This window comes from Thauera sp. 28 (assembly GCF_000310145.2).
GTDB classification, from domain to species: domain Bacteria; phylum Pseudomonadota; class Gammaproteobacteria; order Burkholderiales; family Rhodocyclaceae; genus Thauera; species Thauera mechernichensis.
This window is the reverse complement of sequence record NZ_AMXA01000006.1, coordinates 1-112,950: the sequence shown is the minus strand read 5'-3', so window position 1 is coordinate 112,950 and position 112,950 is coordinate 1. Positions and strand designations below refer to the sequence as shown.

Genomic DNA, 112,950 nt, shown 5'->3' with positions numbered 1-112,950 from the left:
CCACCGCGCCGGGGTTTGGGCCGTGGTGCTCGGCGTACAGCACTGCCACCGCAAGGTCGTTGGCCGCGGGCTGGCTGGCCTCAGCCGAGAATTCGATGATCTGCGCGCGCCCTGCGCCGTCCGCTTCACTTGCGAGGGCTGCTGTGCCTGCCAGCGTCAGGGTGGCTGCGAGCAGGCCGCCGAGAGCGAGGCGTGCGAGTTCGGGCAGGCTGGCAGGCCGAACGGCTACGGGGCGGGCAGGGGCGGCAATGTGCCCGCTGGGGGAGAGGGGGCTGGGGCGCATGAGGCAATCTCCTTCTGATGCATTGTCAGTCCGGCGTGCACGATGCCGGCCGGTTGCACGCATTCTGTCAGGCTGCGCTGCAGCCTGCAGCCCCCAGGACGTTTCAGGGCGTTGCCGGGGCAATCACGCTGGCCGGGTCGATCGCGCACAGCGCTTGTCCGTACAGACGCGCGTTATCGACATAGTGCTGGGCGTTCCAGGCGAGATGCTCGACTTCGGCGTCGGTCAGGGTACGGATCACGCGTCCGGGTGAGCCGACGACGAGCGAGCGGTCGGGAATGACCTTGCCTTCGGGGATGAGTGCATTGGCACCGATGATGCAATTGCGCCCGATCACCGCCTTGTTGAGGATGACGGCGTTGATGCCGATCAGGCTGCCGTCGCCGATGGTGCAGCCGTGCAGCATCGCCATGTGGCCAACGGTGACGCCGCTGCCGATGGTGAGCGGTACGCCCTCGTCGTTGTGCAGTACCGAGCCGTCCTGGATGTTGGTGTCGTCGCCGATGGTGATCGGGTCGTTGTCACCGCGCAGTACGACGTTGTACCAGATGTTGACGTTGCGGCCCGCGGTCACGGCGCCGATCACCGTGGCATTGTGGGCGATCCAGCTGCCGGCTCCGAAACGCGGCTTGCGATCGCCCAGGGCATAGATGCTCATGCTTGTTCTCGCTATGTATGTCTCCAGCCGGGTGATCACGGCTGTCGGGGGGCGCATCATAGCAAGGGCACTGCAGCATGCAAACCTCCTTATCTGCTCGATGTTGCTGATCCAGCGAGGATTTTGTCCGTTCTGCGGGGGGTGCTAGGATGCGTGCCGCAAACGGAAGACCTTCATGCTCAGTTATCGTCACGCCTTTCATGCGGGCAATCATGCCGATGTGCTCAAGCACACCGTGCTGCTCGAACTGCTCGCCTACTACAACCGCAAGGACAAGCCCTGGATCTACATCGACACCCATGCCGGCGGAGGTTGCTACGCGCTTGAAAGTGAGCAGGCGGGCAAGACTGCAGAATTCGGCGAGGGCATCGGCCGACTGTGGGCGCGAGATGACCTGCCCGCGCCGCTTGCCGCCTATGTGGCCGCGGTTGGGCAGTTCAATCCGCATGGACGCCTGCTGTTCTATCCCGGCTCTCCGGCCCTCGCCATGACCCAGGCGCGGGCACAGGATCGACTGCGACTGTTCGAGCTTCATCCCGCCGATTTCGAGTCCTTGCAGCGTACCTTCGATCGTGAGCAGGAGCGTGTGCAGGTGCGTCGCGCAGACGGATTCGGCGCACTCAAGGGGCTGTTGCCGCCGCCATCGCGGCGGGCAGTGGTGCTGATCGATCCCCCCTACGAGGTCAAGGACGACTACCGCCGGGTGGTCGATACCCTGCGCGATGCACTGCGTCGCTTCCCGACCGGCACCTTTGCGGTGTGGTACCCCATGCTCTCGCGGACCGAGGCGCGCATGCTGCCCGAGCGCTTGGCCGAGCTTGGTGCGGAGAGCTGGCTTGACGTACGGTTGGCCGTGCGCAGTCCAGCCCGTGATGGTTTCGGCATGTTCGGCAGTGGTCTCTACGTGGTGAATCCACCGTGGCTGCTGCCCGAACGCCTGGAGAAGACGCTGCCCTGGTTGGTCGAGCATCTTGGGCAGGACGAAGGTGCCGGATTCGACCTCGAGCACCACATCGAGTGAGTTGAAGATGGACGACACAGCTGTCCGGCCCGACTCACTGCTCGAGCTGCGCGAGGCCCTGCGCCGTTTTGCCGCTGACCGTGAATGGGAGCCGTTCCACACCCCAAAAAATCTCGCCATGGCGCTGGCGGGAGAGGCGGGTGAGGTGATCGAGCACTTCCAGTGGCTCACCGCCGAGCAGTCGAGCGCGCTGCCTGCTCCTGTGCGCGCGGAGGTGGCGCATGAACTCGCCGACGTACTGCTCTACCTGGTGAGGTTGGCCGACGTGCTCGATATCGATCTAGCCGATGCTGCGCGGGCCAAGATGGCGATCAATGCCGATCGCTATCCTGTGGCGCGTGCGCGCGGCAGCGCGAAGAAATACGACGAACTCTGAGCGCGGTTTGGCTCGTGGTCGCCGTGGTGGAGCCAGGGCGCTCATCGTCCCAGCAGAAGTTCCGATTGGGGCACTGCAAATTTTCTGAAACAATACGGCCTTTACAGTATTCGGGGTTGTCCGGTTGTGGACCTGAAGCACATCAGCGATATCGAGAAGGCAGCTTACCAAGGGCGGGGTGAGGTGTTCCGCCTTGGCATGGGCGTGCTGTTCATCGTCGGCGTCATGTTGTATTCCGCCATGCGCGGAGGCGGTGAAGGCAGCCTTACGCTGGTGGTGGCGGCGATGATTGGCGGCTACATGGCGATGAACATCGGCGCCAACGACGTTGCCAACAACGTCGGCCCGGCAGTGGGCTCGAAGGCGCTCACGCTCGCCGGCGCCCTTGTCATTGCCGCAATCTTCGAGGCGGCGGGCGCACTCATCGCCGGTGGCGAGGTGGTGAGCACCATCCGCGGCGGTATCATCAACCCCGACCTGATCGCCGATTCGGACACCTTCGTGTGGATCATGCTCGCAGCCCTGCTCGCGGGTGCCATGTGGCTCAATATCGCTACCGCGGTGGGGGCGCCGGTGTCGACCACTCACTCCATCGTCGGCGCGGTGCTGGGCGCAGGCATGGCAGCCGCAGGGCCCGGCATCGTGGCCTGGGGCACGATGGGCAACATCGCCGCAAGCTGGGTAGTGTCGCCGCTGCTGGGCGCGCTCTTTGCCGCCGGTTTCCTCTACTTGATCAAGCGCAGCATCACCTATCAGGCCGACATGGCCGCGGCGGCGCGGCGCATGGTGCCGCTGCTGGTAGGCTTCATGGCCTGGACGTTCTCGACCTATCTCATCCTCAAGGGGTTGAACAAGGTCTGGAAGGTTGGCTTCACCGGGGCCGTGATCTACGGACTGTTGGTGGGTATCGCCGTGTTCCTGCTGGTGCGTTACGTGTTGCGTGGTCGGCAGGGCATCGTCGCCAACACCAAGCAGAGCGTCAACAAGCTGTTTACGGTGCCACTCATTTTTGCAGCCGCGCTGTTGAGCTTTGCCCACGGCTCGAACGACGTCGCCAATGCCGTGGGGCCATTGGCTGCGATCGTCGATGTGGTCAGTTCGGGTGGTGAGTTCCACAAGGCAGCAGCCATTCCGACCTGGGTGATGATGGTCGGTGCGCTGGGGATCGCGCTTGGTCTGGCGCTGTTCGGGCCCAAGGTCATCCGCACCGTCGGCTCCGAGATCACCGAGCTCGACCAGATGCGGGCCTACTGCATTGCAATGGCGGCGACGATCACGGTCATCATCGCCAGCCAGTTCGGCCTGCCGGTGAGTTCGACGCATATCGCAGTGGGTGGCGTGTTCGGCGTTGGCTTCCTGCGCGAGTATCTCAAGAGCAACTACGACCGCATGCTCGCCGAGATCAAGGCTCACCATCCGGAGGGGGACCTGGCAGCGATCGAAGCATTCGTGCAGCGTTTCGAGAAGGCATCGGTCGAGGAGAAGGGCGCAATGCTGGCAGATCTCAAGGAGCGCTCGAAGGCCGCTCAGGATCCGGCCCATTTCTCCAAGGGTGAGCGCAAGGGACTCAAGAAGGTCTATCGCCGGGAGCTGGTCAAGCGTTCGCAGCTGTTGCGCATCGCCGCGGCCTGGGTCATCACGGTGCCAGCTTCGGGTCTGATGGCTGCGATCCTGTTCTTCACCATCCGCGGCATGATGCTGCAATGAGTCGCATGCTCAGCTTTCGTCTGCTGCGCGCTGCGCTCATCCTCTTCGTGCGCCCGTGACCTTCGCCGAGTTGAGTGCAGCCCTGGTGCTGGCCGGACTGGTCTGGTTCTGGTTCGATAGCCTCAAGGCGCGCGAAGCGGGGATCGAGGCGGCGCGGCGCGCATGTTTGCGCGAGGGCGTGCAGTTCCTCGACGAGACTGTGGTCGGCCGGGGGGTGCGCTTTGCGCGTAACGAGCAGGGGCATGCGGTGCTGCGTCGTGCGTTCGAGTTCGAGTACTCGCCGAGCGGCGATGATCGCTATCCGGGTGCGGTGGTGCTCGAAGGGCGAGACGTGGTGCTGGTGGATGTCAGCGCCCACCGCCTCGCGCGCCGCGCCACGGTGATCGATCTGCGCTGAAGGCGCGCTTGGCGCTTCAGGTTCGCCCGCTGTCGATGGCGCGCAGGAATTCGCTGCGCGCCTGTGCCGAGCTCTCGAATGCGCCGGCGAAAGCCTGCGTCACGACCCGCTCGTCGCCGCGGCGGTCTTCGCCCAGAAGCAGGCAGAGCTGCTCCGCCTCGATGACGCAGGCCGCACCGGCCGCCTTCCCATGGGTCATCAAGGCATCGGCAATGTCACGCGTCATCCACTCCTGGTAAGTGAAACGGTGGCCGATCGCGTCGACGAGGCGGGCGATGCGGCCGAAGCCGTGCAGCCGCCCGCCTGGCAGGTAGGCCACATGGGCGAGACCGCGGAAGGGGACGAGGTGGTGGGGGCAAACGCCGTGAACGGCAATGCCGCGTATGACCACCATGTCGCGTCGCGGATCCTCGAAGCCGTCGCCGAGCACCTCAGCCGGGTCCAGGTCATAGCCGCCGAGCAGCCGCTTTTGCCACAGTTCGCGCACGCGTGTTGCAGTACGCCCGGTGTGGGCCGTATCGGGCGCTACGCCGCAGGCCTGCAGCAAGGCCGTGACGGCGCGTTCGAAGGCGTCGGGGTCGAAGGTGCCGCTGCGCGCGATGCCGATGGAGGCCGGGCGCGGGGCGGGAGTGTGGTCGTGATCGTGGTCGTGCATGCGTGAGTCCGCTGCGATGCATCCTTGCATCGGAGACCCGATGATACGCGCAAGCGCGCGCGGCGGAGACCGTTCAGGCGATGAAGACCGGATCGGAGAAGACCAGCGTTCCGTCCTTGCGCATCATCAGGTTGTTGGTGTTGAGGATGTCCGGCAGTACCTGATACGCCTCGACGAAGTCGGACAGGGCTTTGAGCGCCTGCTGCATGCTGTCGCTCATGGCAAGCGGATTGACGGTCAGATGGTACAGGGCGATGCGCCCCATGTCGTTGCCCAGTCTGCTCCATTGTTCGCAAGCCGACCAGTAGAAATCGATCAGGCGCTTGGCGAGCTCCGCAGCGGGCGAGCCGTCGTCGAGCGGGTAGAGCTTCTCCATCTCGATCAGGTGCAGCGGATAACCTGAAGCGGCTCGGCCGATGATGCCGTGGTCGGCGTGGACGATGGGGAAGTGCTGACCGCTCGGGCGATCCTCCGCGGTGTAGAGGAAATAGTCCGCTGGAGAGCTGCAGACCTTGTACACGCGCTCGCCGTCACCCTTGTCCAGGACGATGGAGTACTCGCCACGACCGATCTCGCGCTTGCCGTCGAGCAGCGGATGCGCCGGCACCGGATCGGGCAGCAGGATCTGCTGCCGTCCCAGTCGGATCCTGGCCGCCTCGAGATCGATCATGGCCCCTCCAAGTGCTTACGCCATGATGTTATAGCCGGCGTCGACGAAATGCACGCCACCGGTTACCAGGCGACCGGCATCGGACACCAGGAAGGCCGTGAGCGCGCCGATGTCCTCGGGGGTGACGAGTGCATGCATGGGTGCGCGCTCGACGGCGGCGGCCATCAGCCCGTCGAAGCCGGCGATACCCGATGCGGCACGGGTCATCAGCGGTCCGGGCGACACCGCGTTGACCCGGATCCCCTTGGCGCCGAGTTCCGCAGCCATGTAGCGTGTAGCCGCTTCCAGTGCGGCCTTGCACAGACCCATCACACCGTAGTTGGGGATGACTTTCTCCGAGCCGAGGTAGGTCATCGTCACCAACGAGCCGCCGCCGGCTTTTTCGAGCAAGGGTTCGGCCTTCTTGGCGAGGCGGACGAAGGAGTGCGTGGATACGTCCATCGCCAGCGCAAAGCCGTCGGGCGAGGAGTCAACGACGCGCCCATGCAGATCGTCGCGCTTGGCGAAGGCCATGCTGTGGATGGCAAAGTCGAGCTTGCCGTGAAGGGCGTCGATCTCGGCGAACACGGCGTCCATGGTGTCGGGGCGGGTGACGTCGAGCAGGAACACATCCTCGACACCGAGCCGGTGCACAATGGGCTCGATGAACGCGCGCGTCTTGTCGTTCTGGTAGGTGATGATGAGTTTGGCGCCGGCCTGGGCGCAGGCCTCGGCAACGCCGGTGGAAATCGACTTCTCGTTGGCGATGCCGGTGATCAGGCCGATCTTGCCTTCCAGGTTGATGAGTGGGGTCATGGTGAAGTCCTCGGTTCCGGTTTTGTGTTGTTGCACTGCAACAGTGCGCCACGTTGAGCATACTTTACACTGGAAATATGACTTTCCGTGACATTCGATACAGGCGCTTGCAGCATGCAATGAAGTATATTCCGCATTGCAGCATCCATGGATAGCGGACCCGGGCTCAGTCCCGCGGGGAGTGCAGAATGACACGCAGAGCTTATATTTTCACCGACTTCGACGGGGTTACCCACCCCTGGGGCGAAGTTGAGGATTTCCGCTGCCTGCCGCTGATCGAGGGGGTTGTGCGGGAGTATCCCGAGTCGCGCATCGTCATCGCGTCCGACTGGCGCATGCTGTTCTCGATGCAGAAGCTGCTGGCGCGCTTTTCGTCAGACGTTCATCCGCAGATCGCCGGCGCCACGCCGCACATGCTGCCCAAGAATGGCGCCGAACTGCACGGCTTGCGGGAACGTGAGGCGATGATCTGGTTGAGCCAGCATGAGCCGAACCTGCGTGATGTGGCCTGGTGTGCGATCGATGATGCGCCCGGCAATTGGTCTACGCGGTCGCGGCTGATCCTGACCGACTTCAAGCGCGGCTTTACCGCCGAGGATGCGGATGCTCTGCGCCGGATGCTCGAGGGCTTCCGCAGCGGCAACACGCAGCTGCGAGACACTGACCCCCCTTCGTTCTGGGAGCGCAGCATCGCGTGACTGCGCGTGTGCTGGTTCGGCGGAGGTTTGCCTCGCTTGCCCAGCGCCGTCACAATATAGGCGCCCGCAAAATTCAACCGAGATATCCGATGCCCAGTTCGCAGACCCCGTTGCCGAGTGACCCGCTGGCGGCGCTTGTCGATGGAGAAGCCCAGCGCCGGGCAGCCCACCTGGCACAGGAGGCTTTTGCGCGCGTTTTTCGCCTGAGCGTGGCTGAGCCAGATGACGTGCGCCGCCGCGGTGTGGAACAACTTCGCGGCGAGCTGGCCGAGTGGGCGGGCCAGGCTGCGGACGACGAGGCGCGCGCGCTGCGTCTGGCCTTGCTGCTGGCAGGCATGGATCAGTGGGGGCTGGCGTGGACGCAGGCCTTCGAGTTGGTGGCGATACCCGGTCTGACGGAGCTCATCGGTGCCTTGCGCACCGGGCTCGATGCGCAGGCGGAGGCCCGCTTCCTGCGCCATTTCGAGTCGATAGGCGCCGCTGAGCAGAACGTCATCGACTTCAAGGTGGAATTGCGCCGTGCGCTGCATCTGGCGCTCTGGCACTCGTCGATTGCCACCGAGAGCCGTGAAGAGGCCTTGCGGCTCTCGTCACGCCTTGGCGGCATGCTGCTGGCGCTTGCGCGCGAGATGCCGATTGCTGGCTGGCGACTGGTGGCCGATGCCGTCGCCTTCATCCAGATTCGCTGCCTGGCCGACAGTCTGGCTGTCGAGGGCATTGGGCAGGAGGCCACACAGGCCCTGTTTGCCGCGCTGGCACGCGAACTGCCGAAGGACGTGAGCGATCTCGTCATGGCGCACGCTACGCGTGCGGTGATTGCATGGCAGCATGCGCAGCGCGGACCGGAGCAGGTGCACTGATGGCGCTCAAGGCAACCATCTTCAAGGCCGAGATCCAGATCGCCGACATGGACCGCGGCCATTACGCAGACTATGCGCTGACCCTGGCGCGCCACCCCTCCGAAACGGACGAGCGCATGATGGTGCGCCTGCTCGCTTTTGCGCTGCACGCGGACCCCGCTCTGGTTTTTGGCAAGGGCCTGTGCGTCGATGACGAGCCGGATCTGTGGCAGAAGGATCTGACCGGCGTCATCGAGCGCTGGATCGATGTCGGGCAACCGGATGAGCGTTGGGTGCGCAAGGCTTGCGGTCGCGCACGCGAGGTCGTCGTACTTGCCTATGGCCGGGCGCTGGAGGTGTGGTGGAGCGGCGTGCGCGCCAAGCTCGAGCGCCAGGCGGGACTGCATGTGATCGAACTGGGCCGCGAGCAGACGGCGGAGTTGGCGCTTATGGCCGAGCGCACGATGCGCCTGCAGTTCACGATCCAGGAGGGGCAGGTCCTGATCACCAACGGTCGTGACTCTGTCGTGGTCGAGCCGCGTCGGCTGCTCGGTGTCTGAAACGCCCCGGCAGCGTCTGCCCTAGGCTTCCACCGGCGTCGCGCCGTACCACGACACCCAGCCCATCACGTGCTCCGCAGGCATTGGGCGGGCAATGCCGAAACCCTGCCCGAGCCGACAGCCCAGTGCGGCCAGTGCAGCAGCATGGGCGGGGGTTTCGACGCCTTCCGCAATTGCTTCGCGACCGAACGCGCTGGCAAGCTGGATGACGCCCTCGACGATCGCTCGGTCCTCGGCGTCGTCGAGCATGTCGATCACGAAGCTGTGGTCGATCTTGAGCTGATCGACCGGCAATTGGCGGAAATGCTTGAGTGACGCGTAGCCCGTGCCGAAGTCGTCGAGCGCGAGGCGAACGCCCAGGCCGCGACAGGCGCGCAGGACTTCGAGTGCGGACGTCATGTCGTCGAGTGCGGCTGACTCCAGGATCTCGAGCTTGAGCATGGCCGCGGTCAGGCTGGGCTGGCAGGCAAGCGCTGCGCGTACCGAATCGACGAATCCAGCCTGCTGCAGCTGGTTGGCGCTGACGTTGATGCTGACCGATACGTCGAGCCCGGCCTCGCGCCAGCGCGCGAGCGCGGCCAGTGCCTGGTCCAGCACCCATCTGCCGATGTCGATCTCCAGTTCGCTTCCCTCCGCATCGGCCAGAAACTGAGCGGGCGATAGCATGCCACGCGTCGGATGGCGCCAGCGCAGCAAGGCTTCTGCGCCCACCATGCGTGCGCTTTGCATGTCGACCTGGGGCTGGAACAGGAGCAGGAGTTCGCCGTCGCGCAGCGCTTCGGCCAGGCGCGCATGGCGTGCCCGTCTTTCCGCGAGTCCTTGCTCGATCGAGGTGTCAAAGTGCTGGATACAGTTGCGGCCGCGCTGCTTGGCACGGTACATCGCCTGGTCGGCGTGGCGCAGGAGGGTGTCGGGGTCGGCGTCGTCCTCAGGGAAGAGGGTGACGCCGATACTTGCCGAGACGCAGACCCAGTCCTGTTCGATCTGTATCGGCTGGCGGATCGTATCGAGGATGCGCTTGAGCACGGCATCGCCATCCACATCCTCGAGAAGCAGTACGAACTCGTCGCCACCAAGGCGGGCAACCGTGTCGCTGGCGCGCAGCAGGCCATTGAGGCGGTCGACGATCTCGACCAGCAGGCGATCGCCTGCCTCGTGGCCGTAGCGGTCGTTGACCGGTTTGAAGCCGTCGAGGTCGATCACGCAGACGCCGAGCGTCTTGCCGGTGCGGTGCGCGTGGGCGATTGCCTGGCGGAGGCGGTCGTCCAGCAGGCGGCGGTTGGGCGCGCCGGTGAGCGGGTCGAAGTAGGCGATGCGGTTGAGCTCCTCCTCGTGGAGCTTGAGATGGCTGATGTCCGAGAACAGCCCGAGGTGGTGCATGAGCTGCCCGTTCTCGTCACGTACGCGGCTGATCGACAGCATTTCGGCAAAGTCGCTGCCATCCTTGCGCAGGTTCCAGAGCTCTCCTTGCCAGTGGTCGTTCTCCTCCAGGGAGGCCCACATGTTGCGGTAGAACTCGCGCCCCTGGCGCCCGGAGCCGAGGACGGCGGGGTTGCGCCCCAGGACCTCCTCGCGGCTGTAGCCGGTGATGCGGGTAAAGGCCGGATTGATGTCGATGATGCAGTTGTTGGCGTCGGTGATCAGGATCGCTTCGTAGCAACTGGCGAACACACTGGCGGCGAGGCGCAGTCGCTCCTCGTCCTGCTTGCGTGCGCTGATGTCGAGCTGGGCTCCCGTCAGCAAGAGGGGGGCGCCGTGTACTGAGCGCTGCACGACATGGCCGCGGTCGTGCACCCAGATCCAGTGCCCTGCGCAGTGGCGCAAGCGCAGGTCCTGCTCATAGAAGGGCGACTCGCCACGGATATGCTGGTCGAGCGCTGCCTGGGCGCGAGCGAGGTCGTCCGGGTGCACCAGCTCGCGCCACTGGGCGCGATTCATCGTCGTGCGTCCTTCCTCGGCGAAGCCCATCATGCGGGTCCAGCGTGCGTCCATCACGTAGCGATCATGCCTGAGATCGAGCTCCCAGCTGGCCGCGCCGGTGGCTTCGACCACATTGCACAGGTGATGGTGTTCGAGGTCGATCTGTTCGGCGAGCGCGCTCGCCTTGCGATGGGCCCGTGAAAGCTGGGCATTGCGCTGCGTGAGCCTTGCCAGCAACAGCAGGATGGTGACCACGGCCAGGCTGAACACGAAGATCCAGACCTGAAAGCGCGCCCACACATCGCTCCAGGTGAAGCTTGGTACATGATCGAAGGGTGGCAGGCGAAGCTCGCGCAGCAGGGTCTCCACCCCCGAGTAATCGGCTGGGATCGTGAAGCCGTGTATCCCCGCGGCATGAGCTGCCGGGTGGTCGGGAGGCAGCAGCAGCGCATGTGACGCGATCAACCTGATAGCGGCCTCGTCGGCATGTGGCAGTGCAACCAGCGGCCACTCGGGGTAAAGGCGTGTCGAGGTGGCGAATGGAAAGCCCGGTAGCGATTCTGCCGGGATGCGGTTCAGGATCTTCAGTGTGTCGAGGCCCTTGTGGCCTTCACGTGCCAGCTCCTCGAGCAGTCCTGTGCGGACGAAGCCGGCATCTGCACGGCCCGCGATCACCGCATCGATCACGCTGTCCTGGAACTGGTCGAGCGTACGGATGTGCAGGGCGCTGGTCCGGATGCCCGCTGCCTTGAGTTCGGCGAGCTGGGCGGCATAGGTGCCGAGGAAATTCGCGCTGGTGGTGGCGATCCGGCGTCCTTCGAGGTCCTGGATGCCGGTCAGGTCGTCACGATCGGCGTGTGCGACGATGACGCCGCCGAAGCGATTGACCGCTTGCTCGCCGTGGCGACCAACGAGGGTGGCGATTGCGCCCGACAGCGCGTTGCCGCCGCGCAGTGCGACGAAGTGCGATGGGTTGGTGAGGACGAGGTCGAGTTCCCCACGCGCCAGGGCCTCGTGCATCTCGCCTTCGTCCAGCGCCCGCAGGCGTACGCTGTGGTCCGGCAGTCTCTCGTCGAGATACTGCGCGAAAGGCGTCCATGCGGCCTCGACGACGGGCTTCGGGCGTATCGCAAAGACGCCAATGGTGAGTTCCTGCGCGCCGAGTACGGGCCCGGATGCAGCGCATGCGGCAAGCATCAGGCTCCAGAGGCGGATCGACAGGCAACTCTTCATGGGTGTCCGAGGCGTCGCGCCCGGTCCGGCGCAGGAGGAGGGGGTAAAGGGGACGAGCGGCGACACGGCCGTTCCGCCCGGGGCGTAGAGCTTACTGCGGTATAGCCCATAATGGGGAGTTCTAGCGCAATGGCCCGGGCTGTGCCCTCGGCAGTGGGGCGAGCACGGCTCCGTCTGCCATCAGGAAATTCCTTACCGCATGTGCGCTGCGCTCGGGGTCCTCCTGCATGAAGCAGTGACCACCGGGCAGCTCCGTGCGCTGGACGGCCGCGTTCGAAGATTCCCAGCGCAGGATGGCGCGTCGTGCAAACGGAAAGGTCGCCCGACCATGCACAACCAGCGTGGGTGTGGTGATGCGCGCGAGCGCAGGCCATAGCCGGCGCGGGTAGGAACTGAAGATCTCCGCTTCGCGCGCCGGTGTGCACTTGAGTTCGACTCCGCCGCCTGGCAGGTCGCGCAGCGCATGCTCGACGTAAGCCTGCAGTGCGTCCGCATGCCAGCCGCGAAACATGCCGCGACCATGAAGGTTGGCGCGTGCCGCGTCGCGGTCGGGCCAGTGATGGCGTCTTTTGCGCGCACGCTGGGCGAGTGCGTTGCGGCCATACAGGCCGACGACGTCGGACAGGGCCATCAGGCCGATCATTGCGGGGGGAAACAGGACGGGATCGAGCAGTACAGCGCGCGCGAACGCGTGCGGTGCGCGCGCGAGCATGAGGCAGCTGATGACGCTGCCGAAGCTGTGTCCGACGGCATATACCGGGACATCGCCGAACACGCTGCGTCGTGCGTTCCAGGCCTCCAGGCTGAGCTCTGCCGTCCTATTCCAGCCCAGGAAGCGTCCGCCATGATCGCTGTCGCCATGGCCCTGGACATCTGACAGGAACAGATCGAAATGCGCGGCCAGGCATTGCAGCATGGGCGCATACACCATGCCGCAATAGCCGTTGCCATGCACGAAATGAAGCACCGGCCGCCCGCTGGGCGGGCTGTGCAGTCCGCGCAGCGTGAAGCCCGACGAGGCGTGATGCGACCAGGGTAGGAGTTCCATGCTGCGGTGCGGATGGGCCGGCTCAGTCCGGACGTCGCTTCTTGCCGCCCGCTGCAGGGGTGTGCGGCCGACCGCCGGGGCGGTTGTCGTGCTGGGGGCGATCGCCGCGCGGCTTGCTCCAGGCCGGCTTGCCTTCGCCGTATGCGGGCTTTGCACGCGGGTTGCGCGGCGCGGCATCGTTTGGCCTGCGTTCGCCTTGCCAGCTGGTGTCCTCTCGCATGGGGCGGCGCCGTTCGGGCATGGTGGCGGCTTCGGCTGCACTCAAGGCACGGATGTTCAGTGCCATCTGGCGCACGCGGGTGCGCTTGAGCGTGCCGAGCAGATCATCCGGCAGGTTCGCGGGCAGCTCGACCGTAGAGAAGTCGTCGAAGAGGTGGATCTGGCCGATGTACTTGCCTTCGATGCCGCCTTCGTTGGCGATCGCACCGACGATCTCCTTGGGGCTGGCGCCGTGGGCGCGACCAACCTCGATGCGGTAGCGGACCAGCGCGCCATCTGCAAAGGCGCGGCGGCGGGCGAGGATCTCGTCGCGATTGGGGCGTTGGGTGCGTTCGCGTGGCGCACCGGTTGTGAAGTGCTCGGCTCTCGGGGCGCGGCCTTCGACGCTGGTGGGGGCGGTAGCGATTTCCCAGCCGCGTCCGGACTGCTCGAGCTGCAGCGGGCGGTCGCGCTGCGCGAGCAGCGTCAGTGCTGCGGCAACCTCGTGGATATCGAGCTCGTTCTCTTCGATCAGGTCGTTGACGATGCCCATGAAGAAGCCGAGGTCCTCGCCGCCGATGGCATCCACGACCTGGCGCTTGAACTGCGCCACGCGCAGGTTGGTCACTTCTTCGTTGCTGGGCAGTGCGATCGGTGTGATCGGCTGGCGCGTGGCCCGCTCGATCATCTTCAGCATGCGTGTTTCGCGCGGCGCAACGAACAGGATCGCTACCCCCTCGCGGCCGGCGCGGCCGGTACGGCCGATGCGGTGTACATAGGCCTCGGTGTCGTACGGGATGTCGTAGTTGATGACGTGCGAGACGCGCGGCACATCGATGCCGCGTGCGGCGACGTCGGTGGCAATGACGATGTCCAGCGCGCCATTCTTGAGCTGCTCGATGACCCGTTCGCGCAGGCCCTGGGTCATGTCGCCATTGAGCGCAGCGGCTGCGTAGCCGCGTGCGGCGAGCTTGTCGGCGAGCTCTTCCGTTGCGATCTTGGTGCGCACGAAGACGATCGCGGCGTCGAAGCTTTCCTCGGCATCGAGGATGCGGGTGAGGGCATCGAGCTTGTCGACGCCGCGCACCAGCCAGTAACGCTGGCTGATCTTGGAGACGGTCGCGGTCGCGGCGCGGATCTTGATCTCCTGCGGTTCGCGCAGGTGGCGGCGGGCGACGTCGCGGATGACGTTCGGCATGGTTGCCGAGAACAGCGCTGTCTGGCGCGCCTCCGGTGTGTGTTCGAGGATCCACTCGACGTCGTCGATGAAGCCCATGCGCAGCATCTCGTCGGCCTCGTCGAGGACGATGGCCTTGAGCGCATCGAGCTTGAGGCTCTCGCGCTCGAGATGGTCCATTACCCGCCCCGGCGTGCCGACGATGATGTGGGCGCCGCGCGACAGCTGGCGCAGCTGCACCACCATGCTCTGGCCGCCGTAGATCGGCAGCACGTGGAAGCCCTTGAGGTGATGGGCATACTTGGCGAAGGCTTCCGCCACCTGGATTGCCAGCTCGCGCGTGGGGGTGAGCACCAGTACCTGGGGACGGGCGTCGGCAAGGTCGAGCTTGGCGAGCATGGGCAGCGCGAAGGCGGCTGTCTTGCCAGTGCCGGTCTGGGCCTCGCCGAGGATGTCGCGGCCGGCCAGCAGTTGCGGGATGCAGGCGGCCTGGATGGGCGACGGCGTTTCATAGCCGACCTCGGCCAGCGCCGACAGAAGGGGCGCGGGCAGGTCGAGATCGGCGAAGCGCAGGGTCGCCTCGGGGCTGGCGGATTCGGGGAGGGCAGAGTCGGTCATGGCTGTCGGGCCGCGGAGGCGGCGGTGTGCAGCAGCGCTGCGAAGTCGCGATTATCGGCGATTCTGGCGCTGCGAACGAAAAAGCGGCTCGTGGCCGCAGTGGGGCGAACCGGGGAGGTCACGGTTGGCACCCGGCGCCGGAAAAGCAAAAACGCGGCGCAAGGCCGCGTTTCGGGTGCATCGAGTGACGTCGGCGACGTCGCTTCGATTACAGCGGGCGGATGTTGGCCGCCTGCAGGCCCTTCGGGCCGGTCTTGACTTCGAATTCGACGCGCTGGTTTTCGGCCAGGCTCTTGAAACCCTTGCTCTGGATTTCGGAGAAGTGGGCGAACAGGTCGTCGCCGCCGCCTTCAGGAGTGATGAAGCCGAAGCCCTTGGCGTCGTTGAACCATTTCACGGTACCGGTTTGAGTGCTCATTTTGCGTTCCATATGAAGAATTGCGGGCTTGCGCCCCGGAGATGCAGGAACGATCAAGAAACGTAATCAGGAGGCATCAAACCGACACGCGTTCTCTTGGAACTCGCTGGGCAACCACCAGAACAACCACTGCTTGAATCGACTGCGAACGGCACGATACACGGTTTTTCGCGGATGCGTGAATTTATTTTGAGTTGCGCCGAAAGTGGCCGATGTCTTGTTCGCGCCAGTGGGTGTGCGGTGGGATAATCGGTGCTTCTCCAGATCTACGGAACTCCCATGCCCATCCAGTGGTTCCCGGGGCACATGGCGTCGGCGCGCAAGAAGGCGGCCGAGGCAATGGCTGCCATCGATGTCGTCATCGAGGTGACCGACGCGCGCCTGCCGGAAGCGAGCAGCAACCCGATGATCGCCGAGCTGCGGCGGTTTCGTAATCGTCCCTGCCTGAAGTTGCTCAACAAGTCCGACCTTGCCGATCCGGAGGTGACGCGGGCGTGGATGGCGTTCTACAACCGCCAGCCCGGGGTCAGGGCCGTTGCGATTTCGGCCAAGAGTGCGGCGGATGTCGCACGCATTCCGACGCTCTGCCGTGAGCTTGCGCCCCATCGTGACGACGGCACCAAGCCCCTGCGCATGATGATCATGGGCATACCCAATGTGGGCAAGTCGACGCTGATGAACGCCCTGCTCAAGCGCAAGGTGGCCAAGGTCGGCGATGAGCCGGCCGTGACCAAGCACCAGCAGACGCTCGATCTGGGGCCGGGCATGACGCTGACCGACACACCGGGGATGATGTGGCCGAAGATCGATTACGACGCGGATGGCTACATGCTCGCGGCCAGCCATGCGATTGGCCGCAACGCCGTCATCGACGAGGAGGTGGCTGCCTTTCTCGGCGAGATCCTCTTGGCGCGCTATGCCGACAGGCTGGCCGCGCGCTACCGGCTCGAGCGCGCGGCGGTTGCCACACTCGATGGTCCGGCGCTGGTCGAGGCGGTCGGTCGCCGGCGCGGTTGTCTCGTCAAGGGCGGTGGGCTGGACCTTGAGAAGGCGGCGCAGATCCTGCTGCAGGACTATCGAGACGGGGCGCTGGGCCGCATCAGTCTGGAATCGCCCGACAGCAGGGAGGCCATGATTGCAGCGGCGATCGCCGCACGGGCGCTGGCCGAGGTGGGTGATGCGGCCGGCGGGGAGGCGGGCTAGATCCCGAAGTAACGGTCCGGGCGGTGATTGACTGCGATGACGAGATTGACCGCTGCGGCAGCCAGGATGGAGAGCGCAATCTTGTCGAGGCTCAGCGCGAGCAACCCGAGCGCCATGATCAGTATGTCGGCCACCATCTGCACCGAACCCGCGCGCCAGCCGCGGCGCTTCTGGAGGTAGAGGCCGAGAATGGTGACGCCTCCCAGGCTGGCGCCATGGCGGATGAGGATCAGGATCCCGGTGCCCGCGAGCAGCCCTGCCATGATGCTTGCAAAGACCGGGTTGAGCACGTCGAAACTCACCAGCAATGGGAGCGTCTCGGTATACAGGGCCAGTACGGCGACGGCGCAGAACGTCTTGATCGTGAATGCCAGGCCGAGTGCGCGCAGCCCAAAGGCATAGAAGGGCAGGTTCAGGACCACGAGCGACACGCCCAGCGGCCAGTCGGCAAGGTAGTGCATGAGAAAGGACAGGCCGGTGGTGCCGCCAGTGAGCAGCGAGCTCTCGCGGAACATTACAAGGGCGAGGGCCACGAACAGGCAGCCTGTGAGCACCCCCTGCACGTCCTCGAAAAGCGTGTGGGTGGTGGGCTTTGGGCCAGGGGTGCGCGAGCTGTCAGGCGGGGACGACGGTAGGGGCTGTGGTGGCGTGGGAGGCGGGTTGATCATGGCGGCGGTCCTTCGTGCAGGCGACGATGATACGACCTGGTGCAGGGATCGTGCGCGGTCGAGCCCGAACCCCTGCGCTTTGCGACCTGCTTTGCGACCCTTTGGCGCGTCGTGACGATGGCGCTTTGCTATGATGCAGGGCCGACCGTTTCCTGCTTCCCCTTGATGACCCCTTCGCACCCAGCATCGCCACACGCCATCAACGCCGACCTGCATTGTCACTCGACGGTGTCGGACGGCTGGCTGGACCCGGAGGATGTGGTGCTGCGCGCGCTCGCAAATGGTGTGGACCTGCTTGCGCTGACCGATCACGACGAGCTTGGTGGCATTGACGCTGCGGCGCGGGTCGCTTCGGCGCACGGCTTGCGCTTTGTTGCCGGGGTGGAGATTTCCGTGTCGTTTGCGGGCGAGACCATTCACATCGTCGGCCTTGGCGTGGATCACCGTCATCCCGTGCTGGTCGATGGGCTCGCGCAGCTGCGGGCAGGTCGCGACGCAAGGGCGAAGCGCATTGGCGAGGCGCTCGAGCGCGTGGGTATTCGTGATGCGCTGGCGGGTGCCCACCGCTTTGCCCGCAATCCTGCCCTGGTCAGTCGCGCGCACTTCGCCCGTCATCTGGTGGCCGCCGGCGTCATGCCCGATGTAAAGACCGTGTTTGACCACTACCTGGTGCGGGGCAAGCCCGGCTTTGTCGACCATGCCTGGGCCAGGCTCGAGGATGCGGTGGGCTGGATTCGTGCTGCGGGTGGTATTGCGGTGGTCGCTCACCCGGCGCGCTACCGGCTGTCGGGCGCCGATCTCGAGCGCCTGTTCGATTGCTTCATCGCAGCCGGGGGCGAAGCGGTCGAGGTTGTTTCCGGGGCGCATACCGAGGACGAGATGCGGCGATTTGCCAGTCTTGCCCGTCGCCGTGGCTTGCTTGCATCCCGCGCCTCGGACTTTCATGGCGCAGCCGAGAGCGCTGTTGACCTGGGGTGCTGCAATCCTTTGCCGGCCGATCTGCAGCCGGTGTGGTCGCGGCTTATGTAGGCTCGTCAGTAGCGCGCCTCCAGCGCATTCAACCGGGAGGCGGTCCTGCCGACCCCCTGCCGATCCATATCGAGCACTCTACGACAAGCACATGGCACAGTTCTTCTCCCTTCATCCCGAGCAACCTCAGGCGCGCCTGATCCGCCAGGCGGCCGAGATCATCCGCCGCGGCGGGCTGGTCGTGCTGCCGACCGACTCGGCCTATGCCCTCGTCTGCCAGATGGGCGATGCGGGGCTGCTCGAACGCATCCGTCGTCTGCGTGGCGTCGACGAGCGTCATCACTTCACGCTTATGTGCCGCGACCTGTCGGAGATCGGCACCTATGCGCGCGTTGACAATGGCCAGTACCGCTTGCTCAAGGCCACCACGCCAGGCCCCTATACCTTCATTCTCGAAGGGACCAAGGAGTTGCCGCGGCGCGTTCTGCATCCGAAGCGCAAGACGATCGGTCTGCGCGTGCCCGAGCATGCCGTCGTGTCGGCCTTGCTTGCCGAGATCGACGGACCTCTGCTCACGTCGACCCTCATCCTGCCGGGCGAAACGCTGCCCATGAGCGATGCCGACGAGATTCGCGAGCGCCTCGAGAAGCAGGTGGAGCTCATCATCGAGGCTGGTTATTGTGGCCCTGAGGCGACGACGGTGATCGACCTCACCTCCGGGGCGCCCGAGCTTGTGCGTGCCGGGCGGGGTGCGCTCGAGCCATTCGGACTTTAGGCCGCCGCGAGGACGATCAAGCATTCCATGGATTCACTGATCCCCATCCTGGCCATCTGGGCACTGCCCGTGCTGCTGGCGATCACCTTGCACGAGGCCGCGCATGGCTACGTTGCGCGTCATTTCGGCGATCCGACCGCCGATCTGGCCGGCCGTATCACGCTCAACCCGCTCAAGCACATCGACCCGGTCGGCACCATTCTCGTGCCTGCGGGCATTCTTGCGCTGACGACGCTGTTCGGGGCGGGTGGCATCCTGTTTGGCTGGGCCAAGCCGGTGCCGGTCAATTTTGGTCGCCTGCGCAATCCCAAGGCCGACATGCTCTGGGTTGCCGCAGCGGGACCTTTCGTGAATCTCCTCATGGCTGTGGCCTGGGGGCTGCTGTTTCGCATTGCGGCAACTTCAGAGCCCGGCGCCTATACCCTGCCGATGCTCAAGATGGCCGACGCCGGCATCCAGATCAATGCCGTGCTGATGGTGCTCAATCTGCTGCCGATTCCGCCTCTCGACGGCGGACGCATTGCCGTCAGCCTGTTGCCGAATCGGCTTGCCTGGCGCTTTGCACGGCTGGAGCCCTATGGCTTCCCGATCCTGCTTGTGTTGTTGTTCACCGGCATCCTCGGCACCATCCTGTGGCCGCTGATCGCTGGTTTCCGCTACCTGCTCTCAACCGTCCTCGGTTTCTGACCCCCATGTACGCAGAACGCGTTCTTTCAGGCATGCGCCCCAGCGGCAGGCTTCACCTCGGGCACCATCACGGTGTGCTCAAGAACTGGGTGAAGCTGCAGGAGGAGTTTCCCTGCTTCTTCTTCGTCGCCGACTGGCATGCCCTCACCACCCACTACGACAGCCCCGAAGTCATTGCCGACAACGTGTGGACCATGCTTGTCGATTGGCTCGCCGCTGGCGTCGATCCGGCGCAGGCTACCCTCTTCATCCAGTCCCGGGTGCCCGAGCATGCCGAGCTCCACTTGCTGCTGTCGATGATGACGCCGCTCGGCTGGCTCGAGCGCGTTCCGGGCTGGAAGGAGCAGCAGGAGCGTGGCGAGGGTGCCGAGCTGTCGACCTACGGCTTTCTGGGCTATCCGCTGCTGCAGTCTGCGGACATCCTCATCTATCGCGCCGACAAGGTGCCGGTTGGCGAGGATCAGGTGCCGCATGTCGAGATCACCCGCGAGCTCGCCCGCCGGTTCAATCACCTGTACGGCCGCGAGCCCGGCTTCGAGGACAAGGCCAGAGAGGCCGTTCGCAAGCTCGGTGCCAAGCGCGCGCGGCTCTACCATGATCTGCGCACCCGCTTTCAGCAGGATGGCGACGACGAGGCGCTCGAGCAGGCGAAAGCCTTGCTCGACGAGACCCAGAACCTGAGCCTGGGCGATCGCGAGCGCCTTTACGGTTATCTGGAAGGCGGCGGCAAGATGATTCTGGTCGAGCCCGAGGCCTTGCTTGCGCCGGTCTCGCGCATGCCTGGCCTGGATGGGCAGAAGATGTCCAAGGCCTACGGCAATACCATCAACCTGCGCGAGGATGCCGACAGCGTCACGCGCAAGGTGCGCACGATGCAGACCGATCCGGCGCGCATGCGGCGTACCGATCCGGGCGAGCCCGAGCGCTGCCCGGTGTGGCAACTGCACATGATCTACTCGAACGAGGACACTCTGGCGTGGGCGCAGCGTGGTTGCCGTAGTGCCTCGATCGGCTGCCTCGAGTGCAAGCAACCCGTCCTTGAAGCGATCCTCGAGGAGCAGGAGGGGCTGCACGAGCGAGCTCAGCCCTATCTTGACGATCCTGGCCTCGTTCGCAGCATCGTTGCAGATGGTTGCGAGCGGGCGCGCAAGCTCGCGCAGGAAACCATGCGCGATGTGCGTGAGGCGATGGGCCTGGATTACGGCTGATGGCGGCGCCGGGTTCCCGCGAGCGTGAGTGGTCATGAACCTGGCGCTCGATCTCGCGCCTGTCGAGGCGCAGGACGTTCTCGATTCGGTGGCGCGCATTTATGGCGAGCCCCTGCTCGAACTGCCCAAAGACCTGTATATTCCGCCCGACGCATTGCAGGTGTTCCTGGATGCGTTCGAAGGGCCGCTGGATCTGCTGCTGTACCTGATCCGCAAAGCGAATCTCGATGTCCTCGATATTCCGATGGCGCCGCTCACCGCACAGTACCTCGAGTACGTCGAAGCCATGCGGCAGAGCAATCTCGAGCTCGCAGCCGAGTACCTGTTGATGGCGGCGGTGTTGCTCGAGATCAAGTCGCGCATGCTGCTGCCGAGGCCGACGCGAGAGGGGGCCGAGGAAGAGGATCCGCGCGCGGAACTGGTGCGCCGGCTGGTCGAGTACGAGCAGATGAAGATCGCCGCGCTGCGCCTCGATGCGATGCCTCGCGTGGAGCGCGATTTCGAGTGGGTCGGCGTGTTCGTCGCCGAGAAGCTTGTCGAGCGCCAACCCGAGGTCAGTCTGCATGATCTGCAGCTGGCCTGGCTGCGCATCATGAAGAAGGCGCGCCTGAACCAGCACCACCGAGTTGGGCGGGAGCAGCTTTCCGTGCGCGAGCACATGACGGCAATCCTGCGCAGGCTGGGCGATGGGGGCTTCGTGGTGTTCGATGCGCTGTTCGATACCGCACTCGGGGCGGCGGGGCTGGTGGTCAGCTTTCTCGCCGTGCTCGAGCTGGTCAAGGAGAGGTTGGTCGAAGTGACTCAGAATGAGGCGTTTGCGCCGATCTACGTGAAATTGGCCGATGGAACGCGAAGCGACGCCTGAGGCCTGGTTGCGAGTGGTCGAGGCAGCCTTGCTGGCCGCCACTGCACCGTTGTCCGTGGCCAGCCTGAGGCGCCTGTTCGACGACGATCCCGGCCCGGATCTCGTGCGCAGGCTGCTTGATGCGCTGCGCGAGGAATGGGTGGCGGCTGATCGCGGCGTGGAGTTGGTGCAGCTCGCCAGCGGCTGGCGCTTCCAGACGCGGCCGCAGTACCAGGTCTATCTCGACCGCCTGAAGGATGAAAAGCCGCCGCGCTACTCGCGGGCGGTGATGGAAACGCTGGCGATCATTGCATACCGGCAGCCCGTGACGCGTGGCGACATTGAAGACATACGCGGGGTGGCGGTGTCGCCGAACATACTGAAAACACTCGAGTCGCGCGGTTGGGTCGATATCGTCGGCCAGCGCGATACGCCCGGCCGGCCGGCCTTGTTCGCCACCACCCGGCGCTTCCTCGATGACATGGGGCTGCGCAGCCTGACCGAGCTGCCGGCGCTGGCCGAAATCGAGAAAATTATGGATCTAGTCGATGTCTCGCAAACCGAACAGGCCCCTGCGGCCGCCCACGAAGAAGAAGTCTGACGCCATCGAGATCCTCGATCGCGACCCGCGTGCCGATCGCCGCGCGGCGCGGGACGAGGAGGCGCAGCCGAGCGCGCCGGATGCGCACCTGAATGCGGACCCGCGCGGTGCGCGGCGCGCGCGTCCGGAGAGTGGGCGCGGCTCTCGTCGTCCGGACGATCCTGCGCGCAGGCCGGATGCGCACCAGACTGCCCTTGGTCAGACTCAGCGCGGCGAACGAGCGCCACGTGGTGGTGTGTCGGGGCGGGCGCGCAATGCGCCGACCACGCTGACCGAGCCCGAGCGGTTGCAGAAGGTTCTGGCTCAGGCGGGGGTCGCGTCGCGTCGCGAGATCGAGGACTGGGTGCTGGCCGGCCGGATTTCGGTCAACGGCTTGCCGGCAGCACTTGGGCAGAAGATCGGTCCCGGCGATCGCGTCAAGGTCAATGGCAAGCTGGTGCCGCTGCGCTTTTCCCAGCGTAGTCCGCGCGTGCTCATCTACCACAAGCCCGAGGGTGAAATCGTTTCGCGCGATGATCCAGAAGGCCGGCCGACCGTATTCGAGCGCCTGCCGTTGCTACGCAAGGGGCGCTGGCTGGCGGTGGGGCGGCTGGACTTCAATACTTCCGGCTTGTTGCTATTTACCAACGACGGCGATCTGGCCAACCGCCTGATGCATCCGCGCTACGAACTCGAGCGCGAGTACGCGGTGCGGGTGCTCGGTGAGCTGACAGAGGAGCAGGCGCAGTCGTTGTGCGAGGGCATTCAGCTCGAAGACGGGCTGGCTAAATTCAACCAGCTGCGCGCCGAGGGCGGCGAGGGTGCCAATCATTGGTATCGGGTGACGATCTCGGAGGGCCGCAATCGCGAGGTGCGTCGCATGTTCGAGGCGGTCGGCCTGACCGTGAGTCGCCTGATGCGGGTCCGCTACGGTAGCGTTGAGTTGCCGGCGCGTCTCAAGCGGGGTATGTGGATGGAGATGCCGGAGGCCGATGCCTGCCGTCTTGCCGGCGTCCCCGTGCCGCAGAGTCGCGAGAGTGACGAGCGTGCCAAACGCCCGGTGAAGCTCCATCGCACGCAGCCGCGTGGCGGGGCGAAGGAGCGTTGAGCGAAACGCCGGTCGCGTTACGCGCTTTCGCCCGGTGTTCGGAAGGGCGCTGCCCGGTGCAGACCTCGTTTCACGACGGTTTGCCCGCGCGGCGCTTTGGCGCTATACTCTCGCGGCTTTGATGGATAGGTTTCCGATTGTGCGCCAGTCGTTTGCTTTGGGCGTGTTGGTCGGATGGTGGCCGTCCGTCTTGCGGTTGTGGCCAGCGGTGTATTTCCTGCAGGAGCAATTGTTTGATGGGCGTTTCGCCCATTTTTTATTTGTGGCGCCGGTTATGGCGTCCATGAAGAATGAGTAGAAGGGGCTGGGAGGCGCAATGCGTACCGATGTCGAGCAACTGATCGAGCAGGTGGTGACGGGTCTTGGATACGAGCTCGTGGATGTCGAGTTCTCTCCCAAGGGGCGTCTGCTGCGCATCTTTCTCGATATCGAGCGCGGCATCACGGTCGATGACTGCGCGACCGTCAGCAACCAGCTCCAGCGCGTGTTCGAGGTCGAGAACGTTGACTATGACCGGCTCGAGGTGTCCTCGCCGGGTCTTGACCGCCCGCTCAAGAAGCTGGCCGATTTCGAACGTTTCGCCGGCGAGCAGGCGCAGGTGCGACTGACGCTGCCGATCGGCAATCAACGTAATTTCGTCGGCGTGATCGAGGGTGTGCGTGACGGTGCAGTGGCGCTGCGCACCGAGAAGGGCGAGGTCATGCTGCCCTTCGGCGACATCGAGAAAGCACGTCTGGTACCCCAATTTTGAGACTGTGGATGTGGAGGTTTTACTGAAATGAGCCGCGAGATCCTGCTGCTTGTGGATGCCCTGGCGCGCGAGAAGAATGTCGCCCGGGACATCGTTTTTTCCGCGCTCGAAACCGCCTTGGCCTCTGCGACCAAGAAACGCATCCACGATGATGCCGACGTGGTGGTGTCGATCGACCGCGACTCGGGTGACTACACCTCGACGCGTCGCTGGCTGGTGATGCTTGATGAGGAGGTCACCAACGATGAGGCCGAGATGGGCATCATCGATGCGCGCGAGCTGCGCGCCGATGTGCAGATCGGCGACTACATCGAAGAGGAGCTCGAGCCCATCGACTTCGGTCGTATTGGTGCGCAGGCTGCCAAGCAGGTCATCCTGCAGCGCATCCGCGATGCCGAGCGCGAGCAGGTGCTCAACGACTTCCTCGATCGCAAGGAATTCCTCGTTTCGGGTTCGATCAAGCGCATGGAGCGTGGTAGCGCGATTATCGAGGTCGGTCGCATGGAAGCCGTGCTGCCGCGCGACCAGCAGATTCCGCGCGAGAACCTGCGCGTGGGCGATCGCGTCAAGGCCTTCCTGCTGCGCATCGATCGCGGCGCCCGCGGTCCGCAACTGGTGTTGTCGCGCACCGCGCCCGAGTTCCTGATGAAGCTGTTCGAGCTCGAAGTGCCCGAGATCGAAGATGGTCTGCTCGAGCTCAAGGCCTGCGCCCGCGACCCCGGCCTGCGTGCCAAGATCGCGGTCAAGTCCAACGATCAGCGCATCGATCCGATCGGTACCTGCGTGGGCTTGCGCGGCTCGCGCGTCACCGCGGTGCGCAACGAGGTCGGCGGTGAGCAGGTCGACATCATCGTGTGGTCGTCCGATCCGGCGCAGTTCGTGGTCGCTGCGCTGCAGCCTGCCGAAGTCGTGTCGATCGTCGTAGATGAAGAGGCGCACGCCATGGATGTGGTGGTGGACGAGAACAACCTCGCCATCGCCATTGGCCGCAACGGCCAGAACGTGAAGCTGGCGTCCGAACTCACCGGGTGGACGATCAACCTGATGAGCGAGCAGGAGTCGGCCGAAAAGACGGCGCAGGAGCAGCAGGGGCTGCGCGCGCTGTTCATGGAGAAACTGGATGTGGACGAAGAACTCGCCGACATCCTGATCGAGGAGGGTTTCTCTTCGCTCGAGGAAGTGGCCTACGTGCCGCTGGCCGAGATGCTGGAGATCGAAGCCTTCGACGAGGATACGGTCAACGAGCTGCGCAATCGCGCACGTAACGTGCTGCTGACCGAGGCCATCGTCACCGAGGAGCAGCTCGAGAACGTAGCCGATGATCTGCTCAATCTGGACGGCATGGAGAAGTCCCTTGCCGCCAAACTTGCCCAGCAGGGCATTCGTACCCGCGACGACCTGGCCGACCTTGCGGTCGACGAGCTGGTCGAGATGGCTGGGATCGACGAAGAAAGAGCCAAGGCGCTGATATCCGTTGCGCGCGCCCATTGGTTCGAAGAATGATGGGAGGGCTGTAATGGAACAGATGAGCGTGACCCAGTTTGCCGGCGAACTGAAGATGCCGGCCGCGGTGCTGCTCGAGCAGTTGAAGCGCGCGGGCGTGGATAAGACCGGCCCGAGCGACCTGCTTACCGAACAGGACAAGGCGAAGCTTCTGGAGTACCTGCGCCGTTCGCATGGTGATACCCAGCCCAAGGGCAAGATCACCCTGACGCGCAAGCAGACGACCGAGATCCGCGCGACCGACTCCACCGGTCGTGCACGTACCGTTCAGGTCGAGGTGCGCAAGAAGCGCACCTTCGTCAAGCGTGACGAACTGGCTGGCGATCAGCTTGGAGAGGCGGCCGAACAGGCTGCTGCGGCCGAGGCGCTGCATGTCGAGGCGGTGGTCAGCGACGAACAGCCGGTGGTCGAGCCGATCGAGCCGGTTGCGGAAGCGGTGGTCGCCAGTGTCGAGGTCGAGGTTGAGGCTCCGGCGCCTGTCGCCGAGCCCGAGCCGGTCGTGGAAGCGGTCGCCGAGCAGGTTGAGGTGCAGGCTGTCGAGCAGCCTGCGGCACCGCCGCAGGCGGTTGAATCGCGTCCTGCTGCTGCTCCGGCGCGTGCGACCGCAGCGGCGGAGGTCAAGCCCGAGCCGGTCGCGCCGGCAGCACCGGTCGTGACTACAGTGTTGAGCAAGCCGTTGCCGTTGTCCGAGATTCTGAGCGAGGAAGAAATCGCCGCGCGCAAGCGCGACGAGGAGCGCCAGCGCGCCCTGAAAGAGCGCCAGGCTGCCGACCTGCGCGCCCGTCAGGAGCGCGAGGCCGCTGCGCGAGCGGCCGCCGATGCGCGCAAGGCCGAGGAAGAGGCGCGCTTGCGCGCAGAACAGCAGAAGAAGGAAGAGGCTGCCAAGCCTGCCAAGACGACCACGGGTACGCTGCACCGTCCCGCCAAGACCGAAGACAAGCCCGCTGCACGCGACGCTCGGCGCGGTGCGCCGGCGCCTGCTCGCGAGGCTGAAGGCGCAGGCAAGCGCCGCGGTGGTCTCAAGACGCGCGGCGAGGTGGGGGCGACTGCAGGCAGCAACTGGCGTGGGGCTGGCAAGGGTGGTGGGCGTCATGGCCGCAACCAGCATGACGACCGTACCTCCTTCCAGGCGCCGGTCGAGCCGATCGTGCGCGAAGTCCACGTGCCCGAGACCATCACTGTTGCCGATCTCGCCCACAAGATGGCGATCAAGGCGACCGAGGTGATCAAGGCGCTGATGAAGATGGGTTCGATGGTCACCATCAACCAGGTGCTGGACCAGGAAACGGCGATGATCATCGTCGAGGAAATGGGCCACAAGGCGCTGGCGGCCAAGCTCGACGATCCGGATGCCTTCCTGGAGGACAGCGAGGATCACAAGGACGCTGAGATCCTGCCGCGCGCGCCGGTGGTCACCGTCATGGGTCACGTCGATCACGGCAAGACTTCGCTGCTCGACTACATTCGTACTGCCAAGGTCGCTGCCGGCGAGTTCGGCGGCATCACCCAGCATATCGGCGCGTATCACGTCGAGACGGCGCGTGGCATGGTCACCTTCCTGGATACTCCGGGTCACGAGGCCTTCACGGCGATGCGTGCGCGTGGTGCGAAGGCGACCGACATCGTCATCCTGGTGGTGGCGGCCGATGACGGCGTGATGCCGCAGACGCGCGAGGCGATCCATCACGCAAAGGCGGCGGGCGTGCCGCTGGTGGTGGCGATCAACAAGATCGACAAGCCCGATGCCAATCCCGAGCGCGTCACGCAGGAGTTGATTGCCGAAGAGGTTATCCCCGAGGCTTACGGTGGCGACACGATGTTCGTGCCGGTGTCGGCCAAGAAGGGTACTGGCATTGACGAGTTGCTTGAGGCCGTGCTGTTGCAGGCCGAGGTGCTTGAGCTGACTGCGGCGGTCGATGCGCCGGCCAAGGGCCTGATCATCGAAGCACGTCTGGACAAGGGCCGTGGCCCGGTGGCTTCGCTGCTGGTGCAGTCGGGTACGCTGCGCAAGGGTGACGTGCTGCTGGCCGGGGCGACCTTCGGCCGTATCCGCGCCATGCTCGACGAGAACGGCAAGCAGATCGATCAGGCAGGCCCGTCCATTCCGGTCGAGATCCTCGGTCTGTCCGACGTGCCCGCGGCGGGCGACGAGGCGATTGCGCTTGCCGACGAGAAGAAGGCGCGCGAGATCGCGCTCTTCCGCCAGGGCAAGTTCCGTGACGTCAAGCTTGCCAAGCAGCAGGCTGCCAAGCTCGAGAACATGTTCGAGCAGATGGCCGAAGGCGAGGTCAAGACCCTGCCGCTCATCATCAAGGCCGACGTCCAAGGCTCGCAGGAAGCGCTGGTGCAGTCGCTGCAGAAGCTGTCCACCGACGAGGTCCGCGTCAATGTCATTCATGCTGCCGTGGGTGCGATCAGCGAGTCCGACGTCAACCTGGCGCAGGCTTCCGGCGCCGTCATCATCGGCTTCAATACCCGTGCCGATGCCGGTGCGCGCAAGCTCGCCGAGAGCTTCGACGTCGACATCCGCTACTACAACATCATCTACGACGCAGTCGATGAAGTGAAGGCGGCGCTGTCGGGCATGCTGGCACCCGAGAAGCGCGAGGAGGTCACCGGCCTGGTCGAGATCCGCCAGGTGTTCACGATCTCCAAGGTCGGCTCCATCGCGGGTTGCTACGTGCTGGAAGGCGTGGTCAGGCGCGGCTCGCACGTTCGCCTGCTGCGCAACCACACGGTGCTGTGGACCGGCGAGCTCGAGTCGCTCAAGCGCTTCAAGGACGACGTCAAGGAAGTCAAGTTCGGGTACGAGTGCGGCCTGCAGCTGCGCAACTACAACGACATCAAGGAAGGCGACCAGCTCGAAGTGTTCGAGATCAAGGAAGTGGCGAGGACCCTGTAAGCGATGCCCAAGGAGTATTCCCGCAGCCAGCGCGTGGTGGAGCAGATCCGCCGCGAGCTGGCCGAGCTGATCAGGCTGGAGGTGAAGGATCCGCGCGTCGGCTTCATTACCCTCACCGATGTCGAAATCACCCCCGACTACGCCCACGCCAAGGTGTTCTTCACCAGCATGACCGGTGAAGGAGACGTGCCCGAGATCCAGCAGGGTTTGCGGCGTGCGAGCGGATTCCTGCGTCGCGAGCTGGGTCGCCGTATCCGCATTCACACCATTCCCGAGTTGCACTTCCACTATGACCGCTCGGTCGAGGAGGGCTCGCGCCTGTCCCAGCTGATCGATGCGGTGGTGAAGGAAGACGAATCGCGCCACCAGGACGAGCCCTCTGCCGACGAAACGGGCGGCGAGCGCGCTGCTGGCAAGGACGACGATGACAAATCCCGCGCCTGAGGCGGCGCGGGCGCAGTCGGCGAAGCGCTCGAGACCGCCGCAGCGCAAGATCATCCGCCGCGCGGTCGATGGCGTGCTGCTGCTCGACAAGCCGCAGGGCATGAGTTCGAACGGCGCGTTGCAGGCGGCGCGTCGCCTGCTCAACGCCGCCAAGGCAGGCCACACCGGCACGCTGGATCCGATGGCGAGCGGCTTGCTGCCGCTCACCTTTGGTGAGGCGACGAAGTTCTCGCAGATGCTGCTTGACGCCGACAAGACCTACGAAGCGGTGGTGCAACTCGGCGTCGAGACCGATAGTGGCGATGCCGAGGGCAAGGTGCTGGCCACCCATCCGGTTGCCATAGAGCGCGCCGCCCTTGAGGTGGTGCTCGAGCGCTTTCGCGGAGAGATCGAGCAGGTGCCACCGATGTATTCGGCCCTCAAGCGTGACGGCAAGGCGCTCTACGAGTACGCGCGACAGGGCATCGAGATCGAGCGCGAAGCGCGTCGGGTCACGATCCACGCGTTGGAGTTGCTCGACTTCGCCGGAGAACGGTTTTCGATCCGGGTGCATTGCAGCAAGGGAACCTATATCCGTAGCCTGGCGATGGATATCGGCGCTGCGCTTGGTTGTGGCGCACATCTGGCCGGACTGCGGCGTACCGCAATTGGAGCTTTCCAGTTGGCGGCCGCGGTCTCGCTCGAGTGCCTCGAGGCGGCCGGGGAGGGTGGGCGCGATGCCTTGCTTGCACCGGTCGACGCTCTCGTGGCCGATTTCCCGATGCTGCAACTCGACGCCGAGGCGGCACGCGGGCTGTTGCAGGGGCGCGTGCTGTCGCTGCCGGGCGCCGTGCCCGGGGCGAAGGTACGCGCCTACGGCCCGGGCGGTTTTCTCGGTCTGGCGCAATGGCAGGACGACGGACGCCTCGCGGCGCGCCGCCTGATTGCCACCGGCGGCCTGGCCGACGACGCATGCGCATGAATTTGATTGAGTTTATGGTGCCGCTATGGGTATAATCCGCGGCTTCTGATTGGCAGAAAAACACGAGTAAAGACACACATGGCTCTTGACACCGCATCCAAGTCGCAGATCGTCTCCGACTTTCAGCGCGCCCAAGGCGACACCGGTTCTCCGGAAGTCCAGGTTGCGCTCCTGACCGCCCGCATCAACGGGCTTGCCCCCCACTTCAAGGCTCACGGCAAGGATCATCACTCCCGTCGTGGCCTGCTGAAGATGGTCAGCCAGCGTCGCAAGCTGCTGGACTACCTGAAGGGCCGTAACGCCGATAGCTATCGCAATCTGATCGAGCGTCTGGGCCTGCGCAAGTAATTGCCGTCCGTGACGAGCTACACAGCGCCGATCAGGGCGAAGTAAGCCAGCAAAGCCGGTGCGTGCCCCTGCGGCCGCGCCGGCTTTTTGCCATCTGGCCCCGCTGTGCCGGCTGCACGTCCGTGGCATCGAGTCCTCCTGTCCGGGCGGGCCGCCACAAGCAGTTGTAGTTCGCTGCATCAACCGAATAAAGGAAATCACCTTGCCTACCGCAATCAAGAAAACCTTCGCCTATGGCGCCCACACCGTCACCCTCGAGACCGGCGAAGTCGCACGCCAGGCTGGCGGTGCCGTCATTGTCAACATGGACGAGACCGTGGTTCTCGCCACCGTTGTCGGTGCCAAGGAAGCGCGTCCGGGCCAGGACTTCTTCCCGCTTACCGTCGATTACGTCGAGAAGTTCTACGCTGCCGGCCGAATCCCGGGTGGCTTCTTCAAGCGCGAAGGCCGTCCGAGCGAGAAGGAGATCCTCACCTCGCGCCTGATCGATCGTCCCATTCGTCCGCTCTTCCCCGACGGCTTCATGAATGAAGTCCAGGTCATTGTGACCGTGCTGTCGCTGAATCCCGAGATCGACTCCGACATCCCGGCGATGATCGGCGCCTCGGCCGCGCTCGCGATCTCCGGCCTGCCGTTCAATGGCCCGGTTGGCGCCGCCCGCGTGGGTTATCTGGATGGCCGCTACGTCCTCAACCCCACCGCATCCGAACTGCAGAGCAGCCAGATGAATCTGGTGGTTGCCGGCACGCAGACCGCGGTGCTGATGGTTGAGTCCGAGGCGCAGGAATTGCCCGAGGATGTGATGCTGGGCGCGGTGGTGTTCGGTCACGAGCAGATGCAGACCGCGATCAACGCGATCAACGAGCTCGTCGAAGTTGCCGGCAAGCCCGAGTGGGATTGGCAGGCGCCGCCCGCGAACGAGGCGCTGATCGCCAAGGTCGGCGAACTGGCGAAGGCTGAGATGGAGGAGGCCTTCCGCATCACCAGCAAGCAGGATCGTTCTGCCCGCCTGGCAGAGATCCGCAAGCGTGTGATCGCCCAGCTTACCGAGGGCGTGGAGGGTGCTCCTTCGGTCAACGAAATCAAGGATATCTTCTTCAATCTCGAGTCCGGGATCGTCCGTAGCCGCATCCTCAACGGCGAGCCGCGCATCGACGGTCGCGACACCCGCACGGTCCGCCCGATCGAGATCCGTACCGGCGTGCTGCCGCGTACTCACGGTTCGGCGCTGTTCACGCGTGGCGAGACGCAGGCCCTGGTGGTCGCCACCCTGGGTACCGGTCGTGACGAGCAGATCATCGACGCCATCGCTGGCGAGTACAAGGAGCGCTTCCTGCTCCACTACAACTTCCCGCCGTTCTGCACGGGCGAGACCGGCCGCTTCGGCGTGACCAAGCGCCGCGAAGTGGGGCATGGTCGCCTGGCAAAGCGCTCGCTGGTCGCCATGCTGCCCAAGGCGGAGGAGTTCTCGTACACCGTGCGTGTGGTTTCCGAGATCACCGAATCCAACGGCTCCTCCTCGATGGCTTCGGTGTGCGGCGGTTCGCTTGCCATGATGGACGCCGGTGTGCCGCTCAAGAATCACGTTGCCGGCATCGCAATGGGGCTGATCAAGGATGGCAATCGCTTTGCCGTGCTGACCGACATCCTAGGCGACGAGGATCACCTCGGCGACATGGACTTCAAGGTGGCTGGTACCGAGAACGGTATCACCGGCCTGCAGATGGACATCAAGATCCAGGGCATCACCAAGGAGATCATGCACGCCGCGCTGGAGCAGGCCAAGGAAGGCCGCCTGCACATTCTCGGCCTCATGCAGCAGGCGCTGGGCACCAGCCGTGGCGAGGTGTCCGAGTACGCGCCGCGCATGATCAACATGAAGATCAACCCCGAGAAGATCCGCGACGTGATCGGCAAGGGCGGCGCAGTGATCCGCGCGCTGCAGGAGGAGACCGGTACCGTGATCGAAATCGAGGACGACGGCTCGATCAAGATCTCGTCGGTGAGTGCCGAGGGTGCGCAGGTCGCCAAGGCCAAGATCGAGGCGATCACTGCCGAGGTCGAGGTTGGCAAGATCTACGAGGGGCCGGTCGTGCGCCTGCTCGACTTCGGCGCCATCGTGAACATCATGCCCGGTCGCGACGGCCTGCTGCATGTGTCGCAGATCGCCAATGAGCGCGTCAACAACGTCTCCGACTACGTCAAGGAAGGTCAGGTCGTACGCGTGAAGGTGCTCGAGACCGACGAGCGCGGCAAGATCCGCCTCAGCATGAAGGCGTTGCTGGGCGAGAACGCAGGCTGAGCCCGGGCGGCGACTTGATGTCGCCGTAATGCGGTCGCTTCGGAACGACAAAGGACGCCAAGGCGTCCTTTGTCGTTTGCGGGCCAAGTTCTCGGAACCGCTACTGACGATGCAAAAGGGCGCCATCGGCGCCCTTTTGCATCGTCGTCTGTCGTGAGACTGGCTTACTTGGCGACCTGGCGCTCGCGCATTTCTTCCAGGGTCTTGCAGTCGATGCACATCGTCGCGGTGGGGCGGGCCTCGAGGCGTTTGAGGCCGATCTCGACGCCACAGCTGTCGCAGTAGCCGTACTCGCCGTCCTCGATGCGTCCGAGCGCCTCGTCGATCTTCTTGATGAGCTTGCGTTCGCGATCACGGTTGCGCAGCTCCAGTGCAATGTCGGATTCCTGGCTTGCGCGGTCGTTCGGGTCGGCGAAGACGGTGGCCTCGTCCTGCATCGTGTGCACCGTGCGCTCGATATCCCCCATCAGCTCGCCCTTGAGCGAGCTCAGGATCTCGCGGAAGTGGCCTAGCTGCTTCTCGCTCATGTATTCCTCGCCGGCAGCGGGTACGTAAGGCGGGAATTGCTTGTGCAGTGTTTCTTCGGCCATGACTCAACTTCCGTGGATGATTGAAGGATAGGCCCGACTTAATAGCAGAATCGGCTTTCAGCAGCAAGCGTGCGGGCGTTGCCTGGGTGGCATCCTTTGCTAGGTTGTCGTGCGCGGCGGGGGCTTGATGCCCTGCGGTGCGGGGTGCCAGTGGGCTAGGGCGGCGCTGTCCCTGCCCGATGAGTCACGAGCGTGCGCAAGTCCTTGGCGGTGTGCATTTGCGGCGGACCTCTGGGCCGTCCTATAATCCTACGGTTTAGCTAACTGGATTTCTCTGTCCCATGATCCGACTCGTCGCCGGCAACTGGAAGATGAATGGCAGCCTGGCCGCCAATCGCGAATTGCTGGACGGTATCCGCAGTGTCGAAGGGGTAGAGCTTGCTGTATGCGTGCCCTATCCTTACCTTGCTCAGCTTGCGCAGCGGCCGGCAGGGCTTGAACTGGGGGCGCAGGATGTCAGCGAGCATGCCGAAGGGGCGTTCACCGGTGAGGTCAGTGCGTCGATGCTGGCCGAATTTGGTTGCCGCTATGTGATCGTTGGTCATTCCGAGCGCAGGGCTTTTTTTGGCGAGGATGATCTCGTTGTTGGCCGCAAGGCGCTTGCGGCGCTGGGGGCTGGTCTGGTCCCCATCGTTTGCGTTGGTGAGACGCTCGCCGAGCGCGACGCCGGCGCTGCCCTGGTGGTCGTGGGGCGGCAGCTTGCGGCCGTGCGCGATGTGGTCGGTCCCGAGGCCATGGCCGGGGTCGTCATCGCCTACGAGCCGGTGTGGGCGATTGGTACCGGGCGCTCGGCGACGTCCGCGCAGGTGGGGGAAGTGCATGGGGCGATCCGTCGCTGGCTCGAGGACGGAGGTGTGGCTGCCGCAGGTGTGCGCATACTCTATGGGGGGAGCGTCAAGCCGGCGAATGCGGCTGAGATCTTCGCCGTTCCGGATGTCGATGGTGGTTTGATCGGTGGCGCTTCGCTCGCCGCCGCTGATTTCATGGCGATCTGTCGTGCCGCCGCTGCGGTCTGCTGATCATTTGTTCTTGTTCAAGTTTTTGTCTTTTCAGGGTTCGTGATGGGTAATTATCTATTCTCCGTGGTGCTCACGGTTCATGTGCTGGTCGGGCTTGGCGTGATCGGTCTCGTTCTTGTGCAGCACGGCAAAGGGGCTGACATGGGGGCGGCGTTCGGTAGTGGTTCGTCCGGTAGTCTGTTCGGATCGTCGGGGTCGGCGAACTTCCTCAGTCGTACGACTGCGATGCTCGCCACGGTGTTCTTTCTCACCAGTCTGGGCTTGAGCTACCTCGCCAGCAACAAGCCTGCTGCGCCTTCCAGCGTGATGGAGGGGGTGCAGGTCGCGCCGGCTGTGGATCCGGTTCCGAGCGTGCCGGCCGACACCTCGCCCGCGCAGTCGATCCCGAAATAAAAGTAGGGTGGGCTCTTTGCGCAGTGCGTAAAAACCCTTATAATTTTTTGGCTGTCTGAACAGCGCGCCGACGTGGTGAAATTGGTAGACACGCTATCTTGAGGGGGTAGTGGCGAAAGCCGTATGAGTTCGAGTCTCATCGTCGGCACCATATTCAGGTAACGCCCGCAGTTGCGGGCGTTTCCATGCAGAGCAGCCAAAACAATAACGACGACGCGGTCTTGCAGTCGTCCAACGCAATGGGGGTTTCTGAACATGCTGGAAAGCTATTTTCCCGTATTGATGTTCATGCTCGTTGGGCTTGGTTTCGGGCTTGCTCCTGTCATTCTCGGGCGACTTCTCGCTCCCTATCGTCCTGATAGCGAAAAAAACTCCCCGTACGAATGCGGCTTCGAGGCGTTTGAAGACGCCCGCATGAAGTTCGACGTTCGCTACTACCTGATCGCCATTCTTTTCATCCTGTTCGATCTCGAGATCGCCTTCCTGTTTCCGTGGGCGACTGTTTTCCGGGAGTTCATCGCCGCTGGTGAGATCGCCTGGTTCGTTTTCGGTTCGGTGATGGTCTTTCTCGCGGTTTTGGTCATCGGTTATATCGTCGAGTGGAAGAACGGCGCACTCGACTGGGAGTAATGCATGAGCATTGAGGGCGTCTTTCGCGAAGGGTTTGTAACCACTTCGCTCGATGCGGTCATCAACTGGACGCGTACCGGTTCGCTTTGGCCCATGACTTTCGGTCTGGCCTGTTGCGCGGTGGAGATGATCCACGCCGGCTGTTCCCGTTACGATCTTGACCGCTTCGGGGTGGTGTTCAGGCCCAGTCCGCGCCAGTCCGATCTGATGATCGTGGCGGGTACCTTGTGCAACAAGATGGCGCCGGCGCTGCGCAAGGTCTACGACCAGATGTCCGAGCCGCGCTGGGTCATCTCGATGGGTTCCTGTGCCAATGGTGGTGGCTATTACCACTACTCCTATTCGGTAGTCCGTGGCTGTGATCGCATCGTTCCGGTCGATGTGTATGTGCCGGGCTGTCCGCCCACCGCCGAGGCGCTGATCTACGGCATTCTTCAGCTTCAAAACAAGATCAAGCGCACGAATACGATCGCGCGCTGACGGGTGTCATAGACATGAGTGCCAAGCTTGAACGCCTGAGCCAGACCTTGCGCGATGTATTCGGCGACTCCCTCAAGTCGCTGCTCGTCGATCGCGCAGAGCTCACCATCGAGGTCGCCGCTGGCGACTACCTGCGCATTGCGCGCACCTTGCGTGATCATCCCGATCTGCACTTCGAGCAGTTGATCGATATTTCCGGTGTCGATTACTCGACCTTCGGCAATGGGGCATGGGAGGGCGCGCGTTTTGCCTCAGTGGCGCATCTCACCTCGATCCGCCACAACTGGCGACTGCGTCTGCGTGTCTTTGCGGAAGACGAGAGTTTTCCGGTGGTCGATTCGGTGGCCGATGTCTGGGCGAGTGCTAACTGGTATGAGCGCGAGTCCTTCGATCTCTACGGCATCCTGTATGCCGGTCACCCCGATCTGCGCCGCATCCTCACCGATTACGGTTTTGTCGGACATCCCTTCCGCAAGGATTTCCCGATTTCGGGTTACGTCGAGATGCGCTACGACCCGGAGCAGGGCAGGGTCGTCTATCAGCCGGTGACCATCGAGCCGCGCGAGAACACGCCGCGCATCGTGCGCGAAGAGAACTACGGGGACGTCGGCCATGGCTGAGATCCGCAACTACACAATCAACTTTGGCCCTCAGCATCCGTCCGCGCACGGTGTGCTTCGTCTGGTGCTCGAACTCGACGGTGAAGTCGTAGAGCGTGCCGACCCGCATATCGGGCTGCTGCATCGCGGCACGGAGAAGTTGGCCGAAACCCGGACTTGGGTGCAGTCGGTTCCGTACATGGATCGTCTCGACTATGTGTCGATGATGTGCAACGAGCACGCGTACTGCATGGCCATCGAGAAGCTGCTCGGTGTGCAGGTTCCGGAGCGTGCCCAGTACATCCGTGTGATGTTCGACGAGATTACGCGCATCCTGAATCACCTGCTCAATATCGGCACGCACGCGCTCGATATCGGCGCGATGACGATGGTGCTGTACACCTTCCGCGAGCGCGAAGACCTGATGGACGCCTACGAGGCGGTGTCGGGTGCGCGCATGCATGCAGCGTACTATCGTCCGGGCGGCGTCTATCGTGACCTGCCCGACCGCATGCCGAAGTACGAGGTGAACAAATTCAAGAACGAGAAGACGGTCAAGGAACTCAACGCCGCTCGCGAAGGCTCCTTGCTGGACTTCCTCGAGGACTTCACCAATCGTTTCCCGACCTATTGCGACGAGTACGAGACCCTGCTGACCGACAACCGGATCTGGAAGCAGCGTACCGTGGGCATCGGCGTGGTGTCGCCCGAACAGGCCTTGACCTGGGGTTTCACCGGTCCGATGTTGCGCGGGTCGGGAATCGCCTGGGACTTGCGCAAGAAGCAGCCCTACGAAGTCTACGACCGCATGGATTTCGACATTCCCGTCGGCAAGAACGGCGACTGCTACGACCGTTACCTTTGCCGCATGGAAGAGATGCGCCAGTCGAATCGCATCATCAAGCAGTGCATCGATTGGCTGCGCAAGAACCCCGGCCCGGTCATCACCGACAACCACAAGGTTGCGCCGCCCTCGCGCGAAAGCATGAAGTCGAACATGGAGGAGTTGATCCATCACTTCAAGCTCTTCACTGAAGGCATGCATGTACCCAAGGGCGAGGTCTACGCCGCGGTCGAGCACCCCAAGGGCGAGTTCGGCGTGTATGCGGTGTCCGACGGCGCCAACAAGCCCTACCGCCTGAAGCTGCGTGCGCCGGGTTTTGCGCATCTCGCTGCGATGGATGAGCTTGCGCGGGGCCACATGATTGCCGACGTCGTGGCCATCATCGGCACCATGGATGTGGTGTTCGGCGAGATCGATCGCTGACCGAGTCGGCGCACGCAGGAAATTGACCGATGCCGAAAGGCATCGCAGGACCAAACAAGAATCGGCAGGCTATCCGGAAGATCAAGACGACATGCTGAGCCAGGAATCGCTGCAACAGATCGATCGAGAGATCGCCAAGTATCCGCCCGAACAGAAGCAATCGGCCGTGATGGCCGCGCTGCGGATCGCTCAGGTCGAGAAGGGCTGGCTGCCCAAGGAGCTGATCGAGTTCGTCGCCCGTTATCTCGAGATGCCGCCGATCGCCGCCTACGAGGTGGCGAGCTTCTACAACATGTATGACCTTGAGCCGGTCGGTCGCCACAAGATCACCGTGTGCACGAACCTGCCCTGTGCGCTGTCGGGCGGCGTCCACGCGGCTGACTACATAAAGCACAAGCTGGGCATCGGCTTCAATGAGACCACGCCTGACGGCAAGTTCACGCTCAAGGAAGGCGAGTGCATGGGCGCCTGTGGTGACGCCCCGGTGCTGCTGGTGAATAACCATCACATGTGCAGCTGGATGACCACCGACAAGATCGACCAGATGCTGGCCGAGCTGGACAAGAAATGAGCACGCAAGGAATGATCCTCGCCGGCTGTGACGGCGACCGCACCTGGCGGCTCCAGGACTATGTCGCGCGCGGCGGTTATGCCGCACTCAGGAAGATCATCGCAGAGAAGGTCTCGCAGGACGCCATCATCGGCGAGCTGAAGGCCTCGGTGCTCCGCGGTCGTGGCGGTGCGGGTTTTCCGACCGGTCTGAAGTGGAGCTTCATGCCGCGCTCTTTCCCAGGTGACAAGTACCTCGCCTGCAATTCCGACGAGGGCGAGCCCGGGACCTTCAAGGACCGCGACATCCTGCGCTACAACCCGCATTCGGTCATCGAAGGCATGGCAATCGCCGCCTATGCGATGGGTGCGGCGCGCGGCTACAACTATATCCACGGCGAGATCTTCGAGGTCTATTCGCGCTTCGAGGAGGCGCTCGAGGAAGCGCGTGCGGCCGGCTTCATCGGCCAGAACATCCTCGGCAGCGATTTCTCGTTCGAGCTCTTCGCGCATCACGGCTACGGCGCTTACATCTGTGGTGAGGAAACGGCGCTGCTCGAATCGATCGAGGGCAAGAAGGGGCAGCCGCGCTTCAAGCCGCCGTTCCCGGCGAGCTATGGCCTCTATGGCAAGCCGACCACGATCAACAACACTGAAACCTTCGCCTCCGTGCCGTTCATCATGAACATGGGCGGCGAGGCTTTCCTCGGTTTGGGCAAGCCCAACAACGGCGGCATGAAGCTGTTCTCGGTGTCCGGTCACGTCAATCGTCCCGGTAACTACGAGATTCCTCTCGGTACGCCGTTCTCCGAGCTGCTCGAGATGGCCGGTGGCATGCGCGGCGGGCGCAAGATCAAGGCGGTGATCCCTGGCGGCTCCTCGGCGCCGGTGGTGCCGGGCAGCGTCATGATGGACTGCACGATGGACTATGACTCCATCTCGAAGGCGGGCTCGATGCTGGGTTCCGGTGCCGTGATCGTCATGGACGAGACCACCTGCATGGTGAAGGCGCTCGAGCGTCTGTCCTACTTCTACTTCGAGGAATCCTGCGGGCAATGCACACCCTGTCGTGAAGGCACGGGCTGGCTTTATCGCGTGGTGCATCGCATCGAGAACGGTCTTGGCCGTCCGGATGACCTCGATTTGCTCAATTCCGTCACCGCCAACATCATGGGCCGCACCATCTGCGCCCTTGGCGATGCCGCCTCGATGCCGGTGCAGAGCTTCGTCAAGCACTTCGGCAGCGAGTTCGAGTACCACATCGAAAACAAGAAGTGCCTCGTGGCGCCCGAAGTCCAGCGCGCAGGCAGTCAAATTTACGTGAGCCCGTCATGCTAGAGATCGAAATCGACGGCAAGCAGGTACAGGTCAATGATGGCAGCACGGTGATCGAGGCCGCAGCCGTCGCCGGGGCCTATATCCCGCACTTCTGCTATCACAAGAAGCTGTCCATTGCGGCCAACTGCCGCATGTGTCTGGTCCAGGTCGAGAAGGCACCCAAGCCGCTGCCCGCTTGCGCCACGCCCGTGACCAACGGCATGAAGGTGTGGACCCACTCCGAGCTGGCCGTCAAGGCACAGAAGGGCGTGATGGAGTTCCTCTTGATCAACCACCCGCTCGATTGCCCGATCTGCGATCAGGGCGGCGAGTGCCAGTTGCAGGATCTGGCGGTGGGTTACGGTTCGTCCGCTTCGCGCTACCAGGAAGAAAAGCGCGTGGTGTTCAACAAGAATCTGGGCTCGCTCGTGTCGACGGACATGACGCGCTGCATCAACTGTACGCGCTGCGTTCGATTCACCGCCGAGATCGCAGGTGAGATGGAGCTTGGTCAGGCGTTCCGCGGCGAGCATGCAGAGATCATGCCGTTCATCGAGAAGACGATCGACTCCGAGCTGTCGGGCAACATCATCGATCTTTGCCCGGTCGGCGCGCTGACCTCGAAGCCGTTCCGCTTTGCCGCCCGTACCTGGGAGTTGTCGCGGCGCAAGTCGGTGAGCCCGCACGACGCCCTCGGCGCGAACCTGATCGTCCAGACCAAGCACGACGTGGTCAAGCGCGTGCTTCCGCTCGAGAACGAGGACGTTAATGAATGCTGGCTGTCGGACAAGGATCGCTTCTCGTACGAGGCCTTGTCTGTTCCGGAACGCCTGAGCACACCGCTGATCCGCCAGGGCGGGCAATGGAAGCAGGTCGATTGGCAGGCCGCGCTCGAGTTCGCTGCGAGTGGTCTGCGTGGCATTGCCCAGGATCACGGCGCGTCGGCGATCGGCGCGCTGGCCTCGCCGCACGCGACGCTGGAAGAGCTCTTCCTGCTGCAGAAGCTTGTGCGCGGACTCGGCTCGAACAATGTTGATTTCCGCCTGCGCCAAGCCGATTTCCGTGCCGATGGCAAGCGAGACGGTGCGCCTTGGCTGGGCATGAAGATCGCGGAGGTCAAGGATCTCACCCGCCTGCTCGTGGTGGGCAGCTTCCTGCGCAAGGATGCGCCGCTGCTCGCGCAGCGTGTGCGCCAGGCGGCCAAGAAGGGACTGCAGGTGAGCGCGATCGGACCCAACGCCGAGGATTGGTTGCTGCCTGTGCGCAACCGCGCGCTGGTGGCGCCGTCGGCAATGGTTGCCATGCTCGGGCAAGTGGTCGTCGCGCTGGCGCAGGAGAAGGGCACCGACGTCAGTGTCAGCTTGCTCGGCAAGCTGCCGGCAGAGGTATCGGGCGAGGCGCGCGCCATTGCCCAGAGCCTCGCTTCGGGGCGCAAGGTTGCGGTGTGGCTGGGTAGCCTCGCAGCCCAGCATGCGCGAGCCAGCGAGATCCAGACGCTGGCCCAGGAAATTGCGCGACTCTCGGCGGGCTGCTTCGGCTTCATCGGTGAGGCTGCGAACAGTGTTGGCGGCTACCTCGCCGGGGCGGTCCCGGGGGCCGACGGCCTCAACGCTGCTGCAATGATCGCGCAGCCACGCAAGGCATACATGGTCTTCGGCGCCGAGCCGGAACTTGATTTCGCCAATCCGTCCGCGACGGTCGCGGCGCTGCGTTCTGCCCAACTGGTGATCGGCTTCTCGGCCTTCGACTCAGCCTCGTTGCGCGACCTGTGCGACGTCATCCTTCCGGTTGCGCCTTTTACCGAGACCTCCGGCACCTTCGTCAACTGCGAAGGCCGGGCGCAGAGCTTCGTCGCCGTCAGCAAGCCGCTCGGTGAGACGCGTCCGGGCTGGAAAGTCCTGCGAGTGCTCGGCAACCTGCTGGCGCTCGAAGGTTTCGGCTACAACGATTCCGAAGCCGTGCGCAGCGAGGCTTTGCCTGCTGACATCGGCAATGCGCTTGGTAACGGCGTCGAAGGCGTTGTCGTGTCGTGCGCTGCTGCGAGTGCTGGCGCGCTTGAGCGTGTTGCCGACGTACCCATTCACTTTGCCGATCCGATCGTGCGCCGCGCACCGTCGCTGCAGAAGACGCGTGACGCTGCCGCGCCGGTGGCGCGAATTTCGCCGGCCACGCTTGCAGCGCTTGGCCTGAGTGCAGGCGACAAGGTCAGGGTCGTGCAGGGGGGCGGTGCCGCCGTGCTGGTCGCGCAGCCCGACGAGGCGCTTGCTGCTGGTTGTGTGCGCGTCGCCAGCGCTCATCCCTCGACCGCCTCGCTCGGTGCCATGAGCGGTGAACTCAGCGTGGAGCGTGCCTGATGGAAGCGATGCTGCAACCCATTGCCGATTTTTTCGGTCCGAGCTGGATTGCGATCTGGACCCTGGTGAAGATCATTGCGATCATCGCGCCGCTGATGATCTGCGTGGCATACCTGACGCTGGCCGAACGCAAGGTCATCGGCTACATGCAGGTTCGCATCGGCCCCAACCGGGTCGGCCCCAAGGGCCTGCTGCAGCCGCTCGCCGACGGCGTCAAGCTGCTGTTCAAGGAGATCATCGTTCCGAGCGGCTCCAACAAGGGCCTTTTCATCCTCGGGCCGATCCTCGCCCTTGCGCCGTCGCTGGCAGCGTGGGCGGTCATTCCCTTCGATGACGGCCTTGTGCTCGCCAACGTCAATGCGGGCCTGCTGTTCATCCTCGCAATTACCTCCCTGGAGGTCTACGGGGTGATCGTGGCAGGCTGGGCCTCGAACTCGAAGTACCCCTTCCTTGGGGCGATGCGGGCATCTGCGCAGATGGTGTCGTACGAGGTGTCGATGGGCTTTGCGCTGATCTGCGTGCTGCTCATTTCGGCCAGCCTCAACCTGAGCGACATCGTAACCTCGCAAGGTGCTGGCCGTTTCGCTGACATGGGGCTGGGCTTCCTGTCTTGGAACTGGCTGCCACTGTTCCCGATGTTCGTGGTGTACCTGATCTCCGGCATCGCGGAGACCAACCGTGCGCCCTTCGACGTGGTCGAAGGCGAGGCGGAAGTCGTGGCCGGCCACATGGTCGAGTACTCGGGCATGACCTTCGCGCTGTTCTTCCTCGCCGAATACGCCAACATGATCCTGGTCTCGATCCTGACCTCGATCCTGTTCCTCGGTGGCTGGCTGTCGCCGGTCGGCTTCCTGCCCGACGGCTTCCACTGGCTGGCGCTGAAGACGGCTGCAATCCTGTTCATTTTCCTGTGGGCGCGTGCCACCTTCCCGCGTTTCCGCTACGACCACATCATGCGTCTGGGTTGGAAGGTGTTCATCCCGGTCACCCTGGTGTGGGTGTTTGTGGTGGCGGTGTGGATGATGTCGCCGCTGTCGATCTGGAGTTGAGAAGACCATGGGTGCCAAGGATTTCATCGGCAGTCTGTTCCTGAAGGAACTCGTCAAGGGCATGGCCCTGACCGGCCGCCACTTCTTCCAGCGCAAGATCACCGTCCAGTTCCCGGAGGAGAAGACGCCGCAGAGCATCCGCTTCCGCGGACTGCACGCCCTGCGTCGCTATCCGAACGGTGAGGAGCGCTGCATCGCATGCAAGCTGTGCGAGGCGATTTGCCCGGCGATGGCGATCACCATCGAGTCCGATCAGCGTGACGACGGTTCGCGCCGCACGACGCGCTACGACATCGACCTCACGAAGTGCATCTTCTGCGGCTTCTGCGAAGAAGCCTGTCCGGTCGATGCGATCGTCGAGACGCGTGTTCTGGAGTATCACGGCGAGAAGCGCGGCGATCTCTACTACACCAAGCAGATGCTGTTGGCGGTGGGGGATCGACACGAGTCCCAGATCGCAGCCGACCGCGAACAGGACGCCAAGTACCGCTAAGGGGAGGGCGCTCAGGCGCCACGAGTCAAGAACATGGAATTCAAGACCTTCGTCTTCTACTTTCTCGCCGTGATCATGGTGCTCGCGGCGCTGAGGGTGATCACCGCCCGCAACCCGGTGCATGCCGCGTTGTTCCTGGTGCTGACCTTCTTCAACGCGGGCGGGATCTGGTTGCTGCTGGAGGCCGAGTTCCTCGCCATCGTGCTGGTCATGGTCTACGTCGGGGCCGTCATGGTGCTGTTCCTGTTCGTGGTGATGATGCTCGACATCAACCTCGACCGCATCCGCGAAGGGTTCTGGAGCTATCTCCCGGTGGGCGCCCTTGTCGGCATCCTGATGCTGGTCGAGATGGTGATGGTGCTGGGCGGTTCGTACTTTGGCCTCGAAGCCATGCCTGCGCCGGCAGCGGCCGCGGAGTCGTACAGCAATACGCGCGAACTCGGCCGGGTGCTCTACACCGACTACGTCTATCCGTTCGAGCTTGCATCGCTGGTGCTGCTGGTGGCCATGGTTGCAGCAGTGGCATTGACGTTGCGCAAACGCAAGGGCCTCAAGTCCATCCCGCCGTCCGAGCAGGTCGCCGTCAAGCGCGAGGGCCGTGTCGAGCTGGTGAAGATGCAGGCCGAGAAAGAAGACTGAACCAGCACGCGAACAAGAAACGCGCCGGTATGGAGCCGGCGCGATCAGGGAGTCACAGATGCTTTCGCTTTCCCATTTCCTCATCCTGGGCGCGATCCTGTTCGCGATCAGCGTGGTCGGGATCTTCCTCAACCGGAAGAACCTGATCGTGCTGCTGATGGCCATCGAGCTCATGCTGCTCTCGGTCAACATGAACTTCGTCGCCTTCTCTCACTACCTGGGAGACATCGCCGGCCAGGTCTTCGTTTTCTTCATCCTCACCGTGGCAGCGGCCGAGTCCGCGATCGGCCTGGCGATCCTGATCGTCATGTTCCGCAGCATGCGCACGATCCATGTGGATGACCTCGACAGCCTCAAGGGTTAAGGAAGCGTCACGATGACGGACATGCAGACTCTCTATCTCCTCGTGCCGCTGGCGCCGCTGGCCGGTGCCATCCTCGCCGGCCTGTTCGGCAAGCAGATCGGTCGCGCGGGCTCACACATCGTCACCATCCTCGGTGTGGCGGTCGCCTTCGTCGCCTCGGTGGTGATCTACCAGGACGTCGGGGCGGGCAATACCTTCAACGGCACGGTCTACACCTGGATGGTGTCGGGCGGGATCAGCTTCGAAGTCGGATTCCTGATCGATTCGCTGACCGTGATGATGATGCTGGTGGTCACCTTCGTCTCGCTGATGGTGCACATCTACACCATCGGCTACATGTCGGAAGACCCTGGCTACCAGCGCTTCTTCAGCTACATCTCGCTGTTCACCTTCTCGATGCTGATGCTGGTGATGTCCAACAACTTCCTGCAGCTGTTCTTCGGCTGGGAAGCGGTCGGCCTCGTCTCCTATCTGCTCATCGGCTTCTGGTACGAGCGGCCGACGGCCATCTACGCCAACATGAAGGCCTTCCTGGTGAACCGTGTCGGCGACTTCGGCTTCCTGCTCGGCATCGGCCTCATCGCCGCCTACACCGGCAGCCTCAACTACGCCGAAGTGTTCGCCCAGGCCGACCAGCTTGCCGCCACCGAGATGGCCGGCACCGGCTGGCCGCTGATCACCGCGATCTGCATCTGTCTTTTCATTGGCGCGATGGGCAAGTCGGCCCAGGTGCCGCTGCATGTCTGGCTGCCCGATTCGATGGAAGGCCCGACCCCGATCTCGGCGCTGATCCACGCGGCAACCATGGTTACCGCCGGCATCTTCATGGTGGCGCGCATGTCGCCGCTGTTCGAACTGTCCGATGGCGCGCTGTCCTTCGTCCTCGTCATCGGCGCAACCACCGCACTGTTCATGGGCTTCCTCGGTATCGTCCAGAACGACATCAAGCGCGTGGTGGCGTACTCGACGCTGTCGCAGCTCGGCTACATGACGGTGGCGCTCGGCGTTTCTGCCTATTCGGCGGCGGTGTTCCACCTGATGACGCACGCCTTCTTCAAGGCGCTGCTGTTCCTTGGCGCCGGCTCGGTCATCATCGGCATGCACCACGACCAGGACATGCGCAACATGGGCGGCCTGCGCAAGTACATGCCGATCACCTGGATCACGTCCTTGCTGGGTTCGCTGGCGCTGATCGGCTTCCCGCTGTTCTCGGGCTTCTACTCCAAGGACTCGATCATCGAGGCGGTCCATGCCTCGACCATCCCGGGTGCGGGCTACGCCCTGTTCTGCGTGCTGCTGGGCGTGTTCGTGACCGCGTTCTACTCCTTCCGCATGTACTTCCTCGTCTTCCACGGCGAGGAGCGTTTCGGCAAGGCGCATCACGCGCATGACGCTCACCACGGTGACGCGCACGGCGACGACCACGCTCATGACGACCACGGCGACCACCACCACGGTCTGGCGCCGGGCCAGAAACCGCACGAGTCGCCCTGGGTGGTGACCTTGCCGCTGGTGCTGCTGGCGATCCCCTCGGTGCTGATCGGCTTCTTCACCATCGAGCCGATGCTGTTCGGTGAGTGGTTCAAGGGCGTGATCTTCGTCGGTGACAACCACGTTGGCCTGAAGGAGCTCGAAGCGTCCTTCCATGGTCCGGTGGCGATGGCGATCCACGGTCTGCAGACGGCGCCGTTCTGGCTCGCGATCGGTGGGGTGGCGCTGTCGTGGTTCTTCTACATGAAGCGTCCGGATATCCCGGCTGCCATCCAGCGTACCTTCAAGCCGATCCACAGCCTGCTCGAGAACAAGTACTTCTTCGACCGCTTCAACGAGATCTTCTTTGCCGGTGGCGCGCGTGCGCTCGGCAAGGGCTTGTGGAAGGCGGGCGACCAGGGGCTGATCGACGGCGTGGCGGTGAATGGCTCGGCCAGGCTGGTGGGCTGGATCGCGCAGATGTCGCGCCTGTTCCAGACCGGTCACCTGTACCAGTACGCCTTCATGATGATCATCGGCGTGTTCATCCTGCTCACCTACTGGATCAACCGCGGCTGATGCCCGGTGCAGATCAACCACGCCCACTTTGATACACATAACAAGATCGAACGCGTCGTTCGCGACGCACTGAACGGAAAGCAACGATGACGGACATTCCTCTCCTCAGTCTGGCGATCTGGATCCCGATTATCGGGGGCCTGCTGGTGCTGGCGACCGGCTCGGATCGCAATGCCCCGCTGGCGCGCATGCTCGCCTTCGCGGTCGCGGTGGCTGGCTTCGTCGTCACCATTCCGCTCTACACCGGCTTTGATGCGACCACGAGCGCCATGCAGTTCGTCGAGATGACGTCCTGGGTGCCGCGCTTCAACATCAACTACCACCTCGGGGTCGATGGCCTGTCGGTGTTGTTCGTGATCCTCAACGCCTTCATCACCATCCTGGTGGTGATGGCGGGCTGGCAGGTGATCCAGGACAAGGTTGCGCAGTACATGGCCGCCTTCCTGATCATGTCGGGCCTCATGAACGGTATCTTCTCGGCGCTCGACGGCGTGCTGTTCTACGTGTTCTTCGAGGCTTCGCTGATCCCCCTCTATCTCGTCATCGGTATCTGGGGCGGCGCCAACCGCGTCTATGCGGCAATCAAGTTCTTCCTCTACACGCTGCTCGGTTCGCTGCTGATGCTGATCGCGCTGCTCTACCTGTTCATGCAGTCCGGTGGCAGCTTCAGCATCCTCGACTGGCACCAGTTGCCGCTGCCGATCGAGCCGCAGATCCTGATCTTCCTCGCCTTCCTCGTCGCCTTCGGGGTCAAGGTGCCGATGTGGCCGGTGCACACCTGGCTGCCCGACGCTCACGTCGAGGCGCCCACCGGTGGCTCGGTGGTGCTGGCGGCGATCGGCCTCAAGCTCGGTGCCTATGGCTTCCTGCGTTTCTCGCTGCCGATCGTGCCCGATGCGGCGCAGCAGCTGGCGCCGCTGATGATCACGCTGTCGCTGATCGCCGTGGTGTATATCGGCTTCGTCGCCCTGGTTCAGGCTGACATGAAGAAGCTTGTGGCTTACTCGTCGATTTCGCACATGGGTTTCGTGACCCTGGGCTTCTTCATCTTCAACCCGCTCGGCGTCGAAGGTGCCCTGGTGCAGATGATCTCCCACGGCTTCGTCTCGGGTGCGATGTTCCTTTGCATCGGCGTGCTCTACGACCGCATGCATTCGCGCCAGATCGCCGACTACGGCGGTGTGGTCAACACGATGCCCAAGTTTGCGGCCTTCTTCATGCTGTTCGCGATGGCCAACTCCGGCCTGCCGGCCACCTCCGGTTTCGTCGGTGAGTTCATGGTCGTGCTGGGGGCGGTGCAGTTCAACTTCTGGATCGGCTTCGTGGCGGCCACCACGCTGATCCTCGGCGCCGCGTATTCGCTGTGGATGTACAAGCGCGTCGTGTTCGGCAAGGTTGCAAACAAGCACGTGGCCGAGCTCGAGGACATCAACGGGCGCGAGTTTGCCTTCCTCGCGATCCTGGCGTTCTGCGTGCTTGCGATGGGCCTGTACCCGTTCCCCTTCACCGAAGTGATGCATGCCTCGGTCAACGAACTCCTGCGGCATGTTGCCGTGAGCAAGCTCTGAGCGCCGTTCAGCGCAAGCGCCCGAGAGACTCTTAACGGACTGGTCAGAAGATGAATTTCGTCGTCCCCGACTTCTACCCCGCAGCGGCCGAGATCTTCGTTGCCGTGATGGCCCTGGTGATCATGCTCGCGAGCACGTTCGCGCGCAGCATTGCCCGTGGGCTGAGCTACCACCTCACACAGGCGACGCTGATCGCGGCGGCCTTCATCACCATCTTCACGATGGAAGGCGAGGTGGTCTACACCTTCAGCAACCTGTTCATCAGCGACCTGATGGGCGACTTCCTGAAGCTGATGATCTACTTCTCGACCGCAGTTGCGTTGCTCTACGGCCGCGCCTATCTCGGTGACCGCAAGATCGACAAGCCCGAGTTCTACCTGCTCGCCTTGCTGATGACGCTCGGCATGATGGTGATGGTGACCGCCAACCACATGCTGCCGATGTATATCGGCCTCGAGATGATGTCGCTGGCGCTGTACACTATGGTCGCCTTTGATCGCGACTCGCCGCGTGCGACCGAGGCGGCAATGAAGTACTTCGTCCTCGGCGCGCTGGCCTCCGGTCTGCTGCTGTACGGCATGTCGATGGTGTACGGCGCGACCGGATCGCTCGAGTTCTCCGCCATCGCGCAGGCGATCTACAACCAGTCGGCCAACCAGACGGTGCTGATGTTTGGCCTGGTGTTCCTGGTTGCCGGCATCTGCTTCAAGCTCGGCGTGGTGCCTTTCCACATGTGGGTGCCGGACGTCTATCAGGGTGCGCCGACCGCCGTGACCCTGATCATCGCCAGCGCGCCCAAGCTCGCCGCGTTCGCGATGGCGGTTCGCCTGCTGATCTGGGCGCTGTTCGACATCGCCCACGAGTGGCAACTGATGCTGATGATGGTGGCGGCGGCGTCGATCGTGCTCGGCAACCTGGCGGCGATCGCGCAGCAGAACATCAAGCGCATGCTGGCGTACTCCGGTATCTCGCACATGGGCTTCGTGCTGCTCGGCCTGCTCGCCGGCGTGGTGGATGGCGACCGTCACTTCGCCCTCAACGCCTACAGCTCGGCGATGTTCTATGCTGTGTCATACGTGATCATGAGCCTCGCTTCCTTCGGCATGATCATCCTGCTGTCACGTGCCGGCTTCGAGGCCGAGAACATCGACGATTTCAAGGGTCTCAACAGACGCAGCCCATGGTATGCGCTGATGATGTTGTTCGTCATGTTCTCGATGGCGGGCGTGCCATTCTTCATTGGCTTCTTCGCCAAGTTGTCGGTGTTGCAGGCAGTGGTGGCAGCAGGCTACTTCTGGCTGGCCGTGCTGGCTGTCGTCATGTCGGTGATCGGTGCCTTCTACTACCTGCGCGTGGTCAAGCTGATGTACTTCGACGAACCGGTCGATGTGTCGCCGATCCATGCTCCGGCAGAGGTTCGCGTCATGTTGTCGGTCAATGGCCTTGCCATTGCTGCGCTGGGGCTCGCGCCGCAGATGTTGATGTCGCTGTGCGCATATGCGCTGCTCGGTTCGCTCTGAATCGAGCATGGTTGACGGGGCCGGGCGCAGACCGCTGTTCTTGCGCCCAGGCGCGTATGCTCGTGAATCTGCCTCGGCATGCGGCGTTGCTCAGGGGAGCGGGGTGAGACGATGAGCGACCCCAACCACGATCCGCTGGCGGAGCGTACGGCGGCCAGCGAGCAGGTCTTCGATGGCGTCATGCTCAAGGTCTGGCGCGACGCGGTAGTTCTGCCCGATGGCTCGAAAGGGGTGCGCGAGTACATTCGCCACCCGGGCGCGGTGGTGGTGGTCGCCTTGCTTGACGATGACCGCTTGATTTTCGAGCGCCAGTTCCGCTATCCGCTCGGGCGCGCATTCCTGGAGCTACCGGCGGGCAAGATTGATGCGGGCGAGGATATCCGCGCCTGCGCGATCCGGGAGTTGCGGGAAGAAACGGGATTCGAGGCCCGCACTTGGCAACATGTGGGCGTGATGCATCCGTGCATCGGCTACTCCGACGAGCGCATCGAGATCTTCCTCGCCTCCGGGCTGACGCACGTCGGCCATGCCTTGGACGATGGCGAGTTTCTCGAGGTGCTAGAGCTTCCCGTTCGCGAGGTCGAGGCCTTGATCCGAAGTGGCGAGATTACGGACGCCAAGACCATCACCGCGTTCTATCGTGCCTTGCCTCTCATCGGGGCTGCAGCGCGTACCTGAAGCTGCAAGGTGATCAGTCCGTGGCCTCGCGGCGAAAGGGCAGGCGCTCGTTCAGTTCATCCACGTATGCGTTCATGCCCTCGCGCTCGCGAGTCAGGTAGTCGTCGACCGCCCTGCTGAAACGCGTATCCGCAAGCCAGTGCGCAGATCTCGTGCGCACGGGAAGCAGGCCCCGGGACAGCTTGTGCTCGCCTTGCGCGCCGCCCTCGAAACGCTCCAGACCCTTCTGTATGCAGTACTCGATGGCCTGGTAGTAGCACAGTTCGAAATGCAGGAAGGGCAGGTGCTCGAGCGCGCCCCAGTAGCGACCGTACAGCGCACGCTGGTCGCACAGGAAGAGGCTGGCGGCAATATCCTGGCCATCACGCGTTGCGATCAGCAGGCGTACGGAGTCGGGCATGCGTCGGGCAAGCTCGCGGAAGAAGGGCGCGCCGAGGTAGGGTGTTGACCGATGCAAGGCATAGGTGATGCTGTAGCAACGGTGAAAGAAGTCCCACTCCGCCGGACTCGCCTTGTGTCCGTCAAGCCAGCGCAGTTCGAGGCCATGGGCCGCCGCTCGCCGCCGCTCCTGGCGAATCTTCTTGCGTTTGTCGTGGTTGAGACTGGCGAGGAAGTCATCGAAGTCTCTCCAGCGTGATTGCGTGGTGGCGGTGGCGGCCGTTCTTGCCTCAGCCTCGTTGCGCCAGTGGAACTGCACGCCGTCCCGGATCATGAGTCCCGCGTTTTCGAGCAGTGGCAGTTCGTCTTCGGCGGGGAGCAGAAGGTGGAACGAGGACATCGGGCTCGAGCGTACGGCTTCGAGGACGGACTCGAGCAGCGCCGCGCGGTCGGTGGTCGTGAGACCGAGCAGGCGGGGCCCGGAGATGGGCGTGAAAGGCAATGCCGCTAGCCATTTCGGGTAGTACTCGAGACCGTGGCGCTGGTAGGCCTCCGCCCATGCCCAGTCGAAGACGTACTCGCCATAGGAGTGCGACTTCAGGTAAAGGGGCATGGCCGCGACCAGTTGTCCGCTGCGCCAGAGTGTGGCGTGTGCGGGCGCCCAGCCGCTACGTCCACCCACGCAGCCAGTGTGCTCGAGTGCGTCCAGGAAGGCATGGCGCAGGCAGGGCGGTGCGCTTGGCGAGCTGGCTTGAACCAAGGCGTCCCAGCGCCCGGCTTCGATTTCGCCGATGGTGGTGACGAAATGCAGCCCGTCCGTATGTTCGGCAAGCTGTGTGCAGGCCTTGTTCATCGTGCTTGGGTTCCTCGCTTGCCTCATTCTTGTGCAGTGCGGCGATTCGCTTGCGCGTCATCGACTTGCGCACTTCACCCAGGATTTATCCACAGGCTTTCCAACACGAACTGTGGGTGATCGGACTCGGTTGCGGCAGGCTGAGAAGGCATTACTTCGCCTCTCCGCAGCATCGCCGAAGCGGTATAGTTCCGCCCATGAATGCTACCGTCCGAACCTCAGTCTCGATCGCCGTCGCACAGTTCAATCCGACCGTCGGCGATTTGATCGGCAACGCCGAACTTATCATCGATGCCATTGCGCGCGCGCGCGCGCAAGGTGCCGATATCCTTCTGACGCCCGAGCTGGCGCTCTCGGGCTATCCGCCCGAGGACCTGCTGCTGCGGCCCGACTTCTATCGCGCCTGCGAACGCGAGACGCAACGTATCGCTGACGCCGCGGGGGAACTCGTCGTCGTCCTCGGCCATCCCGTCGAGGAGGGGGTGCAGCGCTACAATGCCGCGTCCGTACTGAGTGGCGGCAGGGTGCAGGCGCGCTATTACAAGAGCCTTCTGCCCAATTACGAGGTATTCGACGAGGAACGCTACTTCGAGGCGGGCGGTGCGCCCTGCCTGTTCGAATGCAAGGGGGTGCGTTTCGGTGTGAATATCTGCGCAGATGTGTGGGAAAGCGGTCCTGCCGAGGCTGCGCAGGCAGCGGGTGCCGAGGTCTTGCTGGCTCTCAATGCCTCGCCCTATCACATGAACAAGCAGGTTCAGCGCATCGAGGTTCTGCGCGACCGTGTGCGCGAGACCGGGCTCCCCGTACTGTATTGCAACATGGTGGGCGGGCAGGACGAGCTGGTGTTTGACGGTGCGTCCTTCGCGCTCGATGGTGACGGCACCCTGGGCTACCAGGCGGGCAGCTTCGTGGATCACCTCGATGTCGTGCGGTTTGAGCAGGGCCGTTGGCACAGTGACGTCCGGGTGCCGCCACGCGTCCTCGAAGCCGAAGTGTACGAAGCACTCAAGGTGGGCGTGCGCGATTACCTCGGCAAGAACCGCTTCCCATCGGCAGTGATCGGGCTTTCGGGCGGTATCGACTCGGCACTGACGCTCGCGATTGCAGTCGATGCGCTCGGCGCCGATCGTGTGCGTGCGGTGATGATGCCCTCACCCTATACGGCACAGATGAGCCTGGACGACTCGCGCGAGATGGTGCGCCGGCTTGGCGTGCGTTACGACGAGATTGCGATCGAACCGGCAATGAAGGTGTTTGCCGACCTGCTCGAGCCTCAGTTTGCCGGCCTTGCTGCGGATACCACCGAGGAGAACCTTCAGAGCCGCATCCGCGGCATGATCCTGATGGCGCTGTCGAACAAGACCGGGGCGATCGTGCTTACCACGGGCAACAAGAGCGAGATGGCCACCGGTTATGCGACGCTCTATGGCGACATGGCGGGTGGCTTCGCCGTGCTCAAGGATCTCTACAAGACCTTCGTGTTCAGGCTTTCGAACTGGCGCAACACGCTTGGCGAGGTGATCCCGCAGAACATCATCGACCGTCCGCCCTCAGCCGAGCTCAAGCCCGATCAGAAGGATCAGGATAGCCTGCCCCCCTACGAGGTGCTCGACGCCATCATCGAGGCCTATATGGAGCGCGATGAGTCGCCGCGCCAGATTATCGCCGCTGGCCTTCCCGAGGCCGAGGTGCGGCGCACGGTGGCGATGCTCAAGCGTAACGAGTACAAGCGCCGCCAGGCCCCGGTAGGCATCCGTGTCACCCCGCGCGGCTTCGGCAGGGACTGGCGTTATCCGATAACATCGCGCTACCAGGACGAGTTCTAGAACAAGGAGTGCAGTGGATGAAGAAGATCGAGGCGATCATCAAGCCGTTCAAGCTGGATGAAGTGCGCGAAGGGCTGTCCGAGGTCGGCATCACCGGCCTGACCGTGACCGAGGTGAAGGGTTTCGGCCGTCAGAAGGGGCATACCGAGCTGTACCGCGGGGCAGAATACGTGGTCGATTTCCTCCCCAAGATCAAGGTCGAGGTCGTGCTTGCCGACGATATCGTCGAGCAGGCCGTCGAGGCCATCGTCAAGGCTGCGCACACGGGGAAGATCGGCGACGGCAAGATCTTCGTCACCCCGGTCGAACAGGTTGTCCGCATCCGCACCGGCGAGATCAACGAGGCGGCAATCTGAACGTTCAGCGCGGGTTGGCGTTCTGCGCGCGCAGCAGCACGAGCAGCGCGCCACTCCCGCCGTCATGCGGCCCCGCCTGACAGAAGGCCAGGATCTCCTCGCGCTGGGCGAGCCAGCCGCGCGACAGCTGCTTGAGAATCGACACCTTTCCGGGTGAGCCGTGGCCCTTGCCGTGGATCACGCGGATGCAGCGCAGTCCCTGATTCAGGCTGTCATGGAGGAAGTGCGCGAGTGCGCTACGCGCCTCGTCCCGCGTCAGCCCATGCAGGTCGATCTGAGCCTGCAGGACCCACCGCCCACGCCTAAGGTCGGTCAGTACCCGGCGTGGCAGGCCGCTGCGCAGGAAAGCGGCCTCGTCGCCCATGTCCAGGCGGTCCTCGAGGCTGAGGGGGGCCGCCAACGATTCATCGAGCGCGGCGCGTTCGTCCGCTTCACGCTTGACGGGGGCGGGCGGCGGAGCGGGGCGCTGGAGCTCGACGCGGTTGCGCGTGTCGATGGGGCGTGCGTGTCCGACCACAGTGCGGAACAGGCTGGCCGGATCGCGCAGGTCGGCGTCGGCCGGCAGCACGATTGCGTCTGGGCGTTGCACCGCCGTGGCTGTTTCCGTGCCTGGGTTGCGGGCTTGCCGTCGGGGCGCATCGACTTCTGCACGTCCGCTGTCGCGCAGCGGCACGACGCCTGCGTAGGCCGCCAGTAGTGGATCCTGGTCTGCTCGCGGACGGGCGGGTACAGGCGCCTCGTCCTCGGCCTGCAGCGTACGCCGCACTGGGGCTGGACGCGGCGGATCGAGTTCGGCGCGGTTGTCCCTGCGTATCGGCCTGGTTGAGCCCACCGTACGGCGAAACAGCGCGAGCTCGTCCGCATCGGGTGTGGCGGCAAGGTCGGCGCGGTCTTCGGCCTTTTGGGCGGGCGCCACGGTGAGCCGGATGCGCTTGCCGGGCTGGACCGGTGGTGCATCCGGGGTGCTGGCGTCGGCCGCGCGAAGCAGGCGGCGCAACTCGCCAAGATCGCCCGCTGACCCGCCGCGCGCGTCCTTGCCGTTTTCCGGTGCTGTGGATCGTTGGCGAGTGCGGGCCATGCGGGTCAGCGGCTGCGCTCAGGCGCCGAGCGTATCGAGGTAGCGTTCGGCATCCAGGGCGGCCATGCAGCCGGTGCCGGCGGAGGTGACGGCCTGGCGGTAGATGTGATCCTGTACGTCGCCAGCCGCGAACACCCCGGGGATGCTGGTCTGTGTGGCGTTGCCATTGCGGCCTCCCTGGGTGACGAGGTAGCCACCTTCCATTTCGAGCTGGCCCGCGAAGATGTCGGTGTTCGGCTTGTGGCCGATCGCGATGAATACCCCCTGCAAGGCCACCTCGCGCGCCGAGCCGGTATTGACGTCCTTGATGCGCATGCCGGTGACGCCGCTGTTGTCGCCAAGGATCTCGTCGAGCGTGGCGTTGAGGGCGAGTTCGATCTTGCCGGCAGCGACCTTTTCCATGAGCTTGTCGATCATGATCTTCTCGGCGCGGAACTTCTCACGACGATGGACCAGCGTCACCTTGCGCGCGATGTTGGCCAGGTAGAGCGCCTCCTCGACCGCGGTGTTGCCGCCGCCGACGACTGCGACATCCTGGTTGCGGTAGAAGAAACCGTCGCAGGTTGCGCACGCCGACACCCCACGGCCGGCGAACTTCTCTTCCGAGGGCAGGCCGAGGTACTTTGCCGTCGCACCGGTCGCGATGATGAGCGCGTCGCAGGTGTATTCGCCAGCGTCACCAATCAGGCGGAAGGGCTTTTCGCCGAGCTTAACGGTATGGATGTGATCGAAGATCATCTCGGTGTTGAAGCGTTCCGCATGCTTCTGGAAGCGCGCCATGAGGTCGGGGCCGAGCACGCCGTCGGCGTCTGCAGGCCAGTTGTCGACCTCCGTCGTGGTCATCAGCTGGCCGCCTTGGGCAATGCCGGTGATCAGCACCGGGCTGAGGTTGGCGCGGGCTGCATATACGGCCGCGGTATAGCCGGCGGGGCCGGAGCCAAGAATGAGCAGGCGGGCGTGTTTCGTGGTCATGAGGGACATTCCAGCGGGTTGCAGATGAGGGCGCGATTATAGCCGACCCCCCGGCATGCCGCGGCGATGGGGCCGATAGCAAGCGTGAATCGGCGCCTGCGTCACGCTGCGGACAGCGGGTGCGCTGTGACAGATTTCACGATGCGCGGATTTGGCTGCCGACAATCGTATAAACTCATGAGAAATGTCGTTGACTGGACGACCTTCCCCGTGTTTACCGGAGCCAGCATGTCCCAGCCCACCGCCGTGTCCGTCGTTGCCCTGAAGACTTTCTCGCTTTTCCAGGGTTTGTCCGATGAGGTCCTGAGCAGCGTTGCGCGCGTCTCGATGATGCGCCGGTTTCCGCGCGGGCAGGCCGTGGTGTGTGCCGGCGACCGCTCCGACTACGTGTACCTGGTGCTGACCGGCAGCCTGAAAGTCGTGGTGAGCGACGAGGATGGCCGTGAGGTCATCCTGTCGATTCTCGGCCAAGGCGAGTTGTTCGGCGAAATGGGGATGTTCGAGGAGCGTCCGCGCTCGGCCTCGGTGATCGCCGTGGTGCCCTCCGATCTTGTGCTCATCGCCAAGCAGGATTTCCGTCGCCTGATGCAGGACAGCTTCGACGTCTCGTGGCGCATCATGTGCAACCTGGCCGAGCGCCTGCGCAATGCCGATCGCAAGATCGAGAGCCTGGCGCTGATGGACGTCTATGGTCGTGTCGCACGCCTGCTGCTCGAGATGTCCGAGGACGTCGGGGGGCGCGCCGTGGTCGTGCGCAAGGTCTCCAAGCAGGACATTGCGAAGATGATTGGCGCGTCGCGCGAGATGGTCAGCCGCGTCATGAAGGATCTCGGGCAGCAAGGGCTCATCGAGGAAAGCGCCGAGGGTATCGTGCTCAAGGAGCGCCTCGGCGACGTCTGATCCCGTGAGCCGTCCTTTGTGAGCAGCCGCAACATCGGGAACGAGCTGCGAGACCTTCCCGTATAATCCGGGCGTCGTACCACTATGGCCGTCCGGCGCTCCCGATCGGCCCTCATTCCAATGCTGTCGCGCTCCTCGCCTCGTTCCCAGCCGCTGCCCGAAAAGATCTCGCTCCTGCTCCAGGAGGCGCGCTGGCTCATCCTGGGCGTCATGTCGCTGTATGTCGGGCTGATCCTGGTCGGATACAGCGAGTCCGACCCGGGCTGGTCGCATGCCGCCGAGGTGACCCGGGTTGCGAACCCGGGCGGCCGTTTCGGTGCCTGGCTCGCCGACCTTCTGCTGTATCTGTTCGGCGTGTCGTCCTGGTGGTGGGTGGTCTTCCTTGGATACAGCTTGCTGTGGGGTTTCCGGCGGCTGAGGAATCGTCTCGAGCTCGATCACCGCTCCTTCATCTTCGTCATGATGGGCTTCTTCGTCGTGCTGTTGACCAGCAGCGCGCTGGAATTCCTGCGCTTTCACTCCCACGGAGCGGCGGTGCCGCTGGAGCCTGGCGGGCTGATCGGCATGGAGCTCGGCTCCCTCATGCAGCGCTACTTCGGCTTCACAGGCGGCACGCTGATGCTGCTCACACTGCTAGCCTGCGGCCTGTCGCTGTTTACCGGCGTGTCTTGGTTGACCGTCGTCGAGCGGGTAGGCCTGTGGCTTGAGCATGCTGTCGTCTCGAGCCAGGCGGCGTGGCAGCGCTGGCAGGATCGGAAGGTCGGCCGTGAGATCGCCCAGAAGCGCGAAGCAGTGGTCGAGACCCGCCGCCGCAAGACCGAGAAGGTCGCGGCGCCGCCGCTGCGTATCGAGCCAGCCGTCGTGGCGGTGCAGAAATCGGAACGTGTCGAGAAAGAGCGCCAGCAGACGCTCTTTGCCGACAGCGGCGAAGGCGGTATTCCGCCGGTTGCGCTGCTCGATCCGGCAAGTGGCGGTGTCGAGCCGCCGTCGCCGGAGTCGCTCGAGTTCACCTCGCGCGTGATCGAGAACAAGCTCGCCGATTTCGGTGTGGAAGTGAAGGTGCTGGCGGCCTATCCGGGGCCGGTGATTACCCGTTACGAGATCGAACCCGCAACCGGCGTCAAGGGTAGCCAGGTGGTCAACCTCGCCAAGGATCTCGCGCGCGCGCTGTCGCTGGTGTCGATCCGAGTTGTCGAGACCGTGCCGGGCAAGTCCTGCATGGCACTCGAGTTGCCCAATCCCAAGCGCCAGACGGTGCGGCTGTCCGAGATCATTGGCTCCAAGGTGTATCAGGACGCTCATTCGCCACTCACCGTCGTGCTTGGCAAGGATATCGGCGGCCAGCCCGTGGTGGCCGACCTCGCCAAGATGCCCCACCTGCTGGTGGCCGGCACCACCGGGTCGGGCAAGTCGGTCGGTATCAACGCGATGATCCTGTCGCTGCTCTACAAGAGTGAGCCCGAGCGCGTGCGCCTGATCATGGTCGACCCGAAGATGCTCGAGTTGTCGATCTACGAGGGCATCCCGCATCTGCTCGCGCCGGTGGTGACCGACATGAAGCATGCAGCCAACGCGCTCAACTGGTGCGTGACCGAGATGGACAAGCGCTACAAGCTGATGGCAGCGGTGGGTGTGCGCAACCTTGCGGGATTCAACAAGGCCGTGCAGGAAGCACGCAAGGCGGAGAAGCCGCTCACCAACCCGTTCTCGATCAGCCCGGAGAACCCAGAGCCGCTCGAGCCGCTGCCCTACATCGTGGTCGTGGTCGACGAACTGGCCGACCTGATGATGGTGGTGGGCAAGAAGGTGGAGGAGCTCATTGCGCGCCTGGCGCAAAAGGCGCGTGCGGCGGGCATTCACCTGATCCTGGCTACCCAGCGCCCGTCGGTGGATGTGATCACCGGCCTGATCAAGGCCAACGTGCCTACCCGTATCGCTTTCCAGGTGTCGAGCAAGATCGACTCGCGCACCATCCTGGACCAGATGGGCGCCGAGACGCTGCTCGGCATGGGTGACATGCTCTACCTGGCGCCGGGCACCGGCCTGCCTGTGCGCGTGCATGGCGCCTTCGTCGCGGACGACGAGGTGCATAAGGTCGTCGACCACCTCAAGAAGAGTGGGCCGCCGGATTACGTCGAAGGCATCCTGGCGGCTGCCGAAGACGACCTTGAGGCGGCGCTCGGTGGTGGTGACGGCGGCGATGACGAGGCGGACCCGCTCTACGACCAGGCCGTGGAAGTGGTCATCAAGACCCGCAGGCCATCGATTTCACTCGTGCAGCGTCACCTGCGCATCGGTTACAACCGCGCTGCGCGCCTGATCGAGCAGATGGAGCGTGCCGGCCTCGTGTCGGCGATGGGCAGCAATGGCAACCGGGAAGTGATCGTCCCGGCCAAGGAGGGCGAATGAGATTTTCCGGACTGCGCATTGGCGCATTGGGGCGCGGGGCGAGCATGATCGTGTTGCTGACCACGGCAGCACTTGCACAGGCCGCGGACGGTGTTGCTCAACTGCGCAGTTTCGTTGCCGAGGTGCGCAGCGCCGAGGGCGAGTTCGAGCAGGTGGTGAGCGCACGCTCCGGGCGTCGGCCGCAGCAGGCGGCGGGCAGCTTCGCCTACGCGCGGCCGGGGAAGTTCCACTGGGAGTATGTCCAGCCCTACCGGCAAGTGCTGGTTGGCGATGGCAGCGCCTTGTGGACCTGGGATCCCGATCTCAATCAGGTCACTGTGCGCGCGATCGGCGACGCGCTGGGGGCGACGCCTGCCGCCATCCTGTTCGGTAGCGGCGAGCTCGACGACAGTTTCGAGCTGGGCGACGGCGGTGTGCATGATGGGGTCGCCTGGGTCGATGCACGCCCCTTGCGCAGCGACAGTGGTTTCGAGGCCTTGCGCATCGGCATGGCCGACGGCCAACTGCGTGAGATGGAAATGCGCGACAACTTTGGCCAGACTACCTCGATCCGTTTCACTCGGCTGCGTACGAATCCTGTGCTTGCCGACGACCGTTTCCGCTTCAGCGTGCCCGCTGGTGCCGACCTGATCGGCGAGGCACCCGCGGAGGCAGCCGGCAGGCAGGGGGCGGCACTGCGTTGATCACCCATCGAGCGTGCACACTGGGGATGCACGCCACCCCGGTGGCGCTACCTATTCGCTGAGGATGCCGATGGCCGACCTGTTCGACACCATTGAGCCGCCACGCGTGCCGCTCGCTGAGCGCATGCGCCCGCGCAGCCTGGACGAAGTGGCAGGCCAGGCTCACCTGCTGGGGCCGGGCAAGCCGCTGCGGCTTGCTTTCGAGTCCGGTCGTCCGCACTCGATGATCCTGTGGGGGCCACCGGGGGTGGGCAAGACGACGCTTGCGCGCTTGATGGCGCTGGGCTTCGATGCCGAGTTCATTGCCTTGTCGGCGGTGTTCTCCGGGGTCAAGGAGATCCGTGAAGCGATCCAGCAGGCGCAGGCTGCCAAGGCCCGTGGCCGCCACACCCTGCTGTTCGTCGATGAGGTGCATCGTTTCAACAAGGGTCAGCAGGACGCCTTCCTGCCATACGTCGAGCAAGGTCTGGTCACCTTCATCGGCGCCACGACCGAGAACCCGTCCTTCGAGGTCAATTCGGCACTGCTGTCGCGAGCAGCCGTCTATGTGCTCGAGGCTCTCGATGCGGAGGCAATGGAGAGGCTGTTCGAGCGCGCGCGTACCTTGGCCTGCCCGGAACTCGATTTCGAGCCTGCAGCGCGCGAACGCCTGATCGGCTTTGCCGATGGTGACGCGCGGCGGTTGATGAACCTGATCGAGCAGTTGCAGGTCGCCGCCGAGACGGCGGGCCTGGGCGCGGTGACGCCTGCGTTTGTCGACCAGGCGCTGGCACGCAACCTGCGCCGGTTCGACAAGGGTGGCGAGGCCTTCTATGACCAGATCTCGGCCCTGCACAAGTCCGTGCGCGGCTCGGATCCGGACGCATCGCTCTACTGGTTGTGTCGGATGCTGGACGGCGGTGCCGATCCGCTCTACCTGGGGCGCAGGTTGATCCGCATGGCGGTCGAAGACATTGGCCTGGCTGACCCGCGCGCGCTGGAGATGGCGCTCAGTGCGGTAGCTACCTATGAGCGTCTGGGCTCGCCGGAGGGGGAACTCGCGCTCGCACAGGCAACGATCTTCCTCGCCTGTGCGGCAAAGTCGAATGCGGCGTACAAGGCCTATAATGCTGCGCGCGCCTTTGTAGCCAAGGATGCATCCCGGCCTGTACCCCTGCACCTGCGCAATGCACCCACCAAGCTCATGAAGTCGCTCGACTACGGCAAGGCCTATCGCTATGCCCATGACGAGCCCGATGCCTACGCTGCCGGCGAACGATATCTCCCCGATGGGATGGATCCGCCCGGCTGGTACCAGCCCACGCCGCGTGGCATGGAAGGCCGGATAGCCGAGAAGCTTGCACGCCTGCGCGATCTCGACGCCGCTGCGCAATCGGCCGTCGGCACACGCCCGGAACATGGCGTGAAACGGGCTGATGCAGCGATGTCCATTTCACGCCACGGCCCGCATGGACCAGGCGATGCGGGCGATCAGGGCGATGAGGGGCTCAGTGAGGCAGGGGGTGGTCGGCCATGAAGCGCTCGCAGACCTTGGCTGCGCGGCGCGCCTTTTCGACATCGCCGCGCGCGTTTGCGCGCTCGATCAGTTCGACCATGAACTGGGTCAGCACCATCACACCTTCCGGGGTCTGCACGAGGCCACATACCACCTGGGCCGCTGCGACGTCGGGTATGTCCTCGTGTTCGGCGATCAGGGCGACCTCGTCATCGGTTACGTCGCAATAGTCAAGGCAGTCACGAATCGATAGCATGCCGTACTCCTCCAAGGTTGTGCCGTCTGGCGCGGCTTGGTTTCTCCTACAAGGTTAATTGACCGGCTGCGTTTTGCAAGTTCAATTTACGTAGCGTCAACTTCTCAAGTTATTGATTGGAAAAACTAATTTTTGCACTGCGACATCAGTTCAGTGCGCCGTGAAAAGTCTTCATTAGCTTGGTGTTAAAGCGCTTTCCGTGTGATGGAACGTGAGCTTTCGTCGCCATGCAGCTGATTACAGAAACAAACAGGAATTGCCCGATGCTCGATATCCAGCTTCTCCGCAACCAGATCGACAGTGTTGCCGCCCGCCTTGCCACACGCGGCCTCGTCCTTGACGTAGCCGGCTTCCAGGCCCTTGAGGACGAACGCAAGGCCCTGCAGACCCGTACGCAGGAACTACAGGCCCGGCGCAACGCGCTCTCCAAACAGATCGGCATGCTCAAGGGCAAGGGCGAGGACGCGACGGCGGTCATGGCCGAGGTCGGTCAGCTCGGCGAGGAGCTCAAAGCCTGCGAGCAGGCGCTTCCCGGACTGCTCGAACGCATCAACGACTTCGCCTCGCGCCTGCCGAACCTGCCTCAGGCCGATGTGCCGGTGGGAGAGGACGAGTCCGGCAACGTCGAAGTCCGGCGCTGGGGCAATCCGCGCCAGTTCGACTTCGAGCTGCGCGACCATGTAGACCTCGGTGCGCCGCTCGGCCTCGAGTTCGACACTGGCGCCAGGCTGTCGGGGTCGCGCTTTGCCTTCCTGCGCGGTCCGATCGCGCGCCTGCATCGCGCCCTCGCACAGTTCATGCTGGATACGCATACGCTCGAGCATGGCTACACCGAGTGCTACACGCCCTACATCGTCAATCGCGAGGCGCTGTACGGTACCGGCCAGTTGCCCAAGTTCAAGGAAGATCTGTTCTGGGTGCTGCGCGGAGGTGACGAGGAGGGGCTGGAGCAGTACCTGATCCCAACCGCCGAGATCACGCTCACAAACAGCGTGCGCGAGGAGGTGTTGACGCTCGACCAATTGCCCATCCGCCTGACTGCGCACAGCCCCTGCTTCCGTTCCGAGGCGGGCAGCGGCGGGCGCGACGTGCGCGGCATGATCCGCCAGCACCAGTTCGACAAGGTGGAAATGGTGCAGATCGTCGAGCCGGGCAAGAGCGACGAGGCGCTCGAGCAGATGGTCGGTCATGCCGAAGCCATCCTGAAGAAGCTCGAACTGCCCTACCGTGTCATCACTCTGTGCACCGGCGACATGGGCTTCTCGGCAGCAAGGACCTACGACCTCGAGGTCTGGCTACCGGCCCAGAATACCTATCGCGAGATCTCGAGCTGCTCGAACTGCGAGGCCTTCCAGGCGCGGCGCATGCAGGCGCGCTTCAAGAACGCTCAGGGCAAGAACGAACTGGTGCATACGCTCAATGGTTCGGGCTTGGCTGTGGGTCGCACCCTGGTGGCGGTGCTCGAGAACCACCAGCAGGCTGATGGCTCGATCCTTATCCCGGCCGCGCTGCGCCCCTACATGGGCGGTGTCGAGCGCATCGAAGCGCCGCTCTGACAGCGATCCGCACTACAGCCCGCGCCAGCGCCCATTCAGGCGGCTGCCGCGGGGCGCACGTTGCGGCGCGCGCTCCAGTCGTGGAAGCTCTCCAGCAGCGACAGCAGCGCCGGCACGAAGAACAGCACCAGCAGGGCGGAGAAGCCTAGCCCGAAGGCAATCGAGGTCGCCATCGGGATCAGGAACTGGGCCTGCAGCGAGCGCTCGAAGAGCAGCGGCGTCAGCCCGCCGATGGTGGTGAGCGAGGTCAGCAGTACGGCGCGTAGACGGCCACAGGACGCGCCGACCAGGGCATCCTGCAGGGCGGCTCCCTTGTGGTGCAATTCCTTGAACAGCGTCACCAGGATGATCGAGTTGTTCACCACGATGCCGGCCAGGCCGAACAAGCCGAACATCGACAGGATGGTGAGATCGATGTCGAGCAGCCAGTGGCCGAAGATGGCGCCGGCGAGTCCGAGCGGGATGGCGGACATCACTACCAGCGGCCAGCTCCAGGACGAGAACGACCACACCAGCACCAGGTAGATCAAGCCGAGCCCGATTACCAGCCCGGTCTGCATATCCGCCATGGTTTCGCGCTGGTCGGCCGAGCGCCCTTCGAAGCTGTACTCGATGCCATAGCGGGCAGCCAGGCCCGGAAGGGCGTCGCGGGCCAGTTCGGCCTGAATCGCATTCGCGTTGTTCACCTCGCTATCGACTGCCCCCGACACCTCCACCGCGAGCCGCCCCTGGGCATGGCGCAGGGCCTCGAAGCCCCGCCTTGACTCCCAGCTCGCTACCGTCCCGAGCGGGGCGAAACGGCCGTCAGGCAGGCTGACGGTGATGCGATCGAAGACGTCGAGCCGGCTGCGTTCGTCACGCGGAAGCATGACGCGGACCTCGAGTTCGTCGCGGCCGACCTGAACGAGTTGGGCGAGCGCACCATCGAAGGCGGCGCGCAGCTGGCGACCGAGGCTCTCGGTGGTGAGGCCGAGCGCTTCGCCTGCCGGGGTGAGTCGATAGACCAACTGCTCGCGGCCGAAGGGCATGTCGTCCTCGGTCTCGCTCACCCCCGGCAGGCTCTTGAGGGTTTCCGCAAGCTCCAGTGCCGCGCGCTTGAGCGCATCGGCATCGTCGCCGGTGAGGCGGATGTTCAGGTCGCGGCCGGGTGGTCCGGACTGGCGGGCCGTGAAAGTAAGCAGTTCGAGGCCGGCAACCGGGGGCAGCTTGGCGCGCCAGGCGGCGAGGAAGCGCTCGTTGCGAACTTCCCGTGTGTCGGGTGGGGTGAGCTCGACCATGATGCCGGCGAGCTGATCGCCGCGTGCGCTCGAGCCCGCACCGCTGCTGATCGTGCCGCCCAGGCGCGCGACGGCCGTCTGCACCAGACCGCCGCCCAATTCCGCCTCGGCCTCGAACAGTGCGCGCTCGAGTTCGTTCAGGAAGGCTTCGGTGTGCTGGCGCGGCGTCCCGGCGACGAAGGTGGCGTTGGCGAACACCACTTGGCCCTCGGGGGAGGGGAAGAACACGAAGCCGATCCGTCCGCCGGCGATCAGGCCGACAGCCATCACCATCAAGCCGATACTGAGCGCGACCGTGGTGCCGCGCCAGGCGAGGCTGAGTTCGACCAGGCGGCGGAAGCGGCCGTCGCGAAAGCCGGCGAAGGCGCGGTCGAGCCGCTCGCGCAGATGGGAGTGGTGCAGCCCGGCCTCGCCGGCGAGCGCCATGCGCAGGTGGGCCGGCAGGATCAGGAAGCTCTCCAGCAGCGAGGCGATGATGACCATGATCATCACGAACGGAATGTCGCCAAGGATGTTGCCGATGATGCCGCCCACCATCATCAGGGGCAGGAAGGCGGCTACCGTGGTCAGCGACGCCGCCACCACCGGCCACAACATCCGCCGTGCTCCGCCCAGCGCGGCCTGCGTCGGACCTTCTCCCATCTGGCGGTGAGTGTCGGCGTCCTCGCTGACCACGATGGCGTCGTCGACGATGATGCCCAGCGCCATGATGAGCGCGAACAGGCTCATCATGTTGATCGTGCCACCGAACGCGAACATCAGCCCGAGCGTGGCGAGGAAGGCGGTCGGAATGCCGATCATCACCCACAGCGCCACGCGTGCGGGGAGGAAGAAATAGAGCACCGCGACCACGAGCAGCAGCCCGGAAAGGCCGTTGCTCACGAGCAGGCCGATGCGGTCGCTGATCAGCTGCCATTGCGCATCGAACACTTCGAGCTGCACGCTCGGTGGCAGGGTGGGGCGGGTCTTCTCCAGCCAGTCGTCGAGCACGCGTGCAGCCTTGAGCGAATGTCCGCTCTCGCTGCGCTGCAATTGCAACTCGACCACGCTGTCGCCGCGCTCGAACAGCGCGAGTTCGTTGCCGCGGGGCTCGCGAGTGAGGGTGGCAATCTCGCCCAGGCGGACCACACCGTCCTGATCGCTCAGCACCGGCAGGTTGGCGAAGGCCTCGGCGCTTCGGCGCTGCTCCAGGCCGCGTATCTCTCGTGCGCCGTCGATCTCGCCGGCTATGCCCGCTGGCACGTCGCGTGCGAGCTGACCGATCCGCTCACCGACCTCGACAAGGGACAGTCCCAGGCTCTCGAGTGCCGCCGAGGGCACCTCGATTGCAATGCGTTCTTCCGGCAGGCCGGTGATGGTGACGCGGTCTATGCCGGCGGCCAGCAGTTCGCTCTCGAACCGCCGCACCCAGGGCCGCAGCTCGTCTACGCTGTTGCCTCGTACCAGCAGGCGGGCGATCGGCTCATAACGCGAGATGCGGCTGACCTCGGGGGTCTCGGCGTCGCGCGGCAGGTTGCGGAATTCATCTACGCGCTGGCGCACCTGGTCCAGCGCGAGCAGCGCGTCCGTCCCCTCGTTGAGCTCCAGTGTGATGCTCGAGATGCCTTGGGCAGACGTGGAGCTCATGCGCTTGAGGCCGTCGACCGTCTTCAGGCGCTCCTCCAGCGGCGTGGTGATCCCTGTTTCGACATCCTCGGCCGAGGCACCGGTCCAGATCACCCGCACCGAGATCACATCGAGCTCGAAGCTGGGGAAGAACTGCACGTTCATGCGTGTCAGGCCGATAGCGCCCAGTACGAAGGCGAGCAACATCAGCACATTGGCCGCCACCTTGTGGCCAGCCAGCATCTGCAGGACGCTGCTGTGCTTCATTGTGCCGTCCGTTCGACCACAGCCACGGCGAGGCCGTCGATGGCATGGGGCAGGTGGGTACTCAGAACCTGCATGCCGTTCGCGAGCGCGTCCCCACGCACGAGCAGCTGAACCTGATCACCGCTTCGACGCTCGCCGGCACGCGTGATGTTCAGCCCCCGCAGTCGCCCATTCTCGATCAGGTAGAGGCGGTCCCCACCATGCAAAGCGGTGGGTGGGATCGCGAAGATGTCGTTGGCCAGCGGGCGATCGAGGACCGCATTGACGAAGGCGCCCACCGGTACCCGGTCGGCATCCTCGATGCGCAGCAGCACATCCACGCCGCGCGCGTCGGCCTCACCGCTGATGCGTTCAAGGTGGGCGCGCAACGGGGTGGCACCGAAATCGGCACGGGCATGCAGGTGCTCGCCGCGGGTGAGCGCTGCGCGCAGTTCCTCGGCGTAGAGCGCCGGTACGCGGGCGCGCAGGTAGAGTGCATCGGACGAATACAGGCTGAGCAGGGTCTGGCCGGCCTGCACCTGATCGCCCGCAGCGACTTCCACCGTACCGATCCGCGCTGCGAAGGGCGCCACAAGTTCACCGCGCTCGGCGTCGCGCATGGCCTCGGCGAGCTGCGTCTGCAGCTGTGCAAGGCGGGCAGGGTGCTCCGCGATCGCCTGTTGGCGCTGCGTCAGGGCGAGTTGTGCGCGGGCGCGTTCCTCGCGCGCCTGATCCACCGCGCTCTCCGCTCCCAGTCGTGCGTCCTTGAGGCGTTCGAGGCGGGTAAGCCTTGCGTCCGCCAATTGCACAAGGGTGCGCTCCTGTTCGAGGGCCTGCTGGTCGCTGCGATGGCGGATGCGTTCGCGCTCCAGGTCTGCCTTCGCACGTTCGAGGCGCGGGGCGAGGTCACGCGGGTCGAGCCGGCCGAGCACTGCGCCGGCTTCTACGCGGTCGCCGTCACGCACCCGCAGTTCGAGGATGCGGGCACTGACTGGCGCCGCTGCGCGCAAACGGTCGGGCGCCTCGACGCGGCCGTAGAGCACGAGTGTGGGATGCAGCGCCGCGGCCTGCAACGAGTGGGTCTCGACCTGCCAGACTCTCTCGCGGGTTTCGACGGCAGGTGCGCTTGGACGGGTAGCGCGCAGACCGATGAAACCGGCAACGGCAAGCGCGATGATCAGCAACGGAAGCAAACGGCGCATTCGACAAGGCCTTGGGTGCAGCGGGGCTGCATGTTTATCAGTTTTTGCTAATTATACGGCCGATGGGGCCTGCCGCCGCAGTGCCGCGTCTGTTTACGCCAGCGTCAGTCGGTCAGCCAGTCGGCTTCCCAGCGCGCAAGCTCGGGCAGGTGGCGCTCCGCGCTGGCGCCGAGTTCGTTGTCGAGCTGCTCGATCAAGGCGCGCACACGCGCGTCGAGTGCTTCGGGCAGCATCGGTATGAACTCGACGATCAGGTCGCCGGCAGCGCGCCCCGCACGTGCGGGGAAGCCCGCCCCTTCGACGCGCAACTGGCGGCAATGAGCGAGGCCCGCATCGAGCGTCACGCTACGCATGCCCGCGGGGTGCGGGATGCGCAGGCTGCCGCCAACCAGCATGCGAAGTGCACTGACCGGGCGCTGCACGACGAGGTTCCTGCCTTCGCGGCGGAAGATGCGGTGTGGGCTGAGCCTGACTCTCAGGCGCAGATCGCCACGCGGGTGGCCGGGGTCGGCATGCGGCTCGCCCTCGCCGGCAAGGCGCAGAGTATCGTCGTCAACCAGCCCGGGTGGCAGTGTGACTTCCAGCCAGCGTTCGCCGACCTGCTCGCCACTGCCGCCACAAGCCCTGCACGCGCGCGTGCGTGTATAACCGCGCCCGTCACAGGCGTCGCAGTGCACGAGCCCCTGCGCAGTGCGCAGGCGCCCCGAGCCATGGCAGAGGGCGCACACCTGGCTGACGCTGACCTCTTCGGTGCCGCTGCCATTGCAATGCGCGCAGGGCAGGGGGCTGCGAACGCATATCGCCCTCGCGCCGCCGGCGAAGGCTTCCTCGAAGCTGATCTCGAGCGTTTCCCAGCGGTCGGCGCCGCGCTCCGTTGCCCGTTGCTGCGCGTGCTCGGCCGCCTCGGTCGCGGCCGTTTCGACATCGGCGTCCGTGTCCTCGAGCAAGGCTTCGAGCAGGGCGTCATGCGCACGCCGAAGCGCCTTGAAGTGCTCGACGGCATCCGGAGCGGGATTGCGGTCCGGGTGCCATTGCATCGCCAACTGGCGGAAGGCGCGCTTGATCTGGGCGCGCGAGGCGCCAGGCTGCAGGCCGAGCAGGTGATGGGCGTCGGGCATTTCGGGGTGTATGGGATAAAGGCTACAGCTTAACCGAGCGCCCTTCAGCGCGCAGGAATGAAAAAGGCCCGGTCGATTGACCGGGCCTTTTTCGGCTGTCTGGCGCGCCCGGAAGGATTCGAACCTCCTACCCCCTGGTTCGTAGCCAGGTACTCTATCCAGATGAGCTACGGGCGCGTTGCCGATATCGTTTAGAGCCCGAAGTCGGAAGGCTTGTTTGGCGCGCCCGGAAGGATTCGAACCTCCTACCCCCTGGTTCGTAGCCAGGTACTCTATCCAGATGAGCTACGGGCGCTTTGTGCTGCACTGCGAAGGAGCGGCATTATATCTTTTGCTGCCGCAACTTCAACTGTTTTTTGGCGGAGAGGGTGGGATTCGAACCCACGGTAGGCTCGCACCTACGCCTGATTTCGAGTCAGGTACATTCGACCACTCTGCCACCTCTCCGCTCGAAGGTCGGCATTATAGTGAATCCGCAGAAAAAGTGAACGCTTTTTTTCGCGGACCGCTTCAGGCCGTGCGTGGCAGCATTTCCTCATACGCGCGGACGGCTTCGGCGGCGTACATGAGGGCAGGGCCGCCGCCCATGTAGGTGCATACCCCCAGCGTCTCCATGAACTGCTCGCGGCTCACACCGAGCCGGATCAGCGCCTTGACATGGAAGCCGACGCAGGCGTCGCAGCGCTGGGTGACGGCGATCGCAAGCGCAATCAGTTCCTTCTGCAGCTCGCTCAGCGCGCCGTCCTGCAAGGCGCCCTTGGCCATCGTGCCGAAGCCCTGCATCGTCTCGGGCGTTTCCTTTCGCAGCGTGGCGAGGGCTTTGGACACGTCGGTGGTGATCTGGACAAAGGACTTGGACATTACATGCATTCCAGTAGTTAATGGAATGCTTATATTAGCGTCTTGCGCTTGGGCGTGTCATTGCCCTTGCCGATTGGCCGATCAGGTGTCTTGATCGGCACTACCCGCAGGCGGCAATGCGTTTGTCGCGCTCGATCAGGGCGTAGGCCGAATGGTTGTGGATCGACTCGAAATTCTCCGACTCGACGACGTAGGCATCGATGCGGGGTTCGCGCTGGAGTTGGGCGGCGACGTCGCGCACCATGTCCTCGACGAATTTCGGGTTGTCGTAGGCACGTTCGGTGACCCACTTCTCGTCAGGCCGCTTGAGCAGGCCGAACAACTCGCACGATGCCTGGGACTCGACCAGCTGGACCATTTCCTCGATCCACAGGTGGTCGTTGAGGACCGCGTTCACGGTGACGTGAGAGCGCTGGTTGTGGGCGCCGTACTCCGAGATCTTCTTCGAACAGGGGCACAGGCTGGTGACAGGTACCACCACCTTCATCGAGAACTCGTAATGGCCACCCTCGCGGATCGAGCCGATGAAGCACACTTCGTAGTCCATCAGGCTCTTCACACCGGACACCGGCGCGGTCTTGTTGATGAAGTACGGGAAGCTCATCTCGACGTGGCCGGTCTCGGCCTCGAGACGCTCGACCATCGCACGCAGCATGGGCTCGAAGGACTCCACCGAGATCTCGCGCTCGTTGTCGTTGAGGATCTCGACGAAGCGCGACATGTGGGTGCCCTTGAAGTTGTGGGGCAGGCCGACGTACATGTTGAAGCTCGCCACCGTGTGCTGCACGCCGCCCGCCTTGTCGGCGACTTTCACCGGGTGGCGGATCGACTTGATCCCGACCTTGTTGATCGCGATCTGGCGGCTGTCCGCGCTGCTCTGGACGTCGGGCATGGCGAGATCGATGGGGTCGTTCATTGGCGTTTCTCTCGTTTCATGGTGATCGGGCCAGGTGCAAACGAGTTGCACCTGGCCCGAATCTTAGCTTTCCCGACAAAAATGCTCAACTTTTGGTGGTGGCGTCGATGTCCAGGCTGTGCTGGATGCGAGCGAGGATGCCATCGCGGTCGAGTCCGACCGAGGCCAGCAGTTGGGCCTGGTCGCCGTGGTCGATGAAGCGGTCGGGGAGGCCCAGGCGCAGCATGCGTGGCCGCGCTGCCAGGCCGTCGACGACGCGAGCCACTTCGCTGCCGGCGCCGCCGATGAGCGCGTTCTCCTCGAGCGTGACGAGCAGATCGTGGTCGGCGGCCAGGCGCGCAACGAGCGCTTCGTCCAGGGGCTTGATGAAGCGCATGCTGGCGACCGTGGCATCGATCTGCGCGCCCACGTCGAGCGCAACGCCGACCATGCTGCCGAACGCGAGCAGGGCGACGCGCCGGCCTTCGCGCACGACCTCGCCCTTGCCGATCGGGAGCGCCTGCATGCGCGCCTGAGGTGCGACGCCGGTGCCGCCGCCGCGCGGGTAGCGCACCGCCGACGGCCCCGGGTGGCTGACGGCGGTGTACAGCATCTGCCTGCATTCATCCTCGTTGGAGGGCGCCATCACGACCATATTCGGGATGCAGGTGAGATAGGAGAGGTCGAATGCGCCGTGGTGGGTGGCTCCATCGGCACCGACCAGGCCTCCGCGGTCGATCGCGAACACCACTTGCAGGTTCTGCAGGGCGACATCGTGGATCAATTGGTCGTAGGCGCGCTGCAGGAAGGTCGAGTAGATCGCCACCACGGGTACGAAGCCCTCGCAGGCCAGCCCGGCGGCGAAGGTGACGGCATGCTGCTCCGCGATACCGACGTCGAAGTAGCGGTCCGGGTGCTCCTGGGCAAAGCGCACCAGGCCCGAGCCTTCGCGCATCGCCGGGGTGATGCCGACGATGCGCGGGTCGGCCTTTGCCATGTCGCACAGCCAGTCGCCGAATACCTGGGTGTAGGTCAGCTTGCCGCCGCCCTTGCCGGTCTCGATGCCCGCCGTGTGGTCGAACTTGGAGACGCCGTGGTAGAGGATGGGGTCGGCTTCGGCGAGCTTGTAGCCCTGGCCCTTGCGCGTGATCACGTGCAGGAACTGCGGGCCCTTGAGCTTTCTCAGGTTCTGCAGTGTGGGGATGAGGGCATCGAGGTCGTGGCCGTCGATCGGCCCGTAATAGTGAAAGCCAAACTCTTCGAACAGGGTGCCCGGGCTGATCATGCCCTTGGCGTACTCTTCGACCTTGCGTGCAAGCTCGGCGACCGGCGGTGCGATGCCCAGCACCTTTTCGCCGACTCTGCGCGCGGTGTTGTAGGTCGAGCCCGACAGCATGCGTGCGAGGATCTTGGTCAGCGCGCCAACGGGAGGAGAGATCGACATCTCGTTGTCGTTGAGGATGACCAGCAGGTTCAGGTCGTCCATGTCGCCGGCATTGTTGAGGGCCTCGAAGGCCATCCCGGCGGACATCGCGCCATCGCCGATCACGGCGATCGCGTGGCGGTCCTCCTTGCGTGCCCGTGCTGCGACCGCCATGCCGAGCGCGGCCGAGATCGAGGTCGACGAATGCGCCGTGCCGAAGGTGTCGTACTCGCTTTCGCAGCGGCGCGGGAAGCCGGAGATGCCACCCCAGTGGCGCAGCCCGCCCATCGCCTCGCGGCGGCCGGTAAGCACCTTGTGGCCGTAGGTCTGGTGGCCGACGTCCCAGACGATGCGGTCATGAGGCGTGTTGAACACGTGATGGAGCGCGATCGTCAGCTCGACAGTGCCGAGATTGGACGACAGGTGGCCGCCCGTGCGCGATACCGACTCGATCAGGAAGGCGCGCAGTTCGTCGGCGAGGGTCGTCAGCTCCCTGCGCTCGAGTGCGCGCACGTCGGCGGGGGAGGAGATGCGTTCCAGGTGGGGGTAGGTGGCCATGGGATCCGGCGTTCCTTGCATGTTGTTTCGGGCTTCGCAGCGACTTCAGAAGGCGCGATGCACGATGTAGTCGGCGAGCTGGGACAGGCGGCCGGCGCCCGTGCCAAAAGGGGCCAGCGTGCGCTGCGCGTCGGCGAGCATGTCCTCGGCGAGGCGGCGGGCCTCGGTACGGCCGAGCAGGCTCACATAGGTCGGCTTGTCGTTGTCGGCGTCCTTGCCGGCCGTCTTGCCCAGCGTGGCAGTGTCAGCTTCGGCGTCGAGGATGTCGTCGACGACCTGGAACAGCAGCCCGATCACTTTGCCATAGTGGTCCAGGCGGCCAAGGTCTGCCGCCGACAGGCGGCCTCCTGCGCGAGCGCCCAGCAGCACGGCGGCGCGGATCAGCGCGCCGGTCTTGTGTACATGCATGAACTCGAGCTCCTCGCGCGTCAGCTGCACGCCGACCGAGGCAAGGTCGATGGCCTGGCCGCCTGCCATGCCGCGCGAACCCGAGGCGAGCGCGAGCTGGGCGAGCATCTCCACCCGCACCGCTGGCTCGAGCCCGGGAATGTTGTCGGCGAGCGTCTGGAAGGCGAGCGTCTGCAGGGCGTCGCCAGCAAGCAGCGCCGTCGCTTCGTCGTACTCGACGTGCACCGTGGGCTTGCCACGGCGCAGCACATCGTCGTCCATGCACGGCAAGTCGTCATGAACGAGCGAGTAGGCATGGATGAGTTCGACTGCACAGGCGACGCGATCCAGGTGGCGGGCGTCTGCGCCGGCGAGTTCGCCTGCCGCATGTGCAAGCAGGGGGCGTACCCGCTTGCCGCCGCCGAGCACCGCGTAGCGCATGGCGGAATGCAGGCGCGCCGGGGCGATCGTGGCCTCGGGCAACACCTCGGCCAGGGCCGTCTCCGTGCGTGCCTGGATGCCTGCCATCCAGTCGCGGAAGTCTCCACCCTTGTGCGTATCGATCATTGTTCGCCCCCGACGGCCTTGGTGCCAGGCGCCCCGGTGTCGAAATCGACCAGGGCATCACCTTCGAGCTGCCGCACGCGCTGTTCGGCGTCGGCAAGCGTGCCCTGACAATAACGCAGCAGGCTTACGCCACGCTGATAGCGCACGAGGGATTCCTCCAGTGGAAGCTTGCCCGCTTCCATCTCCTGGACGATGGCTTCGAGTTCCGAAACCGCGGCTTCGAAGGACTTGGGGGCGGGTGCCGACTTTGGCATGGATGAATATCTGCGCGGCAAAAGCCGGAAAATAACCGATCGCAGGTCTGGCGGTCAAACAACGGCTGGCTTACACTAACTCGTTTATTTTTCCGGATTTCTTGTCCGCAAGAGGAGGTTCGGGGATGTCCGACATCGCTTCCAAGGCTCAATTGGCCCAGGCTGCCTCCCAACTGCCTGTTTCCTGGTACTTCGACGAGAAGGTTTTCGAACTGGAGAAGAAGCTCCTCTTCGATGCCGGTCCGGGGTACGTCGGCCATGAGCTGATGGTTCCCGAGGTCGGCAACTACCGTTCGCTGGAGTGGCTTGACCACGCCAAGCTGCTGTTCCGCACCGAGCACGGCGTGCACCAGATGTCCAACATCTGCCGCCACCGCCAGGCCATCATGCTGCAGGGCAGTGGCACGACCGAGCACGTCGTCTGCCCGGTTCATCGGTGGACCTACAACCAGCAGGGCGAACTCATCGGCGCTCCACACTTCGCGCAAAAGCCCTGCCTGGGTCTCAAGCGCGACGGTCTGGAGAGTTGGCACGGGCTGCTCTTCAAGGGGCCGCGCTCGGCCAATGAAGACCTGGCCGGCATGAAGGTCGCGCCCCAGCTCGACTTTTCCGGCTACAAGCTCGATCGGGTCGAGATTCATCAGTGCAACTACAACTGGAAGACCTTCATCGAGGTCTATCTCGAGGACTACCACGTCGTGCCCTTCCATCCCGGCCTGGGCAACTTCGTGACCTGCGACGACCTCAGCTGGCAGTTCGGTGACTGGTATTCGGTGCAGCAGGTCGGCATCACCTCCCTCGCCAAGCCGGGCTCGGCCACCTATGCCAAGTGGCACAAGGCGGTGCTCGAGTACTACGGCGAGAAGAAGCCTGAGCACGGCGCGATCTGGCTGACCTACTACCCCAACATCATGGTGGAGTGGTATCCGCATGTGCTCGTGGTCAGTACCCTGATCCCGACCGACGTGGACAAGACCACCAACGTCGTGGAGTTCTACTACCCCGAGGATATCGTCGAGTTCGAGCGCGAGTTCGTGGAGGCGGAGCAGGCGGCCTACATGGAAACCGCGATCGAGGACGATGACATCGCCGAGCGTATGGATCGTGGTCGGCTGGCACTGCTCAAGGAAGGCCGCAACGAAGTCGGGCCGTACCAATCGCCCTTCGAGGACGGCATGCAGCACTTCCACGAGTTCTACCGCCGCATCATGGCGGAACACATCGGCGCCTAGGCGCGACCGGGCCCGATGGCCTCATGAAGAAAGCAGAAACCCTCGCTTTGCGGCGAGGGTTTCTGCTTAATGCCTGCCCGCTTTCAGCGTGCGTCCTGCAATTCCTTGGGCAGCGGGAAGGTCACCTTCTCGGGGACGCCGTCGAGATTGCGCACGGCGCCGCCGCTGAGCGCCTCGAGGCGTGCGATGACTTCCTCGACCAGCACCTCCGGCGCCGAGGCGCCTGCCGTAACGCCGATACGACGCTTGCCTTCGATCCAGGCCGGATCGATGCCGGCCGCGTTGTCCACCAGGTAGGCGGGTACGCCGCGAAGCTCGGCCACTTCACGCAGGCGGTTGGAGTTGGAGCTGTTCTTCGAGCCCACCACGAACACCACGTCCGCATACGGAGTCATGAACTTCACCGCATCCTGGCGGTTCTGGGTGGCGTAGCAGATGTCGTCCTTCTTCGGGCCGGCGATGTTCGGAAAGCGCGCACGCAGGGCGTTGACGATGGTTGCCGCATCATCGACCGACAGCGTGGTCTGGGTGACATAAGCCAGCAGCTCCGGATTCGCCACCTGCAGCGCGGCGACGTCCTCGGGTGTTTCGACAAGGTGGATGCCGGTCGCGACCTGACCCATCGTGCCTTCGACCTCGGGGTGGCCCTTGTGGCCGATCATGATGATCTCGCGGCCCTGCTCACGCATGCGGGTGACCTCGATGTGCACCTTGGTGACCAGCGGGCAGGTGGCATCGAATACGCGCAAGCCGCGCTTCTCCGCCTCTTCGCGCACCGCCAGCGACACCCCATGTGCGGAAAAGATCACCGTATTGCCGCTCGGTACCTCATCGAGCTCATCGACGAACACTGCACCCTTGTTGCGCAGATCGTCGACCACGAACTTGTTATGCACGACCTCATGGCGGACATAGATGGGGGCACCGAAGCGCGCGAGCGCACGCTCTACGATCTCGATCGCGCGTTCCACGCCGGCGCAGAAGCCGCGCGGGTTGGCCAGCAGGATTTCCTTGTCGCTCATTGTTGTCTCTGTGTGGGGCAGGGTGGGGCTTGGTGTGGTCAGAGAATACCGATGACCTCGACCTCGAAGTGGATGTGCTTGCCCGCGAGCGGATGGTTGAAGTCGATGAGCGCCGACTGGTCGTCGATTTCGCGCACCAGGCCGGAGTAGCGCGAGCCGTCGGGCGCGGTGAACTCCATGATGCTCATGGCTTCGATGTCCTCGTCGGGCATGTGCTCACGCTTGACGCGCTCGATCAGCTCGGCGCGGTGGGGGCCGAAGGCGTTCTCCGGCTCCAGCTCGAAGATGTGGCGGCTACCGGGCACCAGGCCGACGAGCAGCTTCTCCATGGCCGGCAGCATCTCGCCTGCGCCCAACTGCAGCGTCGCCGGCGTGGCGTTGAAGGTGCTGATCAGCGGTTGGCCGTTGGGCAGCGAGATGCGGTAGTGCAGGGTGACGAGGCTGTTGGCGTCGATGGTCTGGCTCAAGATCGGGCTCCGGGGCTTATTCAAGGCTGCTGCGCATGAGGGCTGCGGAGTTGTCCCCACAGCATCAGCACGACACCGACGGTGATCGCGGAGTCAGCCAGGTTGAACGCCGGCCAGCTCCAGCCGGCGTAATGAAAATGCAGGAAGTCGACGACCGCGCCATGGACGAGGCGGTCGTAAACGTTGCCCAGCGCACCGCCGATGATCAGGGCGAAGGCAGCGGGCAGGATCTTCTCGTGGCGGTGCTGGTACATCATCACCAGCAGCCAGGCGCTGATCACCAGGGCCAGGATGGTGAAAAACCAGCGCTGCCAGCCCCCGTGGTCGGCCAGGAAGCTGAACGCGGCGCCGGGATTGAATACCAGCACCAGGTCGAAGAAGCCCGTGATCGGGATGACCTGACCGTAATGCAGGTTTGCGAGCACGAGCTGCTTGGTGACCTGGTCGAGCACGCCGACCGCGGCTGCAAGCAGCAGCCACGGCAGCATCAGGAGGAGGGCGCTGCGTGCGCGGGGCGTGGTCATTGTGGCTGAGAGCTCAGGCATGGCTGCGGATTTCGCCTTCGCCGAACAGGTTGCTCACGCAGCGGCCGCACAGGCTCGGATGCTCGGCGTCGCTGCCGACGGAGTCGACGTAGTGCCAGCAGCGCTCGCACTTCTGCGCCCCGCTCGGCGTGGCGACGATGCGCTCGTCGTCGACGCTGGCCACCTCAGACAGGTGTGCGCCCGAGGTCATGGTGACGAAGCGCAGGTCTTCACCCAGACTGGCCAGCGCGGCGAACTTGTCGGCGGTGAGCGCGAGCTCGAGTTCGGCTTGCAGCGAGGCGCCCACCTTGCCTTCGGTGCGCAGGGCTTCGATCACCTTGAGGCCTTCGCTGCGGACGCTCCGAATGATCTCCCAGCGTGCGATGAGCCCGGCCTCGCCCTCTTGCGCGGGCAGGGCGTGGAAGCTGTGCAGCATCACGCTGTCGGCCTCCTCGCCCGCCCGGGCGGGGTTGAGGATGGCCCAGGCTTCCTCGGCAGTGAAGGAAAGGATCGGCGCCATCAGCTTGAGCAGCGTCTGGGTGACGTGCCACAGCGCTGTCTGCGCGGCACGGCGTGGCAGGCTGCCGGCCGCGGTGGTGTACAGGCGGTCCTTGAGGATGTCGAGGTAGAAGGCGCCGAGGTCCTCGGCACAGAACACCTGCAGGGCCTGCACCACGCGGTGGAACTCCATCTTCGCGTAGTCGGCCTCGGCCTGCTGTGCGAGCTGGCGGGTAAAGGCCAGCGCATAGCGGTCGATGTCCATCCACTGCTCGACCGGCACCGCATCGCTGGCAATGTCGAAGTCGGCAGTGTTGGCGAGCAGGAAGCGCAGCGTATTGCGGATGCGGCGATAGACCTCGATCACGCGGTCAAGGATCTCCTTGGAGATCGACAGCTCGCCCGAGTAGTCGGTGGAGGCGACCCACAGGCGCAGGATCTCTGCGCCGAGCTTGCCGGTGACCTCTTGCGGAACGACCACGTTGCCGAGCGACTTGCTCATCTTGCGCCCGGCGCCATCCACCGCAAAGCCGTGCGTCAGCAGGCTGCGGTACGGTGCATGGCCGTCAATGGCGCAGCCGGTGAGCAGCGATGAATGGAACCAGCCGCGGTGCTGGTCCGAGCCTTCCAGGTACATGTCGGCACGCGGGCCTTCGGGGTGGCCGTCGTTGTGCGAGCCGCGTAGCACGTGCTTGTGCGTGGTGCCGGAGTCGAACCAGACGTCGAGGGTGTCGCTGATCTTGTCGTACTGTGCGGCCTCGGCGCCGAGCAGCTCTGCAGCGTCGAGCTTGAACCAGGCCTCGATGCCTTCCTGCTCCACACGCTTGGCAACCTCTTCCATCAGGTCGACCGTGCGCGGATGCAGCTCGCCGGTCTCCTTGTGCAGGAAGAAGGGGATCGGCACGCCCCAGTTACGCTGGCGCGAGATGCACCAGTCGGGTCGGTTGGCGATCATCGCGTGCAGGCGTGCCTGGCCCCAGCCGGGGTAGAACTTGGTGGCCTCCACGGCGCGTAGTGCGCGCTCGCGCAGCGTCGACCCGTCGGCGGCAGTCCGATCCATGCCGACGAACCACTGCGCGGTCGCGCGATAGACCAGCGGGGTCTTGTGGCGCCAGCAGTGCATGTAGCTATGGGTGATCTTGCCGTTCGACAGCAGCGCGCCGACTTCGGCGAGCTTGTCGACGATGGCGGCGTTGGCCTTCCAGATGTTCATGCCGCCGAAGAAGGGCAGGTCGGGCACGTACTCGCCGCCACCCATCACCAGCGACAGGATCTCCTCGTTGCTGCGGCCATAGGCGCGCCACGAGTTGAAGTCGTCCACGCCGTGAGCGGGGGCCGAATGCACGATGCCGGTGCCGGCGTCCACGCCCACGTAGTCGGCCAGGTACACCGGCGATGCGCGGTCGTAGAAGGGGTGGCGGAACTCGATGCGGTCGAGCGCGGCGCCCTTCGCGGTAGCGACGATGCTGCCCTCGAGCTGATAGCGCTGCAGGGCGGACTCGACCAGTTCCTTGGCGAGCACCAGCAGACGATCACCCACGTCTACCAGCGCGTAGTCGAACTCGGGATGAGCATTGAGTGCCTGGTTGGCGGGGATGGTCCACGGGGTGGTGGTCCAGATCACTGCGGCGGCGGGCTTGTCGAGCTTGGCCAGGCCGAAGGCGGCGGCAAGCTTGCCAGCCTCGGCCGCCGGGAAGGCGACGTCGATCGTCGGTGACTGCTTGTCGGCGTACTCGACCTCCGCCTCGGCCAGCGCCGAGCCGCAGTCGAAGCACCAGTTCACCGGCTTCAAGCCCTTGAAGACGTAGCCGTTCTTCGTCATCTCGGCGAGCGCGCGGATCTCGTTGGCTTCGTTGGCGAAATCCATCGTGCGGTAGGGATTGTCCCAGTCGCCGAGTACGCCCAGACGGATGAAGTCGGCCTTCTGGATCTCGATCTGTTCGGCGGCGTAAGCGCGGCACAGCTCGCGCACCTTGTCCGCAGGCAGGTTCTTGCCGTGAGTGACCTCGACCTTGTGCTCGATCGGCAGGCCGTGGCAGTCCCAGCCCGGCACGTAGGGCGCATCGAAGCCGGCGAGCGTCTTCGAGCGCACGATGATGTCCTTGAGGATCTTGTTCAGCGCATGGCCGATGTGCAGGCTGCCGTTGGCGTAGGGCGGGCCGTCGTGGAGCACGAACTTGGGCCGGCCGGCGCTGGCCTTGCGGATGCGCTGGTAGAGCTTGCTCTTCTGCCAGTCGGCGATCCAGTTCGGCTCGCGCTTGGGCAGGTCGCCGCGCATCGGGAAGGGGGTGTCGGGCAGGTTGAGTGTCTTGCGGTAGTCGGCCATGGCTGGAACTTGACTCTTGTGGGTTCTGTTGGGGGTGCGCAGCCTGGGCGCCGTCAGTCGCGCACCGCGGGGCGGTCGGCAAACCACTGGCGTGCCGCCTCGGAGTCGAGGGCGATCTGGGTCCGCAGGGCGTCGAGCGAGTCGAACTTCTGTTCGCTGCGCAGCTTGTGCAGGAAATGTACGCGAATGTGCGCACCGTAGCAGTTCTGCGACCACTCGAAGAGATGCACCTCGAGCCGGGCGCGGCCGCGCGCCGTTGCGGTAGGCCGTACGCCAATATTGGCGACGCCGAGGATGCGCTCTTCGGCCAGGCCCTCGACACTGACGACATAGACACCGGTAAGTGCGGGCCGGCGGTGCTTCATCTGGATGTTTGCGGTCGGGAAACCCAGCTGGCGGCCCAGCTTGTCGCCGTGGCTGACACGGCCGGCAATGCTGTAGGGGCGGCCGAGCAGGCGTGCAGCGTGGCCGAGGTCGTCTTCGAGGAGCGCATTGCGCACGGCCGAACTCGATACCCGCTCGGCGTCCACGCACAGGGTCGGCATTGACTCGACCCCGAAGCCATGGGTCACGCCCGCCTCCTGAAGCATCGCGAAGCTGCCCTGGCGGCGTGCGCCGAAGCGGAAATCGTCGCCAATGAACAGATGGCGCACGCCCAGTCCGCGCACCAGCGTGTCGTCAATGAAGCTCTGCGCCGACTGTGAGGCCAAGCGTGCGTCGAAGCGGCAGATGTAGGTGCGATCGACGCCTGCGGACTGCAGCAGCAGCAGTTTTTCGCGCAGCGAGGCCAGTCGTGCTGGCGCGTCGGCAGGGCTGAAGTACTCTCGCGGATGCGGCTCGAAGGTGAGCACCACCGCCGGCAGGCCGAGTGCACGAGCCTTTCCGGTCAGCAGCGAGAGCAGCGCCTGGTGACCGCGATGCACGCCATCGAAGTTGCCGATGGTGAGCACCGCAGGCGTATCGGCATGCTCGGGAATCCCGCGATGAACCTGCATAAGCGCCTGAAAAAGCCGCAATTATAGCGACAAAGCCCGCGTCTGCGGGCTTCGAGGCCAAGGCGCGGAGCGGACGGTCGAGCGCTGGCGCCGCGTTACCGACGACTCAGTCGAGGCGGGCGACGCGCGTCGGTGTGCTGGGCGCATGCTCCTGGAAGTAGCGCTTTATGCCGCGCATCAGCGCGTTGGCCATCTTTTCCTGGTAGGCCTCGTCGTTGAGCCGGCGCTCTTCCTGCGGGTTGCTGATGAAGGCGGTTTCGACCAGAACGGACGGAATGTCGGGCGCGCGCAGCACGGCAAAGCCGGCCTGCTCTACTTCGGGCTTGTGCAGCCGGTTCACCGTACCGAGCTCACCAAGCATCGCCCGCCCGAGCTTGAAGCTGTCGTTGATCGTTGCCGTCTGCGACAGGTCGAGCAGGGTGCGGGCAATGTGGCCGTCCTGGCGTGCAAGGTTGACGCCGCCGACGAGGTCGGCGTCGTTTTCCTTCTGCGCCAGCCAGCGTGCGGCCGAGCTCGACGCGCCGCGCTCGGACAGCACATAGACCGAGCTGCCATTGGCTTCGGGGCGCACGAAGGCGTCAGCATGGATCGACACGAACAGGTCGGCGCGCACCCGGCGAGCGCGTGCGACGCGTTGATGCAGCGGTACGAAGTAGTCGCCGTCGCGCGTCAGCACTGCACGCATGCCGGGCTCGGCGTCGATCTTTCGCTTGAGGCGGCGCGCGATCGACAGCGTCACGTTCTTCTCGTAGCTGCCGCCGCGCCCGATCGCGCCCGGGTCCTCGCCGCCATGGCCGGGGTCGAGCACCACCGTGTACAGGCGGTTGGCAGCGGGCTGCTTGGCGGGTTCGCGGCGCGCCGGCTCGCGGCCCTGCGCGCGCGCCACCGGCGTTGCATCCTTGCCGTCCTCGCCCATCGCAGCGTCCATCGGCGAGTCCTTGAGGATCAGCGCCATGAGCGGGTCGTGTTCTTCGGTGGGGTGGAGGTCGAGCACCAGTCGGTGGCCGTAGTTGCCGACCGGAGCCAGGGTGAACACCTGCGGATTGATTGGCGCCTTCAGCTCGACAACCACGCGCACCACGCCTGGCCTGTTCTGGCCTGCACGAATCTGGCGGATGTAGGGGTCGCTGTCGAGCACCTTCGACGGCAGGGACTGCAGCACGCTATCGAGGCGCACGCCTTCGAGGTCGACCACCAGACGGTCGGGGTCCTGCACCAGCATGTGGCTGAAGCGCAGCGCCGACGCACCTTCGAGGGTGATCCGCGTGTAATCGGGCGAAGGCCACACGCGCACCGCGACGAGGCTGGCCGGTGCGGCGTGGCCCACCGGACTGACCATGAGCGCGAGCGATGCGCCAGCGAACTTGAGCAGTTGGCGCCGATTCAGGCCGCGTACGCCGGCCGTGACCGTAGCGACCTCGCGGCCAGCACCGACCTGCCCGATCAATTCGTCCCGGGCGCCGGGCCTGCACCCTGCAATGTCTTCCCCAGTTCGATCACGCATTTCCGCCCCGCATCCGTGTGTCCGCTGATCTCCGCAAAGCGCCCGTCGGCTTCGGTTCGAAGCTGGATTTCGAGGTCGGGGGAGGGGATGTAGGGGGCCGCCTTGTCGGGCCACTCCACGATGCACACACCCCGTCCTTCGAAGTACTCGTCCAGCCCCGCGTCCAGATATTCTTCGGGCGAATTGAAGCGATAAAAATCAAAGTGATATAAGTCTAATCTAGAAACTACGTAAGGTTCAATCAAGGTGTATGTGGGGCTCTTCACCTTACCCTCGTGGCCGAGGGCGCGCAGCACGCCACGGGTGAGGGTGGTTTTGCCCATGCCGAGGTTGCCCTGCAGCCAGATCCGCAGGCCGGGCGCGAGTGCCGCCGCCAGTGCCGCGCCAAGTGCTTCGGTGTCGGCTTCCGCCGGCAAGTGCGCGTCCAGGCGGGCGCCGCTATCATCGGCAGCTTGATTCAACTCGATCATGGGAACCTCGTGGTGATGGCGTCAGGTCAGGGCAGGGACAGTGTGGCGGGGGGACCGGACATGTCGTCTGCGGCGGGCGCGCAGCCTGCCGCGGTGTCGGGTTGGGGCCCGAGCGACGGGCTTGAATTTGTTGCGCAGATCAGACAGTGGGGGCGGGAGTTCGGCTTCAATGCGATCGGCGTGGGCGGAATCGACCTCACGGATGCCGAGCCGGGGCTGATGGCCTGGGTGGAGGCCGGCTTCCACGGCGACATGGATTATATGGCGCGACACGGCCTCAAGCGCGCGCGCGCAGCCGAGCTGGTGCCCGGTACGGTGCGCGTGATCAGTGCGCGCATGGACTACTGGCCCGCGGCTGCCGACGCCGGCGCGGCGCTTGCCGACCCGCAACGCGCCTATGTGTCGCGTTACGCATTGGGGCGCGATTACCACAAGGTGTTGCGCGCGCGCCTGCAAAAGCTCGCCGAGCGCATTGCCGCTGCCGTGCCGCACCAGTACCGCGTATTCACCGATTCCGCCCCGGTGCTGGAGGTGGAGCACGCCAGCCGCAACGGACTCGGATGGCGCGGCAAACATACCCTGCTGCTCGATCGCTCGGCGGGTTCGTGGTTCTTCCTCGGCGAGATCTTCACCGACCTGCCGCTGCCGGTCGACGAACGGCTCGAGCCGCACTGCGGCCGCTGCACGGCCTGCATCGACGCCTGTCCCACCGGCGCCATCGTCGCGCCCTATCGTGTCGATGCGCGGCGCTGCATCTCCTACCTGACCATCGAGTTGCAGGGCGCCATACCGGAAGCGCTGCGCCCGCAACTCGGCAACCGCATCTACGGCTGTGACGACTGCCAGCTCGCCTGCCCCTGGAACCGCTTCGCCCAACTCAGCTGCGAGCCCGACTTTGTGCCCCGGCATCGCCTCGACAGCGCCACGCTGGTCGAGCTCTTCGCCTGGTCGGCGGCCGACTTTGCCGAGCGCACGGCGGGCAGTCCGATCTACCGTATCGGCCACGAGCGTTGGTTGCGCAACATTGCCGTGGCCTTGGGCAATGCGCCGACCACCGCCGCTGTCCTCGCTGCCCTGCAGGCACGCGCGCAGGACGACAGCGCCATCGTGCGCGAGCATGTGGCCTGGGCACTGGATCGCCATGGCGGGGCGGCGAGCGGCTAGAATCTGCGGCCCTCTCGTCTGTGGCCCTCTCGTCTGCAGTCCTCTTGTCTGCAACCCCCTCCCAGGAACCGCCGCGCCTCATGGAACAACACCTCGAACACCGCCTCGAGAAGCTCGAGACCAAGCTGATGGCTGCCGAGGATCTGCTCGACGAACTCAACCGCACGGTATGGCGGCAGCAGCAGGCGCTGGAACTGCAGCGCGAGCAGCTGCGCCAGCTTGCCCAGCAGGTCAAGACCATCCAGCCCGGCAACCCGCTGCGCCCCGAGGACGAGGTGCCGCCGCACTGGTAGAGGGCGTCAGGGTATGAGCGCGCCGGTTAGGCGGGCGAGGGTGTCGCCAAACGCGCTGGTCAGTACCACCAGCAGGGGCATCCCGTAGGCGAATGCGTACACTGCCAGCCTGATGCGCTGGTGCGCGCTGCGCAGCTCCAGAAAGTGGTCGCACACCAGCCGCAGCTTGACCGCCATGACTACGGCGACCATCACGGCAACGCCCAAGCCGGCATCTGCCCGTCCGCCCAGGCCGGCCCCTGCCACGCTCAGCAGCACCAGCAGCAGCCACGCCAGGTCGACCTTGCGTGTTTCGCTCATTGTCTCGGTCCCTTGGTCGGCATTGGGCTCATCGCAGCACATAGAACAGCGGGAAGATCATCAGCCACAGGATGTCCGTCGCGTGCCAGTAGCAGGCAAAGGCTTCCAGGCCACCATGCTCGGCCACCGTGTAGGCGCCCCCGGCGGTGCGTGCCATCACCCACAGCATGCCCAGCAGTCCCCAGAACACATGTACCAGGTGGGTGAAGGTGAGGTAGTAGTAGGTCACCACGAACACCCCGGCGTCGCTGTCCAGCCCGTGGCTGAAGTTCCAGCGCAGTTCGAGGATCTTGATCAAGGGGTAGCCCAGCCCGAACACGAAACCGGCCAGCAACCAGCGCAGGCAGGCCGGCTTGCGCCCGGCGCGCATCGCATGCAGCGCGCGCGCCACGCACCAGCCACTGGTGAGCAGCATCAGCGTGTACCCGGTGCCTGCAGCAAGCGACAAGCGTCCCGGCCCGGCCTCGAATGCGTCCGGGTTGTGTGCGCGGGCGATGAAATACACCGCGAACAGCAGCGCGAACTCGGTCAGCTCGCAGAAGATGCCCACCCACATGGCCTTGCTGCCGGGGATGCGGTCGGCAACTGGTGCGGTGTGGTCAGAACGATCGGGGAAAGCGAGGGCGGCAGGCACGGCAGGGGCTCGGAGCAGGGTGAGGCGGCGCCAGGGCAACACGCCCCAGGCAGGATCACCAACTGATACGCTCAACGCTACCGCGCTGCCTTGATCCAGGGTAAATCCTCGCAGCCGGTGCCATACTGGCGGCCCGCGCCAAAACCGGAGTCCAGACTCGTGAAGATCATTTCCCTGCTTGCCCTCGGAGCCGTCCTGCTGGCGCCGCTGGCGCAGGCCGAAACCGTCGGTAGCGTCGACACCGCCTTCAAGCTCATCGGTCGGAACCACCAGGTCGTCGTCGAGGTGTTCGATGATCCGAAGGTGAAAGGCGTGTCCTGCTACGTATCGCGCGCCCGCACGGGCGGCGTGAAGGGCACGCTGGGCCTGGCGGAAGACACTGCCGACGCCTCGGTGGCCTGCCGGCAAGTGGGCGAGATCTCGTTCGCCGAGCCGCTGCGCAGGCAGGAGGAGGTGTTCTCGCAGAGCGCGTCGATCCTGTTCAAGAAGATCCGCATCGTGCGCATGGTCGACAGCGCACGCAACACGCTGGTCTATCTCGTTTACAGCGACAAGCTGATCGACGGCAGCCCGCAGAACAACGTCACCGCGGTGCCTGTCCCGCAGGCCGTCGCCATTCCCGTGCGCTGAGCGCGCCGCGCGCGCCGCGCGCGCGGCACACGGGCTGCCGCGCTTCAGGCCGCCGCCACCTCGGCGAGGCTGCACTTGGTGACGCCGAATTCGGTACGCACCAGCAAGGGGTAGCTCGCGCCGCTGAAGCGGCCGAAGTGGCCGATGTTATAGCCGACTACGCAGCCGGCGATGTGGCCGATGCGCACACGCCGGCCGACACGGTAGCCAGCGCGGATCGCACGGTTGACGGCGTGCTCGACGCTGCCATGCCAGGGGTGAGGGCAGTTGCCGCTGCGTTTGCCCTCGATTACGGAGAGGGGCTGAGTGCTCATGATGACCTCTGTCAGGGGCCTGGGGATTGGGCCTTCAAGACCCGTAACGGCCCGCCTCGGGCGGGCTTGATGCACTTTCCCGCAGTCCCTTGCGTGCAGCAGTGACGCCCGTCACGGCGCGGCGCAATCACTCCGCCTACGGCGCACTGCCGCTACCCGGTCGTGACCAGGCTCACACCCGCCGCTGGCTCAGCGCGCGCACTGCGCGGCCAGCCACCGCCCCTCGGTCTCGACGTCGAGATCGCCGCGCGTCGAGCGCATGCTCACGCGCGTGGTGAAGTGCTCCGCGGAGTGAACGCGTGCGCGGAAGTTGCCGGTTGCGCTCGGTCCGGTGCAGCTCAGCGTGCCCGTCACCGTGTTGCCCTGCCTGGTCACGTCGCTGAGCACGCAATTGCCCTCCACCTTGCCGGAGAAAACGTTGTCCTGGCGAGCCTGCTCAGGCGTGATGCAGGTGCGCGCCGTACCGTCCGCGCCCAGGCTGACACCCCGCTGCGCCATCTGCTGCTCGACGATGCGGCGGGTGTCGGCAGGCAGGTTCTTGAGCTGCTGCTGCAACTGCGCCATGTGCGCTGACATGTCCGGCAGGCCGCCCACACTCAGGTGGGTGGAGCGGAACTCCCACAGCCCGGGGCGGATGTTGTCCACGGCGTGGGAGGAGAGCGGGAGGCTGGCGAGCGCGAGGGCAAGCAGGGCGAACCGGAGGGACGTCATGACGGGGCTTCCTGGGAGGTTGCGGTTGGGCGAAGGCCGGATTATCGCTGGCGAGCACGGAGTATTTCCGTGGCTTTGTGCAAGCAGGTGTGCGCTTACTGCCCTGAAGTGAGGCCGATCCAGGACAGCATCCCGGTTACCGCGGAAGCCCCGCCCCACCAAAGCAGTATCACCGAGGCGACCGCCGCCAGCGTGGCCAGGTAGCCGCCCAGCAACATCAGTCCGTCGCGCAGACGCAGCCCCCAGGATTGGCTCGCCGGGCGAGGATGAGGAGCACCGGGACTGCGTCATCGAGCGTTGGGACTACACACCCGATGCGCAGGGTTTCGTCCGTGCGGCCCTCACCCGGCTCGCTCCGGAGCGAGCCTGAGCTCAGGCGGCGGCGAGCGCTGTTCCACGGCGGCTGCCCGGCGCTAGAGCGCGCAAGGTCGAAATCTGCACGGACGGCTGTGCAGAATTCGCAATCCGACTCAGTCCGTGTCCACCTGCACTGCGACGCGCTGCACGATCGCCCGCAGCGCTGCGCTGTCCGCCAAACCCGTAATGAAGCGCTGCGGGATGCGGCTAAAGCCGACCTGCGCCCCCACCAGCGCCCCCGTCAGCATCGCCCGCGCCAGGTTCTGTCCGCCGCCATTCACCGCGTGCAGCACCGCGGACTCGAAGTCGTCGGCAAAGCGCGCCGCCAGGTAATAGGCGGCGGGGAACTGGTGGTACACCGCGCACGGCATGCCATACACCAGCGACACCTTCCACGCCGGCTCGATACGTACGTCTGGGTCGAGCGCTGCGCGCGCGATTGAGGATTGCGTGAGCAGCGCATCCGGCGAGGGGAAGCGGCCGGCGGTCGGGACCTCGACACTGCCGGGCCTCGGCGCCTGCAGGTTTCCAGAGGTGACGGTGTGGAAGGGCAGTGCGCCGGACTTCACCCGCGCCATCAGCTTGGCCGAGATCGCCGCATCGAGTGCATGGCCCTCGACCAGCATGCCGAGCACCGCGCCGAAGGCCAGCGTCATCGCCACCACGGTGCCGTCGGTCTGGGTGAGCACGGTGTTGCGGGTGACGGCATCCGCCAGCGCCGCCGGGTCGAGCGCGTAGCGCACCGCGATCGCCAGCGTGCGCTCGGCGGCCTCGGTGGTATCGGCATTGCCGGCGACCTGGCCCCAGGGCAGGCCCTGCTGCATGCGCTTGCGCCAGGCTTCGCGGATCGACTGGCTGGTATAGCCGCCGGGGCCGTGCATCGGCGTGCCGTCAATCTGCGGGAAGAACACCTCGTCCATCCGGCGGCAGAAGTCGGCCTCGTCATAGCTGCCACGCTCGGCCAGCGATTCCAGCGTCAGACGCAGCAGCACGCCCGCCTGCGAGGATTCGCCCGCCTTCATGCCCGCGTGGTAGTGGTCGGGCATCGGCGCAGTGTAGTCGGAGATCCACGCGCCGTAGCGCGTACGCAGCGCGTCGAGGTCGTAGTACCAGTGTGGCCCCAGCGCCAGCGCGTCGCCGATGAAGGCGCCCATCAGCGCGCCGGCGGCGCGGTCGGCGAGGGGCGCAGGGTCGGCGCGGTTGTCGACCGCGCTCATGTGCGCTTTCGCCAGATGGTCAGTTCCGACAGGGTGTGCTGGTGTTTGCGCCGCGTCTCGCGGATCACGAAGGGCACGGCTTGCGGCCCCTGCACCAACTCGAAGTCGGCGGCGAGCAGTTCCTTCAGGCCGTCGAGCGTGGTGAAGGACTCGCCGTCCTTCTTGAAGCCACCGATCCACTCCTCGCGCTTGGTGTGTTCTTCCAGCCAGGTGTAGGGCGAGGCGAGCAGCAGCAGGCCGCCGGGGTTGAGGCGCCGCGGCACATCGGCGAGGAAGCGGCGCGGGCTGTACAGGCGGTCGATGAGGTTGGCGGCGAGGATGAGGTCGAAGCCGGTGAACACCTCCTTGAGGTTGCAGGCGTCGCCCTGCCAGAACTCCACGCGCCCGGCGGTCTCCGCCAAGCCCAGCGTGTCGAGCCGGCGTTCGTGGTAGCTCACTAGTTCGCCCTCGTCGGGCATGGTGTAGCGCAGCGCGCCGGTCTCGGCGAGCTTGGCGCCGGCCTGGATGAAGCGCGCCGAGAAGTCGATGCCGACCACGCGTTCGAAGGCGCGCGCGAGTTCGAAGCTGGCGCGGCCAGTGGCGCAGCCGAGGTCCAGCGCGCGGCCGAACTGGCCGTTGCCGAAGCGACGCTGTGCGCTGATTGCGATGTCGGCGAGCGCCTTCGGGAAGTTGGGTACGCCGAAGGCTTCGTCGCCGTAGTGGAACTCGGCGTACTGCGACAGCAGCGCGTCGGTCTCGTAGGTCGAGGACGGATTGAGCGCGGGGGCGTCGCTGACGATGTAGCGGAAACCCGCGTGCTGGAAGAAGTGGCGGCGGAAGGCGTAGCGCGCGGCGTGGCGCGACTCGTTACCGGCCGAGATCCAGCTGCCGCCCTTGATGATGGCGTGGCGGTCGTCGAAGGTCGGCGTAGTGAAGTCGTCGTAGATCGGGTGCACGTCGAAGCCGTCGAAGGGATAGGTCGGCGTCTCGCACCACTGCCACACGTTGCCGACCACGTCGAACAGCTCGCCATGCTGGAACAGCGTCACCGGACAGCTCGAGGCCCAGTGGTCCAGATGCAGGTTGGCCTTGGCCGGGGCGTCGTGCGGCACGTCGGCGAGGCCGGCATGGTCGTAGAGGCGGTTCCATTCGTCCTCGGTGGGCAGGCGCACCGGCTGACCGGTCTCGCGCGCCTTCCAGCGGCAGAAGGCGCGCGCCTCCAGGCAATTGACCTCCACTGGCCAGTCCCAGCACATCGGCACTTCTTCGGTCATCAGGCGCAGCTTCCAGCCGGCGGCGCCGGGTACCCAGAAGGTCGGGTGTTCGGCACGCGCAAAGCGCTTCCAGCCCAGGCCCTCCTCGTCCCACACGCTGTCGTCGGCGTAGCCGCCGGCCTCGACGAAGCCGAGGTACTCACGATTGGTGACGAGGTGGCGCGCCGCCTGTAAGGCCGGCACCTCGGCGCGGTGGCTGCCGTATTCGTTGTCCCAGCCGTAGATCGGCTCGTCGAAGCTGCGGCCGAGCTGCACGACGCCGGCGGGGATGTCGACCAGGGTGTTGGCGGGCGGTTCGCCGTGCTCGGCGCAGGGCTGCCAGGCGGGGTGGGGCTTCACGTAGTGCAGCGCATGCTGGCGCATCAGCACTGACGAGGTTTCGAGGTGGATGCGCTCGTGCTCGATACCCATCACCACCGCCCAGAACGGATCCTTCCAGCCGATCGGCAGGGTGAAGGGTGTCTCGCGGATCGCCCGGTCGACCACCGCCCGCACCTTGTTCCGGTACGCGGCGACCTCGGCCACCGTGGGCCAGTCGTAGCGGGTGTCGTCGAGGTCGTCCCAGCTCATCTCGTCGACGCCGACTGCGAACATCGACTCCAGGCGCGGATCGATGCGCTGCTCGATCAGGCCGGCGAGCAGGAGCTTGTTGATGAAGAAGGTCGCGGTGTGGCCGAAGTAGAAGATCAGCGGGTGACGCAGGCTGATCGGCTTCTTGTAGTAGGCCTCGTCACAGGCCAGTACCTCGAACAGCGACTCGTAGCGGTCGAAGGTGGCGTGGAAGTAGTGCAGCAGCTCGGTGCGCTTGGCTTCGACGTCCTGGCCGGCGAGCAGCGGGGTGCGGGGGAAGAGGGCGTTCATGGTCGGCATCCGCGAGGCGATGCATGGGACTGTGCAAGATCACGGGCGCGGGATCAAGGGCGGCTGGGGAGGGGGAGGTGAGGGACAGGCGGGGTGCGGGCGAGTGCTTTTGCGTGGAAGCGGCGCCCGCCGCGAGGGTTTGAAGGCGATCGGCGTTGGGTGGGCGATGAAAAGCTCGCGGCTGGCGCCGCTCCTACCGGAAACCACCGCGCGCGTCCCCCGCGTGGGAGCGGCGCCAGCCGCGAGTCTCTTACGACCTTTTCGGCGCCCGCCCACGCGCCCGAACGCGCCTCAGCGGCTCAGCCGGGCGCCAAGCTCGCGCACCGCGCTTGGAATGACGCTGGGGGCGGCAGTGGGGGTAGCGGAGGACTGCGCGAGACGCGCCAGCAGTCGTGTCACCACCGCCTCGATGGGGAGTGAGGCGCCGAAGTGCAGGGGCTGGCCCGCCTTGAAGACGGCCAATGTGGGGAAGTCGTCCACGTCGATATCGCCCACGAGTTCGGCATCGTCCTCGATGTCGGCCCAGGCAAAGACGATCTCGGGATGGGCCAGGGCGATGCGGGTGAGCACCGCCTGGAAGTCACGGCAGGTGCCGCACCAGTTGGCGCACAGGGCCATCACGACCAGAGGGGCGTCGTTCAGGCGGGGGTGGTTGGGCAGTTGTTGTGCAGGTGTCAGCATGTTGCGCCTACGGTGTGTCGATGGCAGCGCGGCGCGCGCGTTGTCCTGGGGCCGGATCGTGGCGCTTGTGCGGGGAGCGTAGCTTACCCCTTGCCTTGGCGGCATGTCGCGTAGACACTGCCGTCGCTGCTGCGCTCGACCCGTGGCGATCATCCCATGCGGGCACTGGCCCTGCGGCTTGATTGCAGTCAATCAGGGTTTCGGTTCGAGCCGCTAGAGTTCCGTTTCGCCTGTTACCGCCTGGCCACTGGGCCGGCCCTCGCACCTACCATGCGCCTGACACGCTCTGCCCGTTCGCTTGCCGCCTGGATCGCGATGTTCGCGATGCTGTTGGCTGCGCTCGCGCCGACGCTGTCGCAGGCGGCCTATCGCGCTTCTGGTGATGCGCGCTGGCTCGAGATCTGCACCGCCGCGGGCATGCGCTACGTCGCTGTCGACACAGCGCCGCAGGACCCGGCCGACGAGCTAGCACGCACCGCTGGCGGGTGCGTGTTCTGCAGCCTCTTCGCAAGCGCGCTGCCGGCAGCATGGGGAGGCGCAGACGTGCCGTCGGCGCAGGGCGAGGACATCAGCCCTGCCTTCAGCCTCCATCAGCCGCGGCCCCGCCCGCCCTGGGTCGCCTCCTCTCCGCGCGCACCGCCCGCCGTGGCCTGAGCCCTCCGCAAGTTGCTGGTTTCGCCTTGCCCGCGTGCGTTGCCGCCGCCGGTGGGCGCGGCTTGTGCGCATGCGTCTGGGCCTTGTCTATTCAGCTGCCGCATCCCAATCGTTTTTTTTGGCTGCGCCGATGCGCAGGCCATACCGATGCCGCTCGCAGGCCTTGCCGCCATGCGCCGTGCCCGCCTGCGCCGCGCGTAGAACAGGAGTGATTCGTGAAACACAAACAACTTGCCATCCTCATTGCTGCCCTTGGTGCTTCGGTTGCGACTGCCGCGGAGACCGTGCCCGTGCTCGGCGAAGTCAGCGTCACCGCCACGCGCGAGGCGCGTCCCGTCGGTGAGACGCCCGCCACCGTGTCCGCGGTCAAGGAGTCGACCCTCGCCACGGCCCGCCCGGCGCACCCGAAGGAAGTCCTCAACCAGGTCCCGGGTGTTTGGATCAGCAACCTGTCGGGCGAAGGGCATTCCACCTCGATCCGCCAGCCGCTGACGACTGCCGCGGTCTATCTCTACCTTGAAGACGGCATCCCGACGCGCTCGACCGGGTTCTTCAACCACAACGCGCTGTACGAGATCAATGTGCCGCAGTCGGGGGGCCTGGAAGTATCAAAAGGGCCGGGCAGCGCCCTTTATGGTTCGGATGCGATCGGCGGTACGGTCAACGTGCTGACGCGCAACCCGCCCACCGGGCCAGCGTTCGAACTTGGTGGCGAGGTCGGCTCGCATGGCTGGCGTCGCGCGCTGGCGAGCGGTGGTAATGCGCACGGCGACGATGCCTGGCGCGCCAGCCTCAACTTCACCCATAGCGACGGCTGGCAGCACGACGCCGGCTATGACCGCCGCGCCGGCACCTTGCGCTGGGATCGCGCGCTCGCCGACGATGCGATGCTGAAGACGGTCGTTTCGTTCTCCACGGTCGACCAGCAGCACGTCGGCAACCTGAACGAGGCCGAGTTCCGCGCCGCGCCGCGTACCAACAACATTCCGTTCTCGTTCCGCAAGGTCGATGCGTTCCGCGTGTCCACCGCCTTCGAGCGCGAGACCGAGACGACGCTGCTGTCGGTGACGCCGTATTTCCGCGACAACAGCATGAGGATCATCCCGAGCTGGACGGTCAGCTACGATCCGAACCAGTATGTCACCAAGAACCAGTCCTTCGGCTTCCTCAGCAAGTACCGCATGGACTTCGCGCCCATGCGCGCGCGTCTCATCGTCGGCCTCGACGTGGACTACAGCCCCGGTTCGCGCGATGAGGACTCGATTGCGCTGACGCGCACTACCAACGCCCTCGGCGGCACGACCTACGGCCTCAATCGTGCGGTGGCACCGGTACAGATCTACCACTACGACGTCACCTTCCGCGGCATCTCGCCCTACCTCCATGGAGAGATCTCGCCGACCGAGCGGCTGCGCCTCACTGCCGGCTTGCGCTACGACGACATGCGGTACGACTACACCAACAAGATGAATGGCGGTGCGGCCGGGGCGACCCAGGGGGTTGCGGGGGCCTTCCCCGGCAACGGCTGGTACGGCCATGCCGCCAGCGCCAAGGTTGGCTATAGCCGCCTAAGCCCAAAGCTGGGCGCGACCTGGGCATTCTCCGAGCACCTGAATGGCTTCGTCGCCTACAGCAACGCCTTCCGTGCGCCGTCCGAAGGCCAGGTCTTCCGCGGCAGTCGTGAGTCGAGCGCTGCGCGCGCGCAAGCGCAGGCGGAGTCGCTGCTGAAGCTCAAGCCCGTCGTCGTCGATAGCTTCGAGACCGGTCTGCGTGGCAGTGCAGAGGGCGTCAGCTACGAATTGTCGGTCTATCACATGACGAAGAAGGACGACATCGTCAGCTATCAGGACCCGGTTACCAACCAGCGCACCGCCGTCAATGCCGGCAAGACCTTGCACCGAGGTATCGAGATGGGCCTCGGTCTGGCGCTGGCCAGCGATTGGCGGCTCGATGCCAGCCTGTCTTACGCCAAGCACTCCTACGAAACCTGGGTAGTGTCCGGTACGGCGGACTACAGTGGGAAGGAAATGGAAAGCGCGCCGCGGCTGCTCGCCAACACACGCCTGAGCTACGCGCCATCGGCGATGAACGGTGGCCGGGTGCAGCTCGAGTGGGTCAAGCTCGGCAGCTACTGGCGCGACGCCGCCAACACCAGCAAGTATGGCGGCCACGATCTCTTCAACCTGCGCGCCAACTATCCGTTTGCCAAGGGCTTCGAGGCTTACGCCAGCGTCTCCAACCTGTTCGACCGCCGCCACGCCGAGACCTCTGGGCTGTCCAGCGGCAATGCCACCTACACTGCCGGGCTGCCGCGTACGGTTTACCTTGGACTGCAGGCCAAATGGTAATGACGATGACAATGCGCCCGCGCTCGGTCAGCGCGGGCGACGATGCCGGAGAGGGCATGATGGGACGACTATTCATGTGTTGTAAGCGCTACCTGATGGGTGCAGCGCTCGTCCTCGGTGTGGTCGGCGCGGCAGCCGCCCATGGCGATCACGCTGGCGCCGCCAAGGCTGCACCGACAAAGGCGGCGCGGCCCGAACTGGGCACCAGCGCCGCGATTGCGGCCGACGGCAGCTGGTACGCGGTTGCGACGCGAGGTGGCCACGTCGTGCTCCACCGCAGCACCGATGGCGGCCTGCGCTGGCACGAGGCAGCAGTGGTCAACCCCGTTCCGGAGGCGGTAGCGGCCGATGGCGAGAACCGGCCGCAGCTGGTCATTACTGCCGATGGTGCGGTGCTGGTGTCGTGGGCGCGCCGCTTCGAGGAGCGCTTCACGGGCGACGTGCGCTTCGCTCGCGCCGCCGACGGCGTGCATTTCGATGCACCGGTCACCGTACACCGTGACCGTAGCATCGTCGGTCATAGCTTCAATGTGATGCGAATGATGCGAGACGGTCGCCTTGTCATCGCCTGGATCGACGGCCGCGAAAGCGCAGCGGCCAAGCGTTCGGGGGAAGACTACCGAGGCTCGGCGATCTATGCGGCGGTGTCCGACGATGCCGGGCGCAGCTTCCGGCCCGAAACCAAGGTGGTGGACTACAGTTGCCAGTGCTGCAGGCTGGCGCTGGCCAAGGATGTCGATGGCACGCCGCTGCTGCTCTGGCGTCACGTCTTCGAGCCCAACGAGCGTGACCATGCGCTTGTCCGTCTCGACGTCGAGCACGGCGGCGCGGCCGTCCCCGAACGCGCCACCTTTGACCGCTGGCGCATCGATGCCTGCCCGCACCATGGCCCCTCGCTCGTGGTGGCCGCCGACGGCACGCGTCACGCGGTGTGGTTCAACGAGCGCGAGGGCGAGGGCAGGGTGTTCTACGGACGCCTTGCCGATGGCCGCGTCGAGGGCCAGCGCACGGTGGGCGGGCAGCGTGCGGCGCATGCCGACATCGCGCTGGCTGGCGCACGGATCGCGGTGGTGTGGAAGGAGTTCGACGGCGAGCGCACCCGGCTCCTGGCGGAACTGTCCGATGACGGCGGGCACAGCTTCCACACCCAGGTGTTGGCCAGTACCGCGGGGGCGTCGGATCAGCCGCGCGTGCTGAGCCAGGGCGACGCCTTGTTCGTGTTCTGGCGCACCGCAGACGAAGGCATGAAGGGGTATGCGCTGTGATGAAGACGATCCGCATCCTGTTTGCGCTGCTGCTGTGCGGCGGGGCCGTGTCCGGTGCTGCGGTGGCGGCCGATACCGCACAGGGCTTCACCCGCCTCGACGCCGCGGGCGCGCGTGAGCTTGTCGCGCCCGCCACGCACCGTGTGCCGACGATCATCGCGCTATGGTCGGCCGAGTGCGTGCATTGCAAGAAGAACCTTGCATTGTTTTCGGCGATGTCACGCGCCGCTGCAGGCCCGCGCCTCGTCACGATCGCGGTGGAGCCGGACGACCCACAACTGGGTGAGATCCTCGACCGCTTCGGCGTCCCCGGTGCGCGCTTCGCCTACGGCGACGAGGCGCCCGAGCGCCTGGCCTTTGCCATCGACCCGGATTGGCGCGGCGAGTTGCCGCGGACGCTGTTCTTCGATGGTCGCGGCGGGCTCAAGGCGGTGTCGGGCATTGTCGATGAGGCGCGCACACGTGCGCTGCTGGGTTTGGGCCGCCCTTAGCCTGCCGTTGATCAGGTCTCGGTCAGCCCTGAACCGGTAGCGCCGCGCCCTGGCCCGGCTTGCTTGGGAAAAAGCTCACCTTCTGCGCGACCACCGTGTCGCGCATTTTCGCGATGTGGGGCTTCATTCCGCCGACGACGTGCATCTCGCAACGCTTGCAGTCGAAGCGCAGGGTCAGCGTCTCGTTGCCATTGACCAGCTGCATCGGGTCGGGGCGGATGCCTTTCACTTCCTTGGGGCACAGGTTGAAGCTGTAGCGCAGGCAGTGCTTGGTGATCATCAGCGAGACGTCGTCGGTCTCCTGGTTCTCCTCGAAGGCGGCGTCGATGAGCTTGACGCCGTGCCTGGCGTAGAAGGCACGCGCCTTGTCGTTCGAGACGTTGGCAAGGTAGCTCAGCGCGTCCTGCGGATAGGGGACGGGCGGCTTCACCGGTGCGGCGCGTGGCGGGCGGGCGTAGGCCAGCAGCCTTGCGTGCTCCAGGCGCTCGACGGCTTCGCGGCGCAGGGCGTTGAGCTGGCTCGCGGGCAGGAAGGGAGGCGCCGGCAGGTCGATGAGGATGTCGCCTGCAACGAAGTCGGTGTTGCCCAGCTTGGCGATGTGTTCGCGCAGGGTGGCGAGCGCGCGCTCGGCGTTCTGCGCCGGCTCGAAGGCTGTCGTAAGGCTTGCGCTCGCGCGCACGCCGTCCTCGTCTACAAGTGTCAGCACGAAGCCGTCCGCAGTCGCTGCGAACTGCGCATCGACCGCAATGCGGCGCTCGGCGGACTTCTTCTCGAGTGCACGCTCGAACTCGTGGTCGTGATTGCGGAACAGCGAGGTGCCGGGCACCAGGTCGGACGGCAGCGGTTCGGACGGAAAGATGCGGTCGATGCCCTCGCCGCCGCCGTTGGCTTCGGCGCGATTCACCCGCAGGCCGGTGAGCTCGCCCTTCGGCGTGTACCAGGTCAGGCCGTCGGCGTTGTGGATCGGCGAGACGCGCTCGACGTCGAAGAACTTGCGCCCCTTGGTGTCGATCTTCTTCACTCGGCCGATCGGTTCGCCGACGAACTTGGGCGACTCGAAGGCCTCGATGCCGTGGCGGCGGTCGTTGGTGAAGTAGTCGGTGTAGCCGCGGTTGAAGGTCTTGTCGGCCTGCGGGGTGAACAGGAAGGTGGTGCGCCCGCTCGAGGCGCGGCGGTATGCAGGGCCGTCGGCGTCCGGGTGCTCGATGATGTCGTCGAGCAGCGTGCGGTAGTGCGCGGTGATGTTCTTGACGTAGGCGAGGTCCTTGTAGCGGCCCTCGATCTTGAACGAACTGACTCCCGCGGCGGCCAGCGCGCGCAGATTGGCGCTCTGGTTGTTGTCCTTCATCGACAGCATGTGCTGGTTGCTGGCGACGGTGTTGCCGTCCTTGTCCTTGAGGTCGTAGGGCAGTCGACAGGCCTGCGAACATTCGCCGCGGTTGGCGCTGCGCCCGGTGTGGGCGTGGCTGATGTAGCACTGGCCGGAGAAGGCCACGCACAGCGCGCCGTGCACGAAGTACTCGAGCTGGCAGGTGGTGGCTGCGGCGATCTTCTTCACCTCGGCGAGCGACAGCTCGCGCGCCAGCACGATCTGCGAGAAACCCACGTCCTGCAGGAAGCGCGCCTTGCTGGCGTCGCGGATGTCGGTCTGCGTGCTGGCGTGGAGCTGGATCGGCGGCAGGTCGAGCTCGAGCAGGCCCATGTCCTGCACGATCAGGGCGTCGACGCCGGCGTCATACAGCTCCCAGATCAGCTTGCGCGCCGGTTCGAGTTCGGCATCGAACAGGATGGTGTTGGTGGCGACGAAGATCTGCGCGTGGTAGCGGTGGGCGTGCTGCACCAGGCGCGCGATGTCTGCGACCGAGTTGTCCGCGGACGAGCGCGCACCAAAGGCTGGGCCGCCGATGTAGACCGCGTCCGCGCCATGGTTGATGGCCTCGATGCCGAAGTCGGCGGTCTTGGCCGGGGCGAGGAGTTCGAGGGTGTGGCGGTCGGTGCTCATCGGCGTCTGGATTGCGCAAGCGCTTGATCGGAAAGGCCAGGATGATAACAAGGCGCGCGCCGCCAGGCGCGCCTGTGGTCAAAAAAGGCGCTCAACCTGCGCTCATCACGGTGGCCTGGCGGCGCTGCACCCGTGTGCCTGGCTCAGCCGCGCAGGCGTCGGCGTCGGGCAAGGGCGAACGGCACCAGCACGAGCAGCCCCACTGCATCCGCCACCCAGTCCCAGGGGTCGCCGAAGCGGTGCGCGGTCATCGACTGTGCGAACTCCATCGCTGCACCGTACAGGAGCAGGCCCACGGCGATGGTGACCGGCCGTTCGGGCCAGGCGGCGAGGGCTAGCAGGGCAAGCACTGCGAACAGCACCGCGTGCTCTATCTTGTCCTGCCAGGAGACCAGCTTGGCCACCTCGGGGGCGGGCAGCAAGGCCATCCAGAACACGGCGAGCAGCACGAGCACGAACAGCAGGCGCAGGGTCTTGCGAACGGATGAGGGCATGCGAAGTCCTAGTGACGCGTTTTGTTGCTTGAATTGTTGATGTCGGGGCCGCTGCCGCATGGCGTTGGCCGGGCCGCAGATGCGATGCTGCGACCACTACACCGGGGAGCCTGAAGATGCCGAAATCGAACAGAAGTTTCCGTCCATTGCTGCTTGCGTCCATGCTGGCGTCCTCCGTACTGCTCTCTGGGACGACGTTTGCGCGTGACGTGGTGGTGCGCACCGAGACCGGTAACGTCAAGGTGACCGAGTTTGCCACCGGCCTCGATACGCCGTGGTCGATCGCCTTCCTGCCCGACGGCCGCATGCTCGTGACCGAGCGCCCGGGCCGCATGCGCGTGGTCGGTACCGACGGCAGCCTGTCGGCCCCCATCGCCGGGGTGCCGGCGGTGCACGCGCGCGGCCAGGGCGGCCTGCTCGACGTGGTGCCGAGCCCGAGCTTCGCGCAGGACGGGCTGATCGTGTTCTCCTACGCCGAGCCGACGCAGCGCGGCGCGCGCACCGCGGTGGCGCGCGCACGCCTCGACCTCGAGCGACTCGAACTGCGCGAGGTGCAGCGGATCTTCGCGCAGAACGAGGACCCCTCCGGCAACCAGCATTTCGGCTCGCGCCTGGTCTTCGCTGCCGACGGCACGCTGTTCGTGACCCTGGGCGACCGTGGTGGTGCGCGCGAGCGGGCGCAGGCGCTCGACAGCCACATCGGCAAGGTCGTGCGCATCGCGCTCGACGGCAGCGTGCCGCCTGACAACCCCTTCGTCGGCCGTGCAGGCGTGCTGCCCGAGATCTGGTCCTACGGCCACCGCAACATCCAGGGCGCGGCGCTGCACCCGCAGACGGGCGAACTGTGGACCCACGAGCACGGTCCGCAGGGCGGCGACGAGATCAACCGTGCGCTGCCCGGGCTGAACTATGGCTGGCCCGAGGTCACCTACGGCCGCGAGTACGTCACCGGGCGCAAGATCGGCCAGGGCAGCAGCCGTGATGACGTCGAGCCACCGCTGCTGCAATGGACACCCTCGATCGCACCGTCGGGGATGAGCTTCTATACCGGCGAGCGTTTCCCGCAATGGAAGGGGAATGTGCTGGTCGGCGCGCTGCGCTACCAGCTGGTGGCCCGTCTGGTGCTCGATGGCAACGAGGTCCGCCACGAAGAGCGCCTGCTGGCCGAACTCGGCCGTCGCATCCGCGACGTGCGCCAGGGGCCGGACGGCTATGTGTGGGTCGTCGACGAGAGCGAGGGCCGCATCCTGCGCCTTGAGCCCGCGCAGTAGGCCGGCGGCCCCATGCATGGCTGCGTGCGCCTTCAGCCGGCCTGCTTGATGGCCAGCACGGCCTGGTTGCGCAGCGTGCGCAGCAGGGCAAGCTCCTGCTCGCTGATCTCGATCTCGCCCGCGCGCTCCTTGTCGGCATAGATCATCGCCACCGGGCGGCCCTTGATCGTGAGCGGGAACAGCACGAAGGTGTGCGACGGTACCGACTTGCGATACCAGTCGGGCACATGGGCGGCGATCTTCGGATCGTCGATGTCCGAAATCAGGATGTCGGCGCCTTTCGCCGTGGCGGCATTGAAGACGTTGTCGGGATGAGCCGACAGGCTGAAGCGGACCTGGCGGGCCAGTTCGGCGACGCCCGGCCCAAAGCCGAAGCGGCCTGTCATCGCATTCGTGCGCGGGTCGCGGATGCACAGCAGCACGCGCTTGAAGCCCATTGCCCGGTACATGGTCTCGAGGATGATGCGCAGCACGTCGTTGAGCTTGAAGTCCTCGACCAGGGTGTTGCTGATGTCCTGGATGCCGGCGCTGAGTACGGCTTGCGCATCCGCGGCCTTGCGCCCTTCCTCGGTGGCTTGCGCGGGCGTGCTCTGTTCGAGCAGGGCGGCGACCGGCAGGCCGGTATCGGTGAGCGTGGCGGGAGCCGGCGCACCATCGACGAGCTGGCGCAGCTGGCGGCCGATACGGGTGTTCGCCATGCTGACCTTGATGGTGGAGGCGAAGGCCTCGATCTCCTCGGCCGCCGCATGCATCAGTTCGCGCGCCATCTGCGCCCCGACCGGAACCGCGTCGGCGAAGCGCGCCGATAGCGCTTGCAGCGCCTTGTCGCGCTCGTCCGCTGGCAGCAGCGCCACCGCGTCGCAGTATTCGTTGGCACAGGCTGCCAGCGCACGCAGGCGTTCCTCGGTGGTGGCGGGGCGGCGCACCGGGCCATCCTCGATGTGGCGCATGCTGTCCTGGATCAGCTCCGGGAAGCCCCAGTGCCGGGCCAGGGCAATACCGAGGGCCTCGAAGCCGGTGCCCAGCACGCGCTGGGCCGCGGCCTCTTCCTTGCAGCCCTGCTGCTGCATCAGGCGGCGGATGTCCTCGCTCTCCTCGGGGAAGTAGAACTGGCACAGCAGGCGGCCAAGGTTGTGGAACACGGTGCAGATGTAGACCTGCTCGCCGTCGCGCAGGCGCAGGTGCGCCGCCAGCTCGCGGCCGAACAGGCCGGCCAGACAGGCGCGCAGGAACTCCTCCTTGAGCTGGGCCGCGTTGGCCTTGTTCTGCAGGTGCTCGAACAGCAGCACGGTGATCGCGATGTTGCGCACGGTGTCGAAGCCGAGCACCACGATCGCACGCGAGATGGTGCTGATCTGGCCGCCGCCGGCCGGTCGGTAATGGGCCGAGTTGACCAGGCGCAGCAGCTTGTTGGTGAGCGAGAAGTCACGCAGGATCAGCGCCGACAAGGTGCCGATGGTTTCCGATTCGCTCGACGCGATGCGGTTGATCGCGGCTACCGATTCCGACAGGGCGGGGAAGTCGCCGCGGTGCTTCATGCGTCGGAGCAGAAAGTCGAGCGCAGCGGGTTGCCCGTCTTCGGCTACCGGGTCGGCGGTGGCGGCGGGGGGCTGCAGCCACGCCTGCAGTGCAAGGCGGAACGCGTTGGCATCGGCGTAGCGTGCCTGCGGGTCGAGCGCTGCCGCGCGCAAGGCGATGGCGGCCAGCTGTTCGTCGATCGGTGCGCCGTCGGCCGGTACGGTGACGGCAGTGCTGCGGGCGAGTTCGAGCAGCTTGGCCGGGTCGGTCTCGCGATGAACCGGGCGACCGGCCAGCATCCACAACAGCAGTACGCCCGCGGCGTATACGTCGTTGCGCGGGCTCAGTTCGCGGCGCTCGATGTACTCGGGCGCGATGAAACCCGGTGTGCCCGATAGCCCCTGGCGTGCCTTCGGGTCATCGACATGACGGGCAATGCCGAAGTCCATCACGCGCGATCTGCCCGCGGCGTCGATCAGCACGTTGCTCGGCTTGAGGTCGCGGTGGATGACGCCCTGTGCGTGTGCCTCGGCCAGCGCAGTGAGGACGTCGACCATCATCGGCACGGCCTCGGCGGCCGGTATCGCGCCGCGGCGGCGCATCAGCGCGGCAAGGCTCTCGCCGGGGACGTACTCGAACACCAGGTAGAGGTCGCCGTCCTCCTCGCCCGCCTCGAACACAGGCACGATGCCCGGGTGGCGCAGCCGGCTCACCGAGCGCGCTTCGGCCAGCAGCGCGGCGTTCTGCTTGCGCTCGGCGGCCGCGAAATGAAGGGTCTTGACCGCGACCTCGCGTTCAAGCTGAGGGTCCCAGGCGAGATAGACGATGCTCTGCGCACCGCGCCCAAGTTCGCGCCTGATCTCGAAGCGACCGATGCTGCTGCTCATGATTTGACCGCTGCCGGTTGATGAAGGCCCGGCGATGAATCCAGTCGATCCGGTGCGCGGGTGCGCAACGCTAATTCAGAACCGTACGCTCGTCCAGCCCTGCACACAACACGGCTGGTAACGTGTTTCGTGTCATCATCGCGACCCTTATTCAGCCAGGATGAAGACACCGCGATGGAGAGCCCTTTCAAAGGCAAGACCGGCCTGCGTCGGATCTGGAACGCCTTTCACTATTCGCTGGACGGGTTGCGTGCCGCCTATCGCCACGAGGACGCCTTTCGCCAGGAGGTCTTGCTGACGCTGGTGGCGCTGCCGCTGGCCCTATGGCTGGGCGAATCGGCGCTCGAGCGCGCGCTGATGATCGGCAGTGTGTTGCTGGTGCTGATCGTGGAACTGCTGAACTCAGCGATCGAGGCGACTGTCGACCGGGTGTCGCTCGAACGTCACCAGCTCGCCAAGCGGGCGAAGGATATCGGCAGCGCTGCGGTGCTGATCGCACTCATCAACGCCGCCGTCGTGTGGGGGCTGGTGCTGCTGGGCTGATACGGGGCTCAGGCCTTGCGCGGGCCCCAGCTGCGCACCGGGCCGGTGTCGATGTGCACGAAGTCGGAGCCGGGATAGTAGCCGACGCCACCCACGCCCAGGGCGAGTGCGGCGTCGCGCAAGCGGGCGGTATCGACACCGACGAGGCGGATGTCGATCGCCTTGCCATCCATGTGCAGGCTGCGTTTGGCCACGCCGCCACCGCCGGTCTTGCGCAGGGCGTTGTTGGTTGCCGGCGAGCGGTATCCCGAGATGATCTCGAAGGTGTCGCCGCCGCAGGCTATGCTCAGGGCGTGAAGGATGTCATAGAGCTTGGGATCCATCCGGGTAGACTCGCCCGAACGGTGGTCACGCAACAGCCAGTTGATGCGTTGCAGGGCAGGCTCGATGTAACCGTTTGCGTTCCGGTAGACCAGGCTGAGCCGCTCGTCGGTATGGGTATGCCGAAAGCCGAGCTGGCGGTCGTGCCGGGCGGCATGTGCGGCATTGACTGAAAGGCCCAGCGGCAGGGCGGCGAGGCCTTTGAGGAACAGGCGGCGGCGCGGCGCGGCGTGATCGCGGGAAATCTTCGACATGAACAATAACCAGTCCAAACAAGCACTTGAAGGCGGCATCCTAAACGATGTCGGGCTGCGTTTGGGCAAAAGTTTTGTAACCTGTACGCTGCTTCTCGGCTTGACCTGGGGCGTGCCGCTGGGCGCGGCAATGGATTCCCCGGATACGGGGCGGGGCAGTGTGGCGCAGCCGGCCGATGCCGGCGCGGCGGTCGGCGCCGAGCTCGAGCGTCTGCTCAGCCTGCGACCGGCGACGACGGACGAGACGGTTGCACTGTTCTATCTGGTGCGCGCCTACCGTCCGGTCTGGAACGACAGCGTGCGCACACGTGCGCTGATTGCGGCGGTGGAAGGCGCGGCTGCGCATGGCCTGGCGCCGGGCAGCTTCCCCCTGCAGGCGCTGCGCCATGCGGGGGACGCCGAACCGGCTGTGCTGTCGGCCGCACAGCAGGCCGAACGCGAACTGCTGCTCAGCGACACGCTGGCCCGGTTGCTGCGCCAGATCCGCTATGGCGTGCTGGACCCGCGGCAGCTCTACCGCGACTGGAACTTCACCCCGATGCCCGGTCCTCACCAGCGCGCCACCGAGCTTGCTGCCGTGTTGCGCGCCGAAGACCTTGGCGCCGCGATTGCGCTGCAGGCACCCGAGCCTGCGCTCTACCGGGCGCTGCAGCAGGCGCTCGTGCATTACCAGGCGCGCATCGGCGACGACTGGCCGCGTGTCCCGGCGGGCGTGACCCTGCGACCCGGCGAGCGCAACCCACGAGTGGCTGCGCTGCGGGCGCGGCTGCAGGCCGAGGGCGGCCCCGAACGCGTCCACCTCGAACGCGCCGGCGCAGACCTCGGCGCAACGCCCGACCCCGCGTACTACGACGAGGCGCTGGCCGAGGCGGTCAAGGGTTTCCAGCGCCGTCATGGCATGGACGACGATGCGGCCGTCGGCCGGCAGACGCTTGCCGCGCTCAACACCACCCCGGCGCAGCGGGTCGAGCAGGTTCGCGCCAACCTCGAGCGCCTGCGCTGGGTGGCGTCCGACCTCCAGGGCGACCGCCTGCTGGTCGATATCACCGGTTATCGCGCCGAGCTCCGCCTGGGCGGCGAAACCCTTTGGTCAGCGCGCGTGATCGTCGGCAAACCGACACGCAGGACGCCGTCGCTGCGCGACAAGGTGGTGAACCTGGTCTTCAACCCCAAGTGGGTGGTGCCGCCGACCATCCTGCGCGAGGACGTGATTCCAGCCGTCGCGCGCGGCACGGACTACCTCGACAAGCATCGCTTGAGCATCTTCGATCGGGATGGCGAGGCTGTGGACCCGGCCGAAATCGACTGGTCCGGCGCACGCAGCGGCGGATTCCCCTATCGCGTCGTTCAGGCGTCAGGGGCCGATGGCTCGCTCGGCCGCATCAAGTTCTCGCTGTCGAATCCGTACTCGATCTATCTGCACGACACCAACGCGCGTTCGCTCTTCGGGCGCTCGGAGCGGGCGCTCAGTTCCGGCTGCGTGCGTGTCGAGCAGCCCGAAGCGCTCGCATTGCTGCTGCTAGACAACCCGCAGCGCTGGAGTGCGGAGGCCTTGCAGCAGGCGCTCGACAGCGGTCGCACGCAGACCCAGCGCGTCGGCCGTGATGTGACCGTATTGCTGCACTACACCACGGCAGGTCTCAACGCGGACGGCACACTGCAGCTGCGCAACGACATCTACGGTCACGACCGCACTGTCGCCGCCGCGCTCGATGCCGCAGCGCGTGCAGGCACGCATTGATCCGTCGTCATCATCCGGCAATGCACGCTTAACCGTGCTGACTTGTGCGCCGCCTATGCTGCGGTGCCATGAGAACGCTCGACTTCACGACCGAAGAGCTCTGCCAGTCGCCCCGGCTGCGCGTGGCCCTCGTCACCGAGACCTGGCCGCCCGAGGTGAACGGCGTGGCGATGACCCTGAAACGCATGGTCGACGGGCTCATCGCCCGCGGCCACAGCGTGCAGCTGGTGCGCCCGCGGCAGACGCCGGCCGATACGGCGATGTCGACTGGCGGGCTGCAGGAGGTGCTGTCGCGTGGCCTGCGCCTGCCGCGCTACGACGGCCTCAAGCTCGGCCTGCCGGCGCGCTCGCGCCTGGTGCGCGAGTGGTCGCGCCAGCGCCCCGACCTGGTGCACGTGGCAACCGAAGGGCCGCTGGGGTGGACCGCCGTTACCGCCGCCAACAAGCTGCGTCTGCCGGTGACCTCGGACTTCCACACCAACTTCGACCACTACAGCACGCATTACGGCGTGGGCTGGCTGCGCCAGCCGGTGGCCGCCTACCTGCGCCGCTTCCATAACCGCACCGCCGCCACCTACGTACCTACCGCTGCGCTGGCGCGCAACCTGGGCGACCAGGGCTATGAGCGTGTGGAGGTGATCTCGCGCGGGGTCGATACGCGCCTGTACTCACCCGCGCGCCGCAGCGCGGACTTGCGCCGGCAGTGGGGCGTGGGGCCCGATGCACTGGCGGTGGTCTGCGTCGGCCGGATCGCCGCGGAGAAGAACCTCGGCCTCGCCTTGCGCGCGTTCGCTGCGATCCGCCAGCAGCGGCCGGACGCCCGCATGGTGCTGGTCGGCGACGGCCCGATGCGGGCGGGCATCGCACGCGAGCACCCCGACGTGGTGCAGGCGGGCATGCGCCACGGCGAGGATCTCGCCGCCCATTACGCCTCCGGCGACCTGTTCCTGTTCCCCAGCCTGACCGAGACCTTCGGCAACGTCACCCTCGAGGCCATGGCCAGCGGCCTGTGCGTGCTGGCCTACGACTATGCGGCAGCCGCCGAAGTCATTGCCGACCTGGGCAACGGCGCCGTGGTGCGCTGCGGCGACGAGCAGGGCTTCGTCGAGCGCGCGCTGCAACTCGCGCTGGCCGACACCCTGCGCGCCGAGCTGGGCGTGCAGGCCCGCCAGACCGCGATCGGTATCGACTGGGAGGCGGTCAACGACCACTTTTCCGCGGCGCTGCTGCGGGCGTGGGAAGGGCACAGGCGGGCCAAAGTGCCTGCAACGGATCTGCGAGCACGGGAGGTACAAGGCTGATGAAGCGCGTACGCACCATCTTCATATCGGACGTCCACCTCGGCACGCGGGCCTGCCAGGCCGACAGCCTGCTTGCCTTCCTTAAGGAGCATGAGTCCGAATATCTCTACCTGATCGGCGACATCGTCGATTTCTGGGCGATGAACCGCAGCGTGCAATGGGCGCCGGCACACAACACCGTGGTGCAGAAGGTGCTGCGCCGGGCGCGCCACGGCTGCAAGGTCTTCTTCATCCCGGGCAACCACGATGAAGCCCTGCGGGAATACGCCGGCGTCGCCTTCGGCGACATCCGCGTCGAAACCGAGTGGATCCACGAGACCCTGGACGGACGCCGCTACTGGCTCGTGCATGGCGACGAGTACGACCAGGTGACGCGCCACCATCGCTGGGTCGCGGTACTGGGCGACGTCGGCTACAACACGCTGGTCCGGCTCAACCTGCTGTTGTCGAAGGCGCGGCGCCTGCTGCGCCGGCCGGGCTACTGGTCGCTTGCCGGCTACGCCAAGCAGAAGGTGAAGAAGGCGGTGAGCTTCATCTTCGACTTCGAGGATGCCGTCGCCCATGCGGCGCAACAACGCGGTGTGGACGGTGTGGTGTGCGGCCACATCCACTGGCCCGCCGACCGCCGCATCGGCAAGATCCGCTACCTCAACTGTGGCGACTGGGTCGACACCTGCAGCGCGGTGGTCGAGCACTACGACGGCCGCCTCGAGGTCGTGAATTGGGGCGTCACCCGCGGTGACGGCGAGCAGGCGCCGGTACTTCTCGAGGCCCGCCCGCTGCCAGAGTCCAGGCCGGCGGCCCGGCCTGCGCCGAAGCCGATCGCACAGCCCGAGCGGATCTACCTCACGCCCGACATCTGAGCCGCGTGCCTCAGTTGCGCGCGTCCTTGTCGAGCTCGTCCGTGCATGGTGATTCGCCCGGGGGCGCGCGCATCAGATCGATCATCACGCGCATGCCGAGCAGGGCGTTGCCGAGCGCGAACAGGGCGATCACTGCCATCGCCAGCGGCACCAGCGGATAGGTTCGCAGGACCCAGGCCAGCACGGCCGACAGCAGGTTGAGGACGATCATCAGCCAGAAGCGGCCGTCGCGCGGGCGATACAGCCGCGACAGCCTGTAATGGGCGCCAGCCCTGCTCATTGGGTGCGCCCTTCGATGCTTGTCTGGCCTCCTTCTGCAGCCAGCCGGCCGCGGCGCACCATGACCAGCACGACCACGGCGAGCACGACTTCGATGGCGCCGATGCAGACGAAAACGGCAGGGTAGGGCGCAGCCAGGACCAACCCGAACACGGCCAGCAGGGCGCTGCTCAGCAGCGGGCCGGCGGCGAAGCCGAGAGAGCCCGCCATGTTGAAGGCGGCGAGCGCGCTCGCGCGGCAGTCCTCGCCGCCATACTGCGCTGCGAGCACGAGCGAGGGCGCGTACATCAGCGCCGCGATCACGCCGCCGACGGCCATCGCGGTCATGATCGACTCCCCTGGCAGGAAGCCGAGCACGGCCAGGAAGATGCCATACAGCACGCTGCCGCTCACCATCATCGCCAGCGGGTTCCAATGCCGCGACAGGTGTCCGGCCGGATAGGTGAGCAGCGAGAACGGCACCAGGAAGGCCGCCATCGCCAGGCCGATCTGGCGTGCATCGAAACCGATGACCAGGCCGAGATAGAGCGACAGCGTAGACACGATGAAGCCCACCGTCAGGCGGTCGGCAAACGAGAACGCCAGTGGCACCAGCAACTGTTGCCGGCTGCGCAGGGTATGCACGATCTCGGCCATGGCCAGGCGCGGGCGCTGCCGCGTCGCGTCCGCGTCGCGCAGGTACATGAAGCCGGCGACGGCGAGCAGGATCGACAATACGCCGCCGCCGATCGGCACCCACAGTGGGTTGATGCCGCCGACGAAGCCGCCCAGCGGCGCGCCGCTGGCCACACCGAGGCTGATCGAGGCCCCGACCGCGCCCATGCGCGCCCCCAGCCCCGCCTTGCCGGCGCTGTCGGCGCCCAAGGCCATCAGCAGCGACAGCGCCGACATGTGCGCGAAGCCCTCCACGAAGCGCAGACCGAGCAGCAGCCCGTAGCTCTCCGCACGTGCGTAGGCCCAGGCGATGCCGAGCAGGGTGGCGCCGTTGAGCAGCAGCGCCAGCACCGCGAGCGCCTTGCGACGGCCGAGGCGGTCCGACAGCAGACCTGCGATCGGCGCGCCGATCAGGGCGCCGATCATGTTGATCGACATGAACAGGTGGCTGGCAAACTGGCCCAGGCCGGGAAAACGTTGAGCGGTGAAGTCGGGCAGCACCGGCACCATGGCCGTGACCGGCAGCATCAGCCCATAGAGCAGCAGCAGGGGCAGGTTGGAAGCGTCAAGGGGCAGGCGGGGCATGAAGGTGCGGTCAGCGAGCGGGCGCCGGTGGGCGCGAAGCCGACAAAATACCAGCGAATCGCACATCGGGGGCTGCAGCGCGGGGTTCCGGGTAGGCGCGGCGCCAGCCGCGAGCTTTTCGTCGGCTCATCCCGGCGCCGTCGCCTTCGACCCCTCGCGGCTCGCGCCGCTCCTACGGGAGGGCGGCGGCGCGGGGGGCTGCGTAGGAGCGGCGCCAGCCGCGAGCTTTTCATCGGCTCATCCCGGCGCCATCGCCTTCGACCCCTCGCGGCTGGCGCCGCTCCTACAGCGTGGGCGGGGGGTCAGCCTTGCATCTTGCCGATGGTGTGGCGCAGGCGGGTGTGGGCGAGGGTGAAGAAGAAGCCGCCGATGAGCGCGACCATCAGGAACTGCGGCCACACCACGTCGAGCCCGGCGCCGCGGAAGAGCACACCCTGGGCGAGGCTGACGTAGTGGGTCGTGGGGGTGAAGGCCATCAGCGTGCTGACGAGCTCGGGCATGCTTTCGCGTGGCGTGAGCGCGCCCGACAGGATCTGCAGCGGCAGCAGCACCAGGATCGCCATCAGCCCGAACTGGGGCATGTTGCGTGCCAGCGTACCCATGAAGATGCCGATGGAGGTCGCTGCGAACAGATAGAGCAGGGTGCCGAAGGCGAACAGCAGCGCCGACCCGGGCACGGCCACCCCGAGCACACCCTTGACGACGATCTGCAGCGACAGCGCGGACGCGAGCAGCACCACCGCGCCCATCGCCCAGACCTTGGAGAGCATGATCTCGAGTGGCGTGACCGGCATCACCAGCAGGTGTTCGATGGTGCCGTGTTCGCGCTCGCGGATCAGGGCGGCGCCGGTGAGGAGGATGCCGAGCAGGGTGATGTTGTTGATGATCGAGGTGACCGCGGCGAACCAGCTCTGGCTGAGGTTGGGATTGAACAGTGCGCGCGGCACGAGCTCGACCGGCTGCGGAGCGGCCGTACGGTAGCGCAGCACGAAGGCACGGATCTCGTCGTTGACGATGCTCTGGATATAGCCGGTGCCGGTCTGTGCCTGGCTCTGGCGGGTGGCGTCCACATTGAGCTGGAGGGCTGGCGCACGTCCTGCGAGGACGTCGCGCTGGAAGTTGGGCGGGATGTCGAGCACGAAGGTGTGGCGGCCGGCGTCCATGCCCTTGTCCATCTCGCCCAGCTCGATCAGATCCGGCGCGATGAACTGCGGCGGCTGCAGCGCGGCGACGATGCGTGTCGACAGCTGCGAGCGGTCCTCGTCGACAACGGCGATTGCGGCGCGGTGCAGGCTTTCCGGCTTGGCGCGCGCATCGGCGTACACCGAGACCGAGAACATGAAGACGATGAGGAACAGCATCGTCCAGTCGCCGAGCAAGCTGTGGAACTCCTTGATGCCGAGGTGCCAGGTGTTGTGGACCAGGCGGCGCCCGCGCCTGCGGGCGGGGGCGTGCGCAGCGGCATGCGTGTTGTGGTCGTTCATCGGCGGTCCCCCTAGCGTGCCTGCTTGCGCAACAGCAGCACCGCGCCGAGCGTGAGCACCGGAACGGCGATCAGCAAGGGCAGGAAGGCCGCCCACAGGTCGCCGAATTCGAGCGCCTTGGCGAAGGTGCCGCGGCTGATGTTGAGGAAGTGGCTGGTGGGATAGATGGCGCCGATGAAGGCGCCGCCGCCTTCGAGCGAGGACACGGGGTCGAGCATGCCGGAGAACTGGATCGCCGGCAGCAGGGTGCCGATCGAGGTTCCGGCCATGGCGGCCACCTGGCTGTCGGTGAGGGTGGACATGAGCAGGCCGAGGCCGGTCGTCGCGGTGACATAGAGCAGCGCGCCGAGCACGATCGTCGCCAGGCTGCCCTTGAACGGCACGTCGAATACGGTCACCGCGATCGCGAACAGCAGCGCGAAGTTGAACATGGACAGCGCGATATAGGGCAGCTGCTTGCCGAGCAGGAACTCGAGCTTGGTCACCGGGGTGGTGTAGACGTTGAGGATGGAGCCGAGCTCCTTCTCGCGCACGACGCCCAGCGCGGTCAGCATGGAGGGGATGAACACCAGCAGCAGCGGGATGACCGCCGGCACGATGGCGATCACGCTCAGCATGTCCGGGTTGTAGCGGTAGCGCACCGCGATGTCGGCAAGCGGGGTGGGCGGCGTACCGGTGGCGGCGCTTACCGCTTCGCTCAGGGTCTGGGTGTGCAGGCCGACGACGTAGGCGCGCGCAACCTCGGCCCGCATCGGCATCGAGCCGTCCAGCCACAATCCGATCTGCGGCGCCTGGCCGCGATCGAGGTCGCGGCCGAAGCCGGGCGGGATCTCCAGCGCCATGGCAAGCTCGCCCGCGCGCATGCGGCGGTCGATGTCGGCGTGGCTTTGCAGCGGCGCCTGTTCGCTGAAGTAGCGCGAGCCGGCGATGTTGAGGGTATAGCGCTCGCTCGCTACGCTGCGGTCGTGGTCGAGCACGGCGTAGTTGAGCCGCTCCACGTCCATGCTGATGCCGAAGCCCATCACCAGCATGAGCAGCACGGTGCCGAGCAGGGCCAGTGTCAGGCGGAAGGGGTCGCGCTGCAGCTCGGTCGCCTCGCGTGCGCTGAAGCTGAGCAGGCGGGCGAGGCTGAAGCGCGCAGCCTGGGGTATTGGCGCCGCTGCAGGGGCGTCGGCCTCGGGTACGTCGGCTTCAGGTACGTCGTGTGCATGGCCGGCCGCAGCCGGGGCGCGCAGCTGCACGCCGCTGGCTTCGGCCAGGTAGGCGACGAAGGCATCTTCGAGGTTGTCGGCGCCGCGTTGCGCCACCAGCGCAGCGGGGGCGTCGCTCGCCAGAATGCGCCCGGCGTGCATCAGCGAGATGCGGTCGCAGCGCTGGGCCTCGTTCATGAAGTGGGTGGTGATGAAGACCGTCACGCCGTCCTTGCGCGAGAGGTCGATGATCAGCGCCCAGAAGCGGTCGCGCGCCACCGGGTCGACGCCCGAGGTAGGCTCGTCGAGGATCAGCACGTCGGGGCGGTGGAGCACGGCGACGGCCAACTGCAGGCGCTGGCGGATACCGAGCGGCAGGGTGTCGGGCAGCATGTCCATGACCGGGCCGAGCTCGAAGCGCTCTGCCAGTTCTGCGATGCGGGCCTCGCCCTCGGCCGGCGGCAGGTCGAACAGGCGGGCGTGCAGGGCCAGGTTGCGTCGTACCGACAGTTCGCCATACAGCGAGAAGGCCTGGGACATGTAGCCGACGCGGCGCCGGGTGTCGATGTTGCGTGCGTCGAGGACCTCGCCGAGCAGGCGCGCCTCGCCCCGGGCGGGCGGCAACAGGCCGGTGAGCATCTTCATGGTGGTCGATTTGCCGCAGCCGTTCGAACCCAGGAAGCCGAAGATCTCGCCGCGGCGTACCTCCAGATTGACGTCGTCGACGGCGACGAAGTCGCCAAAGCGCATCTGCAGGCCGCGCGCGGCGATGACCACCTCGCCGGCCTGCAGCGGTGGTATCACCAGCGTGCTGTGCCCGCTGCGGCGCTCGGCCGGCAGCAGGGCGAGAAAGGCTGCCTCCAGGCTGTCGGTGGCGGTGCGCGTGCGCAGCGCGTGCGGCGTACCGGTCGCCAGCACGCGCCCCGCGTCGACCGCCACCAGCCAGTCGTAGCGCTCGGCCTCTTCCATGTAGGCGGTGGCCACCAGTACGCTCATGTGTGGCCGCTGCTGGCGGATCTCGTCGATCAGTTCCCAGAACTGTCTGCGCGAGAGGGGATCGACGCCGGTCGTCGGCTCGTCGAGGATGAGCAGGTCGGGATCATGGATGAGCGCGCAGCACAGGCCGAGCTTCTGCTTCATGCCGCCCGACAGCTTGTTGGCGGGCCGCTCGGCGAAGTCGGCCATGCCGGTGGCGGCGAGCAGGGCCTTGATGCGGCCTGCGCGCTCGGCACGCGACTGCCCGAACAGACGACCGAAGAAGTCGATGTTCTCGAACACCGACAGGGTGGGGTAGAGGTTCTTGCCCAGGCCCTGCGGCATGTAGGCGATGCGCGGGCAGACGGCGGCGCGGTGGTGCGCTTGTGCCATGTCGCCGCCCAGCACCTCCACCCGGCCCGCCTGGATCTTGCGGGCGCCGGCGATCAGGCCGAGCCAGGTGGATTTGCCCACGCCGTCCGGGCCGATGAAGCCGACCATGCAACCGGCCGGGACGTCCAGGTCGACGCCATCGGCAGCGAGGGTGTCGCCGTAACGATGTTCGACGCCGCGCAGGCGGACGACCGGCGCGGCGCTGCCGGTCGCGGTCACGGCAGCCTCACCTGCAGCGCGTCGGGCCAGGCGCGGGCGTCGTCGAGGCGGACGTGCGCCATCCCCGGCAGGCCGGTCTTGACCTGTTCAGGGTATTGGCGCAGCAGCGCGGGGTCGACTCTCGCCTTGACGCGGAACACCATCTTCTGGCGTTCGCTCTGGGTCTCCACCGTCTTCGGGGTGAACTGCGCGACGCTGGCGACGTAGGACACCTGGGCCGGGATCACGAGGTGGGGTGCCGCGTCGAGGACGATGCGCACCTCGGTGCCCATCGCCACCCGCCCGGCCGCCATCTCGGGCAGGAAGAAGCTCATGTACACGTCGGTGATGTCGATCAGGCTCACCACCTTGCCGCCGCCGCCCACCACCTCGCCCGGCTGCACCACGCGGTACTGCACGCGGCCGTCGCGGGGTGCGCGCAGGGTGGCGTCGTCGATCTCGGTGCGCAGGCGGGCGACCACCGCCTCGGCGGCGGCGATGCCGGCCTCGGCCTGGGCGACGTGGGCACGCGCGGCGTCGGTCGCGGCG

At 65.5% G+C, this 112,950-nt stretch carries 105 protein-coding genes and 4 tRNA genes (1 of these 109 only partly in view); 60 read left to right on the top strand and 49 right to left on the bottom strand.

Annotated features, from left to right (window positions below):
- Positions 1-283 carry the start of an SIMPL domain-containing protein gene (locus tag C662_RS07000; RefSeq protein ID WP_002926607.1) on the bottom strand. Its footprint begins 509 nt before the window's first position, so only the first 283 of its 792 coding nucleotides appear in the window; it begins with the start codon at positions 281-283; its stop codon lies off the left edge, out of view.
- Positions 284-386: 103 nt separating this feature from the next.
- On the bottom strand, positions 387-941 hold the full coding sequence (locus C662_RS06995; protein WP_002926605.1) for a gamma carbonic anhydrase family protein: 555 nt from the start codon (positions 939-941) through the stop codon (positions 387-389).
- Positions 942-1,116: 175 nt separating this feature from the next.
- Here C662_RS06995 and C662_RS06990 point away from each other — a divergent pair, with 175 nt between their 5' ends.
- From C662_RS06990 to C662_RS06975, 4 genes are all read left to right on the top strand, one after another.
- Entirely contained in the window at positions 1,117-1,962 is an 846-nt protein-coding gene (locus tag C662_RS06990) for a 23S rRNA (adenine(2030)-N(6))-methyltransferase RlmJ (protein WP_002926603.1), read from the top strand.
- 7 nt (positions 1,963-1,969) lie between these two features.
- Positions 1,970-2,338 (top strand): nucleotide pyrophosphohydrolase, encoded by a 369-nt coding sequence (locus C662_RS06985; RefSeq protein ID WP_002926601.1) that lies wholly within the window; start codon positions 1,970-1,972, stop codon positions 2,336-2,338.
- A 126-nt stretch (positions 2,339-2,464) separates the two neighbouring features.
- Positions 2,465-4,045 (top strand): inorganic phosphate transporter, encoded by a 1,581-nt coding sequence (locus C662_RS06980; protein ID WP_002926599.1) that lies wholly within the window; start codon positions 2,465-2,467, stop codon positions 4,043-4,045.
- 55 nt (positions 4,046-4,100) lie between these two features.
- A complete protein-coding gene (locus C662_RS06975) occupies positions 4,101-4,442 on the top strand; it encodes a DUF3301 domain-containing protein (RefSeq protein WP_002926597.1) in 342 nt (113 codons plus the stop codon).
- Between the two features lie 16 nt (positions 4,443-4,458).
- Here the strand turns inward: C662_RS06975 and folE are convergent, their stop codons facing one another.
- The 3 genes from folE to fabI form a co-directional block, all read right to left on the bottom strand.
- On the bottom strand, positions 4,459-5,097 hold the full coding sequence (gene folE / locus C662_RS06970; RefSeq protein ID WP_002926595.1) for a GTP cyclohydrolase I FolE: 639 nt from the start codon (positions 5,095-5,097) through the stop codon (positions 4,459-4,461).
- Between the two features lie 73 nt (positions 5,098-5,170).
- Positions 5,171-5,767, bottom strand: a complete 597-nt coding sequence (locus C662_RS06965) for a hypothetical protein (protein ID WP_002926593.1) — start codon at positions 5,765-5,767, stop codon at positions 5,171-5,173.
- Between the two features lie 15 nt (positions 5,768-5,782).
- Positions 5,783-6,562 carry an enoyl-ACP reductase FabI gene (gene fabI / locus C662_RS06960; protein WP_002926592.1) on the bottom strand — a complete coding sequence of 260 codons (780 nt, stop codon included), beginning with the start codon at positions 6,560-6,562 and terminating at the stop codon, positions 5,783-5,785.
- A gap of 188 nt (positions 6,563-6,750) precedes the next feature.
- On the opposite strand from fabI, the gene C662_RS06955 reads away from it, so the two are divergent.
- The 3 genes from C662_RS06955 to C662_RS06945 all read left to right on the top strand — a co-directional run bounded on the left by C662_RS06955 (position 6,751) and on the right by C662_RS06945 (position 8,659).
- Positions 6,751-7,260, top strand: coding sequence for an HAD domain-containing protein (locus C662_RS06955; RefSeq protein WP_002926591.1), 510 nt, complete (start codon positions 6,751-6,753; stop codon positions 7,258-7,260).
- 89 nt (positions 7,261-7,349) lie between these two features.
- The gene (locus C662_RS06950) at positions 7,350-8,120 is read left to right on the top strand and encodes a hypothetical protein (protein ID WP_002926590.1); all 771 of its coding nucleotides are present in this window, start codon (positions 7,350-7,352) and stop codon (positions 8,118-8,120) included.
- Entirely contained in the window at positions 8,120-8,659 is a 540-nt protein-coding gene (locus C662_RS06945; protein WP_002926589.1) for a YaeQ family protein, read from the top strand. The genes C662_RS06950 and C662_RS06945 overlap by 1 nt, the downstream gene beginning before the upstream one ends.
- A gap of 21 nt (positions 8,660-8,680) precedes the next feature.
- On the opposite strand, the gene C662_RS06940 is transcribed toward C662_RS06945, so the two are convergent.
- From C662_RS06940 to cspE, 4 genes are all read right to left on the bottom strand, one after another.
- The gene (locus tag C662_RS06940) at positions 8,681-11,812 is read right to left on the bottom strand and encodes an EAL domain-containing protein (RefSeq protein ID WP_002926586.1); all 3,132 of its coding nucleotides are present in this window, start codon (positions 11,810-11,812) and stop codon (positions 8,681-8,683) included.
- Between the two features lie 121 nt (positions 11,813-11,933).
- Positions 11,934-12,860 carry an alpha/beta fold hydrolase gene (locus C662_RS06935; RefSeq protein WP_002926585.1) on the bottom strand — a complete coding sequence of 309 codons (927 nt, stop codon included), beginning with the start codon at positions 12,858-12,860 and terminating at the stop codon, positions 11,934-11,936.
- Between the two features lie 22 nt (positions 12,861-12,882).
- Positions 12,883-14,853 (bottom strand): DEAD/DEAH box helicase, encoded by a 1,971-nt coding sequence (locus C662_RS06930; protein WP_002926584.1) that lies wholly within the window; start codon positions 14,851-14,853, stop codon positions 12,883-12,885.
- A gap of 208 nt (positions 14,854-15,061) precedes the next feature.
- A complete protein-coding gene (gene cspE / locus C662_RS06925; protein ID WP_002926583.1) occupies positions 15,062-15,271 on the bottom strand; it encodes a transcription antiterminator/RNA stability regulator CspE in 210 nt (69 codons plus the stop codon).
- A gap of 279 nt (positions 15,272-15,550) precedes the next feature.
- Between cspE and ylqF the strand changes: the two genes are divergently transcribed.
- On the top strand, positions 15,551-16,474 hold the full coding sequence (gene ylqF, locus C662_RS06920) for a ribosome biogenesis GTPase YlqF (RefSeq protein ID WP_002926579.1): 924 nt from the start codon (positions 15,551-15,553) through the stop codon (positions 16,472-16,474).
- Here ylqF and C662_RS06915 read toward each other — a convergent pair.
- On the bottom strand, positions 16,471-17,142 hold the full coding sequence (locus tag C662_RS06915; RefSeq protein WP_232433227.1) for a YitT family protein: 672 nt from the start codon (positions 17,140-17,142) through the stop codon (positions 16,471-16,473). The two genes, ylqF and C662_RS06915, sit on opposite strands and share 4 nt — an antisense overlap.
- A gap of 165 nt (positions 17,143-17,307) precedes the next feature.
- Here C662_RS06915 and C662_RS06910 point away from each other — a divergent pair, with 165 nt between their 5' ends.
- The 14 genes from C662_RS06910 to pnp all read left to right on the top strand — a co-directional run bounded on the left by C662_RS06910 (position 17,308) and on the right by pnp (position 32,524).
- Positions 17,308-18,171 (top strand): 3',5'-nucleoside bisphosphate phosphatase, encoded by an 864-nt coding sequence (locus C662_RS06910; protein ID WP_198291741.1) that lies wholly within the window; start codon positions 17,308-17,310, stop codon positions 18,169-18,171.
- A gap of 91 nt (positions 18,172-18,262) precedes the next feature.
- On the top strand, positions 18,263-18,886 hold the full coding sequence (locus C662_RS06905; RefSeq protein ID WP_002926573.1) for an L-threonylcarbamoyladenylate synthase: 624 nt from the start codon (positions 18,263-18,265) through the stop codon (positions 18,884-18,886).
- A 27-nt stretch (positions 18,887-18,913) separates the two neighbouring features.
- Positions 18,914-19,573, top strand: a complete 660-nt coding sequence (locus tag C662_RS06900) for a site-2 protease family protein (RefSeq protein WP_002926570.1) — start codon at positions 18,914-18,916, stop codon at positions 19,571-19,573.
- 5 nt (positions 19,574-19,578) lie between these two features.
- Complete coding sequence (locus tag C662_RS06895) at positions 19,579-20,781, top strand: tryptophan--tRNA ligase (protein ID WP_002926569.1); 1,203 nt, start codon at positions 19,579-19,581, stop codon at positions 20,779-20,781.
- A 34-nt stretch (positions 20,782-20,815) separates the two neighbouring features.
- Positions 20,816-21,646 carry a segregation and condensation protein A gene (locus tag C662_RS06890; RefSeq protein WP_002926567.1) on the top strand — a complete coding sequence of 277 codons (831 nt, stop codon included), beginning with the start codon at positions 20,816-20,818 and terminating at the stop codon, positions 21,644-21,646.
- Positions 21,624-22,226, top strand: a complete 603-nt coding sequence (gene scpB, locus C662_RS06885; protein WP_002926565.1) for an SMC-Scp complex subunit ScpB — start codon at positions 21,624-21,626, stop codon at positions 22,224-22,226. The genes C662_RS06890 and scpB overlap by 23 nt, the downstream gene beginning before the upstream one ends.
- Positions 22,174-23,313 carry a 23S rRNA pseudouridine(2605) synthase RluB gene (gene rluB / locus C662_RS06880; RefSeq protein WP_002926563.1) on the top strand — a complete coding sequence of 380 codons (1,140 nt, stop codon included), beginning with the start codon at positions 22,174-22,176 and terminating at the stop codon, positions 23,311-23,313. The genes scpB and rluB overlap by 53 nt, the downstream gene beginning before the upstream one ends.
- Before the next feature lie 316 nt (positions 23,314-23,629).
- Positions 23,630-24,064 carry a ribosome maturation factor RimP gene (gene rimP / locus C662_RS06875; protein ID WP_002926560.1) on the top strand — a complete coding sequence of 145 codons (435 nt, stop codon included), beginning with the start codon at positions 23,630-23,632 and terminating at the stop codon, positions 24,062-24,064.
- A gap of 27 nt (positions 24,065-24,091) precedes the next feature.
- Positions 24,092-25,567: a transcription termination factor NusA gene (nusA, locus tag C662_RS06870; RefSeq protein ID WP_002926557.1), complete on the top strand. Its 1,476-nt coding sequence runs from the start codon at positions 24,092-24,094 to the stop codon at positions 25,565-25,567.
- A gap of 13 nt (positions 25,568-25,580) precedes the next feature.
- Positions 25,581-28,469 (top strand): translation initiation factor IF-2, encoded by a 2,889-nt coding sequence (gene infB / locus C662_RS06865; RefSeq protein WP_002926555.1) that lies wholly within the window; start codon positions 25,581-25,583, stop codon positions 28,467-28,469.
- Positions 28,470-28,472: 3 nt separating this feature from the next.
- The gene (rbfA, locus tag C662_RS06860) at positions 28,473-28,913 is read left to right on the top strand and encodes a 30S ribosome-binding factor RbfA (RefSeq protein ID WP_002926552.1); all 441 of its coding nucleotides are present in this window, start codon (positions 28,473-28,475) and stop codon (positions 28,911-28,913) included.
- Positions 28,894-29,874 (top strand): tRNA pseudouridine(55) synthase TruB, encoded by a 981-nt coding sequence (truB, locus tag C662_RS06855; RefSeq protein WP_002926551.1) that lies wholly within the window; start codon positions 28,894-28,896, stop codon positions 29,872-29,874. Before rbfA ends, truB begins: the two co-directional genes overlap by 20 nt.
- 78 nt (positions 29,875-29,952) lie before the next feature.
- Positions 29,953-30,222 (top strand): 30S ribosomal protein S15, encoded by a 270-nt coding sequence (gene rpsO, locus C662_RS06850; protein WP_002926549.1) that lies wholly within the window; start codon positions 29,953-29,955, stop codon positions 30,220-30,222.
- Positions 30,223-30,424: 202 nt separating this feature from the next.
- Positions 30,425-32,524 (top strand): polyribonucleotide nucleotidyltransferase, encoded by a 2,100-nt coding sequence (gene pnp, locus C662_RS06845; RefSeq protein WP_002926546.1) that lies wholly within the window; start codon positions 30,425-30,427, stop codon positions 32,522-32,524.
- Positions 32,525-32,688: 164 nt separating this feature from the next.
- On the opposite strand, the gene dksA is transcribed toward pnp, so the two are convergent.
- On the bottom strand, positions 32,689-33,114 hold the full coding sequence (dksA, locus tag C662_RS06840; protein WP_002926542.1) for an RNA polymerase-binding protein DksA: 426 nt from the start codon (positions 33,112-33,114) through the stop codon (positions 32,689-32,691).
- 281 nt (positions 33,115-33,395) lie between these two features.
- On the opposite strand from dksA, the gene tpiA reads away from it, so the two are divergent.
- The 18 genes from tpiA to C662_RS06750 all read left to right on the top strand — a co-directional run bounded on the left by tpiA (position 33,396) and on the right by C662_RS06750 (position 50,082).
- A complete protein-coding gene (tpiA, locus tag C662_RS06835) occupies positions 33,396-34,133 on the top strand; it encodes a triose-phosphate isomerase (protein WP_002926535.1) in 738 nt (245 codons plus the stop codon).
- A 42-nt stretch (positions 34,134-34,175) separates the two neighbouring features.
- Complete coding sequence (gene secG / locus C662_RS06830; protein WP_002926533.1) at positions 34,176-34,526, top strand: preprotein translocase subunit SecG; 351 nt, start codon at positions 34,176-34,178, stop codon at positions 34,524-34,526.
- Positions 34,527-34,592: 66 nt separating this feature from the next.
- Positions 34,593-34,677 (top strand) — tRNA-Leu (locus tag C662_RS06825).
- A 104-nt stretch (positions 34,678-34,781) separates the two neighbouring features.
- The gene (gene ndhC / locus C662_RS20165; RefSeq protein WP_002926531.1) at positions 34,782-35,156 is read left to right on the top strand and encodes an NADH-quinone oxidoreductase subunit A; all 375 of its coding nucleotides are present in this window, start codon (positions 34,782-34,784) and stop codon (positions 35,154-35,156) included.
- Positions 35,157-35,159: 3 nt separating this feature from the next.
- Entirely contained in the window at positions 35,160-35,636 is a 477-nt protein-coding gene (locus C662_RS20160) for a NuoB/complex I 20 kDa subunit family protein (protein WP_002926530.1), read from the top strand.
- A 14-nt stretch (positions 35,637-35,650) separates the two neighbouring features.
- Positions 35,651-36,256, top strand: a complete 606-nt coding sequence (locus C662_RS06810) for an NADH-quinone oxidoreductase subunit C (RefSeq protein WP_002926529.1) — start codon at positions 35,651-35,653, stop codon at positions 36,254-36,256.
- Positions 36,249-37,502 (top strand): NADH-quinone oxidoreductase subunit D, encoded by a 1,254-nt coding sequence (locus C662_RS06805; protein ID WP_002926521.1) that lies wholly within the window; start codon positions 36,249-36,251, stop codon positions 37,500-37,502. Before C662_RS06810 ends, C662_RS06805 begins: the two co-directional genes overlap by 8 nt.
- Before the next feature lie 91 nt (positions 37,503-37,593).
- A complete protein-coding gene (gene nuoE, locus C662_RS06800) occupies positions 37,594-38,073 on the top strand; it encodes an NADH-quinone oxidoreductase subunit NuoE (protein ID WP_002926519.1) in 480 nt (159 codons plus the stop codon).
- Positions 38,074-38,084: 11 nt separating this feature from the next.
- Positions 38,085-39,389 carry an NADH-quinone oxidoreductase subunit NuoF gene (gene nuoF, locus C662_RS06795; RefSeq protein WP_002926517.1) on the top strand — a complete coding sequence of 435 codons (1,305 nt, stop codon included), beginning with the start codon at positions 38,085-38,087 and terminating at the stop codon, positions 39,387-39,389.
- Complete coding sequence (nuoG, locus tag C662_RS06790; RefSeq protein WP_002926515.1) at positions 39,383-41,722, top strand: NADH-quinone oxidoreductase subunit NuoG; 2,340 nt, start codon at positions 39,383-39,385, stop codon at positions 41,720-41,722. The genes nuoF and nuoG overlap by 7 nt, the downstream gene beginning before the upstream one ends.
- Positions 41,722-42,771, top strand: coding sequence for an NADH-quinone oxidoreductase subunit NuoH (gene nuoH, locus C662_RS06785; protein WP_037982292.1), 1,050 nt, complete (start codon positions 41,722-41,724; stop codon positions 42,769-42,771). Before nuoG ends, nuoH begins: the two co-directional genes overlap by 1 nt.
- A 7-nt stretch (positions 42,772-42,778) precedes the next feature.
- Positions 42,779-43,264 (top strand): NADH-quinone oxidoreductase subunit NuoI, encoded by a 486-nt coding sequence (gene nuoI / locus C662_RS06780; protein WP_002926506.1) that lies wholly within the window; start codon positions 42,779-42,781, stop codon positions 43,262-43,264.
- A gap of 33 nt (positions 43,265-43,297) precedes the next feature.
- Complete coding sequence (locus C662_RS06775; protein WP_002926504.1) at positions 43,298-43,903, top strand: NADH-quinone oxidoreductase subunit J; 606 nt, start codon at positions 43,298-43,300, stop codon at positions 43,901-43,903.
- 58 nt (positions 43,904-43,961) lie between these two features.
- Entirely contained in the window at positions 43,962-44,267 is a 306-nt protein-coding gene (gene nuoK, locus C662_RS06770; protein ID WP_002926502.1) for an NADH-quinone oxidoreductase subunit NuoK, read from the top strand.
- Positions 44,268-44,279: 12 nt separating this feature from the next.
- Positions 44,280-46,316: an NADH-quinone oxidoreductase subunit L gene (nuoL, locus tag C662_RS06765; RefSeq protein WP_002926500.1), complete on the top strand. Its 2,037-nt coding sequence runs from the start codon at positions 44,280-44,282 to the stop codon at positions 46,314-46,316.
- 86 nt (positions 46,317-46,402) lie between these two features.
- Positions 46,403-47,884 (top strand): NADH-quinone oxidoreductase subunit M, encoded by a 1,482-nt coding sequence (locus C662_RS06760; RefSeq protein ID WP_002926498.1) that lies wholly within the window; start codon positions 46,403-46,405, stop codon positions 47,882-47,884.
- A 50-nt stretch (positions 47,885-47,934) separates the two neighbouring features.
- A complete protein-coding gene (nuoN, locus tag C662_RS06755) occupies positions 47,935-49,404 on the top strand; it encodes an NADH-quinone oxidoreductase subunit NuoN (protein WP_002926497.1) in 1,470 nt (489 codons plus the stop codon).
- A 111-nt stretch (positions 49,405-49,515) separates the two neighbouring features.
- Entirely contained in the window at positions 49,516-50,082 is a 567-nt protein-coding gene (locus C662_RS06750) for an NUDIX domain-containing protein (RefSeq protein WP_002926496.1), read from the top strand.
- A 13-nt stretch (positions 50,083-50,095) separates the two neighbouring features.
- Here C662_RS06750 and C662_RS06745 read toward each other — a convergent pair whose 3' ends face one another.
- Positions 50,096-51,313, bottom strand: a complete 1,218-nt coding sequence (locus tag C662_RS06745; protein WP_002926495.1) for a GNAT family N-acetyltransferase — start codon at positions 51,311-51,313, stop codon at positions 50,096-50,098.
- Positions 51,314-51,510: 197 nt separating this feature from the next.
- Here C662_RS06745 and C662_RS06740 point away from each other — a divergent pair, with 197 nt between their 5' ends.
- On the top strand, positions 51,511-53,139 hold the full coding sequence (locus tag C662_RS06740) for an NAD+ synthase (protein WP_002926492.1): 1,629 nt from the start codon (positions 51,511-51,513) through the stop codon (positions 53,137-53,139).
- Between the two features lie 17 nt (positions 53,140-53,156).
- On the top strand, positions 53,157-53,495 hold the full coding sequence (locus C662_RS06735) for a P-II family nitrogen regulator (protein ID WP_002926491.1): 339 nt from the start codon (positions 53,157-53,159) through the stop codon (positions 53,493-53,495).
- 4 nt (positions 53,496-53,499) lie between these two features.
- On the opposite strand, the gene C662_RS06730 is transcribed toward C662_RS06735, so the two are convergent.
- Both C662_RS06730 and trxB read right to left on the bottom strand, forming a co-directional pair.
- Positions 53,500-54,573 (bottom strand): Smr/MutS family protein, encoded by a 1,074-nt coding sequence (locus C662_RS06730; RefSeq protein WP_002926489.1) that lies wholly within the window; start codon positions 54,571-54,573, stop codon positions 53,500-53,502.
- A gap of 18 nt (positions 54,574-54,591) precedes the next feature.
- On the bottom strand, positions 54,592-55,545 hold the full coding sequence (gene trxB, locus C662_RS06725) for a thioredoxin-disulfide reductase (RefSeq protein WP_002926473.1): 954 nt from the start codon (positions 55,543-55,545) through the stop codon (positions 54,592-54,594).
- A gap of 228 nt (positions 55,546-55,773) precedes the next feature.
- Here trxB and C662_RS06720 point away from each other — a divergent pair, with 228 nt between their 5' ends.
- The 4 genes from C662_RS06720 (at position 55,774) to C662_RS06705 (ending at position 61,053) form a co-directional block, all read left to right on the top strand.
- Entirely contained in the window at positions 55,774-56,445 is a 672-nt protein-coding gene (locus C662_RS06720) for a Crp/Fnr family transcriptional regulator (protein ID WP_002926470.1), read from the top strand.
- A 120-nt stretch (positions 56,446-56,565) separates the two neighbouring features.
- The gene (locus tag C662_RS06715) at positions 56,566-58,854 is read left to right on the top strand and encodes a DNA translocase FtsK (RefSeq protein ID WP_002926468.1); all 2,289 of its coding nucleotides are present in this window, start codon (positions 56,566-56,568) and stop codon (positions 58,852-58,854) included.
- Positions 58,851-59,537, top strand: coding sequence for an outer membrane lipoprotein chaperone LolA (lolA, locus tag C662_RS06710; RefSeq protein WP_002926467.1), 687 nt, complete (start codon positions 58,851-58,853; stop codon positions 59,535-59,537). The genes C662_RS06715 and lolA overlap by 4 nt, the downstream gene beginning before the upstream one ends.
- Positions 59,538-59,607: 70 nt before the next feature.
- On the top strand, positions 59,608-61,053 hold the full coding sequence (locus tag C662_RS06705; RefSeq protein ID WP_002926465.1) for a replication-associated recombination protein A: 1,446 nt from the start codon (positions 59,608-59,610) through the stop codon (positions 61,051-61,053).
- Here C662_RS06705 and C662_RS06700 read toward each other — a convergent pair.
- Entirely contained in the window at positions 61,025-61,288 is a 264-nt protein-coding gene (locus C662_RS06700; RefSeq protein ID WP_002926463.1) for a hypothetical protein, read from the bottom strand. The genes C662_RS06705 and C662_RS06700 overlap by 29 nt on opposite strands.
- A gap of 263 nt (positions 61,289-61,551) precedes the next feature.
- Here C662_RS06700 and serS point away from each other — a divergent pair, with 263 nt between their 5' ends.
- Positions 61,552-62,844 (top strand): serine--tRNA ligase, encoded by a 1,293-nt coding sequence (gene serS, locus C662_RS06695; RefSeq protein ID WP_002926462.1) that lies wholly within the window; start codon positions 61,552-61,554, stop codon positions 62,842-62,844.
- 35 nt (positions 62,845-62,879) lie between these two features.
- Here the strand turns inward: serS and C662_RS06690 are convergent, their stop codons facing one another.
- From C662_RS06690 to C662_RS06640, 11 genes are all read right to left on the bottom strand, one after another.
- Positions 62,880-65,993: an efflux RND transporter permease subunit gene (locus C662_RS06690; RefSeq protein WP_002926460.1), complete on the bottom strand. Its 3,114-nt coding sequence runs from the start codon at positions 65,991-65,993 to the stop codon at positions 62,880-62,882.
- Positions 65,990-67,174: an efflux RND transporter periplasmic adaptor subunit gene (locus C662_RS06685; RefSeq protein WP_002926457.1), complete on the bottom strand. Its 1,185-nt coding sequence runs from the start codon at positions 67,172-67,174 to the stop codon at positions 65,990-65,992. Before C662_RS06685 ends, C662_RS06690 begins: the two co-directional genes overlap by 4 nt.
- 104 nt (positions 67,175-67,278) lie before the next feature.
- A complete protein-coding gene (locus C662_RS06680) occupies positions 67,279-68,292 on the bottom strand; it encodes a DnaJ C-terminal domain-containing protein (protein ID WP_002926455.1) in 1,014 nt (337 codons plus the stop codon).
- 100 nt (positions 68,293-68,392) lie between these two features.
- A tRNA-Arg gene (locus C662_RS06675) sits at positions 68,393-68,469 on the bottom strand.
- Positions 68,470-68,510: 41 nt separating this feature from the next.
- Positions 68,511-68,587 (bottom strand) — tRNA-Arg (locus C662_RS06670).
- Positions 68,588-68,649: 62 nt separating this feature from the next.
- Positions 68,650-68,739, bottom strand: a tRNA-Ser gene (locus C662_RS06665).
- Between the two features lie 63 nt (positions 68,740-68,802).
- On the bottom strand, positions 68,803-69,153 hold the full coding sequence (locus tag C662_RS06660) for a carboxymuconolactone decarboxylase family protein (protein ID WP_002926453.1): 351 nt from the start codon (positions 69,151-69,153) through the stop codon (positions 68,803-68,805).
- Positions 69,154-69,253: 100 nt separating this feature from the next.
- Complete coding sequence (gene folE2 / locus C662_RS06655; protein ID WP_002926451.1) at positions 69,254-70,069, bottom strand: GTP cyclohydrolase FolE2; 816 nt, start codon at positions 70,067-70,069, stop codon at positions 69,254-69,256.
- 85 nt (positions 70,070-70,154) lie between these two features.
- On the bottom strand, positions 70,155-72,029 hold the full coding sequence (gene dxs / locus C662_RS06650) for a 1-deoxy-D-xylulose-5-phosphate synthase (RefSeq protein WP_002926449.1): 1,875 nt from the start codon (positions 72,027-72,029) through the stop codon (positions 70,155-70,157).
- Between the two features lie 45 nt (positions 72,030-72,074).
- A complete protein-coding gene (locus C662_RS06645) occupies positions 72,075-72,983 on the bottom strand; it encodes a polyprenyl synthetase family protein (RefSeq protein ID WP_002926447.1) in 909 nt (302 codons plus the stop codon).
- On the bottom strand, positions 72,980-73,237 hold the full coding sequence (locus tag C662_RS06640; protein ID WP_002926444.1) for an exodeoxyribonuclease VII small subunit: 258 nt from the start codon (positions 73,235-73,237) through the stop codon (positions 72,980-72,982). The genes C662_RS06645 and C662_RS06640 overlap by 4 nt, the downstream gene beginning before the upstream one ends.
- 125 nt (positions 73,238-73,362) lie before the next feature.
- On the opposite strand from C662_RS06640, the gene C662_RS06635 reads away from it, so the two are divergent.
- Entirely contained in the window at positions 73,363-74,469 is a 1,107-nt protein-coding gene (locus C662_RS06635; RefSeq protein WP_002926435.1) for an aromatic ring-hydroxylating oxygenase subunit alpha, read from the top strand.
- 83 nt (positions 74,470-74,552) lie between these two features.
- Here the strand turns inward: C662_RS06635 and ispH are convergent, their stop codons facing one another.
- The 7 genes from ispH to tsaE all read right to left on the bottom strand — a co-directional run bounded on the left by ispH (position 74,553) and on the right by tsaE (position 82,275).
- Positions 74,553-75,491 (bottom strand): 4-hydroxy-3-methylbut-2-enyl diphosphate reductase, encoded by a 939-nt coding sequence (ispH, locus tag C662_RS06630; protein WP_002926433.1) that lies wholly within the window; start codon positions 75,489-75,491, stop codon positions 74,553-74,555.
- 38 nt (positions 75,492-75,529) lie between these two features.
- Positions 75,530-75,958, bottom strand: a complete 429-nt coding sequence (locus C662_RS06625; RefSeq protein ID WP_002926431.1) for an FKBP-type peptidyl-prolyl cis-trans isomerase — start codon at positions 75,956-75,958, stop codon at positions 75,530-75,532.
- A 20-nt stretch (positions 75,959-75,978) separates the two neighbouring features.
- Positions 75,979-76,482 (bottom strand): signal peptidase II, encoded by a 504-nt coding sequence (lspA, locus tag C662_RS06620; RefSeq protein WP_002926429.1) that lies wholly within the window; start codon positions 76,480-76,482, stop codon positions 75,979-75,981.
- Positions 76,483-76,495: 13 nt separating this feature from the next.
- Complete coding sequence (ileS, locus tag C662_RS06615) at positions 76,496-79,306, bottom strand: isoleucine--tRNA ligase (RefSeq protein ID WP_002926427.1); 2,811 nt, start codon at positions 79,304-79,306, stop codon at positions 76,496-76,498.
- 53 nt (positions 79,307-79,359) lie between these two features.
- Positions 79,360-80,301: a bifunctional riboflavin kinase/FAD synthetase gene (locus C662_RS06610; protein WP_002926424.1), complete on the bottom strand. Its 942-nt coding sequence runs from the start codon at positions 80,299-80,301 to the stop codon at positions 79,360-79,362.
- Positions 80,302-80,407: 106 nt separating this feature from the next.
- Positions 80,408-81,805: an N-acetylmuramoyl-L-alanine amidase gene (locus C662_RS06605; protein WP_051018550.1), complete on the bottom strand. Its 1,398-nt coding sequence runs from the start codon at positions 81,803-81,805 to the stop codon at positions 80,408-80,410.
- Positions 81,745-82,275: a tRNA (adenosine(37)-N6)-threonylcarbamoyltransferase complex ATPase subunit type 1 TsaE gene (gene tsaE / locus C662_RS06600; RefSeq protein ID WP_002926422.1), complete on the bottom strand. Its 531-nt coding sequence runs from the start codon at positions 82,273-82,275 to the stop codon at positions 81,745-81,747. The genes C662_RS06605 and tsaE overlap by 61 nt, the downstream gene beginning before the upstream one ends.
- Positions 82,276-82,335: 60 nt before the next feature.
- Between tsaE and queG the strand changes: the two genes are divergently transcribed.
- Positions 82,336-83,439, top strand: coding sequence for a tRNA epoxyqueuosine(34) reductase QueG (gene queG / locus C662_RS06595; protein ID WP_002926421.1), 1,104 nt, complete (start codon positions 82,336-82,338; stop codon positions 83,437-83,439).
- An 80-nt stretch (positions 83,440-83,519) separates the two neighbouring features.
- Positions 83,520-83,732 carry a SlyX family protein gene (locus C662_RS06590; RefSeq protein WP_002926420.1) on the top strand — a complete coding sequence of 71 codons (213 nt, stop codon included), beginning with the start codon at positions 83,520-83,522 and terminating at the stop codon, positions 83,730-83,732.
- A 6-nt stretch (positions 83,733-83,738) separates the two neighbouring features.
- Here the strand turns inward: C662_RS06590 and C662_RS06585 are convergent, their stop codons facing one another.
- Complete coding sequence (locus tag C662_RS06585; protein ID WP_002926419.1) at positions 83,739-84,032, bottom strand: cytochrome C oxidase subunit IV family protein; 294 nt, start codon at positions 84,030-84,032, stop codon at positions 83,739-83,741.
- A gap of 28 nt (positions 84,033-84,060) precedes the next feature.
- Positions 84,061-84,588: a cytochrome c oxidase subunit 3 family protein gene (locus tag C662_RS06580; RefSeq protein ID WP_037984252.1), complete on the bottom strand. Its 528-nt coding sequence runs from the start codon at positions 84,586-84,588 to the stop codon at positions 84,061-84,063.
- A gap of 237 nt (positions 84,589-84,825) precedes the next feature.
- Between C662_RS06580 and C662_RS06575 the strand changes: the two genes are divergently transcribed.
- Complete coding sequence (locus C662_RS06575; protein WP_002926417.1) at positions 84,826-85,296, top strand: CreA family protein; 471 nt, start codon at positions 84,826-84,828, stop codon at positions 85,294-85,296.
- A 44-nt stretch (positions 85,297-85,340) separates the two neighbouring features.
- On the opposite strand, the gene C662_RS06570 is transcribed toward C662_RS06575, so the two are convergent.
- The 5 genes from C662_RS06570 to C662_RS06550 all read right to left on the bottom strand — a co-directional run bounded on the left by C662_RS06570 (position 85,341) and on the right by C662_RS06550 (position 90,690).
- Complete coding sequence (locus C662_RS06570) at positions 85,341-85,610, bottom strand: hypothetical protein (protein WP_002926416.1); 270 nt, start codon at positions 85,608-85,610, stop codon at positions 85,341-85,343.
- A 189-nt stretch (positions 85,611-85,799) separates the two neighbouring features.
- The gene (locus tag C662_RS06565) at positions 85,800-86,321 is read right to left on the bottom strand and encodes a DUF3617 domain-containing protein (protein WP_002926415.1); all 522 of its coding nucleotides are present in this window, start codon (positions 86,319-86,321) and stop codon (positions 85,800-85,802) included.
- Between the two features lie 470 nt (positions 86,322-86,791).
- Positions 86,792-87,895: an ADP-ribosylglycohydrolase family protein gene (locus C662_RS06560; RefSeq protein ID WP_002926413.1), complete on the bottom strand. Its 1,104-nt coding sequence runs from the start codon at positions 87,893-87,895 to the stop codon at positions 86,792-86,794.
- Entirely contained in the window at positions 87,892-90,009 is a 2,118-nt protein-coding gene (gene ovoA / locus C662_RS06555) for a 5-histidylcysteine sulfoxide synthase (RefSeq protein WP_002926412.1), read from the bottom strand. The genes C662_RS06560 and ovoA overlap by 4 nt, the downstream gene beginning before the upstream one ends.
- Positions 90,010-90,300: 291 nt before the next feature.
- On the bottom strand, positions 90,301-90,690 hold the full coding sequence (locus C662_RS06550) for a thioredoxin family protein (protein ID WP_002926410.1): 390 nt from the start codon (positions 90,688-90,690) through the stop codon (positions 90,301-90,303).
- A 270-nt stretch (positions 90,691-90,960) separates the two neighbouring features.
- On the opposite strand from C662_RS06550, the gene C662_RS06545 reads away from it, so the two are divergent.
- From C662_RS06545 to C662_RS06530, 4 genes are all read left to right on the top strand, one after another.
- Positions 90,961-91,344 (top strand): DUF2946 domain-containing protein, encoded by a 384-nt coding sequence (locus C662_RS06545; RefSeq protein ID WP_002926408.1) that lies wholly within the window; start codon positions 90,961-90,963, stop codon positions 91,342-91,344.
- Between the two features lie 215 nt (positions 91,345-91,559).
- Positions 91,560-93,692 (top strand): TonB-dependent receptor, encoded by a 2,133-nt coding sequence (locus tag C662_RS06540; protein ID WP_002926405.1) that lies wholly within the window; start codon positions 91,560-91,562, stop codon positions 93,690-93,692.
- Positions 93,692-94,957, top strand: a complete 1,266-nt coding sequence (locus C662_RS06535; protein ID WP_002926402.1) for a sialidase family protein — start codon at positions 93,692-93,694, stop codon at positions 94,955-94,957. Before C662_RS06540 ends, C662_RS06535 begins: the two co-directional genes overlap by 1 nt.
- Complete coding sequence (locus C662_RS06530) at positions 94,957-95,448, top strand: TlpA family protein disulfide reductase (RefSeq protein ID WP_002926401.1); 492 nt, start codon at positions 94,957-94,959, stop codon at positions 95,446-95,448. Before C662_RS06535 ends, C662_RS06530 begins: the two co-directional genes overlap by 1 nt.
- A gap of 22 nt (positions 95,449-95,470) precedes the next feature.
- Here C662_RS06530 and C662_RS06525 read toward each other — a convergent pair whose 3' ends face one another.
- Both C662_RS06525 and C662_RS06520 read right to left on the bottom strand, forming a co-directional pair.
- Positions 95,471-97,450, bottom strand: coding sequence for a peptidase U32 family protein (locus C662_RS06525; protein WP_002926399.1), 1,980 nt, complete (start codon positions 97,448-97,450; stop codon positions 95,471-95,473).
- Positions 97,451-97,593: 143 nt separating this feature from the next.
- The gene (locus C662_RS06520; RefSeq protein ID WP_002926397.1) at positions 97,594-97,944 is read right to left on the bottom strand and encodes a VanZ family protein; all 351 of its coding nucleotides are present in this window, start codon (positions 97,942-97,944) and stop codon (positions 97,594-97,596) included.
- A 116-nt stretch (positions 97,945-98,060) separates the two neighbouring features.
- On the opposite strand from C662_RS06520, the gene C662_RS06515 reads away from it, so the two are divergent.
- Entirely contained in the window at positions 98,061-99,215 is a 1,155-nt protein-coding gene (locus C662_RS06515; protein WP_232433226.1) for a PQQ-dependent sugar dehydrogenase, read from the top strand.
- A 32-nt stretch (positions 99,216-99,247) separates the two neighbouring features.
- Here the strand turns inward: C662_RS06515 and C662_RS06510 are convergent, their stop codons facing one another.
- Positions 99,248-101,620: a serine/threonine protein kinase gene (locus tag C662_RS06510; protein ID WP_002926393.1), complete on the bottom strand. Its 2,373-nt coding sequence runs from the start codon at positions 101,618-101,620 to the stop codon at positions 99,248-99,250.
- A gap of 174 nt (positions 101,621-101,794) precedes the next feature.
- Between C662_RS06510 and C662_RS06505 the strand changes: the two genes are divergently transcribed.
- A complete protein-coding gene (locus C662_RS06505) occupies positions 101,795-102,163 on the top strand; it encodes a diacylglycerol kinase (protein WP_002926391.1) in 369 nt (122 codons plus the stop codon).
- Positions 102,164-102,171: 8 nt separating this feature from the next.
- Here C662_RS06505 and C662_RS06500 read toward each other — a convergent pair whose 3' ends face one another.
- Positions 102,172-102,738: a YcbK family protein gene (locus C662_RS06500; RefSeq protein WP_002926386.1), complete on the bottom strand. Its 567-nt coding sequence runs from the start codon at positions 102,736-102,738 to the stop codon at positions 102,172-102,174.
- Between C662_RS06500 and C662_RS06495 the strand changes: the two genes are divergently transcribed.
- From C662_RS06495 to C662_RS06485, 3 genes are all read left to right on the top strand, one after another.
- On the top strand, positions 102,737-104,479 hold the full coding sequence (locus C662_RS06495; protein WP_002926385.1) for a L,D-transpeptidase family protein: 1,743 nt from the start codon (positions 102,737-102,739) through the stop codon (positions 104,477-104,479). The two genes, C662_RS06500 and C662_RS06495, sit on opposite strands and share 2 nt — an antisense overlap.
- 68 nt (positions 104,480-104,547) lie before the next feature.
- Positions 104,548-105,780, top strand: a complete 1,233-nt coding sequence (locus C662_RS06490; RefSeq protein ID WP_002926384.1) for a glycosyltransferase family 4 protein — start codon at positions 104,548-104,550, stop codon at positions 105,778-105,780.
- The gene (locus C662_RS06485) at positions 105,780-106,643 is read left to right on the top strand and encodes a UDP-2,3-diacylglucosamine diphosphatase (RefSeq protein WP_002926383.1); all 864 of its coding nucleotides are present in this window, start codon (positions 105,780-105,782) and stop codon (positions 106,641-106,643) included. The genes C662_RS06490 and C662_RS06485 overlap by 1 nt, the downstream gene beginning before the upstream one ends.
- Positions 106,644-106,653: 10 nt before the next feature.
- Here the strand turns inward: C662_RS06485 and C662_RS06480 are convergent, their stop codons facing one another.
- The 5 genes from C662_RS06480 to C662_RS06460 all read right to left on the bottom strand — a co-directional run.
- Positions 106,654-106,923, bottom strand: coding sequence for a hypothetical protein (locus C662_RS06480; protein ID WP_002926382.1), 270 nt, complete (start codon positions 106,921-106,923; stop codon positions 106,654-106,656).
- The gene (locus C662_RS06475; RefSeq protein WP_002926380.1) at positions 106,920-108,227 is read right to left on the bottom strand and encodes an MFS transporter; all 1,308 of its coding nucleotides are present in this window, start codon (positions 108,225-108,227) and stop codon (positions 106,920-106,922) included. The genes C662_RS06480 and C662_RS06475 overlap by 4 nt, the downstream gene beginning before the upstream one ends.
- 236 nt (positions 108,228-108,463) lie before the next feature.
- Positions 108,464-109,645, bottom strand: a complete 1,182-nt coding sequence (locus C662_RS06470) for an ABC transporter permease (protein WP_002926379.1) — start codon at positions 109,643-109,645, stop codon at positions 108,464-108,466.
- 11 nt (positions 109,646-109,656) lie between these two features.
- Positions 109,657-112,422, bottom strand: coding sequence for a ribosome-associated ATPase/putative transporter RbbA (gene rbbA / locus C662_RS06465; RefSeq protein WP_002926378.1), 2,766 nt, complete (start codon positions 112,420-112,422; stop codon positions 109,657-109,659).
- The coding region (locus C662_RS06460; protein WP_002926377.1) for an HlyD family efflux transporter periplasmic adaptor subunit at positions 112,419-112,950 on the bottom strand (532 nt) is incomplete at its 5' end. The genes rbbA and C662_RS06460, both read right to left, overlap by 4 nt.

Excerpts from the sequence above, each read along its gene's own strand:
- nuoH (WP_037982292.1), top strand. The coding sequence starts at position 41,722 with ATGGAAGCGATGCTGCAACCCATTGCCGATTTTTTCGGTCCGAGCTGG.
- C662_RS06890 (WP_002926567.1), top strand. The coding sequence starts at position 20,816 with ATGAACCTGGCGCTCGATCTCGCGCCTGTCGAGGCGCAGGACGTTCTC.
- nuoL (WP_002926500.1), top strand. The coding sequence starts at position 44,280 with ATGACGGACATGCAGACTCTCTATCTCCTCGTGCCGCTGGCGCCGCTG.
- C662_RS06610 (WP_002926424.1), bottom strand. The coding sequence starts at position 80,301 with ATGCAGGTTCATCGCGGGATTCCCGAGCATGCCGATACGCCTGCGGTG.
- C662_RS06530 (WP_002926401.1), top strand. The coding sequence starts at position 94,957 with ATGAAGACGATCCGCATCCTGTTTGCGCTGCTGCTGTGCGGCGGGGCC.
- tsaE (WP_002926422.1), bottom strand. The coding sequence starts at position 82,275 with ATGATCGAGTTGAATCAAGCTGCCGATGATAGCGGCGCCCGCCTGGAC.
- C662_RS06965 (WP_002926593.1), bottom strand. The coding sequence starts at position 5,767 with ATGATCGATCTCGAGGCGGCCAGGATCCGACTGGGACGGCAGCAGATC.
- C662_RS06945 (WP_002926589.1), top strand. The coding sequence starts at position 8,120 with ATGGCGCTCAAGGCAACCATCTTCAAGGCCGAGATCCAGATCGCCGAC.
- fabI (WP_002926592.1), bottom strand. The coding sequence starts at position 6,562 with ATGACCCCACTCATCAACCTGGAAGGCAAGATCGGCCTGATCACCGGC.
- C662_RS06585 (WP_002926419.1), bottom strand. The coding sequence starts at position 84,032 with ATGAGCGAAACACGCAAGGTCGACCTGGCGTGGCTGCTGCTGGTGCTG.
- C662_RS06475 (WP_002926380.1), bottom strand. The coding sequence starts at position 108,227 with ATGTGCGATTCGCTGGTATTTTGTCGGCTTCGCGCCCACCGGCGCCCG.
- C662_RS06580 (WP_037984252.1), bottom strand. The coding sequence starts at position 84,588 with ATGTGGGTGGGCATCTTCTGCGAGCTGACCGAGTTCGCGCTGCTGTTC.
- C662_RS06570 (WP_002926416.1), bottom strand. The coding sequence starts at position 85,610 with ATGAGCACTCAGCCCCTCTCCGTAATCGAGGGCAAACGCAGCGGCAAC.
- cspE (WP_002926583.1), bottom strand. The coding sequence starts at position 15,271 with ATGAGCACTCAAACCGGTACCGTGAAATGGTTCAACGACGCCAAGGGC.
- C662_RS06775 (WP_002926504.1), top strand. The coding sequence starts at position 43,298 with ATGGAATTCAAGACCTTCGTCTTCTACTTTCTCGCCGTGATCATGGTG.
- rluB (WP_002926563.1), top strand. The coding sequence starts at position 22,174 with ATGTCTCGCAAACCGAACAGGCCCCTGCGGCCGCCCACGAAGAAGAAG.
- dksA (WP_002926542.1), bottom strand. The coding sequence starts at position 33,114 with ATGGCCGAAGAAACACTGCACAAGCAATTCCCGCCTTACGTACCCGCT.
- nuoE (WP_002926519.1), top strand. The coding sequence starts at position 37,594 with ATGCTGAGCCAGGAATCGCTGCAACAGATCGATCGAGAGATCGCCAAG.
- nuoI (WP_002926506.1), top strand. The coding sequence starts at position 42,779 with ATGGGTGCCAAGGATTTCATCGGCAGTCTGTTCCTGAAGGAACTCGTC.
- folE (WP_002926595.1), bottom strand. The coding sequence starts at position 5,097 with ATGCACGACCACGATCACGACCACACTCCCGCCCCGCGCCCGGCCTCC.
- C662_RS06505 (WP_002926391.1), top strand. The coding sequence starts at position 101,795 with ATGGAGAGCCCTTTCAAAGGCAAGACCGGCCTGCGTCGGATCTGGAAC.
- C662_RS06685 (WP_002926457.1), bottom strand. The coding sequence starts at position 67,174 with ATGCGCCGTTTGCTTCCGTTGCTGATCATCGCGCTTGCCGTTGCCGGT.
- C662_RS06490 (WP_002926384.1), top strand. The coding sequence starts at position 104,548 with ATGAGAACGCTCGACTTCACGACCGAAGAGCTCTGCCAGTCGCCCCGG.
- C662_RS06680 (WP_002926455.1), bottom strand. The coding sequence starts at position 68,292 with ATGCCCGACGCCCATCACCTGCTCGGCCTGCAGCCTGGCGCCTCGCGC.
- C662_RS06730 (WP_002926489.1), bottom strand. The coding sequence starts at position 54,573 with ATGGCCCGCACTCGCCAACGATCCACAGCACCGGAAAACGGCAAGGAC.
- C662_RS06985 (WP_002926601.1), top strand. The coding sequence starts at position 1,970 with ATGGACGACACAGCTGTCCGGCCCGACTCACTGCTCGAGCTGCGCGAG.
- ylqF (WP_002926579.1), top strand. The coding sequence starts at position 15,551 with ATGCCCATCCAGTGGTTCCCGGGGCACATGGCGTCGGCGCGCAAGAAG.
- C662_RS06700 (WP_002926463.1), bottom strand. The coding sequence starts at position 61,288 with ATGCTATCGATTCGTGACTGCCTTGACTATTGCGACGTAACCGATGAC.
- C662_RS06500 (WP_002926386.1), bottom strand. The coding sequence starts at position 102,738 with ATGTCGAAGATTTCCCGCGATCACGCCGCGCCGCGCCGCCGCCTGTTC.
- C662_RS06690 (WP_002926460.1), bottom strand. The coding sequence starts at position 65,993 with ATGAAGCACAGCAGCGTCCTGCAGATGCTGGCTGGCCACAAGGTGGCG.
- ispH (WP_002926433.1), bottom strand. The coding sequence starts at position 75,491 with ATGAGCGACAAGGAAATCCTGCTGGCCAACCCGCGCGGCTTCTGCGCC.
- C662_RS06950 (WP_002926590.1), top strand. The coding sequence starts at position 7,350 with ATGCCCAGTTCGCAGACCCCGTTGCCGAGTGACCCGCTGGCGGCGCTT.
- C662_RS06750 (WP_002926496.1), top strand. The coding sequence starts at position 49,516 with ATGAGCGACCCCAACCACGATCCGCTGGCGGAGCGTACGGCGGCCAGC.
- C662_RS06545 (WP_002926408.1), top strand. The coding sequence starts at position 90,961 with ATGCGCCTGACACGCTCTGCCCGTTCGCTTGCCGCCTGGATCGCGATG.
- tpiA (WP_002926535.1), top strand. The coding sequence starts at position 33,396 with ATGATCCGACTCGTCGCCGGCAACTGGAAGATGAATGGCAGCCTGGCC.
- C662_RS06805 (WP_002926521.1), top strand. The coding sequence starts at position 36,249 with ATGGCTGAGATCCGCAACTACACAATCAACTTTGGCCCTCAGCATCCG.
- secG (WP_002926533.1), top strand. The coding sequence starts at position 34,176 with ATGGGTAATTATCTATTCTCCGTGGTGCTCACGGTTCATGTGCTGGTC.
- nuoK (WP_002926502.1), top strand. The coding sequence starts at position 43,962 with ATGCTTTCGCTTTCCCATTTCCTCATCCTGGGCGCGATCCTGTTCGCG.
- C662_RS06905 (WP_002926573.1), top strand. The coding sequence starts at position 18,263 with ATGGCACAGTTCTTCTCCCTTCATCCCGAGCAACCTCAGGCGCGCCTG.
- C662_RS06635 (WP_002926435.1), top strand. The coding sequence starts at position 73,363 with ATGTCCGACATCGCTTCCAAGGCTCAATTGGCCCAGGCTGCCTCCCAA.
- trxB (WP_002926473.1), bottom strand. The coding sequence starts at position 55,545 with ATGACCACGAAACACGCCCGCCTGCTCATTCTTGGCTCCGGCCCCGCC.
- ovoA (WP_002926412.1), bottom strand. The coding sequence starts at position 90,009 with ATGAACGCCCTCTTCCCCCGCACCCCGCTGCTCGCCGGCCAGGACGTC.
- truB (WP_002926551.1), top strand. The coding sequence starts at position 28,894 with ATGACAAATCCCGCGCCTGAGGCGGCGCGGGCGCAGTCGGCGAAGCGC.
- C662_RS06495 (WP_002926385.1), top strand. The coding sequence starts at position 102,737 with ATGAACAATAACCAGTCCAAACAAGCACTTGAAGGCGGCATCCTAAAC.
- C662_RS06645 (WP_002926447.1), bottom strand. The coding sequence starts at position 72,983 with ATGATCGATACGCACAAGGGTGGAGACTTCCGCGACTGGATGGCAGGC.
- nusA (WP_002926557.1), top strand. The coding sequence starts at position 24,092 with ATGAGCCGCGAGATCCTGCTGCTTGTGGATGCCCTGGCGCGCGAGAAG.
- C662_RS06560 (WP_002926413.1), bottom strand. The coding sequence starts at position 87,895 with ATGAGCGCGGTCGACAACCGCGCCGACCCTGCGCCCCTCGCCGACCGC.
- C662_RS06760 (WP_002926498.1), top strand. The coding sequence starts at position 46,403 with ATGACGGACATTCCTCTCCTCAGTCTGGCGATCTGGATCCCGATTATC.
- ileS (WP_002926427.1), bottom strand. The coding sequence starts at position 79,306 with ATGGCCGACTACCGCAAGACACTCAACCTGCCCGACACCCCCTTCCCG.
- C662_RS06910 (WP_198291741.1), top strand. The coding sequence starts at position 17,308 with ATGACCCCTTCGCACCCAGCATCGCCACACGCCATCAACGCCGACCTG.
- infB (WP_002926555.1), top strand. The coding sequence starts at position 25,581 with ATGGAACAGATGAGCGTGACCCAGTTTGCCGGCGAACTGAAGATGCCG.
- C662_RS06510 (WP_002926393.1), bottom strand. The coding sequence starts at position 101,620 with ATGAGCAGCAGCATCGGTCGCTTCGAGATCAGGCGCGAACTTGGGCGC.
- C662_RS06605 (WP_051018550.1), bottom strand. The coding sequence starts at position 81,805 with ATGCGTGATCGAACTGGGGAAGACATTGCAGGGTGCAGGCCCGGCGCC.
- C662_RS06565 (WP_002926415.1), bottom strand. The coding sequence starts at position 86,321 with ATGACGTCCCTCCGGTTCGCCCTGCTTGCCCTCGCGCTCGCCAGCCTC.
- C662_RS06515 (WP_232433226.1), top strand. The coding sequence starts at position 98,061 with ATGCCGAAATCGAACAGAAGTTTCCGTCCATTGCTGCTTGCGTCCATG.
- serS (WP_002926462.1), top strand. The coding sequence starts at position 61,552 with ATGCTCGATATCCAGCTTCTCCGCAACCAGATCGACAGTGTTGCCGCC.
- C662_RS06480 (WP_002926382.1), bottom strand. The coding sequence starts at position 106,923 with ATGAGCAGGGCTGGCGCCCATTACAGGCTGTCGCGGCTGTATCGCCCG.
- C662_RS06520 (WP_002926397.1), bottom strand. The coding sequence starts at position 97,944 with ATGCCCTCATCCGTTCGCAAGACCCTGCGCCTGCTGTTCGTGCTCGTG.
- C662_RS06660 (WP_002926453.1), bottom strand. The coding sequence starts at position 69,153 with ATGTCCAAGTCCTTTGTCCAGATCACCACCGACGTGTCCAAAGCCCTC.
- C662_RS06915 (WP_232433227.1), bottom strand. The coding sequence starts at position 17,142 with ATGATCAACCCGCCTCCCACGCCACCACAGCCCCTACCGTCGTCCCCG.
- C662_RS20160 (WP_002926530.1), top strand. The coding sequence starts at position 35,160 with ATGAGCATTGAGGGCGTCTTTCGCGAAGGGTTTGTAACCACTTCGCTC.
- C662_RS06895 (WP_002926569.1), top strand. The coding sequence starts at position 19,579 with ATGTACGCAGAACGCGTTCTTTCAGGCATGCGCCCCAGCGGCAGGCTT.
- C662_RS06810 (WP_002926529.1), top strand. The coding sequence starts at position 35,651 with ATGAGTGCCAAGCTTGAACGCCTGAGCCAGACCTTGCGCGATGTATTC.
- C662_RS06720 (WP_002926470.1), top strand. The coding sequence starts at position 55,774 with ATGTCCCAGCCCACCGCCGTGTCCGTCGTTGCCCTGAAGACTTTCTCG.
- lspA (WP_002926429.1), bottom strand. The coding sequence starts at position 76,482 with ATGACCACGCCCCGCGCACGCAGCGCCCTCCTCCTGATGCTGCCGTGG.
- C662_RS06740 (WP_002926492.1), top strand. The coding sequence starts at position 51,511 with ATGAATGCTACCGTCCGAACCTCAGTCTCGATCGCCGTCGCACAGTTC.
- nuoG (WP_002926515.1), top strand. The coding sequence starts at position 39,383 with ATGCTAGAGATCGAAATCGACGGCAAGCAGGTACAGGTCAATGATGGC.
- nuoF (WP_002926517.1), top strand. The coding sequence starts at position 38,085 with ATGATCCTCGCCGGCTGTGACGGCGACCGCACCTGGCGGCTCCAGGAC.
- C662_RS06995 (WP_002926605.1), bottom strand. The coding sequence starts at position 941 with ATGAGCATCTATGCCCTGGGCGATCGCAAGCCGCGTTTCGGAGCCGGC.
- C662_RS06590 (WP_002926420.1), top strand. The coding sequence starts at position 83,520 with ATGGAACAACACCTCGAACACCGCCTCGAGAAGCTCGAGACCAAGCTG.
- dxs (WP_002926449.1), bottom strand. The coding sequence starts at position 72,029 with ATGGCCACCTACCCCCACCTGGAACGCATCTCCTCCCCCGCCGACGTG.
- C662_RS06705 (WP_002926465.1), top strand. The coding sequence starts at position 59,608 with ATGGCCGACCTGTTCGACACCATTGAGCCGCCACGCGTGCCGCTCGCT.
- C662_RS06940 (WP_002926586.1), bottom strand. The coding sequence starts at position 11,812 with ATGAAGAGTTGCCTGTCGATCCGCCTCTGGAGCCTGATGCTTGCCGCA.
- rpsO (WP_002926549.1), top strand. The coding sequence starts at position 29,953 with ATGGCTCTTGACACCGCATCCAAGTCGCAGATCGTCTCCGACTTTCAG.
- C662_RS06470 (WP_002926379.1), bottom strand. The coding sequence starts at position 109,645 with ATGAACGACCACAACACGCATGCCGCTGCGCACGCCCCCGCCCGCAGG.
- lolA (WP_002926467.1), top strand. The coding sequence starts at position 58,851 with ATGAGATTTTCCGGACTGCGCATTGGCGCATTGGGGCGCGGGGCGAGC.
- scpB (WP_002926565.1), top strand. The coding sequence starts at position 21,624 with ATGGAACGCGAAGCGACGCCTGAGGCCTGGTTGCGAGTGGTCGAGGCA.
- queG (WP_002926421.1), top strand. The coding sequence starts at position 82,336 with ATGTCGTCTGCGGCGGGCGCGCAGCCTGCCGCGGTGTCGGGTTGGGGC.
- ndhC (WP_002926531.1), top strand. The coding sequence starts at position 34,782 with ATGCTGGAAAGCTATTTTCCCGTATTGATGTTCATGCTCGTTGGGCTT.
- C662_RS06900 (WP_002926570.1), top strand. The coding sequence starts at position 18,914 with ATGGATTCACTGATCCCCATCCTGGCCATCTGGGCACTGCCCGTGCTG.
- C662_RS06640 (WP_002926444.1), bottom strand. The coding sequence starts at position 73,237 with ATGCCAAAGTCGGCACCCGCCCCCAAGTCCTTCGAAGCCGCGGTTTCG.
- rimP (WP_002926560.1), top strand. The coding sequence starts at position 23,630 with ATGCGTACCGATGTCGAGCAACTGATCGAGCAGGTGGTGACGGGTCTT.
- C662_RS06930 (WP_002926584.1), bottom strand. The coding sequence starts at position 14,853 with ATGACCGACTCTGCCCTCCCCGAATCCGCCAGCCCCGAGGCGACCCTG.
- C662_RS06990 (WP_002926603.1), top strand. The coding sequence starts at position 1,117 with ATGCTCAGTTATCGTCACGCCTTTCATGCGGGCAATCATGCCGATGTG.
- C662_RS06935 (WP_002926585.1), bottom strand. The coding sequence starts at position 12,860 with ATGGAACTCCTACCCTGGTCGCATCACGCCTCGTCGGGCTTCACGCTG.
- C662_RS06525 (WP_002926399.1), bottom strand. The coding sequence starts at position 97,450 with ATGAGCACCGACCGCCACACCCTCGAACTCCTCGCCCCGGCCAAGACC.
- C662_RS06535 (WP_002926402.1), top strand. The coding sequence starts at position 93,692 with ATGACGATGACAATGCGCCCGCGCTCGGTCAGCGCGGGCGACGATGCC.
- C662_RS06485 (WP_002926383.1), top strand. The coding sequence starts at position 105,780 with ATGAAGCGCGTACGCACCATCTTCATATCGGACGTCCACCTCGGCACG.
- nuoN (WP_002926497.1), top strand. The coding sequence starts at position 47,935 with ATGAATTTCGTCGTCCCCGACTTCTACCCCGCAGCGGCCGAGATCTTC.
- C662_RS06735 (WP_002926491.1), top strand. The coding sequence starts at position 53,157 with ATGAAGAAGATCGAGGCGATCATCAAGCCGTTCAAGCTGGATGAAGTG.
- C662_RS06955 (WP_002926591.1), top strand. The coding sequence starts at position 6,751 with ATGACACGCAGAGCTTATATTTTCACCGACTTCGACGGGGTTACCCAC.
- C662_RS06550 (WP_002926410.1), bottom strand. The coding sequence starts at position 90,690 with ATGCTGACACCTGCACAACAACTGCCCAACCACCCCCGCCTGAACGAC.
- folE2 (WP_002926451.1), bottom strand. The coding sequence starts at position 70,069 with ATGAACGACCCCATCGATCTCGCCATGCCCGACGTCCAGAGCAGCGCG.
- C662_RS06715 (WP_002926468.1), top strand. The coding sequence starts at position 56,566 with ATGCTGTCGCGCTCCTCGCCTCGTTCCCAGCCGCTGCCCGAAAAGATC.
- C662_RS06745 (WP_002926495.1), bottom strand. The coding sequence starts at position 51,313 with ATGAACAAGGCCTGCACACAGCTTGCCGAACATACGGACGGGCTGCAT.
- rbfA (WP_002926552.1), top strand. The coding sequence starts at position 28,473 with ATGCCCAAGGAGTATTCCCGCAGCCAGCGCGTGGTGGAGCAGATCCGC.